Genomic DNA, 115,343 nt, shown 5'->3' with positions numbered 1-115,343 from the left:
ATTTATGAGGATTTTGAAGAAGCTTTAAAGACAGTTAGAGCCGTTAAATCGGCTTGATAGATAAATAAAAAAAGTTTACAATCACAATAAGAACATACGTTTGATTGGTGGGTGAAAAGGATGCAATTTTTAACTGATAAGTTATTGAACGGACTTAATCCGCAACAGCAAGCTGCAGTTAAGGCTACGGACGGTCCTTTATTGATTATGGCAGGAGCGGGAAGCGGAAAGACGAGAGTGTTAACACACCGAATTGCTTATTTAATGGTAGAAAAAGGTGTTAATCCTTACAACATTCTCGCGATTACTTTTACAAATAAAGCTGCTAGGGAAATGCGCGAGCGTATTTTTAATATGATGGGCGGAGCTGCTGATCAAATTTGGATTTCTACATTCCACTCCATGTGCGTGAAAATTTTGCGACGTGATATTGACCGAATCGGTTTTAATCGTAACTTTACTATTCTTGATACAACTGACCAGCAATCCGTCATTAAGGGAATCCTAAAGGATAAGAATATTGATCCCAAGAAATATGACCCTCGTGCACTTTTAGGTGCGATAAGCTCGGCGAAGAACGAATTGATTGAACCTGAAGAATATGCGAAAAACTCTGTCGGCGATTATTTTGGGCAGATTGTGAGCGACGTTTACACAGAATACCAAAAGCGTCTCCGTAAAAATCAGGCACTTGATTTTGATGACTTGATTATGACGACGATTTTGTTGTTCAAGAGAGTGCCGGATGTTCTTGAATTCTATCAACGTAAATTTCAATATATCCATGTGGATGAGTATCAAGATACGAACAGGGCACAGTATTTGCTCGTCAAGTTATTGGCAAGTCGCTTTAGAAACTTGTGCGTAGTAGGTGACTCTGACCAATCCATTTATCGTTGGCGTGGAGCAGATATCGCAAATATCCTTTCATTTGAAAAAGATTATCCGAACGCGACAAGTATTTTCCTTGAGCAAAACTATCGTTCGACGAAACGGATTCTTTTAGCGGCAAATGAAGTAATCGCGAAGAATATGAACCGTAAGCCTAAAAATTTATGGACAGAAAATACCGAAGGAAACAAAATCGTTTACTATCGTGCTGACAGTGAACAGGGAGAAGCTCAATTCGTTGCAGGTAAGATTAAAAAAATGCTTGATAGTGGCGAACGTAAACCGTCTGAAATTGCCATTCTGTATCGCACAAATGCTCAATCGCGTGTAATGGAGGAAGTACTTCTTAAATCATCCATCGAGTATTCCATTGTCGGTGGAACAAAGTTCTATGATCGTAAAGAAATTAAAGACATGCTAGCTTATCTAAGATTGATTTCCAATCCGGATGATGATATCAGTTTGCAGCGTATCATCAATGTGCCAAAGCGTGCTATCGGATCTACTTCGGTTGACAAGATTGCTAATTTTGCAGCCATGCACGATATGTCCCTTATGCAGGCACTCGACTCTATCGAACTCGTTGGCTTGAGTCCGAAGACGACAAAGGCAGCGGCTGATTTCCGCAATCTTATCAAGAATTACACGCAACAACAGGAATATCTGTCTGTTACAGAATTGGTCGAAGAGATTCTAGAAAAATCAGGGTATCGTGACATGCTGAAAGCAGAAAAGTCGCTTGAGGCACAAAGTCGATTGGAAAACTTGGATGAATTATTATCCGTAACGAAAAACTTTGAAGAAGTAAATGAAGACAAAAGCCTTGTTGCCTTCTTGACCGATCTTGCACTTGTTGCCGACATTGATTCACTCGATGAAGAAGGGAACAAGACAGAAGGTGTTGTACTGATGACCCTTCACTCTGCAAAAGGTCTTGAGTTCCCAGTAGTCTTTTTAATTGGCTTAGAGGAAGGAGTCTTCCCGCATAGCCGTTCCTTAATGGAAGAAGCGGAGATGGAAGAGGAAAGACGTCTTGCATATGTGGGAATTACAAGAGCAGAGCAACACTTGTATATAACAAATGCGCAGATGCGGACATTATTTGGTCGTACGAATATGAATCCACCATCGCGTTTCATAAAAGAAATTCCAGAAGATTTGCTTGAAGGTGTGGAGCCTGCTGTAAATAGTCGTCCTTCTCCATTTGGCAGTTCAACTGGAAGTCGCTCAGGTTCATTTGGCGGAAGCAACAGACCAACCTCATTCAGTACTCCTGCTAGAACAGGAGCAAGACCAACACCTGTTACAAGAGCAAGCAATGCTTCAACTGGTGGTGATACAGAAGGCTGGAAGGTTGGAGATAAAGCTGCCCACGGTAAGTGGGGCACCGGCACAGTTGTAAGTGTTAAGGGAGAAGGAGAAGGAACTGAACTTGATATCGCATTCCCAAGTCCGACTGGAATCAAGCGATTGCTTGCAAAGTTCGCTCCGATCACAAAAGCTTAGGCTCTTTTCGTAAACTTTGTTGTTATCGAAACAAGAAAAAGCCGGCATTAGGGCTTTTTCTATACTGAAACCATAAGGAATTTAGCGTTTAGAATTTTGTATTGAGGAAAAGAGCACGAAATATGAATCAATACGTGTTGTTTCATTATTCGTAAAAGTAAATATCAGTGCGAAAATAGCAAAAGCTTAAGAGTGAACCTAAATTGTTTAGCAAAGAGCGCTAGCTCCTATTGAGGCTTATGAGGGTAAAGTAATGGTTCTACAAAGTCAGGGAATGCAGGCGCTCGCCGCTTTCTATGAAGGGATTGAATAGAATGGATAAGCAAGCTGCTGAAAAAAAGATTATCGAATTGCAGACAATTTTAAATCAATATAACTATGAGTATTACGTGTTGAATCATCCTTCGATTCCGGATGCAGAATATGACCGTCTAATGAGAGAACTCATTGAACTGGAAGAACAATTTCCAGAATTCAAGACTGCCGACTCACCATCTGAAAGGGTCGGAGGCGCGGTACTTGAAATGTTCGAAAAGGTGGAGCACCGTACGCCGATGCTTAGCCTAGGAAATGCTTTTAATGCGGATGATTTGCGTGATTTTGACCGACGTATTCGCCAAAGTGCAGACGAAGAGTATTCATATGTCTGCGAATTAAAAATTGACGGGCTTGCTGTTTCACTTAGATACGAAAACGGAAGGTTCGTTCAAGGTGCAACAAGAGGCGATGGTTCGATTGGGGAAGACATTACGGCAAACCTAAAGACAATCAAATCAATTCCATTAAAGCTAAAGCAGGATGTCTCCCTGGAAGTACGGGGCGAAGCCTTTATGCCGAAGAGTTCTTTTGAGGCTTTGAATAAAGCGCGTGAAGAACGTGGGGAAGAGCTTTTTGCCAATCCAAGGAACGCTGCTGCCGGGTCATTAAGGCAACTGGATACTAAAATGGCTGCATCACGAAGATTAGATGTTTTTCTATACGGGATTGCCAATGGCGTCGATTTGGGTATAGAGTCTCATAGCGGAGGCCTCGACTTCCTTGATGAACTTGGTTTTAAGACCAATAAGGAACGCAAGAAATGTGCAAATATTGATGAAGTCATCGCGTATGTGGAGAGTTGGGGCGAAAAAAGACCACACCTTGCTTACGACATTGATGGAATCGTGATTAAAGTCGACTCACTTTCACTTCAGCAAGAATTAGGAACGACTGCGAAAAGTCCACGCTGGGCGATTGCATATAAGTTCCCTGCCGAAGAAGTTGTTACAACGCTGAAAGATATCGAATTAAGTGTGGGCAGGACTGGTGTCGTCACACCAACGGCGATTCTTGAACCTGTTAGGGTGGCAGGAACTACCGTTCAACGCGCTTCCTTGCATAATGAGGATTTAATCAGGGAAAAGGATATTAAAATTGGCGATCAGGTTGTCGTCAAAAAAGCCGGCGATATCATTCCTGAAGTGGTGAATGTATTAGCTGATCTGCGTACCGGTGAGGAACGAGACTTCCACATGCCTACACACTGTCCAGAATGCGAAAGCGAGCTTGTCCGTTTGGAAGAAGAAGTTGCACTACGTTGCATCAATCCTAAATGTCCTGCGCAAATTCGCGAAGGCTTGATTCATTTTGTTTCACGTACCGCCATGAACATTGACGGTCTAGGCGAAAAAGTTGTCAGTCAGCTATTCGCTGAAAAACTGATTGAAGATGTAGCAGATTTATACAAGCTGACACGCGAGCAGCTCCTTGGCCTTGAGCGTATGGGTGAAAAGTCCGCCAACAACTTATTGACCGGGATTGAAGCTTCCAAAAATAATTCTCTAGAAAAGCTGTTATTTGGCCTCGGTATCCGACATGTGGGAGCAAAAGCTGCAAAGACGCTTGCCCAGCAATTTGAATCCATGGACCGTTTGGCTATGGCTGGTAAAGAAGAGCTGCAGTCTGTCAATGAAATCGGAGAAAAAATGGCTGACTCTGTAGTGGCATATTTTGATAATGAAGAAGTAAAAGCACTCATTGCTGAGCTAAGCGAAGCAGGAGTGAATATGCTCTATAAAGGTGCAAAGCCTGTTTCAGTGGAGTCTTCAGATTCGTTCTTTGCAGGAAAAACGGTCGTTCTGACAGGTAAACTTGAGCAAATGTCCCGTAATGAAGCCAAAGAGAAAATTGAATCACTCGGCGGAAATGTGGCCGGAAGCGTCAGTAAGAAAACACATCTTGTTGTAGCAGGTGAAGATGCAGGATCGAAGCTTTCAAAAGCAGAGGAATTGGGCATCGAAGTATGGGACGAGAACAGACTCCTTCAGGAATTGAATAAGTAAAATAGTAATAATCAAGGCAAAAAGAAAAGTAAGAGGTGTTAACGCCATGAGAAAAATCTCAATGGCCGCTCTTTCTCTGATGCTCTTGCTCAGTGGTTGTGCACCGAGCTTCCAAAAGGAAGAGGGAGTGGTTCAGACGAAGGAAAAATCGAAAGAAAAAGCAATCATTCCGAAATATAAGATTTCGGATAAGTATTATCAAACGATTTTACCTTTCGAACCTGGAGAAGCACGTGGGTTGGTCGTAAATAATTTGAATACAAGATTTGATATTAATGAATTCGAGACAGGGTTAATGCGAATTGCCCAAAATACATTCGATCCAGATAAATATGTTTTCCGTGAAGGTCAAGAACTAAAGCGAGATAAAGTGAAATTGTGGTTAAACCGTAAATTTACTCCTCAACAATTAGCTGAGGAAAAGCTAAAGGAAGAAGAGAATATTGGTTTGAATCCACTAGATGACGGTAAGGGAGATATTAAGGAGCGCAATATTAAAAATCCCATCTACCTTGCCCACATTTTAGAACACGATTACTTGATCAAAGGTGACAATAACACAGTTAGCTTAGGTGGCGTTGTCATCGGTTTGGCTTTGAATTCCGTCCATTATTACCAAACGGAAGCATTTGGGGATACTTTTGAGAAGAAGATTCCTAAGGATGAGATGGAACGTGAAGGGAAGAAGATTGCCCAAGAAGTCGTTAAAAGGCTACGTGGTATGAAAGAGTTTAATGGTATACCTATCATGGTGGGTTTGTTTGAACAGCAAAGTGCATCATCCGTTGTACCTGGAAACTTTTTCGCCTATACGAATGTTGGAAAAGATAGTTCAAATATTGATGGTTGGGAAACCGTCAATGAAAAGTATGTTCTATTCCCATCTACAGAGGCAACTGAGAAGCATCGTGACGATGCGACGGCATTCCTGAACTTTAAACAGGATGTGGAAGAATATTTCCCTAACTTCAATGGAGTAATTGGTAGAGCCTTTTACGTAGGGGACCAATTCCAAGAATTAAATGTGAGTATACCGATTCAGTTTTTTGGTAAAGCGGAAGCCATTGGGTTTACGCAATACGTGACTGGATTGGTGATGGAGCATTTCCCTGACTATCTTTCTGTTCAAGTAAGCATAACGTCAGTTAATGGACCGGAAGCTCTCATTGTAAGGAAAGCTCAGCAAAAAGAACCATTTGTCCATATCTATTAGTATTGAAGGCTAAATCCCTGAAAGGGGATTTAGCCTTTTTGTATTTTGAGTAGATGCACGGTGGGGTATTTTTAATCCTAGGGAGTGTCGAATTTTCGATAAGTGCTTCGTAAGCGCCGTTAAGCTTCCCACAACCGCCGTAACCAACTCCACAATCGCCGTTAAAAAAATGAACCGGCCTGTGATTAGAGGCTATACCCCCTACATTCCATTCAGCATAATAGACTCAATCCAGAGCATGTCACTCGATTGCTATATTTTCCTTATTTTCCAACGATTATTGTGCGTAGTGCAAAGATTGATAGAACCCCATAATCATGTTAGAATGTTCTTTGGGTGAAAACGTTTTACCTACTGATGTTATACATAGGAGGGGTTAAGTTGGTACAACCTTACAAACACGAACCGTTCACGGATTTTAATGTGGAAGGTGAACGTCAGGCTTACTTAAAAGCATTGGAAACAGTTAATGGTTACTTAGGTCAAGATTACGATTTAATCATTGGCGGAGAAAAGATTTCTACTGAAGAAAAAATTACTTCATACAATCCATCAAATAAAGAAGAAGTTATCGGCCGCGTTTCAAAAGCAAATCGCGACCTTGCAGAAAAAGCAATGCAGTCTGCTGTAGAAGCTTTCAAGACTTGGAAAAAGGTTAAGCCTGAAGTACGTGCAGATGTGCTATTCAAAGCAGCTGCGCTCATCCGTCGCCGCAAGCATGAGTTCTCTGCTCTTTTAACAAAAGAAGCTGGAAAGCCATGGAAAGAAGCTGATGCAGATACAGCTGAAGCAATCGATTTCTTAGAATTCTATGCACGACAAATGCTAATCCTTAAAGACGGTGTTAAGGTTGAAAGTCGTCCAAACGAATTCAATCGCTATGACTACATTCCATTAGGAGTAGGAATCATCATTTCTCCTTGGAACTTCCCGTTTGCAATTATGGCTGGTACAACAGTAGCAGCGATTGTAACAGGAAACACAGTTCTATTAAAGCCAGCTTCAACAACTCCGATTGTTGCAGCGAAATTCGTAGAAGTAATGGAAGAAGCAGGACTACCTAAAGGCGTTCTTAACTTCGTTCCAGGTAGCGGTGCTGAAGTGGGCGACTATTTAGTTGACCACAAAGACACTCGTTTCATCAGCTTCACAGGTTCACGTGATGTTGGTTTACGTATTTTTGAACGTTCTTCAAAATTAAACGAAGGTCAAATCTGGATGAAGCGTCTAATCGCTGAAATGGGCGGAAAAGACACAATCGTCGTTGATAGTGAAGCAGACCTTGAATTGGCAGCACAATCAATCGTGGCAGGAGCGTTCGGCTTCTCAGGACAAAAGTGTTCAGCATGTTCACGTGCGGTAATCGTTGAAGATGTGTATGACCAAGTGTTAAACCGAGTGGTTCAATTGACTAACGAATTAACAGTTGGAAATCCTGAAGAGCAAGGTACATTTGCTGGTCCAGTTATCGACCAAGCAGCTTTCAACAAGATCATGAGCTACGTCGAGATCGCAAAAGAAGAAGGCAAGATTGTTGCTGGTGGAGAGGGAGACGACTCAAAAGGTTACTTCATTAAGCCAACAATTGTTGCTGACCTTGATCCTAAAGCTCGTTTAATGCAGGAAGAAATCTTTGGACCAGTCGTTGGTTTCACAAAGGCTAAAGATTTCACGCATGCAATCGAAATTGCTAACAATACAGAGTATGGCTTAACTGGTGCTGTCATTACGAGAAATCGTGAAAAAATCCAGCAGGCACGCGAAGACTTCCACGTTGGAAATCTTTATTTCAACCGTAGCTGTACAGGCGCAATCGTTGGATACCAGCCATTCGGCGGATTCAACATGTCAGGTACAGATTCAAAAGCGGGCGGTCCAGACTACTTGCTTCTTCACATGCAAGCTAAGACTACTTCTGAAATGTTCTAATAAAGAGTATTTAAAAAACCTCCAATCCAATTGGAGGTTTTTTGTGTTCCTTTGAATTAGAGATGGTAATTGAGCTTTTTTAGTACCTTGCTTAAAGAATTCTCCGTGCGCACATTATTAAAATTAATTCCCAATTGAATGGCTGTTTGTGCTACTTCAGGGCGAATGCCGAGCAAGGTAGCTTCTACACCGATGAGACCTAGGGAATCGATAATCTTGAAAATCTGATGGGCAACCATTGTATCGACCATAACAACGCCTGAAACATCGATGATGAGATGGGAAAGCTTCAATTCCACACTTTGCTCAAGGGTTGATTCCAAAATATATTTGGCTCTGGTTGTATCGATATCCCCGATAATAGGCAGCAAACCAATTTCTTTGGAGAGTGGTATGACGGGAGTACTTAATTCCATGATCAAGGATGCTTGTGCATTCAAACGTGAAAGCAAGATCTCCATGAAATTAGCAGTGAATGTTTCCAATACATAATCCAACGTATAGTTGATTGTTTCTTCCCAAGCCAATATATCATCTACGTTAATTTCCAAATCCGTCTCTTTAATGAACTTCTTTATATATTCCCAATACACGCGGCGGAAGATGCCGGAGTTTTTAGCAACATCACTTAACGGTGTTTTAGAATTGACGCGGTGTGCTGCGGTTTGACTCGTCCAGTTTGAAATCGATTCCTTCATTTCGTTTTCTGTTTGCAAAAGAGACTTAGCCACAATCTTGACGTATAAAGTATTTTGTTCTGTTACTTGCTTTGCTCGTTCTATTGGAGCATCTGCAGAATAGTCCGATCCAGGTTTCAAATCTTGTCGTTTTTGCCAATCACCCGTGAAACTAACGGCGTTTTCAACTAAGTATTCATATAATGCTTTCGTTTTTTCGTTCATATTATCTCCTTCATTGCGGACAGGATTTCTTATACAAATTGTGTTGCAATAATAACCATTTGTCAAATGTAAGACTGCTGTTCACTGGAAATCAAAATGTGTACAAATCATCACAACAAAATGACAAAGATGTGAATTCATTCACATAGTTTGTTTTGGTGTGACGTACTTCACAAACACGAACGAATGTAGGGGATTACAATGTAAGCATATAGAAAACATATTTAAATAACGAGGTACGTGATGTGCTTTTTTTAAGACAATGATTGTGAAATATTGAGCAAACTAACACCTTTTAGGAGGATGAACAATGAACAAGCAAAAATTGGTCATGGTCGGAAATGGGATGGCAGGAGTACGGACGATTGAAGAACTAATCAAGAATGCTCCTGAGGCTTACGAGATAACGATATTTGGTAACGAACCTCACCCTAACTACAATCGCATCAAGTTGTCTAACGTTTTACAGGGTGAGGCTACATTTTCGGAAATTATCATGAACGAACTCGATTGGTATAAGAGAAATGATATTCAACTTTCAACTGGAGATGCTGTAAGTAAAATTGATCCAGAAAAGCAAGTAGTCTATACGGAAAATGGACAAATAGCTCCTTATGACAAGCTCATTTTGGCAACGGGTTCCAGCTCGTTTATTTTACCGGTACCTGGAGCTGCTAAAGAAGGAGTGACAGGTTTCCGAGATATTCTTGACACGGAAATGATGATCGAGGCGGCCAAGAAATATAAAAAAGCAGTGGTCATTGGTGGAGGCTTGTTGGGCCTTGAAGCAGCAAGAGGATTGCTGAATTTAGGGATGGAAGTGGATGTCGTTCACTTAATGCCTGACTTAATGGAGCGTCAGCTTGATCCTACTTCTTCCAATATGCTGAAAAAAGAATTGGCAGCACAGGGTATGAACTTTTTGATGGAAAAAGAAACGGTTGAAATCTTAGGAGAAAGCAGAGTCACAGGAGTTCGTTTTAAAGATGGATCCGAAACAAGTGCCGATCTTGTCGTAATGGCAATTGGCATCAAGCCTAACACGGTTCTTGCTAAAGATGCCGGCATCTATGTCAATCGAGGAATCGTGATCAATGATTTCATGGAAACAAGCATGAAAAATGTATACGCCGTTGGGGAGTGTGCGGAACACCGTGAAATCACCTACGGACTTGTTGCACCATTGTACGATCAAGCAAGAGTGCTTGCTGCCAAGTTAGCAGGTATTGATACAAAACCGTATGCAGGTTCTGTCACTGGAACTCAATTGAAGGTAGCAGGGGTAGATCTTTTCTCAGCAGGTGAAATATTGGACGATCCTTCAACAAAGGCAATCAAAATCCACAATGAGTTTGATGGAATTTATAAAAAAGTACTTATCCGCAATAATCAAATCGTAGGCATTGTACTTTATGGTGATACGAAGGACAGCACAAGGCTGTTCCGAATGCTTCAAGAAAAAGAAGATATCAGCGGTTTGACAAGCATGTCACTTTTGCCTCCGGCTGGTGGAGAAGGTGAAGCAATGAGTATTGCGGCGATGCCTGATAGCGAGCTTGTCTGCGGCTGTAATGGTGTGACAAAAGGAACGATCGTGGAAGCTATTCGTACAAACGAATTGACTACGGTTGAACAGGTTGGCGGCTGTACAAATGCAGGGCGTTCATGTGGACGTTGTAAGTCACTTATCTCTGATATTCTTGCACACACATTGGGCGAAGGATATGAAGCAGCTCCTCTCAAAACAGGAATTTGTGGCTGCACCGCCTTAAGTCGCGATGAAATTGTCGCTGAAATTCAGGAAAAGGGCTTAACGAGCATCAAGGAAGTCATGTACGTACTCGGATGGAAACAGGAAGAGGGATGCATAAAGTGCCGTCCAGCCATCAATTACTTCCTTGGAATGGTCAATATTGACTCCCATCGTGATGATCGCGATTCTCGCCTAGTAAATGAGAAAATGCATGCCAATATCCAAAAGGATGGAACCTACTCTGTTGTACCAAGGATGTATGGTGGCGTGACAAGTGCAGAAGATTTGAAAAAGATTGCCGCTGTAGCGGAGAAATATAATGTACCTCTAGTCAAACTGACTGGTGGACAGCGAATTGGCTTATTTGGAATCAAGAAAGAAAACTTACCTGACATCTGGAAAGATCTCGATATGCCTTCAGGTTATGCTTATGGCAAAACCTTACGAACGGTCAAAACTTGCGTGGGAGCCGAGTTCTGTCGCTATGGGACACAAAATTCGATGGCTCTTGGCATCGAGCTGGAAAAGAAATTCGAGCGTCTTGATACGCCGCACAAAGTGAAAATGGGTGTCTCAGCATGTCCGCGAAACTGTGCGGAAAGTGGCATTAAAGATATCGGCTTTATCGGTATCGACGGAGGCTGGGAAATTTATGTGGCAGGTAATGGAGGAATGGACCTTCGTGCCGGGGACTTGCTCATGACAGTGAAGACACAGGCAGAAGTGATGGAGATAACAGGTGCCTATTTACAATACTACCGTGAAACGGCCAATTACCTCGAAAGGACTTCTAAGTGGCTTGATCGTGTCGGTCTTGATCATGTAAAAGAAGTGCTTGCTGATGAAGCCAAGCGCAAAGCTTTAAACGAAAGGGTCGACAAAACACTTGAGCGCTATGAAGAGCCTTGGAGTGAAGCGGTCGAAAATCAAAACATTCAAGACAAATATTACACGACTCATAAACTATAAATCTAAGTCTAGGGAGTGAAAGTGATGTTAGGAACGATGACGAAAGTGGCTGCAACGACTTACTCTGAGATGCCATTTAGAACAGGAGTTGCCGTTCAGATTGGTAAGGAATCGATAGCTTTATTCAAGCTCACAAATGGCGAAGTGTGGGCGATAGAAAATCGCAGCCCCCATCCAAAAGGTGGGGTGCTGACAGAGGGACTTATCAGTGGCGAATATGTATTTTGTCCAGTCTATGATTGGAAAATCTCTCTAAGGGATGGGAAAGTGCAGGCACCCGATAAGGGACAGGCAAAAACGTACCCGGTATCAGTAGAAGAAGATACGGTTTATATATTGATAGAAAAGTAGAACCTGGAAGGATGAGGGCGAGATGAAGATGGGAAAAGTATTTCTTGTAGGAGCGGGTCCTGGTGATATAGGTTTGATGACGATAAAAGGGATGGAAGCAATGAAAGAAGCGGAGGTCATTTTATATGATCGCTTGGCTAACCCAAAATTGCTAGAGTTTGCCCCGGATGATTGCGAACTTATCTACTGTGGCAAGCTGCCAGACCGTCATACTCTCAGACAAGAAGCCATCAATGATCTCCTTGTAGAAAAGGCCCTATTAGGAAAAAAAGTTGTTCGTCTAAAAGGTGGCGACCCAGGCGTTTTCGGACGTGTCGGCGAAGAGGCCGCTGCTCTTGCTCAATACGATATCCCATTTGAAATTGTGCCTGGAATCTCTTCAGGCGTGGCAGCACCTCTCTATGCGGGCATTCCCGTTACCCATCGCGAGTACGCCGAATCATTTGCCGTTGTAACGGCGCATGACAAATCAGCGGAAGGAAAACCGCTGCTGGACTGGGAAGGTCTTGTTCGCGGAGTAGATACAATTGCTTTTTATATGGGAGTTGGAAACCTGCCTTTCATTTGTGAAAACCTTATCTCGCATGGGAAGTCTGCTTCCACTCCAGTCATTCTCATACAATGGGGGACATTTAGCCGTCAACAGACGCTGGAAGGAACATTGGAGGACATTGCTGCCGAAGCGGCTGCTGCCAATTTTCAAAACCCATCTATTATTCTAGTAGGTGAGGTCATCGCTTTGAGGGAAAAAATCAGCTGGTTTGAAAAGAAACCACTATACGGTCGTCAGATTCTATTGGCGCGTACTAGTACAGGACAAAGTGAACTCGCCAAAAAACTTGCACAAGATGGAGCTGATATCATTGAATTTCCGAAGTGGCGAAAAGAGATGGTACCCGTGAATCAAGATATTTTCAAGCGAATTCATCAATATGAGGGAATTCTGTTTACGTCGCCAGAAAGCGTGGAAGACTTTTTTAAAAGCATTTTTTCACTAGGATTAGATGTTCGTACGTTGAGAGCAAATTTTTACGGATCTTCTACTAAAAGTATTCGTGCATTAGGAGAGCGTGGATTTCTAGCTAAGCTAGTAAAGGAAATATCGGTGGAAGGTCAACTGTTAATCGTAGGTGACAGTGCTATATACTCTGCTGATCATGACGTATGGACGACCAGCATCAAAAAGTTGGACACTCAATACTTTGATATTTTTAAAAGAATGGTAGATGAAGCAGATTTGGATACAGTCATATTCCCGAGTTCTGCTGCTGTCACAGCATTCATGGAGGGATTAAGTGTTTGTGGAATGAACCGGGATGAGTTCTTGAATCTGAAAGTCGTTTGTATGGGAGAGAAGACGAAAAGGGCGGCAGCAACTTACGGCATTATTCCAAATGAGATGGCGATACAACCGACTAAACAAGGGGTAATGGAGGCGGTGTTGAATGGATGAAGGCGATTATTTATGTCGGGCATGGCAGCCGCTTAGCATCATCGAACGAAAAATTTAGAGATTTTATAAAAAAGGTAAAGATGAAAGTAGAATTCCCATTGCAGGAGCATGCGTTCCTTGAGAATGCTCGTCCTTCCATTGAGGAGGTAATTGACCGTTGTGTAAGAAAAGGAGCGACTAGCATCACCGTGATGCCTGTATTACTTATGCCTGGTGTTCATTCCAACGTTGATATACCATCCGAAATTGAAGCGGCTAAGGATACACATCCAAGGATTGAGTTCTGCTACGGGAGGCCTTTAGGGGCGGATTGGATAGTAGCTCAAATCATTAATGAACGATTGTTACAGTGTGGTTATGGTGAGAGAGAGAACGAATCAGTTTTACTTGTAGCTCATGGTAGTAGAGATTCGGAAGCAGCTGTTGAATTTGATAAATTGGCGGCGATGATTGATGGGGACGTTGTCACAGGGTATTTGAAGCAGTCTCCTTTATGGGAAATGAGGATAGCGGATTGCCGAAATAAAGTGTTTGTTTTTCCACATTTATTGTTCTTTCGAGAGTTAACGATCAAAAACAGTAGCGATCAAGTAGTGGTGATGTGCGATCCGCTTGGTTTGGATGAAAAATTGACCAATTTGGTTGTACAGAGAGTTTTCGAAGCAAGGGATGTTATCTAAAATAACAGGACATTGATCGAGTACTGTCACAAAAAGTACATTAACGTGAACGAATAATCTGCGCAGAAACGAGGTGCAATCGATGTATCCAATCATGCTCCAATTAAAAAATAAGAAAGTGGTCGTAATTGGAGGCGGAGCTATTGCCGAACGCAAAGTACTCGGTTTGCTTCCGGAAAAAGCAAAGATAACCGTCGTCAGCCCCACTGTAACAGCCGAATTATTGAAACTTGCGGAAGCCAAAAACATACAGTGGCATGAGAAAAGATTTCTCAAAGAGGACATTCAAGATGCCTTTCTCATTTTTGCTGCGACAGATGATCCAAGCCTAAATAGTGAAATCAAGCTTGCCGCAAAGGAGGGGCAACTTGTTTACATGGCGGACCATCCAGATGAAGCTGACTTCAAGAATCCATCACTATTAAAACGGGGTAGATTAACCATCACAGTTTCCACTGATGGTGCAAGTCCGATTTTAGCTAAAAAAATTAAGCAGCAACTGGAATCCCAGTTTGACGAACGGTACGAGAGCTATCTTGATTTTCTCTTTCAAAAACGCCAATGGATTTTGAAAGAGATTGAGAATCCTGCTTTAAAAAGAAAGCTTCTTATAGCAATTGCCCAACATGAATTTTTTCAGACAGACAATCGCGAAGCAGAATTTGAAGTTTTATATGGAGAGTTAAAGGATCATTTCCAGTAGAGAGATGGTCTTTTTATTTGAGTCGAAAATTTTTTGGATATTTTTATAATTTTCGGTTCACATTCCGAAAACTCTGTTATATAATACAAACATGTAAATTATAACTGTTTTATAACAAAGGCAACCGATTATATAAAACTTCTAAGTTGCTGTTATAAAACAGACCCACACATAGACCGGAATTTCATCTTCAAGAACAACAACGCTGCCAACATGATGTTGGGGCGAATCTGCCTGCGTCTTAAAATGTGATGACTATTTTAGGAGGAAAGAAGAATGAATGATGTTAGGGTAAAGCAGTTACAGGAAAGCTGGGAATTAGATTCACGTTGGAATGGGGTAAAGCGTCCATATACAGCAGAGGAAGTCATTAAATTAAGAGGATCAGTCGATATTGAGCAGACACTTGCTCGCAGGGGTGCAGAAAAGCTCTGGAAACTTGTGAATGAAGAGGATTTTGTCAATGCACTTGGTGCTTTAACAGGAAATCAAGCAGTACAACAAGTGAAAGCAGGATTGAAAGCCATTTACTTGAGCGGCTGGCAAGTTGCGGCAGATGCAAACCTTTCAGGAAATATGTATCCTGATCAAAGTCTTTACCCTGCAAACAGTGTTCCGAGTGTTGTAAAGCGCATCAATCAGGCGCTTCAACGTGCAGATCAGATCACACATTCTGAAGGAGATAATACAATCGATTGGTTCGCTCCGATTGTGGCAGATGCTGAAGCCGGGTTCGGTGGACAGTTAAACGTATTTGAATTGATGAAGGCAATGATTGAAGCAGGGGCAGCGGGTGTACATTTTGAAGACCAGCTATCATCTGAAAAAAAGTGCGGTCATCTTGGTGGAAAAGTGCTGTTGCCGACGCAAACAGCAGTCCGCAATTTAATTGCTGCTCGACTAGCAGCTGACGTGATGGGAGTCCCTACTCTAGTAGTTGCGCGTACAGATGCGAATGCGGCAGATTTGATTACGAGTGATGTCGATCCATACGATGCACCGTTTATCACTGGAGAACGGACTACAGAAGGATTTTTCCGTGTGAATGCAGGTCTTGATCAGGCTATCTCAAGAGGATTGGCATATGCACCTTATGCTGACCTTGTGTGGTGTGAAACTTCAGAGCCAGACTTGGAAGAGGCAAGACGATTTGCCGAAGCTATTCATGAGAAATATCCTGGCAAGTTGCTGGCCTATAACTGTTCGCCTTCTTTTAACTGGAAAAAGAAACTGGATGATGACACCATTGCAAAGTTCCAAGTGGAACTCGGTAAGATGGGCTACAAATTCCAGTTCGTTACATTAGCAGGCTTCCATGCTCTCAATCATAGTATGTTTGAATTGGCACGAGGCTATAAAGATCGCGGTATGGCTGCCTATTCTGAACTGCAGCAGGCAGAGTTTGCTAGTGAAGTAAATGGCTATACAGCTACTCGCCATCAGCGTGAAGTAGGAACAGGTTATTTCGATCAAGTATCCATGGTCATCACGGGTGGGACTTCATCTACAACTGCATTAAAAGGTTCCACGGAAGAAGCCCAATTCCACGAAAAATAATTCCGTAAAACAGTGTTGCTTCAATCAAAGAAGCAGCACTGTTTTTATTTATTGACATAGAATTTTCTTTATCACACAGTTTATTCTAAGTGGTACAATTTGGATAAGAGGTGAGAGGGTTTGAAAAAAATCATTCTAGGGATAGTCGGATTAGGATTCATCTATGTCGCTGTACTGCATTTTCAAATTGTGCAAGCTAGTAAGGGAGACGTTCCGGAAAATGCTGATTACATGATTGTTCTTGGGGCAAGAGTGAAGGGGACGGTTCCTTCTCTAGCTTTAAAATGCAGAATTGATGCTGCGGCTGAATATGCAAAGAAAAATAAGAAAACGATCGTGATTGCATCCGGAGGAAAAGGACCCGGGGAAGAAATCTCTGAGGCAGAATCAATCAGAAGAGAATTATTGAAACAAGGAATAGAGGAATCGCGAATTATTCTCGAAGATGAGTCGACTGATACATATGAAAACGTTGAAAACTCCAAGGCTTACATACCAGACGAAGCAAATAGCGGTATCTTAATTACAAATGACTTTCATATTTTTCGTGCAGTTGAAATTGCAAAAGACAAGAACCTAGAAGTGGTCGGATTACCGGCAGAAACCCCATTAGTGGCTGTTCCAAAATCGTACATTCGCGAATATATGGCGATCACTAAGTTCTATTTGAAGAAGTATTTCTTTTAAAGACACCCTTTTGGGGGAACTATCATACATAATAGTAGTTTTTTCGAAGGGAGTTTGCATGATGAACAAGCAGAATGTTGATGAAATCTTGCAGCAAGGTATACACGGACCTAAAGAAATCAATCCAGATGAGCGAAGAAAATACTTGGGGACTATTCGGGAACGGATTGTTGCTGTCCTAACAAAAGCTCAAGTTTATGAAAAGGGAACATATACTGAGATCGAAACGTTGATGAAAGAAAACGGTGGAGCCCAAGTCCTCTTAAATGGAAATATGGGCTACAACAACTTGGCAAAGTATGTGAAGCTCGCGAAGAAATATAAATTACCGTATAAAATGGTGACCAATCAAGAGCACGATAGTGACATAGGGCTAGTTCTGGCATATGATCATGCGATTGATAAAGAAAATATTGAAATTGTAAAAAAGACACTTGGAGAGCAGTCGATAAAAAAAACCGAAAATAAAAAAGGGTTATTCTCATTCCTTGGGAAGATGTTCCACCGATGATTTTGCAGAATGCTTCGGAGTGCCTTTTTTAATTAGATAAGAAAGAAATTTAACGGAGATAGCTTTCTAGCTACAGCGCCCAGCCCATTGGGGTTGTTTCCTAAAGCCGAAACAACCTTAATTGTTTTCTAAAGCCAAAACAATTTTGGTCATAAGCCAAATCACTTCAGAAATCAGGACAAGGAACGCTTCGGCAGCATCATCATCGCACGAAGAAAAGGCGATAGCCTTTTCGAGGATGAACTTCGTGATTCGGGGGCTTAACATAAAGGAAAGCTCCTTGGAAAAACATCGCAGGCACAAGTGTTTTTCACTTGTGCCGAGGGCGCTTGCGTTTTTCTTATAAGGGACTCCGTAGCAAACTTTTTTTCATTTTGTAGACATATATCTAAAAACTCTATTTTTTCCGAAAATAGAGTTGTATAATAGAAAAAATGTCTAAAAGAGGGATATAAAATGCGAAAAATTCAGTTTGCAGATGGAAGAGAAGTTGAAACAAAGTGTTTGAGTTGTTCTGTCGCCAATGGCTTAGTGGAAGCAACCGGAGGGGTCATCAAGGAGACGCCTTTTTTTCATGCCCATCAAGATATTGCCTATCCGATTCCAGGATTGGTTATTTTGGCCTCAAAACGACATTTCTACAGTATGGATGAATTGACCGACGAAGAAGCGGAAGATTATCTGCAACTGATTCGCAAAATTCGTTCTGCCCAAAGAAAAGAACTCGGGATTGAGCATGTTTACTATTTTTACAATGAAGACACGACCCATCATTTCCATCTTTGGATGGTGCCAAGATATGAATGGATGTACGAATTAGGGAGATCGGTGGAGAGTCTGAGGCCTGTCCTGATGTATGCACGTCAGCATCATGCGGATCCGGAAAATATTGAAAAAGTAAAGGCTGCAGTAGATGTACTAAGAGAGTCTCTTGATCGTTGATTTAAAGCGGAAAAGTTTGGTATGATCGTTATTAATATTTATAGTACTTGATGGAGGTGTACGCAATGTCGAGAATTTCACTGGAAGAAGTAAAACATGTAGCCAAGCTGGCTAGATTGGCTATTACAGATGAAGAAGCAGTAGAATTTACGAAGCAGTTAGATGCGATCATCTCTTTTGCTGATGAATTGAATGAGTTGGATACTGAGAATGTAGAACCAACTTCACACGTTCTGGATATGAAAAATGTCATGCGTGAGGACGTTCCGCAAAAAGGATTGCCGAGGGAAGAGGTACTGAGAAACGTACCTGAGCATCAGGATGGACAAATCAAAGTTCCGTCTATTTTAGGTGAATAAGGGGGAACGAAAGTGAGTTTATTTGACCATCGTGTATCTGAGTTGCACGAATTCATACATAAAAAAGAATTAAGTGTGAGTGACCTTGTTAATGAGTCATATAAGAGAATTAGTGAAGTAGATTCAAAGGTACAAGCGTTCTTGACGCTAGATGAAGAACGTGCCCGCCAAGCAGCTGCCAAAATGGATGGACAATCTGATATGGAAAGTCTTTTATTCGGTATGCCAATCGGATTAAAAGATAACCTCGTTACAAAGAACTTACGAACAACTTGTGCGAGTAAAATCCTTGGGAATTTTGATCCTATTTATGATGCAACCGTTGTAAACAAGTTGAATCAAGCTGGAACGATTACGATTGGAAAATTAAATATGGATGAGTTTGCGATGGGGTCTTCCAATGAGAACTCGGCATTTCAGCAAACGCGTAATCCTTGGAATTTAGAAACGGTTCCTGGTGGATCTTCAGGTGCATCAGCTGCGGCGGTTGCTGCAGGAGAAGTTCTTTTTTCATTAGGATCTGATACAGGAGGATCCATCCGCCAACCTGCATCTTTTTGTGGAGTGGTTGGTTTAAAGCCTACGTACGGACGAGTTTCCCGCTTTGGACTTGTGGCGTTTGCATCCTCGCTTGATCAAATTGGTCCGATTACTAGAACGGTAGAGGATAACGCATTTTTGCTAGAAGCGATTTCGGGTATTGATCCAATGGATTCAACTTCAGCAAATGTACCTGTACCCAAATACCGTGAAGCATTAACGGGGGATGTAAAAGGACTTCGTATTGCTGTACCAAAGGAATACCTCGGAGAAGGTGTAAATGAAGCTGTCAGACAGTCTGTATTAGAAGCATTAAAGGTTCTTGAGGGTCTTGGAGCGACTTGGGAAGAAGTTTCACTACCGCATTCTAAGTATGCGCTCGCAACGTATTATTTATTGTCTTCTTCGGAAGCTTCGGCAAACCTGGCGCGTTTTGACGGAGTTAGATTTGGCTATCGTACACAGAATGCCGAAAACTTGCTGGAATTGTACAGCAAAACACGCGCGGAAGGCTTTGGTGACGAAGTGAAACGCCGCATCATGCTTGGAACATTTGCTTTAAGTTCTGGTTATTACGATGCTTACTATAAAAAGGCTCAGAAAGTTAGAACTTTAATCAAGCAGGATTTTGAACAAGTATTTGAAAAATATGATGTCATCGTTGGACCGACAACACCAACGCCAGCCTTTAAGCTAGGTGAGAAAACGAGCGATCCTCTGACGATGTACGCAAACGATATCTTAACGATTCCAGTAAACCTTGCAGGTGTGCCTGGAATATCAGTGCCTTGCGGTTTTGAAAACGGGCTGCCACTAGGCTTGCAAATCATTGGTAAGCATTTCGATGAGAGTACGATTTATCGTGTCGCCCATGCTTATGAACAGGCAACTACATTCCATAAACAGAAACCGGCATTGTAAGGGGGGGAACAAGATGAAATATGAAACAGTCATCGGACTGGAAGTTCATGTGGAGTTAAAAACGGAATCTAAAATCTTTTCGGCGAGTCCTAACCACTTCGGAGCAGAACCGAATACGAATACAAGCGTCATCGAACTCGGTTACCCTGGAGTGTTGCCAGTATTGAACAAGAAGGTGGTAGATTATGCCATGAAAGCGTCAATGGCGCTTAATTGTGAAATCGCCACGCATACAAAGTTCGATCGCAAAAACTATTTTTATCCAGACAATCCAAAAGCCTATCAAATCTCGCAATTTGATAAACCGATTGGAGAAAATGGCTGGATTGAAATTGAAGTGGATGGCTATAAAAAGAAAATCGGCATCACCCGTGTACATATGGAAGAGGATGCAGGAAAGCTTAATCATGCTAAAGGCTACTCTCTTGTAGATTTAAACAGACAAGGTACACCATTGATCGAAATTGTTTCTGAACCTGATATTCGTACTCCGAATGAAGCGTACGCGTACTTGGAGAAGCTGAAATCTATTATTCAATACACAGAAGTGTCCGATTGCAAGATGGAGGAAGGTTCTCTTCGTTGTGATGCCAATATTTCTCTCCGCCCAGAAGGCCAAGAGGAATTCGGCACAAAAACGGAATTGAAGAACCTAAACTCATTCAACTTTGTCCGTAAAGGGCTTGAGTATGAGGAGAAGCGTCAAGAGGAAGTGTTGCGAGGCGGCGGAACTATTGGTCAGGAAACACTTCGTTATGATGAGGCGACCAATACAACGATTCTTATGAGGGTAAAAGAAGGTTCTGATGATTATCGCTATTTCCCTGAACCGGATTTGCTCGATCTTTATATTGATGAGGATTGGAAAGCACGCATTCGTGCTGAGATTCCCGAATTACCTGACCAACGTCAAAAACGCTACGTTGAAGAACTTGGACTTCCACCATATGATGCCGCTGTTTTGACAGCAACGAAGGAACTTTCCGATTTCTTTGAGGCAACCATAAAGGCTGGAGCTGAGGCGAAGCAAGCTTCAAACTGGATTATGGGAGAGGTTTCAGCTTACTTGAATGCTGAACAAAAGGAACTTGCAGATGTCGCTCTTACACCGGAAGGGTTAGCAGGAATAATTAAACTCATCGAGAATGGTACAATCTCAACGAAAATTGCTAAAACAGTCTTTAAAGAACTGATTGAAAATGGTGGCGACCCTGAGAAAATTGTCAAAGATAAAGGGTTGGTTCAGATTTCCGATGAGGGTGCATTATTGAAAATCGTTGCTGATGTGCTTGATGCAAACCCGCAATCAGTTGATGATTTCAAGAATGGAAAAGACAAGGCAATTGGATTCCTCGTTGGACAAATGATGAAGGCGACAAAAGGACAAGCGAATCCTGGCTTGGTAAATAAGTTGCTTATGCAGGAAATAAAGAAACGTTAAACCGAGTTGTAATGATAGGGAAAGCCGGCAAGATACGACATCTGCCGGCTTTTTTGTTGATGCGAGTGCGACAGATTTTTCGGTATTTCCCGGGAAAAAATCTAGTAATCTCAAGGATTTCATCTTACTTTATTCAAACGTTCGATTAAATTGGAGAATGTCGAAATATGTTATTTTTTAAGGAAGAATAAAGATAGAAAAAAGTTGAAATCGTTTTCAATAGCGAGTATTATACAAAGTAACAAGATATCCGAAACGTTTTGGAGGAATTTCTATATGAGTACAATTAAAGATATTGCCAAGGTGGCTGGGGTTTCTGTCACTACGGTTTCCAGAGCGTTGAATGGATACTCAGATGTAAATGAAAAAACTAGACAAAAAATTGTACGAGTGGCAAAAGAACTTAATTATAGTCCAAACACAATTGCAAGAAGTCTTGTAATGAACAAATCGAAAACGATTGGTTTGTTGGTTTCAGGATTGAATAAGGCCAGTGTGAAGGATAATATTACGTTCGAGGTACTCTCCGGTATCAATGTTTTTACTGGAGGTTCTGATTATGATTTGGTCTTATTTAGTACTACTTCAACTAAACAACGGGAAAAAACATATTCCCAACTCTGCAAGGATCGAATGGTCGATGGTGTGATTGTTCAAGGTATCCGGACAGATGATCCTTATTTAAAAGAAGTAATCGAAAGCAATATACCATGTGTACTAATCGATATCCCATTTGAATCCGACATGATTGGCTATGTAACCACAGATAATCTACTAGGTGCGAAAAAGGCTGTTAACCATTTAATTGACCTTGGGCATACGAAAATCGCCATGATGAATGGCCATGAATATGCATTTGTCAGCCAGCGCAGATTAGAAGGATACCGGCAGGCTTTAAAAGAGAATGGAATTGATGTCAAGTCAGAATGGATTGCAAATGGAGAGTTTAGCGAGGAAATTGCTGAAACGCAAGCAGAAGAATTATTTCGTACTCATCCAGAAATCTCCGCAATTTTCTGTGCAAGTGATCTTATGGCTCTCGGTGTCATGAACGCTGCAAAAAAGTTGGGATTAAATATCCCAGATCAACTTTCCATTGTTGGCTATGATGACATTATGCTAGCATCTTATGTTTCTCCTAAGCTTACAACGATTGCTCAGAATAAATTCGAAATGGGATATCAAGCTGCTAAACTTTTGGTCAATATGCTAGAAGGAAAAGAAGAAGGGCACTTAGTCAATTTGGACACGGAGTTAAAGGTCAGAGAAACTACGAAGTTACTGAAATAGTGGTCGAAATATCAGACTATTTCTTTTTCATCAAAAACCGAAACGTTTCGGAAAGGAGTTTTTCCTTTCCAGGAAGCTGTTATTTTTTTATGTTTTATCCGAAACGTTTCGGATAGGAGGTCATTATGGATTATAGAGTTATAAAGGAAAATGATTTGTTTCTTTTGACAGATTCGAAGGGAAATATATCAATGAACCATCCATATGGAATGGGGTTGTACAAAAAGGATACAAGATTCTTAAGTAAATTGGATGTCAAAATAAATAATGAAGAACCCATTTTACTCTCATCAGATGCGAATGAGAATTATGTGGCAAAAATCCTTTTAACCAATCCTCATATGGAAAAGGATGGCGAGCTCATCCTTTGGCGTGAATCAGTAGAAATTGAAAGAAAGAGATTCATTACCGAGGACATTTTATATGAAACTATTAAATTAAAGAATTATTTCCCTAAAGCTGTTTCCTTCGATGTGACTCTTGAAATGGAAGCTGATTTTGCAGACATGTTTATTGTTCGTGGCTTTCATAATGGAAAGATTGGCGAGCGAACAGGGCAAAAAGTAGAAGGAAATGGTATCACTTTTGAATATATGGGTGCTGATGATGTATATCGAGCGACCAAAATCAGTTGGAACCAAAATCCTAAAGAAGTAAAAGAACATGGTGAAATCACTTTTCATATTACGCTCGGACATCTTGAAGAGCATGAAATCACATTTACTATACAGCCTCAAGTAGGTAATGAAGAAATCCAAATTGCAGCTGATCCAAAAGAGGCGTTCGAACTGCTCAAACAATCTTATGAGAATTGGGAAAATAGCATTACAAAAGTAAGTACAGACTACACTCCTCTTCAAAAGTTGACGGATAGAGGGATTGGCGATTTACGTGTCCTGCTCACAGATTTAGGATATGGGCAATTTCCTGTCGCAGGTCTACCGTGGTTCGGCGTTCCATTTGGACGAGATAGTTTAATAGCTGCTATGCAAATGCTTGCATTCAAACCAGAAATCGCCAAAGGTACGCTACGGACAATGGCGAGTCACCAAGGAAGAAGCGTTAACCCTTGGAGAGATGAACAGCCAGGGAAAATCATGCATGAATTACGGTTTGGTGAACTTGCTAATACGAATCAAATTCCGTTTTCACCTTATTATGGAACCATTGATGCGACCCCGCTTTTCCTTGTATTGCTTGTAGAGTATGTGAAATGGACGGGTGATTTCAATATTGTTGATGAATTACATGAAAACATAGAGGCTGCTCTTAAGTGGATTGATCAATACGGCGACCGAGATAGCGATTTATTTGTTGAGTACCATCAGGAATCAAGTAAGGGAATTGCAAACCAGGGATGGAAGGACTCTGGTGACTCGATAGTTCATCGGAACGGAGAATATGCAAAGACTCCAATCGCACTAAGTGAAGTACAAGGATATGTTTATCAAGCAAAATATGGTTTGGCAGATATTTTTGAAGTAAAGGGTTCACTTGAAGCAGCTGAGAAGTTAAGGAATGAAGCGCAAAAGCTGAAAGTGAAATTTGAAGAAGAATTTTGGATGGAAGAGCAAAAGTTCTATGCAATTGCTCTTGACCAAGATAAGAAGCAAGTTGGTACAATAACTTCCAACCCGGGCCATGTACTGTTTTCCGGAATGTTGGATGCTAACAGAGTCGATGATGTTACGGATATGCTCATATCGCCTAAAATGTTTTCAGGTTATGGAATCCGGACAATGGGAGCAAACGAAGCTGGTTACAATCCAATGAGCTACCATGACGGCAGTATTTGGCCGCATGATAATAGCATGATTTTGCTCGGTATGAGCAAGCAGGGAAAGAAGGAAGCTGCTAATAAGGTAATTTCTGGTCTTATTCAGTCATCATTCTACTTCGAGTATGAACGACTACCAGAATTATTTTGTGGTTATGACAGCTCAATTGGGAAAGCCGTTAAATATCCGGTTGCATGCTCACCGCAGGCATGGGCAGCTGGAACTCCGCTTGTATTTATTCAGAGTTTGCTTGGGCTATTCCCTAACAGTCTGAAGAAAGAAATCACACTTTCACCTGTATTGCTTGAAGAAATGAATATGCTTTCTGTCCAAGATATTAAGATTGGTTCTGGGTATCTCTCAGTAACGATATCACGTACAACTAGTGGATTAAATGTTTCGATAGAGAAGAATACTTCTGGTTTTAAAGTTGTAACAAATTGAAATGATCTTCGGTGGATGAACTCCACATGAGATATAGAAGTCTGTGGCAACAGTTTCTAAGTTCCTTGAGATGATCAAAACTTTTTCAAAAAGAGAGGGGTAAATAATCATGGCAAGAAAGAAATGGCTCGCAACTCTGGGTTTGTCCACAATGATAATTGGAAGTATGCTAACAGGATGCAGCGGGGATGAAACATCCTCCAAGCCTACAGAAGGGAAAAAAGGTGAAAAGGTAGAAATTACACTTGCAGGTTGGGGTTCATCTCCAGAAGAAGCCGAATTGTTAAAACAAGTTCTCGCAGATTTTGAAACGAAATACCCAACCATTAAGGTAAAGCATGAAGTCATCGCGGATCAATATATGGATGTGTTGAAAACACGCTTGATTGGTGGAGAAGGCCCGGATGTTTTTTATCTGGATGCTTTTGAAGCACCAGGCATGATTGAAACAGGCGTATTGGAGCCTCTTGATGAATATGAAGATAAAAACTTTGATAAGGCTGATTTTGAAAAACCATTGTTAGAGGCTTTCCAAAAGGATGGTAAAACTTATGGATTCCCGAAAGGCTACTCAACATTAGCTTTATTTTATAACAAAAAAATGCTTGCTGATGCAGGGGTTGAAGTACCAAAAACTTGGGATGAGCTTCGTGAGGCTTCTAAGAAGCTGACTAAAGGTACAGAGGTCTATGGGTTTGGTCAAAATCCAGAACTTGCACGCACATATTTTATTGCTGAATCCAAGGGTGGTAAAGTCGTTAAAGATGATAAAGCAAATTTCACGGATCCAAAAGTGTTAGAAGGATTACAGCCATATGTTGATCAAGCGCTAATCGAAAAAACGGCTGCACAGCCAAACCAAGTAGGAGCAGGTTGGACAGGAGAAATGTTTGGACAAGGAAAAGCAGCTATGGTTATCGAAGGAAACTGGGCAATCCCTTTCCTTCAAAACACATTTAAAGACATTGATTTTGGAACAGCAGAAGTACCTACAATCGATGGTAAGAAGGGTACCATGGCATTCACAGTATCTTATTCTATGAATGTTGCATCTACAAAGAAGGAAGCTTCATGGAAACTGATTTCCTACCTGACTGGCAAAGAAGGTATGGAAAAATGGACAAGTAAAGGTTTTGAACTGCCTTCCCGTAAATCTGTTGCAGAAAAGCTTGGCTATGATAAAGATGAACTTCGCGGTGCGTTAGTTGCCGGAGCTCCTTATTCTACGGTTTGGTCACAAGGTGTGAATTTGCCGATCATTTTCACAAACTTTAATAACCAATTTACAAGCGCTTACCTTGGCGAACAATCGTTAAAGGATGCGTTAGAAAAGGCAGAGAAAACAGCGAATAAAGAAATCGAAAACAAGTAATAGAAAGGGGCTTTATGTACGATGGATCGTACGTAAAGCCCTATCCTAAACTTTGCAACTCTTTCTGGCGATGTTACGACGTCGCCAGAAAGAGTTACAGAAGAAGAGGGACAATCGTTTGAAATGAGAGGGAGTTGGTAGGTGTGAACAGAAAGGTTTCAAAAAAGGCATTACGAGAAACGGGACAGGGATATTTGTTTATGTCTCCAACATTGTTTGTACTATTGTTATTTGTAATTGGTCCCATATTTTATGCCATTTTTTTATCTTTTCATAAAGTTCAGCTGCTAGGCAACACGAGCTTTGAATTCGTCGGTCTTGATAATTTTAGTAAGATTGTCGATGACGAAAGAGCAAGAATTGCACTTTGGAATACAGCGAAGTATGTGTTGATTGTTGTTCCGCTTCAAACCTTTTTAGCCCTTGTACTAGCTGCATCTCTCAATGCAGGACTAAAAGGTGAAAAGTTCTTCCGGATCGTTTACTTTTTACCTACACTGACATCTTCAGCGGTGTTAACGCTAATTTTCATGTGGATGTACAATCAAAATGGTTTGATTAATAAGATTCTCGATGTGATTGGCTTACCAACCTACAACTGGCTTGGTGATCCGCAAGTGGCCCTGAATGCAATCATGTTCATGAATATTTGGTCGACCGCTCCGTTTTTCATGGTCATTTATTTGGCTGCATTGCAGGGAATACCAGATTCTTTGTATGAAGCAGCCGATTTGGATGGTGCCAATGCGATTCAGAAATTCTTTTATATTACGGTTCCGAATTTAAGACCTGTGACATCGTTCGTGGTAATCATGGGCATTATCGGCACCTTTCAGTTATTTGACCAATCCTATATTTTCTCGGCAGGTTCTGGTGGACCGAATAACTCTACCCTCACCGTTGTATTATTAGTCTATCAATATGCGTTTAAGAACTTGGGTACATTAGGTTACGCAGCAGCCTTAGCCTTCGCGCTCGCAATCGTCATTCTAATTGCGACATTATTGCAACGAAAATTCTCCAAAGAGGAATCTCTTTATTAGGAGGGGACAAGATGAAGAAAAGCATAGGTTTTGGAAAAGGATTGTTGTACACGATATTAATCGTTTATGCGGTTGTCACTCTTATACCTTTTTTATGGGCGATGTCCTCATCGTTTAAGACGTTAGAAGAAATTGTAAGTGGTACTATTAATTTTATTCCAAAGAATTTTACATTTGATAATTATAAAACCATTTTCTTAGAACAAGAGTTATTTCCGAGATGGCTTTTCAATAGTTTGTTTGTTGGGGTATCTGTGACACTATTAAACTTGTTGTTTAATTCGATGGCCGGTTATGCATTAGCACGCTTAACATTCCCAGGTAAGCAAACATTATTTATTGTAATCCTCGCTATCTTGATGATTCCTGGACAGGTAACGATGATTCCCAATTACTTGATACTAAAGGAAATCGGTTGGTTAAATTCTTATCAGGGTTTAATTATTCCTGGTATGATTAATGCCACATTTATTTTCATGATGCGTCAATTTTTTATCAATTTTCCAAAAGAATTGGAAGAAGCCGCTGCACTCGACGGTCTGGGGAGGTTCGGAACATTTTTCCGGATCGTTATGCCGATGGCTCGTCCGGCATTGGCAGCTCAAGCAATTTTCGTCTTTATGGGTTCCTGGAACAACTTTATGGGTCCTTTGATTATCATTTCCGATCCTGAGCTGTTCACACTCCCGATCGGCTTAAACACATTTAAGGGACAATATATCAGCTATTGGAACTATATCATGGCCGCCTCTATGGTATTCACCCTTCCAGTTCTTTTGCTATACGCCTTCTTTAATAAGTATTTCTTGAAGGGTGTCGCGTTTACAGGTGATAAATAGACACGAAAAAACCGCAGTTTTATTCTCTGCGGTTTTGTTTGTTTCTACTCTTCCTTCAATAAGCGTAAGCTTTCGTTGAAGTCTTTTTCAATGTCAGCATTTGGTTTGTAAGTGATAAGGCTGACAACAATGGATACGATTAAACTAAGCACGAATCCAGGAACGATTTCATATAAATCTTGTCCTAACAATGCTTTACCTAATTCGTAGTTTTTCCAAACAATGACCGTTACAGCTCCAACGATCATACCAGAAACAGCGCCCCAGTTTGTCATCTTTCTCCAGAACAAGCTTAGTAAGATGACTGGACCAAAAGAAGCACCAAAACCTGCCCAAGCATATGCAACAAGTTCAAGGATTGTGCTGTCTTGATCCATTGCAAGCAATCCAGCCACAACAGAAACAACTAATACAGCCATACGGCCAAGGAAAACGAGTTCTTTATCTTTTGCGTCTTTTCGAAGCAAGATTTTATATAGGTCCTCAATCAAAGCTGACGATGTTACGATAAGTTGTGAAGAAATTGTGCTCATGACAGCTGCCAGCACAGCTGCAAGTAAGAAACCAGCAAACAATGGATGAAATAGGATTTGTCCTAATTCAATGAAAATAGCTTCAGGGTTTTCTAACGTGTAATTCGTATGTTTAGCAAAGAAGGCAATACCGACTAACGCTGTAAAGATGGTCCCGAGCAATGAGAAAATCATCCAGCCCATACCAATTCGGCGTGCACTTTTTGTTTCTTTTACAGTATTGATCGCCATAAAGCGAACGATGATATGTGGTTGACCGAAATATCCAAGTCCCCAAGCCATCGCGGAAATGGTACCAATCAATGTTGTACCTTTAAAGAAGTCTAATAGAGTTGGGTCCACCATACGAATGGTATCAAACGTTTCAGCAGGACCTCCTGTTTTAAAGATGCCAATTGCAGGTACTAGCAATAGTGCCACTACCATCATCAAACCTTGAATGAAATCCGTATAACTTACGGCCAGGAACCCGCCGAAAAGGGTGTAGGCAACAACTACTCCAGAAACGATGAATAATCCTGTGTAATAGTTAGTCCCAAATGAGCTTTCGAAGAATACCGCTCCTGATACCATTCCGGAAGATACATAGAATGTAAAGAAAACGAGAATTACAATCCCCGAAACAATTCGAAGTAGTTTCGTATTGTCTTTAAAACGATTTTCCAAGTAACTTGGAATCGTGATGGAATCATTCGCCACTTGGGTGTAAGAACGAAGGCGAGGTGCTACTAAAAGCCAGTTTAAATATGCACCGATTGTCAAACCCACAGCAATCCAAGCATCCGCTAAACCGCTTACGTAAATTCCGCCAGGCAATCCCATTAACAGCCATCCGCTCATATCTGCAGCACCAGCACTAAGCGCTGTAACAGCAGGACCTAATGAACGTCCCCCTAGCATGTAGTCAGTGAGATTGCTTGTCTTCCGATAAGCGTACCAGCCGATCAGAAGCATTCCGACCATGTAAATGCCAATTGAAATAAGTTGATACATTTCGTTTGTCATTTATTTTCCCCCTTTGTCATGTTGAAAAGTAATTTAAGTAAAATTTAATAAATAAAAAATATTCTTTCTTCTTTATTTATAAACTAATTTTTATTTAGTAGTCAATATTGATATTCTACTAGAATAGCAATTCGCTATAGTAGAAAAGTATCAGGGGAATGTAAAGATAAAGGATTTAAAGAGTGCTATGTAGAAAAGATAAAGCAAGGAGCGTGAGGAAATGAAATTAAATGAATGGTTCGAAAAAGGAATGACTATTGAACAGTATGTGGAGTCCATGAAGGTGAATAAAGAAGAAATGCTCGGCATTTACGAGAATTTTACAGTGGATGAAGCTTTTTTGAACATGAATTTTAGCAACAAGCGTGTAATTGTCTTGACCGAAGATTGGTGTGGAGATGCAATGCTTAATAACGCCATTCTTATGAAAATTGCAAGCAGTATACGCTTGGATATGCGCTTTTTGGCAAGAGATGAAAATTTAGAATTAATGGATCAATATTTAACGAATGGCACTTCAAGAGCCATTCCTATCTATATTTTTATCAATGAAGATGGTAGTGAGTTTGGAGTGTGGGGTCCGCGAGCTGATAAAGTTCAAGCATTGGTAGAAGAAGGGCGTCTAACTTTGCCAGATAAGGAATCAGCCGAATTCCCTGAAAAGCAAAAAGAGTTCTACACAAATTTGATGTCCCTTTACAGAAATGACAGAGACATTTGGCGTGAAGTGGAGAAAAGTATCATGAGAGTATTGAATAAATAGTAAAAACCGACTAAATAGCCGGTCGATTAGATAGTTTATTTGCCGATCGTATTTCCTTTTGGGGGGATACGATCTTTTTTTAGGTTCTTATCATTGATTTTAGGTTCAATATCAAGGAAGAAATTACGGATATTGGAGCGATGAAGGACGATTAAGAAGATGCTAAAAATCGAAAATATCCATTCGTAATGCTGGTTATTCATAAATAATGAATAAGCAAGAAGCACAAGTCCCACTGAAATCGATCCAAAGAAAACATACTTGGTTAGATAGATAACCAGGAAGAAAGATAAGTAGGCCACCAGCAGCATCCAAATGTTTGCAACAAGTAGAGCACCAGCTGTAGTAGCAATGGCTTTGCCGCCCCTAAAGCCAGCGAAGATTGGAAAGCAATGGCCTACAACGGCAATCAATCCAAAATATAGCGGGTCAGCTTCAATTGCAAAGAATTGAGGAAGTAGTGCTGCCAACACGCCTTTGTCAACATCCACTATGAGTACGAAAATAGCAGCCTTCTTACCTAGGACCCTGAGAGTATTCGTAGCTCCAGGGTTGTGACTGCCGTGGTCACGAATATCAATATCAAAAACTAGTTTGCCAACAATAAGTGCGGTCGGGATGCTGCCTATCAAATAAGCGGCTAGCAGCAAAATCCAAATCATATAAATCCATCCTTTAGTTTTTTCTAGATTATATTCCTAGAGTGGAGGCTTGTATTCTAGGAATTAAATTAATTTTATCATGATAGAAACAACATTTGTTCGAATAATTAAAATATTTACATTTCAGTCTGAGTATGTACCAAATAAGGTAAAGTTCTGACATTCTCCTGACACAATCTTTTTTTATGATTAGCCTTAATCATAAGATAGAAGGAGAATGAGAGAAATGTTAACAAGAATAACAAAGATTAAGGCAGGATTGGACAGCTTGATGGCCATTACGTTTGTTCTATTATTTAATAAGATGGTTTTGGGAGGACTAGCCTTTCACGAAATAGCTGGATTAGTTATTGTTGCTCCTTTCATTGTGCATATCCTACTCAATGCGGAGTGGGTGAAAAAAGTGACGTATAAGCTTTTTGACCGCAAGCTGCCAGCCAAGACTCGTTTTGGCTATTTCTTAAACATATTGCTTTTAATAGCGATGATTTTTGTTATTGTCAGTGGAATTTTGATTTCCCATGTAGTGTTTCCAAACATAAATATCGCAAACGAACCTTGGTTTAAGGTATCCCATATATCGGTTTCGTTTTTAACTCTCTTATTGGTCGGTTTACATGTAGGGCTTCATTGGCAATGGGTTATGAATGTTTCAAATCCTAGTTATTCTCATCTTGCTATTTGGACTATATGAAATGTATGCCACTAATTTTGTTGGAAAAGTGGGTGGTTTAGGAATGACGTTTGATCTATCCTCTGCACCACAACCATTGGATGGCGAACATGATGATTTCGGCAAACGACCGATGATGGAAATGGGAGGGGGAAGTCTCGACGAAAGGTTTCATCACCCTGATGGAAGTCATGAAGGTGGTGGTAGAGGAGGTCAATTCGAAAGTGTCAATCCAATAGCTGTAATTATCGCCCATTTAGGTTTAATGTCTGTCTTCATAATAGGAATCTATTACATGGAAAAACTGATTATACGATGGAAAAGAAGAAAAAAGATCAGCAATGAGAAGATTGTAGGAACAGTAGAACCCACTCAAAGCTAAAGGTAGGTACGGCAAGAATCTATAACTGAAAAATCAAAAAGGTTCTAAAGAAGATCATAACTCGTCTGTTGGCGGGTTCTTTCTTTTTTCTTGGAAAAATGGTTCGATAGGTATATGATTATAGACGGCTGTAAATGGCATAATATATTTTATGCAATCATGACAATCTTGCAGGTGCAGTCAGCATGAGATATGATGGTAATGAATGGAATTCAAAATGTTTTATTGTATTTGAAAATGAGAATTACTTTACTAATAGGATGATGAATTATGAAGAGAGCTAGAATCATTTATAATCCAACTTCAGGTCGTGAGCTTTTTAAAAAGAATTTGGCAGATGTTTTGCAGAAGCTTGAAGAAGCAGGTTATGAAACAAGTTGCCATGCTACGACTGGATTGGGAGATGCTACAAAAGCAGCGAACCTGGCTGTTGAACGCCGTTATGACCTTGTCATTGCTGCCGGTGGTGATGGAACGATTCATGAAGTAGTGAACGGAATGGCTGAAAAGGAATATCGTCCAAAGCTCGGAATCATTCCGATGGGAACGACGAACGACTTTGCACGCGCACTTCATATTCCCCGTGATATTGAAGCAGCCACTAATATTATAATAAAAGGTGACACGATTCCGATTGATATTGGACGCATCAATGAGAAATACTTCATCAATATTGCCGGTGGTGGACGAATCACCGAACTTACTTATGAAGTTCCTAGCAAGTTAAAAACGATGTTAGGGCAACTAGCCTACTATTTAAAAGGTGTGGAAATGTTACCTTCTATCAAATCAACTGAAGTAAGCATTGAGTATGATGGAAAGTTGTTTGAAGGAGAAGCGATGCTGTTCCTTGTAGGTTTGACAAACTCCATTGGCGGTTTCGAGAAACTTGCTCCTGATGCATCCATAAACGATGGCCTGTTTTCATTGTTAATCTTGAAGAAAACCAATCTTGCTGATTTTATTAAGGTGGCAACGTTGGCGATTCGTGGTGAGCATGTAAAAGACCCGAACGTCATTTACACACAGGCAAATCATATTAAGGTGAAATCGACTGAAAAGGTTCAGTTGAACCTTGATGGCGAATTCGGAGGATTGCTTCCTGCTGAATTCGAAAATCTTTACCGTCACTTTGAAGTGTTTGTCCCAATCGATAACATTCGACCAGAAGACAAGCCGACTGATTGGACACCATCTAGATAAATGAAAAAATACGAACCGTTCCTTAAGGAACGGTTTTTTGTTTTTTCTGACAATAAACCATGTTAGTATGAAGAGGAGATTCTTGTTTTTCAGAATTGAAAGGTGTGGTGAAATATGGGGATGATGAAAAAATATTTCAAAAGAACAATTAAAAAAATATTGTTGAAGGGGATTAAAAAGTTTTTCAAATAATTTCCCTTAATAATGGAGGAATGAGAGTTGGAGAAAACAGCACTTCTAATCATTGATGCCCAAGTGGGGATTATCGAGGGAACCAAAAGCACCCCAGTTTATAGGAAAGAAAATCTTTTGAAAATCATGGGGGAAATCATTGGAACGGCAAGGTCACTTAATGTTCCGTTAGTCTATATTCAAGATTTGGATGTAGCCGATCCCAGTTGTGATGACTTTCAAATTCATTCTTACATTGCACCGATTGAATCAGACAAAATCATTACAAAAAAAGCAACGGATGCTTTCCATTTAACGGGATTAAATGAATATTTGATTGAAAAGGGAATTTTTCATCTGGTAGTGGTTGGCTGCAAAACCGAATATTGCGTGGATAGTACATGTAGACGCGCAACCACGTTAGGCTTTGATGTAACACTTGTGTCTGATGGACACTCTACAACAGACAATAAAGTCTTAAATGCTGAGAAAATCATTGCCCATCATAACTGCAATCTTCATGGCCTTGATAATGTTAACCATTTTATTATGGTGCGTTCTTCTGAGGAAAACGTGTTCGACCACAAGCACTTGGAATATAAATGAAAATATATAAGACCAATAGTCAGGTTCTCTGACTATTGGTCTTTATTTCTAGATAAGAAAGTATAAAAATTTAACGGAGATAGCTGTCTAGCTCCAGCGCCCAGCCAGTTTTCATCTAAGGATATGCTTCTCCGAATATCTTGCGGAGAGCATGACCTTTAGGTGATGCTTGGAGCAACTCGGGGTTGTTTCCTAAGGCCGAAACAACCTTAATTGTTTTCTAAAGCCAAAACAATTTTGGTCATAAGCCAAATCGCTCCAGAAATCAGGACAAGGAACGCTTCGGTAGCATCATCATCGCACGAAGAAAAGGCGATAGCACAAGGAAAGCTTCCATGAATTCACATCGCACGAAATGATGCGATAGCATCATGAGGATTTTCGAGGATGAACTGCGCGCTTCGTCTTATGCCTGTCGGGGCTGAACACAAAGGAAAGCTACTTGGAAATACATCGCAGGCACAAGTGTTCTTTACTTGTGCCGAGGGCGCTTTCGCTTTTCTTATTTTACATAATGGTTTTGAACCATGCTTCCATAACGTTTCGTTTCTTTTAGGTGAAGCTGGATTTCTGGATTGCCTTCTTTAAAAAGTGGGATGCCGTTTCCGAGAAGGACAGGGGCATGAGTGATGATGTATTCGTCTACAAGATCCTTTTTCATGAAGGCATCAAGCAGTTGGCTTCCTCCAATCAACCAAATGTTTTTCCCTTCTTCCTTTTTCAACCTTTTCGTAAAAGTAACGACATCCTCGTTTATAAATTCAATCGCTTCATGCATGGCAGATGTATCTGAGGTGAAAACATAACTCTTTCGATCGGCATGAGGGTATTTGTTTTCGGTCATTTCCATCAAATGATCATAGGTTGACTTCCCCATGATGAGGGCATCCGTGCTTTCGTAGAAATCAGCAAAACCATTATCGCCTTCTCCCTCTGCTTCAAATAGCCAATTTAAACTTCCTTCTGTTGTTGCAATGTAACCGTCGAGGCTTGTAGCGATGAATAGAACTATCTTTCTATCTGCCATGGGAAACTTTCCTCCTTTTTTCTGAAGAACTATCTTTCCATGATATACAATATCAAGATGCAGTAAAAGTCTGTTAAGTGTTATTTTCGTTTGCAGTAGTAGGGAAAAGACAAGTAGTGCGATGAAAAGGATATTTTGTAGTATTTAGAGAATACATATGTAAGGAATGACCAGAAAAGTAAAGGGGACAGTCATGAATAGGCCCTCATCCATTTGCCGAATCCTTAGATGTAGAAGTTTTATAAATATAGATTTGGCTATAATGGTTAAATAGTCGATAGAAAAAATGCCCGGAGGATTTTAGATGAAACATATTTATCAAGACGACAGCATGATGCTCCATACGGATTTATATCAAATTAACATGGTTGAAACATACTGGCGTGACGGTGTACATAACAAGAAAGCTGTATTTGAATTGTTTTTCCGTAAGCTTCCATTCGGAAATGGTTATGCGATTTTTGCTGGTCTAGAGCGAGTGATTCAATATATCAAAGATTTTCGTTTTTCAGAAGATGACCTTGATTATTTGAAAAATGAAGTCGGGTATTCAGACGATTATTTACAGTATTTAAGAGAGCTCAAATTCACAGGTGCGATTCGTGCAATGAAAGAAGGAGAACTTGTTTTTGCCAATGTACCGATGCTGAGAATTGATGCTCCGCTTGGTGAAGCTCAGCTTCTTGAGACTGCGCTCTTGAATATCATAAACTATCAAACGTTGATTGCGACAAAAGCTTCGAGAATGAAGCAGGTCGTTAAAGACGAAGTAGCCATGGAGTTTGGCACCCGTAGAGCACAGGAAATGGATGCAGCCCTTTGGGGAGCACGTGCTTCTTATTTGGCAGGATTTGACGCAACAAGTAATGTTCGCGCTGGAAAGCTATTTCATATACCTGTTTCAGGAACGCATGCCCATGCACTTGTACAAGCTTATAAAGATGAATACATGGCGTTCCGCAAATATGCGGAGACACATAAAGATTGCGTCTTTTTGGTAGATACATACGATACGCTGAGGTCTGGGGTGCCAAATGCGATTAGGGTTGCGAAAGAAATGGGAGATAAGATTCATTTTAAAGGCATCCGTCTTGATAGCGGTGACCTTGCCTATCTATCGAAAGAGGCACGCAAGCTGCTGGATGATGCTGGGTTCCCTGATGCAAAAATTGTGGCTTCAAGCGATTTGGACGAGTATACAATTCTGCATTTGAAGGCTCAAGGAGCAAGGATTGACAGCTGGGGAATTGGAACGAAACTAATTACAGCATTTGATCAGGCTGCACTAGGTGCGGTTTATAAGCTTGTCTCGATAGAGAATGAAAATGGTGAAATGGAAGATACCATCAAAATTTCTTCCAATCCTGAAAAAGTGACAACACCAGGCAAGAAGAAAGTGTATCGCATCATAAATAATGCTAATGGGCGTTCAGAGGGAGATTACATCTCTCTTGAAGATGAACAGCCGCAACAGGAGAAACGTCTAAAAATGTTCCATCCAACTCACACGTATATCAGCAAATTTGTTACTGATTTTACGGCGAAAGATTTGCACAGTGATATCTTTGTGAACGGTCAATATGTCTACGAAATTCCTTGTCTTGAGGAATCTAGAGGTTATGTGCAAGAAAATCTTGGTATGCTTTGGGAAGAGTACAAGCGCACGATGAATCCTGAAGAATACCCGGTAGATTTAAGTCAAAAATGTTGGGATAACAAGATGAAGAATATTGAAGAGGTAAAAGCGAAAGTGGATGCAATGAAAAACTAGATATGTTGAAGGGGAGAGATATATGAAAATATTTCGATTTGATCTAGGTGTCGGAAGAAAAATAGATAAATTCGACTCTAATTTTATTATGTCCCGTATTTCAGTTGTAGAGGGACGTGTCCATATCGGATGCATGCATCTTGAAGCAGAAGGATTGATTGGTAGGCATGAGGCACCCATTCCGCAATTACTGTTGATTATGAACGGAGCGGGCCAGGTAAGTGGTGAGGATGGAGAACGAGTAAATGTCCAGTCTGGAGATGCTGTTTTCTGGACACAAGGGGAAAGTCATGAAACGGTCAGTCAAAATGGATTGACTGCGATTGTAATCGAAGGAGAAAATTTAGATCCGGCGGCTTTCATGCCGGTGAAAGAATAGAAAAAAGCGTACGAACCATTTGTAAAATGGTTTCGTGCGCTTTTTCTGTTAACCAGTAATTTCGTTTATTTTTGTTTAAAAAAATCTACGAAAGCATGGTAAATCTCAATACCCTGATAGGTGAGCATACTGGTTGCAGTTAAAGAGAAAAGGCCAATAAACACAAAGCGGATCCACATATTATTTCCTCCCTTAATGAAAATGTTTAGATTTTCAAAGCGGGAGAGAATCTCACATAATTGGACTGATAAAAGACAGTCGTCAGAAAAGTAAGTTTAACTTTAATAGGTTTTCTACGGTTTGTGTTCAAGAGTTTGGGACCATTGGCAAAGAGCAGAACAACGGCGATGGCGACCAGATAAAAGAGATGCTTTTTTTCATCGTCTTTCCACTTGAGCTCTCCGGGACTTTCGTCAATAACGACAATGGCACCATTATTAATCTTGTGTTGAGCCTTCACAGCCACGTCTGATGCGGACATGAAAATGGTGAAGGCGTAAAAGGCCAGGAGCATGATGATGGAGAGCCAAAATGATTTCTTCATCCAAATCTCCCTCCTTTTATGAAGATTGTTATAATCATATACACTTTCTTTATGTTTGAAAACTGAAAGAATCTGACATGATTTTCAAAAATGTCGCATGAGCAGACCTGTCTTATGCGGCATCACTTCGCAATCATCACCGCTTTATGTTACAATCTTGCTAGTCAAAACGGACGGAATCCATCAGCAAAGGAAGATTAGAATGAGCAGAACTTTACCGGTTCAAAAGAACGATTATATAGAGGCTTTGGTTGAAGACTTGACCCACGACGGTGCAGGTGTGGCGAAAATTGACGGATATCCACTTTTTATCATGGGAGCTTTGCCCGGAGAAAAGGTGAATGTAAAAATCATTAAGACGAACAAGAGCTATGGTGTCGGAAAACTAATTGAAATTCACGAAGAAAGTCCATTTAGAGTTAAAGTCGTTGAGGCAGAAGCGCATAAGTATGGAGGCTGTCAGCTTCAACACATTAGCTATGAAGGTCAATTGAAGTTCAAAGAAAATCAAGTACGTCAAGTTATGGCACGAATTGGGAAACTTGAGAATGTGACCATCCATCCAATTCTAGGAATGGATAATCCTTGGCATTATCGAAACAAAGCGCAAGTTCCAGTCGGTGAAAAAGATGGAAAGTTGATTGCTGGCTTTTTTAAACCGCGCAGTCATGAAATAGTTGATACAAATGAAAGTCTCATTCAACTTCCAGAAGTAAATGAAGCCATTCAGGCAGCTAAGGAAATTTGCGGTGACCTTGGAATTCCTGCTTATAACGAAGAAACGCATAAAGGTGTGTTACGACACATCATGGCGCGTTTTGGTAATGAAACAGGAGAGTTGATGGTTGTATTAGTTACTAGAACAGCTGAACTTCCTCACCAAGAAAAAATAATTGAAGAACTTCAAACTCGTCTGCCTCATTTGAAATCGATTGTCCATAATGTTAATTCCAAACGGACGAATGTCATTTTAGGTGAAAAGACGAACGTCATCTGGGGCGACGAAGTAATTTACGATACGATTGGTGAAGTAAAGTTCGCGATATCTGCCCGATCTTTTTATCAAGTCAATCCAGTTCAAACAAAAGTGCTGTATGACAAAGCTTTGGAATATGCAGGCTTAACGGGCGGGGAAAATGTCATCGATGCATATTGTGGAATCGGTACTATTTCTTTATTTTTAGCTGAAAAAGCAAAGAAAGTATTTGGGGTGGAAATCGTTCCTGAAGCCATTGAGGATGCGAAGAGAAATGCCACATTGAACGGCATTGCAAATGCTGAATTTGCTGTTGGAGAAGCCGAAGTGGTTATCCCTTCTTGGTATAAAGAAGGGAACGAAGCGGATGTATTGGTGGTCGATCCGCCAAGAAAGGGCTGCGATGAGGCACTCCTGCAAACCATTATTTCCATGAAACCGAAGAAAGTCGTTTATGTGTCTTGTAACCCTGGAACATTGGCACGGGACTTAAGGATATTAGAAGACGGCGGTTATAAAACTGTTGAAATCCAGCCGGTTGATATGTTCCCACAGACCATGCATGTAGAGTGCTGTGCGCTGGTAGAATTGGCTGAATAAATAGCAGAAAGTTCGAGAGTGGCTTTAGAGGATTCTCGGACTTTTGTCTTCTTTGATGCCATTTCGTCATTTTTGAAATAGCTATACAAAAAAACAAATATTATAGGAGGTTTATGGATGGATAATAACGATATTTTAATTCGATTACGATATGCGCTTGAAATAAAAAATGCAGAAATAGCCAAGATTTTTAAACTTGGCGGTGTGGAAGTAACCGTGCCGGAAGTGGTAAAGATACTTACAAAGTCAAGTGACGGTTACGACGATGATGATTATGCAGAGGATGAAGAGAATATTAAATGCAATAATGTTATGTTGGATTCATTCTTAAATGGCTTAATCATTTATAAAAGAGGAAAGCAAGAGCCTAAGCCAGGACAACCTGAGACACCAGAACCGGCTCTTAGGAAAAGCGCAAACGTCAATAATCTCCTGTTAAAGAAAGTGAAAATTGCTCTGGCTTTAACAACTGAGGATATGCTTAATATATTTGCAGATGCAGGAATCGCGGTAACAAAAGGAGAACTTGGCGCTTTATTAAGAAAAGAAGGTCATAAGAATTATAAAGAGTGCGGAGATAAATTCGCGAGGAATTTCTTAAAGGGACTAGCTATTAAATATAGGGAATAGTGAATAGTGAATAGTGCTTGACCCTTGATGCATTAATGAGTTTATGCATTAAGGGTCATCTATTTTGAAGTGCATTTTCAAGTCTTTTCTTTCGAAAGTTTTTCCCGATCTAAATAATGTGGGGGCTGTTCCAACCACCCTCGTTCAATCATGATGTTTATTCCGTCTGCTCCATAAGCTAGGGCTTTTGCGATGAACTTTTCAAACATCAACCCAAGATCTCTTCTCATTGATACGGCAAGACTTGCTCCATAGGCTGCATTACCAATACTTGAAAGAGATCCCAATATGAAAAGCATCAGTTGATTGGAAAATGGAGCAGTCGTTGAATTCGTAACACTAGCATCCCAGTTGGTAGCAGGTGGTACATCACTTTCAAGCAAAATGTTATAAATATCACTTAAAATGTTGGAACACAAATGTTTGCCACGCAAAAAATGACTGCTAATCTCTTCGTCATCGGTAACCTGTGCAAATCCGATACAAACTTGATTGCCGATATGGTTGTGGAGTAGAGTGTGGAACAATTGTGATACTTCTATCCCCAGTAATGGTCTGGTGTGTCCGAGCCATCCATTTAAGAAAGACTTCTTTTCTACAAAATCTACTTGATCCGGGTATGTCATGTGGGGTGGGCGAATGTACACCCCTTTTTGGAGCATTACTTGGATAATATCGTCGTACATCTTCAGTGTATCCGCGAGAAAACGAGAATATAAATCGCGTATATCCTTACGGGATGCCATTGCGATATCACCTGCATGTGCAACCAATCCAAATTTATTCACATGTATCAAATACTGCAGATAAAATACATCCGAGAATAATTTGGGTGATTTCCTTATCACATGCTTTGCAACAGGGAAGCCTATAGGCTGTACAATTTCCTCTTTTTTAAATAATTCTTGAATATCATTAAGATGTTTCTGTGAAGCTTCTAAGTTTTGGTTTAGTAATTCCGCTACTTCTGGATCTGAAACTGTATCCACAAAATGTGTAAGGAGACAGGCTGACATACTGGCGTATATGTAGGTATTCCAAAGGCTTGCAATTTCAGTACTCGTCAATTTAATGAATCTATCCTTTTCAATAGTCATTAAGAACCTCCCATGAGTCCGACTAAAATAAAAGTAAATACTAAAAAAATTACAGGAGATACAACTTCAACATTCTTTCGGTAGTGTATCCCAATGCTGCTATTCTTATGATGCTACCTAAATAATTGGTGGCTCTTTTCTAATAGATTTTTGTTTTCTGAATATGTTTTATGAAAACAAACAATTAATAAAAATGTTGATTGGAGCGGTATGTACGAGATTTTTAGGAATCCTCCATTATGCTATCGCATCATTTCGTACGCTGAAAGCGAGCATCCTGCAGCTAAAATCAACCACTATTTTCTTTTTTTAAATTTTAAATAGCAACAAAGTTACAAAAACAAACAGCCTAATAAATAAACGATAATTTAGTAAGATTATAAGGTGATGACATGATACATACCTATGCAGGTGAGACAATACGTCTAGAGATAAAGTATAAGAATCGAACATCCTTCGGCATGACGATTGACCAATTTGGGAATGTTGAAGTCCAGGCCCCGAAAGGGACACCAAACGAAAAGGTAATTGAGCTGATAGAAGAAAAATGGGATTTGATTCAGCAAAAATTAAAAGAAATGAAGGTAAGGATGAGTGGGCCACAGGAGAAGGTCTATGATCATAGTGAGAGCTTTCTTTATCTAGGAAATACCTATCCTATTCAGATATTTCATGATCTAGATATCCAGCAAGATCATGTAGTTTTTAAAGGAAATCAGTTGCATATTTTTGTTAGGCAGCTCGAGGATGAAAAAGTCAAGCAAGCTTTAAAACGTTTTTATTATCAGCAGTGCAAGTCCCTAGTAGAGAAGAGTATCTCGTCCTTTCAAAGCAATTTTAAAACAAAACCACGTTCTATTCGTATTAATGATAGTAAGACTACTTGGGGAACTTGTGATTCAAGACTGCAGTTAACTTTTAATTGGAAGCTGGCAATGGCTCCACAGAAGGTCATCGACTACGTGGTCGTTCACGAAATGTGCCATATGGTCCATCTGAATCACGACCGTTCCTTCTGGCGTCTCGTGGGAAGTATCATGCCAGACTATAAAGAACAGGAAAACTGGTTAGCAGTTTCGAGTTGGAAAATGACTGTTTAAATGGGAACGTTACTTCCGTGTATTTGACACAGAAGTAACGTTTCTTTGTATTAGGCTCTGTTTTTAATATGTAAAATTATCCAAATTTATCATTTACAATAAAATGAAAAAATGAGATAATAAAGGAAATTCCGGAGGAGGGAAGTAAGTTTATGATGCCATCTAATTGCTAATATTAATTTATTTTAAAATTAATATGGATTTTGTAATGAGTGTAAATTCGCCTAATTATTTTAGGTTTATTTGTTATGCTCTTTATGAATCAGGCAATTAAGAAGGTAACTTACTTTACTGATATCGAGATTATAATTTATAGGATATTTCATGAGTTCTATGAGATATTCCGCCAGTTTTTTAGATATTGCTGGTGCGAAGTATATAGGCATTATAATGTGCTTTTTCAACATGTGCATTTTTTGTTTGATTTGCTTCCGTTAAATTATATTCACTGACTATTTAGACTGTAAGAAGATACCCTCTTCTTGTGGTCTTTTTTATTTTGGCTATTTGTTGTTTCGGAAATCAATGGGGAAGTTCAACAGAGCCGTACAAATAAATAGTATTGAAAGTCTTCTTTACCCTGTCCATAAGGTGCATAACTTTAGATTATGGATGAAAGAAGGAATTTTCATGTTAGAAATGAAACTAAACGGTATTAAGAAATTTAGGGAAGCCACGCTTGTGGTTAACAATATAACTTTTGAAGCTTATGAGGGAGAGAAGGTTGGCATCGTTGGTGCAAACGGAAGCGGCAAGAGCACGATTCTTAAACTAATTGCGGGAATTGAACCGATGAATTACTATCCAGGTTACCCGCAAACTTCCAGCCCTGGATATGATGAAGGTCTGATTCACTTGCCGAGAAATGCGACAAAGGCATATCTTGAACAATCACCTGTGTATCCAAAAGGTTTAAAGGTTCTAGATGTTTTAAATATGGCATTTGAAGAAATTGACAGTATCGAGAGTCAAATGCGCGATTTAGAGGAGCAAATGAAAATATTAGTAGATGCTGCACTGGAAAAAGCCTTGAAAAAATACAGTGATCTCGTTCAATTATTCGAAGTAAAGGGCGGATACGAACGTGAGGAAAAATTAAGCAAGGTTTGCACGGGGCTTAATTTTACCCAAAGCTTTTTAGACAAGGATTTTGATTTATTAAGCGGTGGTGAAAAAACCACGGTCGTACTCGGAAAGCTCTTAATTCATAATCCAGACATATTGTTATTGGATGAGCCAACGAATCATCTCGATATGAAGTCCATTGAATGGCTTGAAGGATATCTGAAGAACTATAAAGGGATTGTCATTATCGTGTCCCATGATCGATATTTTCTGGACAATGTAGTTTCGAAAGTCGTGGAGATAGAGGATATGGAATCAATAACATATAAAGGGAACTATTCTTCTTTTATTAGTCAAAAAGAAGAAAATATGCGAATTCAATATGAGCATTTTAGAGAGCAACAAAAAAGGGTCAATAACATGGAAAAGCAGGTTATGAGTCTGAGAGACTGGGCGATGAGGGCTGATAACAATAAGTTCTTCAGGAGAGCTGCTAGTATTCAAAAAAAGCTCGATAAAATGGCTCGGATCGATAAACCTATTTTTGAAAGACGAAACATGAGACTGGATTTCAAAGCTGCTGGGCGTTCCGGAAATGAAACCATCAAGGCAATCGGTCTCTCTAAAAGCTATGAAGATAAAGTAATTCTAAAAAATACAGATTTAATGATTCATTATGGTGAAAGAGTAGGTCTAATTGGTCCTAACGGTAGCGGTAAAACCACCTTCCTAAAGATGCTTTTAGGGGAAGAACAGCCGGATAAGGGAGTGGTGGAACTTGGAGCAAATGTAATGGCGGCTTATTTGCCACAGAAAATTACTTTTAATAATGAAGAGGATACGTTGCTGCAATGCTTCAGAGAAGATATTTCCATAGTGGAGGGGAAAGCGAGGGAATACCTCTCTAAATTCATGTTCTATAAAGGAAGTGTCTTCAAAAAAGTAAAGCATTTGTCAGGAGGAGAACGCATCAGGCTAAAGTTAGCGATGCTGCTATTTCAAGATATCAACTTATTGATACTCGATGAGCCGACAAACCACCTTGATATCGATTCCATTGAAACTCTTGAGGAAGCGCTAGAAGACTTTAAAGGTACGATATTCTTTATCTCCCATGACCGATATTTTATCAATAAAATTGGTGAAAGGATCATCGCTGTAGAGGATCATTCATTAAAAAGCTATCCTGGAAATTATGATGATTATAAAATCGAAAAAGAGAAGATGAGCCAACAGGATAGCAAAGCCCCAATTGTAAAAGCTGAAAAAGCAAAGAAACAAAAAAATAATTCAGACGTGATCAATCAGGAAGCAGCAAAGGTAAAGGCATTATCAAGGATTGAAAATCTTGAAAATGCAATAAAAGAGATAGATATAGCTATGGCAGCTAATCAAATGGATCATGAGGAGCTTAATAAGCTCTATGGAAGGAAACTTGGCTTAAGTGACGAATTGGATTCTGTTATGAATGATTGGTTGAATTTGGGGAGCTAAAACAGAAAGTATCGTGATTTTGGATGTCCCAATACAAAACAGGCTGCTTATTTAAGTAGCCTGTTTTTGTTTCTAGATAAGAAAGATTAAAATTTATCGAAGATAACTGTCTAGCTTCAGCGCCCAGCCCCTCGGGGTTGTTTCCTAAAGCCGAAACAACCTTGGTCATAAGCCAAATCGCTTCAGAAATCAGGACAAGGAACGCTTCGGCAGCATTAACATCGCACGAAGAAAAAGCGGTAGCTTTTTCGAGGATGACTGCGCGCTTCGTCTTATGCCTGTCGGGGCTGAACAGAGCGCTTGCGCTTTTCTTATTGGAAGCGTAGTTATTCCTTTTTCAACCTACCGTTTTCTTTTAGTGCTTTTTTCAATAGAAGCTCAATCTGGGCGTTTACGCTCCGGAAATCGTCTGCCGCCCACTTTTCAAGTGCCTCGTACGTCTTTTGGTCGATTCGCAGCAGGAATCTTTTCTTTTCTGACACACTATCACAACCTTAGTAAATCGTTCCTGTATTGACGACAGGCTGATTGCCTTTTTCAGATACTAAAGCCACCATTAAATTATTGACCATTTGTGCTTTCTTTTCTTCATCCAGGTCAACGACACCTTCACTGCTAAGCTGTTCAATAGCTGATTTCACCATGCCTACCGCACCGTCTACAATCACTTTACGTGCAGCAAGAACTGCTTTTGCCTGTTGTCTTTGGAGCATGGAGGACGCTATTTCGCTCGCATAAGCGAGATGCATAATACGTGCTTCGATAATCTCGACACCAGCGACTTTAAGTCTTGCTTGCAAATCCTTCGTTAGTTCTTCACCAATCTCATCTGAGTGCTGACGAAGCGAAATTTCATAATCATTGTTGAAATTATCATAAGGGTACTGGCTGGCAATATGTCTAAGTCCCGTTTCGCTCTGAGTGTGGACAAATCTCTTATAATCCTCTACATCAAAAACTGCCTTTGCAGAATCAAAGACTCTATATACTACAACCGCTGCGATTTCTATTGGATTTCCTTCTAGATCATTGACCTTCAGTTTATCACTGTTAAAGTTAATGACCCTGAGTGAAACTGTTTTCTTAACCGTCATAGGTACGGAGAGCCAAAATCCTTCTTGTCTGATTACGCCAAGATAACTGCCGAAAAGCGTCAACACTTTTGCTTGATTGGGCTGGATTACAGTAAAACCAGAAAGCAACAGGAAAGATAATATACCTAGCAACCCCCCAATTACCAACATGGCAGGATTTCCTTCACTGCTGAACTGGGTCAGAAAATAAGCTGTACCAGCAAGAAAAATAATCAGCAAGCCAACACCAGCGAAACCATTCATCTTAAACACCACTTTTTCTTTCATCCCATTCCCTCCAATTATTATTGATACTATTATGATATCACTTTGATGTCAGTTTGATAACAAATTTTGGAATTATTTATAAAATGTAGATTGCCAAACAGTAACTTTTTTGCAGGAATAAGATTGATTTCCAATTATCAAATTAGGAGCATGGGGCCCTCCCGTGTTCCTTTTGGGAGCACAAGAACTGTCGCTGTGTTTTAATACCCCGTATGTTATTGATTAAAATTTTATTATCATGTAGTATTAGGATACTAATTTACGGAAGGGTGACCAAAGGGCGATGATCAAATAATCCTTATTGAGAAAATCATTCGTAAAATGAATTTGATACGAGCATTTTCTGGATTGGATTAGTCTTTCCTTTTGAGAACAAAATTTTAATGATGGAGTTACCTTTAGCAGGGGATGTTCTGTACTTTTGTTATCAAGATGAAGCTTCCTGTCCAGAAATGGAATAGGAGGTTTTTTTATGTCAGAAATAACGAATGAACAAAAATTAGGCATGGGGGCAATGTTTCAGAATCAGGTAATCAGGACGATTTTGCTGTCCGTGTTATTTCTTCAGATTGGGATTTGGGTACGGAACTATTCAATTCTTTTATATGTAATTGAAAAAACAAATGAGAATCCGGTAGCGGTTTCGATGATTTCAGTAGCCGAATTCGCTCCGATCTTCCTGTTTTCTTTTATAGGTGGTACGTTTGCCGACAGGTGGCTGCCGAAGAAGACGATGATCTGGTGTGATCTGTTAAGTGCGGTATCTGTGTTTGTTGTACTTCTTACATTATTTTTTGGAAGCTGGAAGGTGATTTTTTTTGCGACGCTAGTGTCGTCGATCCTTTCACAGTTTTCACAGCCGGCAGGGATGAAGCTTTTTAAGCTTTATGTACCCGCTGAGCTTGTCCAGATGGGCATGTCTATGTACCAAACTGTTTTTGCACTATTTATGATCCTGGGTCCGATTATTGGAACCTTTGTCTACGAGCAATTTGGCATCATGGCTGCTGTAGCTGTCATGGGCATTGCGTTTCTCTGCTCGGCAGCTGTCTTGCTGATGCTTCCTGCAGACCCAAAAACGGTGCAAGAGAAGCGTGAAACATCCTTGATGCAGGAAATGAAGGATGGCTTCCGCTACGTACTGAACAGCAAGCACCTAACATTGCTGGGTGGTACGTTTGCTGCAGCAGGGCTCGCAATTGGATTGACGCAGCCCCTTGGTGTATTTTTGATTACAGAGAGACTTGGACTTCCTAAGGAAGATTTACAATGGTTGATGGCTGCATTCGGAGTCGGCATGATTCTCGGCGGTGGTATTACAGTAGGTATATCTAGAAAGGTGCCGCCGCAACTGCTTCTGGCGATTGGCTTGACAGCAAGCGCGATTGGATTTGTCGGAATGGGAATGTCAACAGCCTTCTGGCTGACCTTGACAGCACAATTTTTCTCAGGCTTGTTTATGCCTTGCATTCACATTGGAATCAATACTATGATCCTGCAAAACACAGAAGAGGCTTTCATCGGAAGAGTTAATGGCATTTTAAACCCGGTATTCATGGGAGCAATGGTCATCACCATGTCAGCGTCCGGGTGGCTAAAATCTCATCTATCTATTGTGTATATGTATGAAGCTTCTGCTCTTTTGCTGCTGGTTGGAATTGTAGTACTGTTGCCTTTGATGAAAAAAGAAGCATCAGCCAATCGTTTAAAGGGAGAAGTATAATAATGAGGCGTACAGAAAATCAGTCTGTACGTCTTTTTTTGGTCTAGGAAATTACAAAATAAATTAATGTGGATAACTTTCTACGATTTTCTAATAATCCAGCTCTAGCGCCCAGCCCCTCGGGGTTGTTTCCTAATGCCGAAACAACCCCGAGGGGCTAAACAGGGCGTTTGCGCCTTTTGTTCGTTATGGTCCGGATAATGGTAATTAGGTAGTTTTACTATTGTGCTTTTGACATTCATGCTCGAAAAATACTTTTAATATGAAGCTGAAACACATGGCATGAGGGAGCTGGAGTTGAGAAAAGCTGTAGTTTTTTATAAATAGTAGACATGAAAAATGGTCAGTCCCTTATAGGGGGGCTGACCATTTTTATTATACGAACAAGCTTAGCAATAGTATAAATCCTAATCCAGCTACAGAGATGATTGTTTCTAACAATGTCCATGTTGCGAAAGTTTCTTTCATGCTTAAACCAAAGTACTCTTTAAACATCCAGAAACCTGCATCGTTCACGTGGGATGCGATTAAGCTACCAGCTCCAGTTGCCAGTACCACGAGTGCAAGGTTTACGTCAGTTTGACCTAGCATCGGAATGACTAAACCAGCAGTGGTTAATGCTGAAACCGTTGCAGATCCTAATGAGATTCGTAGGATAGCTGCGATAATCCAAGCAAGCAAGATTGGAGATAAAGAAGTTCCTTTGAATAGTTCAGCTACGTAGGTACCTACACCGCCATCAATCAATACTTGCTTGAAAGCACCGCCTCCACCAATGATTAAGAGCATCATACCAATATGAGTAATGGCTGTTGTACAAGAATCCATAACCGTCTTAATTGGAATTTTACGTGCCAAGCCCATTGTGTAGACTGCTACCAATAGTGAAATTAGCATAGCAGTACCAGCTTCCCCTATGAAACGGATCGCAGCTAGTAAACTATTATCTTCAAATCCCATCGTTTTTTGCAACAAGTTAATAATCGTTGCAATTGACATTAAAATAACAGGTAGTAATGCGGTAAAAACACTAATTCCAAAACCAGGTGTTTCTTCAAGCTTGAATGATTTCTGTTCGCCTAGTGAAGCGATATTACCTGTTTTTGTAAATGATTCTGGAACTAGTTTTTTAGCAAGTTTTGTGAAAACAGGTCCAGCAAGTAAAACAGTAGGAATAGCTATGATAAAGCCGTAAAGTAATACTTCACCTAGATCCGCACCATATTCACCAGCAATGACTGTTGGTCCTGGATGAGGCGGTAAAAAACCGTGTGTAACAGATAAAGCTGCTGCCATAGGAATACCAAGATATAAAATACTAACCTTCAATTCTTTTGAAATCGCAAATACGATTGGAATTAATAGTACTAATCCTACCTCGAAGAATAAAGCAACACCAATGATGAAAGAAGCGACAACCACAGCCCACTGAATATTCTTTTCTCCGAATTTATTAACGAGGGTCATCGCAATACGTTGAGCGCCCCCTGAATCTGCTATTAATTTACCTAACATCGCACCAAGCCCGAAAATTAATGCTAAGTGACCAAGTGTCCCGCCCAAACCAGCTTCAATTGTTTTCACAATGTCACCTAATGGCATTCCAAGTGCTAATGCAACACCAAAAGAGACAATGATTAATGAAATAAACGTGTTTAACTTGAAGCCCATGATTAACAGAAGTAACGCTAAGATACCAATTGCTACAATAACCAATGGCATTGTAATTCCCCCTAATAATTTTTTTATTTATATATCCCATAAAGGGAAGAAAACCCTTACAAAACTACTTTTTAAAAATTCGTAGATTTAATTGAATCAAAGCTTGCCAGATTAGTTCCAAGAAGCATGAGCGGGGATAAAGAAAATCCCCACCAATTCTAGCTTCACTTTATTAAGCTTCTTTGATAGTTTGCAATTTGTGCATATTCGTTTTCTAATGCTCTAGCCAAATTGATGAAGATAGGCACTAGTTGTCTATACTCTTTTGCAGCATCTTCCTTAGGTGTATGTTTGTGAGTGCTTCCAATCATTTCAGAAACGACCTCGAAAGAGTCAATTTTACCTGTTGCATAAAGGCCTAGTATACAAGCCCCCAAACACGAACTTTCGTAGCTTTCGGGCACTACCACTTCGAGGTCGAAGATATCGGACATCATTTGTCGCCAAACATCTGACCTTGCGAAACCTCCAGTAGCTTGAATTCTTGCTACCGGACCTTCCATGCATTCGACTAGCGCTAAAAATACCGTATATAAGTTGAAAATGACGCCTTCTAAAGCGGCTCGAATCATGTGTTCTTTTTTGTGAGACATCGTTAGCCCGAAAAATGAACCACGTACATCAGGGTTCCATAATGGTGCCCTTTCACCTGCAAGGAATGGATGGAATAATAAACCATCAGAGCCCGGTCTTACGCGTTCAGCAATCTTGGTCAATACATCGTATGGATCAATTCCTAGTCTTTTGGCGGTTTCTACTTCAGATGCTGCAAGTTCATCCCTGATCCAGCGAAGGACCATTCCGCCATTATTGACAGGTCCACCGATTACCCAATGCTTTTCCGTTAAAGCGTAGCAAAAGATTCGGCCTTTTTCGTCTGTTTGTGGTTTGTCAATGATGGTTCGAATAGCACCACTTGTCCCAATCGTGACAGCAATTTCGCCTTTTCCAATGGCATTAACACCTAGATTAGAAAGTACTCCATCACTTGCACCAATAACGAAGGGAGTTTGTGGGTGAATTCCAATCTGTTTAGCTATTTCAGGATTACAGTTTGTGAATATCTCTGTTGTTGGAACGAGCTTTGATAATTGATCACCTGTAATGCCCGCAATCGATAAAGCTTCTTCATCCCAATCCAAGTTTTTGAGATTCATCATGCCCATCGCAGAAGCGAGGGAATGATCCACTACATATTGATCAAAGAACTTTTTAAAGATATATTCTTTAATTCCGATATATTTTTTCGCTTTTGAAGCAATTTCAGGACGATCATTTACGATCCATGCAATTTTGCTAAGTGGCGACATTGGATGAATTGGCGTTCCCGTTCTTTTGTAAATTTCATGGCCATTCAATTCGTTTTTTATCTTACGGGCCCAAGCTTCGCTTCTGTTATCTGCCCAAGTGATGCATGGCGTCAGGGGCTGATCGTTTTCATCCATGGCAATCACACTATGCATGGCGCTGCTAAATGAGATAAAAGCAATATTCATACTAGAATGTTGCTTTGTTATTTTAGAAATAGCAGTTATGACGGCAAAATATATCTCTTCCGGGTCCTGTTCTGCCGTTGAAATATCTGGCGTATAAAGCGGGTAGCCAATATTCTCTTGTTGGATGACTTCACCTTTTTCACTAAATAAAACAGCTTTCGTACTTGTCGTACCAATGTCTATCCCTAACATATAGCTAGTCATTTTCTTGCTCTACTCCTTTAGATAGCATTTGTTGCGACATCCAAAGGTCATCTACTTTACCTTGAACATCATCAAAATTTTGATGTAAAGATTGAATCATGAGGTCTCTATTCTTTGTTTTGATTGCTTCAATATAAAGTTCGTGGTTGTTGATTATACGTTCAAAGTCTTCGTATTTCTCCTCGAAGCGAACGCGCATTGATAAAAGGATAAAGGCTTCCATAACAGGTTTTGCATTATTCCATATCATCATGATGTATGAATGATTGATCGCACGAATGATGGTTTCATGGAATAGGACATCCTGATATGAAAATTCATCTGCATCCTTATATTTTATAGCGACCTTCATCATTTCAAGGATTTTACTTAGTTCTCGTACTAAATCTGAGGTATCTAATTTTACAAGTCGTTCAAATACAAATGTCTCTATAAGTAAACGAACATCATAAATTTCTTCTATTTCTTTCTCTGTTAAACCAATAACAACTGCGCCCATTCTTTCTAGTCGAATCATATTCTCAGATGCTAGTGTTTTTAAAGCTTCACGGATTGGTGAACGACTCACATCGAATTCTGCAGCTAATTGATTTTCAGACAACTTGGTACCGCTTTCAATCAGTCCCGAAATAATTTGCATTCTAAGTTCGGATGTTACACGGTCACCTGTCGATGCTTTTGTAAGCCATTTTTGAGGATATAGGAATTCCTTTTTATTCGGCATGATTTCACCTGCTTATTAATCAAGTATACTTGTATACAAGTATTATAATTCGTATTTTTAAAAATGCAAGCGTTTTAATTTTAGGATTTTAAAGGATTTCGTCTATGTATTCATTATTCTCTACTAATTTAGAAACAAATTCGTCCAACCTAAAAATAATCTCTACCAATTCAGAGATCATTTCGTCCAGTTGCCAATTAATTTCTACTTTGCTTGTTCTACAAGCAGATTAAATAGGACATGAGTGCGCAAACTCTTCCTACCGAACACTCATGATGCAAAAATGACCGCATATGATGGGAAGAGGGAGAGTGATTTAGATGGGATATTATGTGAGGGGGAAGAATAACGTCCGCTTGTTTGTTGAAGATATCGGAAAAGGAAAACCGGTCCTGATGCTTCATGGGTGGCCGATTAACCATAAAATGTATGAGTATCAACTCAATATTCTTCCTTCATATGGGATTAGAGTAATTGCTCCAGATCTCAGAGGGTTTGGAAAATCCGATCGGCCGTTCAAGGGTTATTCCTACCGTCATATGGCAGACGATATTAAAGCGATTGTGGACGCGTTGGGATTGCAAAGTTTTACCCTTCTTGGTTTTTCGATGGGCGGTGCTATTGCGATTAAGTATATGAGCAGGTACATGGGATATAAAGTGAACAAGCTGATTCTTGCCGGAGCAGCGGCGCCGTCTTTTTCACAAAGAACTGATTATCCTTTTGGGATGCCAGTAGAGGATATTAATCGTTTAATAAATTCGCTTTATCAAGATCGGCCAAAAGCACTGGATAATTTCGGAAAAGACTTTTTTGCGACTAAGGTCAGTGATGAATTCAGAGGTTGGTTCAATCAGTTGGGGTTAGAAGCATCGGGACACGGGACGATCCAAACAGCTAAATCATTGAGGGATGAGGATTTACGGAACGACTTACAAACCATCATAAGAGAAACCTATATATTACATGGCAAAAAAGATAAAATATGTCCATATGAATTTGCTCTAGAAATGAGGAAGAGAATTATGTATTCCAAACTTATTCCTTTTGAACAGAGTGGACACGGATTGTTTTACGATGAAATGGAGAAGTTTAATAGAGAGTTATTAGGCATTATATAGATTCAGCAGCATACCAACCCGCTTGAAATAATCAAGCGGGTTATAAATGTTCATTACTTTAAATTCTCAGGATTCAGCCCTGATAATTCTTGGAGGACAAATCTACCATCCTTGCTAATCAAAACATCATCAAAATAGATTTCTCCACCGCCAAATTCTTCTTTCAACATCAATACGATATCCCAATGGATAGACGATTTATTGCCATTATCAGCGACTTCGTATGCCTCGCCAAGTGCAAAGTGAATGCTGCCGTTTATCTTTTCATCAAAGCCGACATCATTCATGATCTTGTTGATGAAAGGATTGACGCCAATCGCAAATTCCCCAATATATCTTGCGCCTTCGTCCGTATCCAGCAGCTCTATCAACCTCTTGTTGTTATCACTCTTACAATCAATGATTTTCCCGTTTTCAAAATTAAATTCGATATCTTGGAAAGTTTGTCCGGTATAAATTGATTTTGTGTTAAAGGTGATTTTCCCATTTACTGAATTCTTGATAGGTGCGGTGAACACTTCACCGTCAGGAAGGTTGATTTTTCCGTCACACTTAATGGCAGGAATTCCTTTTATCGAAAAAGAAAGGTCCGTGTTCAGTGCGGCGATTCTGACCTTGTCGGTTTTATTCATGAGATCGACAAGGGCATCCATCGCTTTTGACATTTTGCTGTAATCCATTGTACATGTCTCGTATAGAAACTCTGTATAAGCCTCCGTACTCATGCCGGCAAGTTGGGCATAACCCTTTGTTGGACAATTTAAGACGATCCACTTTTTCTTCAATTGTTCATCACTAACGGGCTTGTATGCTTCTCAGAAAATATTTCTTTTCTCGCTAGGGACATCTGCATACTCAGAAACATTATCCTCGCCTAGAAGGGCGATGACGGCGTCCATTTCCCTCATTCTCGCGAGTTTTATTTTAGCATCAAGTTTGAATTGATCTTCTGAGCCTCTTAGCATCATTTTGCGGTTCGTGGCGTAATCACTCAACTCGAAAAATACTTGTCCGCCAGCATTATATATTTCGTCTATAAACGGAGTTAGAATATCAAAATTATTAATATCAAGTGCTTGTATCAAAACCCTTTCCCCAGGTTGAACAGAAATGGAATAATGTACAACAGTTTGAGCGAGTTTTTGTAAGCGAGAATCCATCATCTTACTGCCTCCAAATACATAAAGATTCTCCCTTCCGAAAATTAAGGTAAACATAAGGTTCGGAAAAAAGTGAGTTAAGGTTGCTTGCGTATACTTCAATTATAAATGATGACGGAGGTTTATGATGAACCAATATGTGATTGAAACAAAAGAAGTTGAAAAAAGATTCGGAAGCTTTTTGGCGGTAGACCATGTAAATTTGCAAGTACCTAAAGGAGGGATATATGGATTTCTTGGACCGAATGGTGCAGGTAAGTCGACGACGATCAGGATGTTGCTTGGATTAATTCAGCCGACATCAGGGAGAGTTGAGGTGTTTGGCAAGGATATCAGAAAAGAGCGGCTAGCAATCTTGAAAAAAGTGGGTTCAATGGTCGAATCACCCTCCTATTATGGCCATTTGACTGCCTATGAAAATCTTGAAATCACTCGCAAAATTTTAAAAGCAGATAAAAAGGAGATTGCCCGCGTCCTAGATATCGTTCGCCTGAACGATGTGAAAAATAAAGCTGTGAAAAAATTCTCACTTGGTATGAAGCAGAGGCTTGGAATAGCTCAGGCACTACTTGGAAAGCCTGAGCTATTGATTTTGGATGAACCGACGAATGGTCTAGATCCCGCCGGGATTTTGGAGATTAGAAGTTTGATAAAGAGTTTGCCAGAGCATTTTGGGATGACAGTGCTCATTTCAAGCCATATTTTAACGGAGATTGAACATATCGCCACGCATGTTGGCATCATCAATAAAGGGAAGTTAATGTTTCAAGGTAGTCTTGCCCAACTGCAAAATAGGCAGGTGGAAGAAATTAAGTTGGATGTCTCCGAGAAAGAAAAAGCCTTTCATTACTTATCAGATTTAGGCTACGGAGTCACTGTAAGTCAAGACCACTTGTTATTAAAAAAACCAGTCGATCATTCATCGGCAGAGATTAATCGGAAATTGGTCATGGAAGGTTTTGATGTGAATCAAATCATCATGGAAAAAAGTACGCTCGAAGACATTTTCCTGCAAATGACGGGGAAGGGGGCATAGGGAATGGAATTGATCTCACTACTAAAAACAGAGTGGTATAAACAAAAACGAGGATTGTTGTGGCTGTTTCTACTTATTATCCCATCAGGTACAACACTTGCCATGTACTTGGATATGAAAATTCGTTATGCGGACTATCTATTGTTTAGAGCAAAAGAAGAAGGAATCAATTCTTGGGAAATGCTACTCATGGAAAATCATCATGTTCTTGGCTGGGGTGTATTTCTTCCCCTTTTTGTTGGCATCATCTATACGCTCATTTATCAGATGGAGATAAACCAGAATTCATGGAAGCAGTATTTAAGTCTTCCTATTAAAAAGGAAAATGCATTTTTGAGTAAGTTCTTAATGGGTTTTTTCTTTAGTTTTCTCCTTGTTGCCCTTAATACAGCTGGTCTAGTTGTGGTCGGGAAAATCATTGGTTTCCCGGAAGCGATTGACTGGAGGGTTTATGGAGAATACATCTTCTATCAGACGATTGTCATAATGGGTGTGGCTTCCATTCAAAATTGGCTAAGTTCTTATTTGCTCAACCCTATCGTGCCAGTTGTTATCGCATTTATGGGGTTGATTATTTCGGTTATCCTATCTTCTCAGTTTGCGAAGTATTTTCCATACAGTCTCGTCACCCTTGTGGATAGCGTCAAAGGACATATAAATTTGCAAGTGGTGCTCACATCCTTGCTGTTCGCAATACTTGGTTTGGTTTTCGGTGTCTGGAATTTTAAGGAAAAGGATATTTTATAGGGGGAACGCTGATGTACACTTTATTTTATTCCGAGTGGCTTAAGTTAAAGAGAACGAAAATCATATGGATGGCGACAATCCTTCCGTTGTTCGCCATTTTCCAAGGATGGACTTTTGCGAATGGACAAAAAGGTCCAAACGTTTTTGAAGAATTTTTGATTACTGGAAGTCTATCATTTTATTGTTGGCTTGCTTTGCCCCTTCTGATTACTGTCGTCATAGCGATGATGGCGAGAATCGAGCATAGCAACAATGGATGGAAACAACTGCTTGCTATGCCGATTTCAAAAGGGCAGGTATACGGGGTAAAACTAGGAATTGCCCTATTGCTCATCTTCTATAGCATGATGGTTTTATTGGTTGTAATGATTCTAGCAGCCATAAATTTAGGGATCGATTATTCCTTGATATGGATCCTCAAAAAAACTTTCCTCATTTATGTAGCGAGTTTACCTATGATAGGGGTTATTTTTTATATAAGCTATCGCTTTCAGCATGTGGCCATACCTTTGGCTGTTGGTGCAGGGCTTAGCTTACCGTCTATGTTTGTAGCAAACTCAGAAAAATACTGGATCTTTTATCCGTGGGACTATCCGATCATGAGTTCTCTATCTCATATGTTTTCAATGGGGGATAAAGCATCCATTATGTATGCGATTTGCCTAGTCACATTTATTTTCTGCTTGTTAATAGGATTCCTACAATTTAAGTCGAAAGATATATTGTAGTTATTTGGTTGGAAAAGGAAGTTGAGAAATGCTTAAAAATGAAGCTGTATCAGGAAAGAAAATCTTACTGGTAGATGACGAAGCTGAAATCTTGGAATTGTTATCGACAGTCTTGAAAAAAGAAGGATTCGATCAAATTGTCTGTGCGTCCAAAGGGGCCGATGCAGTCTCCAAATGCGAACTTGAAAAACCAGATATCGTCGTTTTGGATATCATGCTGCCGGATATGGATGGCTACGAAGTGTGTAAGAAAATGAGAGAGTTTACGCTAATACCGATTATATTTCTTTCTGCAAAGACAGACGATATCGATAAACTTTTAGGATTAGGGATTGGTGGGGATGATTATGTGACAAAACCCTTTAGTCCAAAAGAAATTGCTTTTCGGATAAAAGCTCAATTTCGCAGAAACGAATATTTGAGCCAGTATAAAAAACGAGAAAATTCTACGATTGCCTTTGGGGAAGTGATCATTGACACTACAGCAGGTGAAGTAATAAAATCCGGCATACCTGTAATTCTGACTGCAAAGGAATACCAGTTGCTCGTCTATTTAGCCGAACATCCTAATCAAATTCTCAGTAAAAGCAAGATATGTGATGCGGTATGGGGTGAGGATTATATTGGCCATGACAATACCATTATGGTACACATTCGGCACTTAAGAGAGAAACTTGAAGAAAATCCAAGCAAGCCCAAGTGGATTTTAACCGTCAAGGGTTTAGGATATAAACTACAGACAAGGTCTCATTCAACATGAAATGGAAAATAACCGTACAATTCCTTGCTTTGCTCGTTATCACGATGGTCATTTCATTATGCTTATTCATGATTATGAATATCTTCCTGCTCTATAGTGGCCCGAAAAATCCCGAAAAAATCTTTTCTCCACATAGCAGAGCTGAAGCCTTTACTATCCGTTTGGCTGACGATATTACTTTGGATGGTAATAAAATCGCAATTAAAAAATCCGTCTTGAAAAGCCTTGAAGAAAATGGTTTGTGGATCCAAGTGCTCGATGAGGATGGATCAGAGATTTATGGGAGATTCACACCTAAAAATGCTCAGAAACACTATACAGCAGGTGAAATCATTTTTCTTCACAAATATACAGGTGGAGTTAAAGGGTATTCGGTCTATGGTGGAATTTTAAAAAGAGAAAACAGAAATTTGAGCTACTTAGTTGGATTTCCTGAAAATAAGGTAGCGAAATTCACCTTTAATTTTAGCCCAGATACGCTACTTCAGGACTTTCTTAAGTTCTTTGGATTGGCTGCTGCTATTTTTGTCCTTATCTCGCTAGGGGTAGGCTATTTATTCAGCAACCAGCTGGCAAAGCCTATACTGAAGGTTGTAAAGGGGATCCAGTTGCTTGCCAAAGGAGAATATGGTCAAGAAGTATCTCCTAAAGGTATATACAAATCTGTTTTGTCTAACCTTAATGAACTATCGCAGAGCTTAAACGAAAATGAGCGGGTAAGAAATGAGATGGAGGATATGCGTGAAGAGTGGATCACCAATATTACGCATGATCTCAAAACACCCCTTGCTTCTATTAAAGGTTATGCTGAAATTATTTCAGACAAGGAATACGACTTGTCCGATCAGGAAAAGAACCGCTACACACATATCATTTTGAATAAAGCAGAGTACATTGGAGAATTGGTCGAAGATCTTAATCTTACTTACCGTTTGAAGAACCCGTCTTTTCCTTTGGCTAAAAAACAAGAAAATCTAGTTGAACTTATAAGGGATAGTGTGATAGAAATACTAAATCACCCTTTGTACGAAGAGATTTCTATCGATTTTCAATCTAACACTGAAAATGTTAGCTTCCTCTGCGATAAATTACTTATGAAGAGAGCTTTCGCCAATCTTATTTACAATGCCATTGTGCATAATTCCTCTGATGTAGAAATAAAGGTAAGCATTATTCATTCTCATGAAGGCATGGAAGTGAAGATCGAAGATAACGGAAAGGGAATTCCTGAAAAAGATTTAGAGAAACTCTTTGAGCGATACTATCGTGGGACCAATACAGGCGAAGCACAGAAGGGGTCGGGACTCGGACTTGCCATTACCAAGCAAATTATTGAGGCACATGGAGGGGAAATAAAAGTAAGCAGTGAAATGAGTAAAGGGACTGCCTTTTTGATGCACTTTTCTCAAGAGTAGTTCATTTTATCCTTCCATAAAAATAGCAACTAGTATAAGGATTGAGACCATGACTAACCAACAATACGATCAATTACTGAATATCAAGACAGTCGGAAATCAAAAAGGATTCCATAAGTCTCTGCACTATCATCGCTATGAACCGACACCCTATCAAGGACTGGAACAACTCTTTCAGTCATACGAATTAAGGAGTGGCGACCGAGTGGTGGATTTCGGATGTGGAAAAGGGCGCTTGAACTTTTACATTTATCATTTGTTTAATGTCGATGTGGTGGGTATCGAAATGGACGAAATTTTCTATCAAGATGCAATGGAAAATCGCGGAGATTATATAAAAAAATATAAGAATGGGTCAGAAAAGATTCACTTTCAATGTTGCATGGCCCAAGATTATGAAATCAAGCCAAATGACAATCGTTTCTATTTTTTTAACCCATTCTCCTTGCAGGTGTTTATCCAAGTAGTGAATCGGATATTGTTATCGGTTGAAATAATGGAGCGCGAAGTTGATCTTATTTTATATTATCCATCAGAAGATTATATCTACTTTTTAGAAAACCAAACTGCTTTTGAAATGATTCAGGAAGTTAAACTCAAGGGCAAGTATGAGCATAACTCCAATGAGAGATTCTTGATCTATCGTCTTAGGCATTGGTAAAGAGTGAAGGGGCAGGGACTCAAAAGTTCCTGCTTTTTCTTAGTCTAGGTAATTATTAAATAAAACAATGTGGATAACTTTCTGCGATTTTCTAATAATCCAGATCCAGCGCCCAGCCCCTCGGGGTTGTTTTTAAAAGCTAAAACAACCTCGGTCATAAGCCAAATCACTCCAGAAATCAGGACAAGTAACACTTCGGCAGCATCAACATCGCACGAAGAAAAGGCGATAGCCTTTTCGAGGATGTACTGCGTGATTCGTCTTATGCCTGTCGGGGCTAAGCAGGGCGCTTGCGCCTTTTGTTCATTCATGAGGATGTTTAAGTCAGAAGACATATTTCCCAATAAGCCTATCATGTATTTGAAATCCAAAAATAACCTATCCTAATAAGAAGCGAGGTAAAGGAGACGATGGCATAGTGGTTGCGTTAGTATATTCAATTCTATGGATATTGGCAGCGTGGAAGTGGGGAGATTGGAAGAATTGGTCAAAGTATTATCCCACAATCCTCTTTGCTTCGATCGGGAACTTAATATATGAAGTGGTTTGTTCTGAGTATCCTATGTGGTTAATGGAGCCCAATGGTCTTCCTAATCGTACATTGCCCATTCTTTTACTTGTCATTGTGGGTATGCCTCTGTCCGTATTTCTCTATTTGTCCTATTATCCTTTTAAGAAGTCAAAAACAAAACAAGCCATGCACATCTTTCTTTTCGTTGCTATCTTTGTTGTGCTCGAGTATGCTTCTGTGAAGTTAGGGTCAATCACATATCACAACGGCTGGAATCTATACTGGTCCACTCTATTCAATATCGTCATGTTTAGTATTTTACGGCTTCATCACACCCATTATAGGTTTGCTCTAATTCTTTCAGCCATTTTCATAGGCATGTTGTCTATTATGTTTGATTTAACTTTAGGTAAAATGAGATAAAAACTTCAACAGAATTCACTAGAAAAGCCGAAATGATTAGCATGCTGATTATTTCGGTTTTTCTTGTTATGAGAGAATATTACATAAATCTGTAAAATTATAATATTTTTGGTAAAATTTTCATTCGACATCTTCATTTGACAACCTTCCCATATTTTCCCTTTTAAACTAAAAGGGTACAAGCCGGGGAGGGAATGTGAGATTGATTAAAGGAAGAAGCCTTGTTTGTTTTTTTCTGACGATGATGTTTGTTCTAGGGGGGACTACAGTCAGTATAGCTCAAGCCGATACAGAGAAAACGCTTGAGGAAGAGGTTAATAGTTATATAAAAGCATCGGGTGGAACGATTACAGTCAACTATCAAAGTTTAGAGACAGAAGATCATTACAAATTCAATGATCGAATGCTAGTAGCTGCAGCAAGCACGATAAAGCTACCATTAGCGCTGTTTGTAATGAAATTGGCTGATGAAGGAAAAATTGATTTAACTCAACAGTTGACGTATCAAAAGCGCCATTATTATGGTGGCAGTGGTGTCATACAATATGAGGCAGTTGGTTCACGCTATACAATAGAACAACTAATCGAGAAAGCCATGATTCACAGTGATAATATCGCATTCATCATGTTAAAAGAATACGTGGGTACTCAGGATTTTGTTGCTTTTATGAAGAAAATCGGTGGTCAATATACATATCCCGGAGGACGCAATGTGACGTCTGCCTACGATTTAAGTCTTTATGCTGCCGAGCTATATCATTTTTCAAAAAGTAGCCCTATTGGAGCAAGACTTGTCGGTTATTTAAAAAATACAGTTTACAATACGACGATTCCAAAAGGAATCAAAGATGTTGAAGTGGCCCACAAGGTTGGGATGATTCCGATGAATCTTATCTACAATGACATTGCCATCGTGTTTGACGATCAGCCGTATACGCTGGCCGTGACAACTAGTGGACTTCCTTATGAAAATTCACAGCAAGTCATTGCTGATATTGCAGCCATTGTTCATAAACACCATAAAGCGCAAACGAAACCATATTATGTCTTGTCAAAACTGACGGGTGGTCGACTTGAGAAAATCAAGGAGGACAGCCTTGTAAAGGATAGTCATTATGTGAAAAGTGGAGGACTTAAAACAGCCCTCATTTGGTACCGTGATATAAATCTTTTAAAAACGGCTTTTAGTGGAGTAGAAGCTAGTCCACCTATTATTGGCAAGGCTGTTTTCTTGTCCCTAAAAGGGAATGTGTATGGGGATGCAATCCTTAAACTGAAGAATATGTTTGCAGATAGGAAGAAGACGAAAAACACACTTCCTAAGACACATTATTTTCCTTCGACTGTGAAGCAGTTCATGACGACTGAGGACGTACCAGTCTATTCTGCTACGGGCGAGCTAGTCGAGATAGGAAAGTTAAGGGCGAATCAAGTTTGGGTGAGAACGGGTGAAGATCGGTTTTGGCATTTTGTTTCCTTTGGAATGCAAAGGGGCCAAGTATGGAAAAGCAATACCATCCCCGTTTATGGAAAGGTGAAAACCGTTGAACAGAAGGACTCGTACCTTAAGTATTTGAAACTACTTCCGAATGCATCTGTGTTTGAACAGCCATCGCTTTCTGCAGATTCGCTCGTTCTTTTTCAAAAAGAGGGAATCGTCCGTTTCTTAGAGGAGAGAGGTGAATGGTTCCGAGTCGCTGTTGGGGGTAAAGTGGGGTTTGTACATAAAGGTTTTGCTGAGGAGCCTGTTTCTGAGCCAATCAGACTAACTTTTGCCGGTGATGCAATGATGGATTGGTCGGTGAAGGAGACGGTACGGATAAAGGGAGCGGGATATCCTTTTGTTCATGTGAAGACAGAGTTGTCAGCTAGTGATCTAGGCATAGTGAACTTGGAGACGGCGGTAACGGATACAGCTGGAAAGTACACAAAGGAATATAATTTCAAGTCGGATAAGTTTTCTTTAGCTGGGTTAAAGGACGCTGGTTTTGGGCTAGTGTCGCTAGCAAATAATCATTCGTTTGATTACGGAATGACTGGTTTTCGAGATACAGTGGAAGCACTGGAAGATAGTCAGTTGGATTTCGTTGGCGGCGGTCTCACGAGTGAGCAAGCATATGCTGCGAAGTCCTATAATATCAAGGGGAAAAAGGTTAAGATTATGGCTTTTTCAAAAGTGCTGCCCGATTTCAGTTGGGTGGCCGGTGAGGCTAAACCAGGATTAGCGAATGGTTATGAATTAGAATTGATGAAACGCAACATAAGAAAAGAAAAACAGGATGCAGATTATGTGTTTGTTTACATTCACTGGGGTGTCGAGAAGAGCCGTAAGCCTGAGCCTTTTCAAAGGGACTGGGCTCGTCAGATGATTGATTCTGGTGCAGACGGAATTATCGGCAGTCATCCACATGTGCTACAAGGGTTTGAGTACTATAATGGAAAGCCGATTGCCTATTCAATCGGAAATTTCTTATTCCCAGATTACGTAAAAGGGGATAAGGCACAAACAGGACTGTTGCACTTGGATATTCAAGATGGGGATATCACCTTGAGTTTTTCGCCGTATCGAATTGTACGCGATCAAATCGTACCGCAAAGTGATCAGGAACGAGAGGTGGTTTGGAGAGAACTAGAAGGTCTATCTTATGGTGAGATTGAGATAAGTAACGGGCTCGTGCTAGGGACGAATTCTGTTATAGCGGGGAAATGATTGGAATCATATCCTTGTATCTGAAATGGAGCAACTAAAAGTATTAGAAAGCAGCAAATATTTGCTGCTTTCTTTAGTTAGTTTTTATACCTATACAGGTAATCTGGGAGTCGAAAACTGTCGGAAACTCGATAACTAGTATTTAACCGCCGTTAAAGTTCTCGAAACCGCCGTTAAATGGCCCACAACCACCGTTAGTTTATGTAGTTAAGGTAGTTCTTCCATTAAATACCCCTCTACCTCCAACGTTATTTTTGTTTCCTAAATAGACCTACGACAAGCAGTAAGAGTGGAAACGCAAGTCCAAAGGTAAGTGAAAAAGGAATCCATGTTTTTACATTCCATTCCATCATGTAGGGCGTATTGGGATAGATATTGATAGAAAGCGCTCCTAATAAGAATGTGAGCGGAGTACTGAGACTTTTAATATTCTTAATTTTAAAAGCATGGGAAAAGCCTTCGATAGCTGCATAATAGTACAAATGAGTTTTGTAGAAAATGGTAATAATCCATATAAATGCCAACACGACTTCAATACGTGTTAAAAAGGCCCCTATGTTAATCTTCTTAGCAACAATATAAGTAGGGAAAGTTTGATTTTGTGTCAAGTCTGCCCCTAAGATGGAAACCGTCATTAATGAAATCGTTAATAAGACAATTCCTCCCAACAGGTTTCCTAACCACATTCCTCTTTTGGCGCCCTTCAAGTCCTTAACATTTGGAAAAATAGTTAGCAGCAAAACAAGAGGAGATGAGACTACACTTATGTAGGATAAAGAAGCACTGATTGTAGGCGTCCAATTAAAATCCAAAAGAGGAAGTAGTTTTTTTCCCTCATATTGTGGTATTAGCGTGAAAATCATAAATGATAGCAGTAAAAGAACCCACGGTATGAAAATTTCCGAACTTCTTGCGACAGCTTGAATTCCGAAATTAATGGCAATCAATACGGTGATGGCAAATAATCCTTGAAGAAAAGCAGCAGGTGTTTCTGTATAAATTTGAGTCATCAGGAAGTTTCCTTGTATCCAGAGAAGAATGGAAGCTGTGATAAAGGCAAAGAAAGTATACAGCAACACGATGCACCTTCCTAACCATCGACCTAATACTTTTTCACAATATTCAAAGAAAGTAAGAGAGCCCATCTTTGACCCAATCAAATTATATAATAGGACCAGTGCGAATCCACCTGAAATACCTAATAGAGCTGGAACCCAGGCACTTTGTTGGGCTCCTTTTGCAAGTAGGGATGGTGTGATTAAAATGGAAGTTCCTACCGAGAAAAGAAAGACTAGAATTCCAAATTGAAAGGCAGTAATTTGGTTGTTTTTCATGACAATGATCATCCCTCATTTTCGAGTGATCGATTAATAAACTCTTTTACCATCCTTCCCTAATTAAGGGGATATTATTTAAGGACAATGTTGAATTTGCCTGTTGATTTCCAACTCGTGGCATTCAGCCTATTTGAAAAAATAAAAACACCACCCAGCCAAAAGTGGCATGGGAGGTGTTTTAAGTGTTGTATTTTAAGGCTCTTTTTAAAAATATTTTTTTGAAAAAATAAGTTTTGTGAAAGCAAGCCAATAATGAAGTTGATTGGAGTGGAAGGTGCGAGACTCCTCGAAAAGGCTACCGCCTTTCCTTCGTGCGTGGGTTTATTCGAGGAAGTCAACCAATGTCCTGCGGGATTAGCGGGTCAGGTGAGACCCCACAGGCGCAAATGCGCCGAGGAGGCTCACCGCACGCCCCGCGGAAAGCGAGCATCCTGGAGCGGAAATCAACCACTACAATCTAATAACAACAAAGTTTACGAAAACAGGCTAATTCAATTAACTAACTTTACTTTTTGCTACACGTTCTGCAGCGCTTCTTAGAGGAACTTCCTTAAGGAAAAACGTGAGAACAACTGCTACCAGCATTGTAAATGTCACAAAGATAAATACCCCAGAGAGAGCGAATGTTAATGCATCTTGTAAGAAAGCAAACATCTTATCGAATAATGGCACGATTTCGGCAGGAAGCGTAGCCTTAATTTCATGCAATTTTTCATGATTCAACAAGAGTTGCGGGTTCTTAAGTGCTTCTAATTTCCCAGCTACTTCAGGTGGAACAGCAGCGTTACTTGATTTTGCATGTTGTGTAAGCTCAATCATTTTTTCCTTCATTCGAGAATTAAGAACTGTGCCCATGATGGCAACACCTACGGTTCCACCGACAGAACGGAATAGTTGTGAAGAGGCAGTAGCTACTCCCAAGTATTTCTGATCTACAGCATTTTGAACAGTTAGTGTGAAAACAGTCATCCCAATTCCAAGACCAAAACCGACCAATACCATATAGAAAACAAGTAGGTATTGTGATGTTTCTTTATCCATCGTTGAAAGCAGGAATAATCCCAAGGTTGAGATACATAAACCAATGATAGCCTGAATCTTATACTTTCCTGTTTTTGTGATGATTTGACCGCCAATGGCACTAGCAAAAACGAGTCCTAATGTCATGGACATCGTTAGGAAGCTTGAGTGTGTTGCAGAGTAGCCAAGTACACCTTGGATAAAGTAAGGAACATACATAACACCACCGAACATGGATACACCAATGACGAATCCTATTACATTAGATATTGTAAAGATTCCATTTTTGAATAAGAAAAGTGGCAGTATTGGGCTTGTAGCTTTACGCTCCACAAAAATGAAAATCATGAGAGAAACGATAGCCGCTCCAAATAATCCGATGATTTGTGTTGAGTCCCAATCGTACTTTGTTCCAGCCCATGAGAAGCCGAGTAACGTGAAAACAATCGTGCTAGTTAAAAAGAGTGATCCAATGTAATCAACTTTTTCGCCTTGGCTCTTTTGTTTACTTGGATAAAGTTTTGAAATGAGCACAAGTGCAACGATTCCAAGGGGAAGGAACACCCAGAAAACCCATTTCCATTCAAGGTTATCAACGATGTATCCACCAAGGGTAGGACCGAATACACTGGATACGCCGAATACAGCACTCATGGCTCCTTGCCATTTTCCGCGTTCACGGGGTGCAAATAAATCGCCGACTGCTGTAAAAGCTGCAGACATGATTAAGCCAGCCCCTAATCCCTGAAAACCACGGTATGCAATTAATTGAAAAATATCTTTTGATGTACCAGCAAGTAGTGCACCGATTGAAAATATGATAATTCCGATGATGATGAATGGTTTCCGTCCGTAAATATCGGATAACTTTCCTGCTAGGATCGTTGTGATAGAACTGGTTAGCATATAAATCGTAAATACCCAACTATAATAATCAAGGCCACCTAATTCCGAAACGATTTTCGGCAAGGCGTTCCCTACGATTGTTTGGTTTACTGCCGCAAAAAACATTGCAGCAATAATGGCGATCATAATCGCAATTTTTTCTTTATGACTAAGGTGTTCCATTGAAGCCCTCCTAATTGATGCCTAATATTTTATTGAAAATTTGAATCCCTAAAAGGATTTCTTCATCTTTTAAGCCCTGCAACTTTCTTTTGAAGTATTCCTGAATGATGTTCTCCATTTTTTGCACAAGGTTTTTACCATCTTCAGTTATGGAAAGATAAACGATTCGACGATCCTGTTCACTTCTGGTGCGAACGATAAATCCTTTGTTAACAAGCTTTTCACTTGCTGCCGTTACATGACTGTTTGTGACCTCAAGTCTCTCGGCTATTTGAGAAACCATTGAGTGGTCTTGGTTAGCCAAGATTTTAAGAATTAAGAATTCGTTAAAAGGAATATACTGGTCGAGAATTTGTAAGAATTCTGATCGAGACATTTTTGTTAGTTTTCGAAAGCCAGTGGCAAACTGTTTTTCAAGCTCAAGTCTTTCCATGTTTCCTCCACTTAGTTAATTTGATAAATAGTTAACATACTTAACTTTTAACATTGTTTATTATAATGACCATATTAACAAGTTGTCAATTGTGAAAACGTGGAAACAATGGAATATGGTTAGAAATAAATACGAAAGAGATAGCTCATTATGATTAGGATGTTTAATGGTAAGGAAAATATGAAGTCTGAGTTAAGAAAGATGCAGGGGATAATGGAAAGAATTGAATTTATTAGAAAGAAAAAGGAATACGATTTAAATAAAAGGCTCTGTTAAACTTGCGTGTTGATCTCCAATGGCTTGCTTTCCAGGGGACGAATGATGAAGAAGCTTTTCAAAAATCAACCATGAGCTTTAACATAGCCAAATAAAAAAAGGCGTCCATAGAATGAACGCCTTCTAAGATGCTTTAGGGAATGAAAGGATGAATGTTGTACCTTCTCCAACTTGACTCTTCACGGTGATTTTTCCCTTCATTGATTGGACGATGCTGTAAACGACCATCATGCCAAGGCCGGTACCATTTTTTCCTCTAGTTGAGAAATATGGTTCTCCAAGGCGCTTGATCTGAGCATCTGTCATGCCAATGCCTGTATCGGAAATGAGAACATCAACTGAATAATCTTTTATGACTGTTTCAACCCTTAGAGTGCCGCCAGTAGAGTCCATGGCTTCTATGCCGTTTTTCAATATATTGAGTAGACATTGATGGAAAAGCTGCATTTCTCCAACAATCGTTTCTTCTTTTACATCAGTATGGATTGAAACGGAATTCATATTTGCTAAAGGACTGATAATTTCAATGACGTGATTAATTTCATTTTTTAATAGTAGCGGTTCCGTCTTATTAGAATACGGTTTTGCAAATGTTAAATAGTCTCTAATAATCGATTCAGCGCGATCAAGTTCTGACTTAGCAAGGGAGAAAAACTCCTTCTTTTTTTCTGGAGTAAAATCTTCTCTTTCAAGTATTTGCAAAAAACCTCTAGTAACGGTTAAAGGGTTGCGCACTTCATGCGAAATAGACGCTGCAAGGTGGCTAACCAGTTCGAGCTTTTCAGCACGTTGAACCCTTTCATGAATGGCATTGGAGTTTCGCACCCATTCGAGCATGAACACAATGCTCATGAGGCTGGCTGAATAAAAAGAAATGATCAGAAGGTCGTAGCCTGTGGTAAAGGAGAAGAAATATTCTACGGTCTTCATGATAAACAAGCCATTGATAAAGGTTGCAAGCCCAAGGCTTATCAGCTTTTTTCGCAATCTCCAGTTATGATAATATTTCGTCAAAAAAGCTATGGCCAATACTTCAACAATCATGGCCAACGCATTTGCATATGCTTCTAATGGATACATGATCCCTATATAAATAGTAAGTAAAATCAGCATGGGTGGAAGGCAGCGAACACCTCCGTATAATCCGGCTATAACCAATGCTGTATGGCGAAGGTCCACTTGAAACTCTTGGTTAATCCTCACGTAAAAAATCATATTAAGTAGAAGTGCGATTGAGTATGTTAAAGAATACACATACGTCCGCTTATTTTTTGAGAGGTTCTTTTTGTCCACGATGATTTCAGTAAATATGGAGACGACTAAGATAAAAAATAAATCTACAATCAACACTTTAAAAGTCTCAAGCATATATGTGACCTCAAATATGTATTTTTGATGCTCTTCTCATTATAATAGAAAAGGTCGAATATTGTAAAAATATTCGTTCTAGGTAATTAGTGGACGGTGCCTTGGTAGAGATTTTTATTCATGATGAGAAAAGGTAAGAAATATGCGAGCTGAAAAGAAAATTGACCATAAAAATACCCCCTGTATCTGGGGGGACAACCATGTATGCAGTTGTCAGAGCACGATTAAGCGGTTTCCTTTACCCATCTTCGCCACATTCGTGTTCTTTTTAAGCATTGATTTACGCTTTCAACTGTAAGGGCAGAAGCACCATAAGCAATGAGGTCGCTTTGAAAAGTTCCTAATCCGAAGTAAATGGCGCTTCCCCCGACGAGATCCCAAGCGACAAATTTCTTGATTTTCCTGACGTGAATGGCAATGAAAACGGGTTTTTGTTGTTCGAAAAGCACCAACCTCACCTCCTTTTAAACAAACTGTCTCTTATTTAGGCTCTTTTCGGTTGGAGGGCTTTGTCTTATGCTAAAACCATTAAGGAAATTAGCGTTTAAAATTTTATTGTGAGGAAAAGAGCACCAAATAAGAATCTAAACGTGTTGGTCTTTATACGTAAAAGCAACAATCAATGCGAAAACAGCTTTCATTTATGCATATGTACGACAATTTGTCCTTTTTCCTGTCGAAAGCAAGTTGTGCATTTAGTAGTTTTTTTGATATTGTAAAGATATAACAATTTTCTTAATATAAAGGCTTCTTGGGGGATACTGCCTGATGGTAAAATCAGATAATGTGTTTAAACGAAATAGGTCTGCTAATTATTGCTTTTATATTTATCGCCGAACTAATAGATGAAATTTTCTCTTTTCATTTCCTGCAAAGAGGAGTCATAGCTTTTACAGTAGATATTGTCATTATGCTGGTTACGGGTTTATTTATTTACAGGATGTTTAAAGGAATAAACCGAACTGCATATGAACTGCAAAAGAATCGAAAAAGGTTAAGGAATATCTTTGAAACGCTTGATGTGGCCATCTGGTCACACGATTTAAAGACGGATGTTTTGCTCATTACTCAAGGCATTGAAAAGTTGTATGGATATTCTTTAGGAGACTTTTATAGTGATAATACTCTTTGGAGAAAAGTGATTCATCCTGATGATGTACATGTCTTGGCTGAAAGGGAAGCGAATTTTGTAAAGGGTAATGCTGTAACGAGTGTATATCGGATTATCCGACCGGATGGTGAAGTGCGTTGGATTCAAGACCGCGGGATTCCCACACTTGATGAAAAAGGGGATCTTGTTGATTTCAGCAGCGTCCTTTTTGATATTACGGACCGTAAAGAAAGTGAAGATCGCTATCAAACACTTGTAGAAATGTCTCCGGACATTATAGCCGTGTATAGCAGAGGAAAGATTGACTACATAAATGAAACCGGCAGTAAGTTGTTTCGTGCAGAAAGCCCAGAGCAGCTGATCGGCCAGCCGATATCTAAATTGATTCCACCATCGGTTTTGACTGAAATTAAGAACCGTGAATTGACGATGGGCAATGACTATGAAGAGAAATTAAGGGTGGAATTTCAGACAGTAAGACTCGATGGTCAAAGAATGAATCTCGAGATGTCAGCAATGCCTATTCATTATGAAGGAAGGATGGCGAAACAAATTGTCGGCCGTGATATTTCTCAGCGTAAAAAGGCTGAAAAGACAATTAAATATATGGCGTATTATGACACCTTAACGGGTCTTCCGAATCGGAATATGTTTAGGAAACATTTAAATGATGCCTTGATGGATAATGTTGGATCTTCTCTAGCCGTGTTGTTCCTGGATCTTGATCGTTTTAAAATTATTAATGATACAAAAGGGCATACGACTGGAGACCATCTGCTGCACATTGTGGCAAAGCGTTTGAAAAATGCCGTTCAAGATGATGGTCTCGTTTCGCGTCAAGGTGGAGACGAATTTATCATTCTGTTGGAAGATGCGGATAAGACTAAAGCGTCAGAAGTGGCTGAGAGAATACTAAAAGAGTTTGTTAGCGGTTTTGAAGTGAATGAGGAAGAATTCTTCATTACAACGAGTATCGGTATCAGTCTCGCTCCATTTGATGGTCGGGATGAAGAAACCTTAATCAAACATGCAGATACGGCTATGTATTTAGCGAAAGAGCGTGGAAAGAACAATTATCAGTTCTATACGGAAAAACTCAAAGGGCTATCTTCGAAGAAAATGGAGTTAGAAAATGGCTTGAGAAAAGGTCTTGAGCAAAAGCAGTTTATCTTACATTATCAACCACAGGTAGAGTTGGAAACGGGGAAAATCACTGGAATGGAAGCCTTAATCCGTTGGAAACATCCTGAGCGTGGCTATATTTCACCTGGTGAATTTATTCCCCTGGCAGAGGAAACAGGACTTATTGTTCCAATTGGAAAATGGGTGTTGAAAGAAGCTTGTTCTCAAAACAAGGCATGGCAAGATCAGGGGCATCTGCCTGTTCCGATTGCCGTCAATATTTCGGTCCGACAGCTCCAGGAAGATTCGTTCGTTGATACCATAAAAGAAGTGTTAAGAGAAACCAAGCTTCCTCCTTGTTACCTCGAACTTGAAATCACGGAAAGTATTATGCAAAACATCGATCGTTCAGTGATTATCTTAAATGAATTGAAAGACATAGGCGTGAAATGGTCGATAGACGATTTTGGGACAGGGTATTCGTCACTCAGTTACTTGAAACACTTGCCAATTGATAATATAAAAATTGATAAGTCTTTTGTGGATGACATAACACAGCATTCTAGCAAAGGTGCGATGGTCAAGACGATCATTGATATGGGAAATAATCTGCAATTTAAAGTAATTGCAGAAGGAATTGAAAGTGAAGCACAAGTAGAATTCCTAAAAGAACATGGTTGTTGGGTTGGTCAAGGATACTATTATAGTAAGCCGGTGCCAGCTGATCAAATGGAGAAATTATTTCTTTCACCTAGGCTCTTTTCGTAAACTTTGTTTCGTTCACACTTATAAGTAAAAATCGGCTTCTGGATTTTTACGATTCTTTATGAATTCTTGGTTCAGGAACTTCTTGAAAAGAGCCACGAAGTCATAAAGAATGCGGTGTGAAAGTACCATATGAAAAGCAACTATCAATGCGAAAACAGCATTCTCCTAAAATGTGATGAAACGGTGCATAGGTTGATTCAGCCTTGCACCGTTTTTTTGTATCCAGCAGGTCTGTCTCCCAATATGTCGAAATAGTATAAGATAAATTGCTAATAAGGGAGACTTCTTTATGAAGGGGATTAAGGCTTTGATGGCCGTTGCTATTGTATTGATGTGTACATATTGGATCGTTCCGCTCATTTTATTGTCAATATCTTCACCTTCGCAAAAGGAAGAAGAAAACCTTCACTATCCAAAAACGTATGAACAATCTAAAAAGCGTTTTATGACGTATGAAGATGATTTTCAGAAGAGGTGGGAAACTGTTCATCATATGACTTATGAGATTGATAAGGGGGACTTAACGACTGATGTTTTGTGGTTGAATGCTAATGTGAGCAAGAAGAATTTGATTGTTATCACTTCAGGAGTCCATGGCATTGAAGGTTATGTTGGGTCAGCGATGATGGACTATTTTAAGGAGGAAATCTCCGATAGAATAAATCCGGATAACACTGGGGTTGTGCTCGTTCATGCCGTGAATCCATGGGGGATGGAGAAGCTCCGTAGGTATAATGAAAATAATGTAGATTTAAATAGGAATTTTATTACGGATTGGGGAGCATTTTCCCTTGAAGTGAATGAAGATTACAAGGAGCTTAATGGTTTTTTTGAAAAGGAAAAGCCATTGGGTAACATCACCTTACATGAACTAGGTTTTCTAGGGAGACTTGGCAAAGAGGCTTTTACATCAGGTACAGGTAAAATCGAGAATGCGTTGCTTGCTGGTCAGTTTACACATCCCGAAGGCGTTTATTATGGAGGTAATAAGGATGAGAAGTCTACGATAAAGCTAAAATCTATTTATGAAGATGTTCTAAACAGTGATTATGAAAATATCGTTCATATCGATCTTCATACGGGCTACGGACCTAAATATCAAATGAGTATCTTTTCATCAGCTAGTGAGAAAATGAGCGAAACAGAAGCGAAAAAGGCATTTGATTATCCGCTTGTTTTTACGCCTGATTCAGATGAATTTTACGTTACAAATGGTGATAATACAGAGTATTTGAATCAATTAGCCAAGTCTTCTGAAAAGAAATTGTACTCCACGACTTTTGAGTTTGGAACACTAGGAAATAGCACCCTCGCTTCCATTTTATCCTTAAAAAATACGATTGACGAAAACCGCCTCTTTTGGCAAGGTGCTTCCAGTAAAACAACGGAGAAAATCGTGAAAAACCGCTATCGAGAAATGTTTTATCCTTCGGAAGAAAAGTGGAGGGAAAAAGCCATCCAAGATTTTGAACAAGGGCTGGTAGGTGTCCTTGATAATCGTGGAATCGTACTTCAAAAGTAAAACCGTTGGCAGTCGCCAACGGTTATTTTATTCGTCATGTAGGATTAATTGATAAAAGTCTACACTTTGCCATTGGTCGAATTTAAAGCCGACGTCTTTAAATCTTCCGACGAACTCGAATCCGAACTTCTCATGAAGTTTCACGCTGCTATCGTTTCCAGTCGTAATGCCTGCAATGATGGCGTGATAGCCAATTTCGCGAGCCCGCTTCAAAATTTCTGTCATTAATGATTTTCCGATTCCTTTTCCTTGATGTTCTGGTGAAAGGTAAACGGAAATTTCCACCGTGCCATCGTAAGCAGCTTTTTCCCGGAACATGGAAAGGCAACTGTAGCCAACGACTTCTCCCTCTAATTCTGCGACGATAAGAGGACGTTTTCCGCCGTATTTATTAAACCAACTCGTGCGTTCTTCAAGCGTTTGCTCTACCAAATCGAATGTCGCGTTTAAATTTAAGATGGCGTAATTATAAATTTTCAGCATGGTGGGTAGATCGGTTATGACTGCTTCACGGATACGAATCATGGCTATTCTCCTTTAAATCAATGGGGTATTAGTATCATTATACAAATGTAGATTGGGTAAAGCTATGCTGATTTATAAAAGATTTGGACGTAAAAATAGGGCTAACCCATGTATAAGTCAGCCCTAATCTTATTACTCTACGACCTTTTCAAAATTAACGCGCTTGTTGATGGCATACATGAGCGGAGCTCCGACAGCTAGTACAACAAACTCGCCTATGGCAACTGTCAGCCACGTAAATAGGAAAGGAAGTCTAAACGCTAAATTCAATTCCCATGCGATTAAGAACATGGTGATGGTAAATACGCTTGTGTTAACAGCCATTCGTATCCAAATACTTTTGATGTAGCGGGCAGTTGTCATTGTGATCAGTAATGCAATCACAGATTGACCAACACCGAATACAAGATCGTAAGCGACTATCGGTGAGAAGAAGAGATTTGTTAAAAATACTCCAAGGATAATCCCGAAGAAATATTTCTTATTAAGAACAATCAAATGATTGAAAATCTCTGACACTCGGAACTGCACGTTTGTGAATCCAAACGGCTGAATTATTGCAGAGACTGCTATGTATAAAGCAGCCACGATACCGTTGACGGCAAGTGTTTTGACTTTCATATGAACCTCCTAGTTTTTTTGCGTGGGATGGTTACGAACCACGTTTTCTGTAGATAAGCATAGAACGATGGGACTAAATAGTCAATAAAGATTGAACTCGGCTTTATTATGATAAAAAAGTTGAATTTTGAATCCTTTAGGAATAGATTAACGTAGAATAATTACATAAATAGGAAAATTCAGTGGAGGTGTTTACGAAAGTACTTTTATAATTATAGGTAAACGTTTTTATTTAGGAGATATTGATTAGGGGTGGTTGAATGTTAGAAACTCAGGGAGATTTCATGTTTCAAGTAATGCCCATTTTGATGGGGATATTCTTTGTTGTATTTTTCGGAGTCATTATTACGCTGATTGTTAAAAGTATTTCTACGTGGAACCACAATAACACCCAACCTAGAATTAACACTGCAGCCAAGGTAGTAACAAAAAGAACAAGCATACATGGGGGCGGTGAAACAAATGCGCATAACTCTTATTATGTGACATTTGAATTTGAAAGTGGTGACCGATTGGAACTTCAAGTAAGAGGAGATGAATATGGGCAACTAGTAGAAGGAGACAAAGGTGATCTGCAATTCCAAGGAACAAGGTATTTGGGGTATACAAGAAAAAATCACTAAAAGCAATTACACATGAAAAGAGAGTCGCGGAAGAAGTGGTCTTTTTAAATTTTATGTGGAATTAATCTATTTTGGAGCCTCTGTTATGCTTGCCTGTTGATTTCCGTTCCAGTCTCTTGCTTCCCTGTAAATGGACAAATTCTTCTTGATTGAGTTCACCATGCCTTTATTTTAGGCTCTGTTAAACGAAACTGTTGATTATTTTATGGGAGGGAATCCGCGAGACTCCTGCGGAAAAACGGGCTGGAAAGACCCCGCAGTGAGGAACGAGCGAGGAGGCTTGCCAGTTCGTCCGCAGAAAAGGGAGTGGATTCCCCATACTCACTTATAAAAAAACAACACTAAACATTAACAGAGCCTTATTTTAAGAAAACCTGGCAGGTAATGGTGATATCTTTATAGAATGATAGACAGATTAAGGAATAAGGGAGTAGGGTATTATGCTATTTCAGTTAGTTTTCCATATCCCAAACTATACGAAGGATCATTCAAGTTTTCCGATGCCTATAGGTGGAGGTTATAGTTATTGGTTTCCGCTTTTAAGTTTCTTCTTGGATAAAGCGAATACATTAGAAATTCATTGTTGGAATGAGGAAATAGAAACAATTGAAGAAATGCAAACTCTTTATAAAGAATCATTTGAGATAGTTGCAGAAGAGAATCTTACTATATTTAAAGCCGTAAAGAGCGATGAACTAAAGTCTTACCTGTTGAATAACCATCTTAATGACGATGGAAAGTTAAAATGGTTCACTGTTAACTTGGATAAAGGGCTGACGCAAGTTTTTCATTCAGGACATTGGGGAACTGAATTCTTTGTCCCAACTGCATCGGAAGAAGATATTACTTTTATCGAAAGTGTAACCCCAATTGGAACGCAGATGCATCAATATCGATGATTTTTTGTGTTAATGGAAAATGGGTGAAAGGTGTAAATGACTAATTTCATTTGAAGAGAGGACTCAAAAAAATTGAGTCCTCTTATTACATAAAGATTCCTAATCATTCTTTACATTTCCTCTCATGAGTTCCTCGAAATCCTTCATTTCCGGATCTGTCTTAGGTGTGATTGGATAAGGGTTCTTCTCTTGAATCAATTCATCGGTCGGTCCTGAGATAACGCCCATTTGAGAACCTAAGTTGTCATTCATGAGTCCTTCCTTTAATCCATCAGGATGGGGAGTTGTTTCAACATTAACTCCTTGCTTATCGCGTGGCATTTCATCATCTCCTTTTTCCTTTTTAAGATGACAGTTTTTAGGGTATTCTATGCAAGGTATGCTGAAGGTATAGGCATTTAAATTGCCTTTTACATATTTGAGATATATCTTTAATTCAAAGTATTTGAAGAGTTGAAAGGGAGGCAAAATGATTATGATCGTATTACATGCATTTATAAAAGTAAATCCAAACCAGCGTCAACAATACCTTGAGCATGCAAGGGATGTCATGAAACATTCCAAAGCGGAAGAAGGAAACAATAGTTACCACCTTTACGAAGATACCTTAGAGGCGAACAAGTTTGTCATGGTAGAAGAGTGGAAAGACCTAGCGGCTCTTGAGTTTCACTTTAAAACTGCTCATTATGCGGATTTCAAGATCGCTACAAAAGATATGTTAGCAGATGAGGTTCGTGTTGAACGATACGATGTTAAGGGTAAATTATAAATATCGCCTAAGTATATGAAAAACGAAGGAGGAAATAAGATGAAGCAAAAATACAGCGCATTATTTGAACCGTTTCGCTTTGAAAAGGGTATCGAATTGAAAAATAGAATTGTCATGGCACCGATGACGAATTTTTCGTCAAATGAGGACGGGATGGTATCTGATTCTGAAGTCGAGTACTATGTGCGCCGTTCTAAAGGTGTTAGCATGGTGATTACAGCTTGTACATATGTTACTGCGAATGGTAAGGGATTCAAGGGGGAGTTTGCAGGGCATAAAGATGAAATGATTCCTAGTTTGCAAAAACTAGCTTCTTCTATTAAAAAGGAAGGCGCTAAGGCCATCCTTCAAATTTTCCACGGTGGTCGGGAATGTCCACCAGATTTAGTTGATGGTGATGTTGTCAGTGCAAGCGCCATTGCGTCAGAAAGAAAGGGTTCATCTGCACCGAGAGAACTGACAGCAGATGAAGTTCAATCAATTGTCCATGATTTTGGTAAAGCTACACGCCGCGCGATTGAAGCGGGATATGACGGCGTCGAAATTCATGGTGCCAACGGGTACTTGATTCAACAATTTTTCTCACCGCATTCAAACCGTCGGGAAGATAAGTGGGGCGGTAACTTGGAAAAAAGAATGGCATTTCCGCTAGCGATCATTGAAGAAGTACAAAAAGTCGTTGCGGAACATGCAAAAGATCCATTTATCGTAGGTTACCGATTTTCTCCTGAAGAACCAGAAACACCAGGAATCACAATGGCAGACACACTTGCACTAGTCGACGCTTTGGCAGGGAAAAATCTCGATTATTTACACGTTTCTCTAATGGATTTCTGGTCGAAACCGAAACGCGGAGTGGAAGATAAGCGTTCAAGAATTGAAATTCTTCGAGAACGTGTGGGCGATAAGGTGCCCATCATCGGAGTTGGCTCTATTTATACGGCAGATGATGCAGCGAAGGCTTTTGATTCGGGTGTACCTTTGTTGGCGCTTGGTCGAGAATTGATCATCGATCCAGATTGGGTACAAAAGATTGAAGAAGGAAATGAAAGTGAGATAGAAACGGTCATCGATAAGTCTGCGCAAGAACGACTTGTCGTCCCGACACCGCTTTGGAATGCCATCGTGAATACACCAGGATGGTTTCCAGGAGTTTAATCATATGTTTAACCTAGAGCCAAAAACGTACAATATTTTGGCTCTTTTTATATCAAAAATACACCAACGAAACGGTAAGTTTATCCAGTGTCATTTTTTTGTGGTTATATAAGTCTATTAAAGCTATTATTTTTCAAAAATAATAAAACTATCCTACCATTTATTCTTAACATTCTGAATTAACTCTCTTGTGCGTAATAAACTTGTAATCTATTTGAGATAGATTTGTAAGCGGAATCTATTATAGTAGGTTTAGCAAATCACGCCAGGGGGTAAAACAACTTGTTAAAGAAATTCACTGCAGTACTTTTACTAACTATGATTCTCGGCATTATGTTACCGACAATGGGTGAAGCAGCTACATATCATACAACTGCGATCAGCACCGCGAAAAAGAATATCGGTGTTAAATATACTTGGGGCGGTATGAGCCCGTCAACTGGATTCGATTGCTCAGGACTTGTGAAATATTCTTATTCTAGAGCAGGGAAGTATTTACCGCGTACTGCTGGGGAAATGTGGGGAGTAGGTACCCGCGTCTACACTTTAGTACCTGGAGATCTTGTTTTCTATAAAACTTACACATCTTCAAAACCAACTCATGTTGGTATTTATATCGGGAACGGTCAGTTTATACACTCCTCATCTTCTAAAGGAGTGACGATTTCATATTTAAGCAACACATATTGGAAACCGCGTTATGTAGGAGCAAAGCGTATATAAATATTGTGGGAGCCGCACTGGATGCGGGTCTCTTTTTTTATTCTATGAACTTCCCAAATGCTTTGAAAAACACTAAGCTATAGGAAAAAGAATGAAAGAGATGTGTAACTATGAAAATAGCAGAGACTGAGCGCCTCATTGTTCGCTTGTTAACGGAAAAGGATGCAGAGTTTATTTTAGAACTTTTAAATGAGCCTTCATGGATAAAGTATATTGGAGATAAAGGAGTTAGAAATATAGATGATGCCCGGAAATATATCGTTGAAGGGCCAATGGCGATGTATGGTCAATTCGGTTTTGGATTGTACTTAGTTGAAACGAAGGATGATGAGACTCCGGTCGGAATTTGTGGATTGATTAAAAGAGAGAGTTTGGAAAATGTAGATATCGGTTTTGCCTTTCTTGAAAGGTACGGTTCAAAAGGTTTTGCGTATGAGGCGGCTACTGCTGTCATGGAATATGGACGCAACCATCTGCATTTACATCGCATCGTTGCGATCACCACAGAAGACAATGAAAAGTCTGCAAAGCTATTGGAAAAGATTGGGTTAACTTTTGAAAAATTGATTCCTTCTCATGACGGTGAGGAAACTTTAAAGCTTTTTGCTGTGGAGTATTAATTCATTTCATTTTTTTGTCACATTTAAGACTCTAAACTAGCCCTTGTGAGTCATAGAAAAGTGGATGCCCCTATTGTACATTTATTTATAGTAAAAAAAGAATGTACAGGCGGGGGAACGTAAATGAAAGACAATAATACAAGTATTTACCGAAGGGTATGGAGATGGCATTTTTATGCCGGAGTGATTTTTGCTCCGATTTTGATCATGTTAGCGATAACAGGTGGAATCTATCTATTTAAACCAGAAATTCAAAATATCCTTTATAAAGACCTATATCAAGTAGAGCAAAAAGGCGCTCCCATTTCGGCAACTGAGCAAATAGCCATTGTTGAAAAAGAATATCCTGATGCAAAAATTTCGCGTTTCCGTAAAGGTGAAACGAAAGAAAGATCTACGGAAATTGAAGTGCTAAAAACGGCAGGAAGCTATATTGTGTATGTGAATCCTTACAATGGTGACATTCTTGGAGAATTGAAAAAAGATGAAATGTTCATGGAGTGGGTAGTAAAACTGCATGGAGAGCTCATGATTGGTACTATTGGTGATCGTATCGTCGAGCTGGCAGCATGTTGGGCTATCATTCTATTGATAACAGGGTTATATTTGTGGTTTCCGCGTGATGGAAAACTATATGGAATTTTTAAGATTAGATTCAAACAAGGAAAGCGGATTTTTTATCGAGACACGCACGTGATGCTTGGAACGTGGTTATCATTATTTATCCTGCTACTCGTATTGACAGGACTTCCTTGGGCAGGGTTCCTTGGGGATAAAATAAATCAAGTTGCCACTTCGACTCACACTGGTTATCCGATGCAGCTTTGGGATGAAGTACCTCAGTCTTCCGTTCCTACAAAAGAAGTTGCTGATGTTCCTTGGGCAGCCGAATCAATGCCGGTACCGAAATCCTATAATTTAAATTCGTTGCCGTCACTGCCTGTTGAAAACATTATTCAGATTGCAGAAGAAAAAAATGTGCATCCTGGCTTTAGTATTAATTTCCCTGAAGGAGAGACGGGGGTTTACACGATTTCTGTTTTCCCACAAAAGCCTAAGGATCAAGCGACATTGCATATCAATCAATATACAGGTGGAGTGCTCGCTGACTTGAGGTTTGCTGATTATGGCCCGATGGCAAAAGTGATTGAAATTGGTATTGCCTTGCATGAAGGCCGTTACTTTGGACTGCTGAATCAGTTGTTTGGATTATTAACGTGTCTTGGACTAGTTCTCATCGTATGGAGCGGTGTAGTGATGTGGTGGAAACGCCGTCCAGCTGGAAAGCTTGGCGCACCAACGAAACTAAAGAGTGATAAAATGTCGAGGAAGGTATTGGCGCTGACGATACTGCTCGGGATATTGTTGCCACTTGCAGGTATTTCAATCATCTTTGTACTCCTTATTGATTATTTTCTGATTAGAAGAATTCCTGCTGCGAAAGAATATTTTTCAGCCTAGAAGATGCAGCCGTATGGCTGTGTTTTTCTTTTGTTTTCGATACTTCATGGTGATAAGATGTTGGAAAGAGAAGGAGTGGTTTATTTTGTCCTACCGTTCGTTGAAAATCTTTACGATCTTAATTCCGACGATTTTGATTGGTGGATTCGAATTTTTGCGCCATTCAGTATTGCTGCATAACCTTTCAATGGATGTAGGTAATTATTTTATCACGATCTTAACGTTTATCGTCTCATTCGCCTTTTCAACTTGGATGTTCAAGGTGATAGAAGAAAAAAATCAGCGTATTGCTGCCGAGCGAGAATTAAGGGCCATCTATGAAGAGCGCGAAAGGCTTGCTAAGGAACTGCATGACAATATTGCCCAAACGTTATTTTTGCTAAATGTACATCTAAAGAAGGGGAAAATAACAGAGGCACAAGGGCTTGTGAACTCGATAGATACTCATGTAAGACAAGCGATCCATAATTTGCGCGTCAAACCTGAAGAGGCTGTTTCTTTTTCCAGTAAAACAGAAAAGTGGCTGAATGATTGGAGTGTTGTTTCAGGTATTGAAGTGCAATCCACTATTCGTGTGAATGAGGGGTACTTCACTCCTTCAGAAGAAATCCAAATATTTGGCATCATTCAAGAAGCTTTTATGAACATAAGAAAGCATAGTAAAGCAGAAGTGGCTTGTCTGGATTTAACGTCATCATCAAATGGTTGGCTCATGGTCATCCACGACAATGGGATAGGATTTACAGAGGAGACAGTTTCTCCTCAACAATACGGATTATCCATGTTGAAAGAACGTGCGGCAAAGGTAAATGCCTCTGTAGACATTTCTGCTGAATTGGGCAAGGGGACAAGTATAAGAATTCAAGGAAGTAGGAATAAATGATGAGTCCTTTCAGAATATTGATTGCAGACGATCACCCGCACGCAAGGGAAGCGATTATGACCATGCTTGAGGACGATGAAGATTTTACGGTGGTGGGACAAGCGACAAATGGGGAAGAAGCAGTTCGTCTTTGCGATAGTTTACTCCCTGACATCGTGCTTATTGATATCGAGATGCCGGTGTTAAATGGTTTGGAAGCGACAAAACTGATCAAGGGGAAATACCCATTGATAAAAGTCATCATTCTAAGTGTTTCAGATGACGTTGGAGATTTATTTACGGCCATTCAATATGGTGCCCAAGGCTACTTGCTGAAAAATATGGACCCGGATGATTGGATACAATACCTCAGATCGATAGTGGATGGATCGGATACAGCAACAAGAGACATGGCCAGTAAACTTCTCTATCAGTTTAGGGAAAGGGACATCCAGGATGTAGCATCGACCAATCTCTTAACACCAAGGGAAAGTGAGATCTTATTGCTCGTGTCAGACGGGTTAACCAACAAACAAATTGCCGAACGATTGTTTATTGCTGAAAATACGGTTAAAAATCATATCAAGAACCTTTTGGAAAAACTGAATCTCGAAAATCGAGTGCAACTTGCCTCATATGCTTTGAAGTATTTGAGGTTGTAATCATCAAAGAAGGGTCAGTTCTCGCAAATTGCGAAAGCTGGCCCTTCTTTGTTTATGAAGCTTTTACCTCAACTTCCTCGTAAGAATTTTCTTTTTTGCTATCAAATAAGCTCAACAACATTCCTAATCCAGTTCCAACTAGCGCCGGTACAACCCATTCCATACCTACAGAAGCGAATGGTAATGCTTCTCTCATTGTTTGAACAGGTCCTAGTTTGACTCCGAATACGCTCAACCCGCTTAAGGTAGCGAAAACTCCAGTAAATAACATCGCCGTCCCATAAACTTTACGTGTGTTTTTGAAGAAACGGTTAAAGAAAGTAAGAGCGACAAGGACGATTGTCAACGGATAAGCCGTTACAAGGAATGGTACAGAAACCTTCAAGATTTGTGCCAGACCCATGTTTGATAAAGTGAAACCTACAAGTGTAACAGCCGATACAACCATCTTATAGCTCACTTTTGGCAAAAGCTTAGAGAAATACTGTCCGCATGCAGTCGTTAATCCTACAACGGTAGTAAAACAAGCTAATGTGAAAATAACACCTAGCAATACGGTACCGCTTTTTCCGAATAAAAGCGTAGAAGTTGCTGCAAGGAGACTTGTGCCACTTTCGAAAGTACCGTTTGCAACCATCTTTCCGCCCATCAAACCAAGGAAGACATACACTAAAGCAAGTAATACGCCAGCAATCATAGAAGCTTTTAACGTGTACTTTGTTAGTTGCTTTTCATCGCGGACGCCTCTTTGGCTCACTGCTGATAAAATGACAATACCGAATGCAAGCGATGCAAGTGCATCCATTGTGTTGTAGCCTTCTAAAAATCCTTTGAAAAATGCGCCTGATTGATATGCCTCAGTTGGTGTCGAAAGCGGTGCATCGAGCTTGAAAAGTCCGACTGCACATAATACGACCATAGCCAATAATAAAGCGGGTGTAATCCAGCGGCCTAAATATTTTTCCATTGTGGCAGGATTCAAACTCACTGCGTAAACGAGTAAAAAGAAAACGAAAGAATATAAAAACAAAACAAGAGTGGAATTCATTGAACTGCTCATAAACGGCAGGACGCTCATTTCGAATGCTACGTTTGCGTTTCTTGGAATGGCCAAGAAAGGCCCAATCGATAGATAGATAACAACCATAAATACGGTACTGAAAATGGGGTGCACGCGATTACCGATTGTTTGTACGCCGCCTTTTACTAACGAGATTGCTAAAAGTACTGCAAGTGGTAAACCGACTCCTGTCAGAATAAAGCCTGCCATCGCAAACCAGAAGGAAGTTCCAGACTGAGCTCCTAAAACGGGTGGGAAAATGAGATTGCCAGCTCCAAAAAACATCGAAAATAACATTAACCCCATAAATAATGTGTCTCTCTTCTTCATCTTAACCTCTCCTTTTGTGTTGTTTGAGGTCGTTGTGCTGAAGATGGCTTCGCTTTTGAAAAAACAAAAAAACTCGCCCCTAAAACAGGGACGAGTTTGTGCTCGCGTTACCACCCTTATTCCGCAAAAATAATTTCACGGCGCTCAGTCAACGTACCAACATACGTGTTCCCTATAACGGAGGAAGAACCGTCAAAGCTTACTAACATTTCAGCTCTGCATCTCAGAGATGATTTTCGGATAAACCCTGTACATCGGCTTCCACCAAGTGCCGACTCTCTGGTGAACAGATACATTTATCGTACTCTTTCTCGTCAAAAACTTTATTAATTAATGAATAATTTAACAGACGTTTTTAAAGATGTCAATATTTTAAAATAATTTAAATTATTGGTTTTATAACTTTGCTAACTGCTCATAAACATCTCGCAATTGGTGAAATCCGGCGTCTGTAGCTTTCTTCAAATAAAAACTCCATATTTCGGCTGTCATCCTTGCATCCCATAGGGCGTGGTGACGATTCCGAATTTCCACTTCACACAGGGAGCAAGCCTCTTCGAGAGAGAGAGCTTTTACATTTGGATCGACAATGCGCATCAAAAAGGATGTATCAATCACTCGATGTTCGAATTTTGTCCTAAGCAAATCCAAAGTCATTCGTTGCATAAAAATCTGTTCATGCTTCGCGTGATGGGCAACAAGAATACTGCTATTAATAAACTTCAAAAAATTGATCAACACTTCAGAAGCTTCCGGAGCAATAAGTAAATCCTCATCTTGAATGTTCGTTAGCTTTGAAATCTCATAAGGCAAAGGAACGTGTGATTTGATTAGAGAGTAGAACGTATCTGACTCTATAATCTCTTCTCCTATCATTTTGATGGCTCCAATCGAAATGACATAGTCACCTTTTTCAGGGTGAAACCCAGTTGTTTCAATATCAAATACAACCACCGGCAAATCCTTCAGAGGTAAATCCAGCGTACTCTTTTCCTTCATCTCCCGCTGTAATTGCCGCATAAACGAAATATGCTGTGGACTCACCTGACCCTGTACACCAGCGTAAACATTCGAACCAAGCTTACCTGACATCTGTCTAAAAAACTGCAACATCTCATTTAGCCCCATGATGCCCATCCTTCAAGACCAACCGTCTCACAGTCTCGTAAAGGTGGATCCCGTTTTTCATGATTTCCTTTAACTCTTTCTTTTGAAATGTACTCAGTTTGTCAATCGCCAAGAAGTGCCCCGTATCGTAGTTATCATGATTCCCGTAAAGTAGTCTGAAGCCTAATATTTTAGCGAAGTTCTCTTCATACAATTTGCGTTCTCCAATAGGAAGTGTCTGCTCAGGGATTTCTTTAAGACGGGACAGGGTAGGGGATACATAAATTCTATCTTTTATCGATAACAATCTCACCGCGTTCACATATGGAAACAAAACCTTCTCTTTCATGTTTAAGGTTCCCGTATGTGTTCCATGTGTTTCGGTAAGGAATTGCCCAAGAATGCCAATTCCTTTTTTAAGATGCAAAGTGTTTTCTAGAATTCTAGATAGTAAGTGTTCCTTATGGATGTCGTCTATGGCCCTTTCTTTTAACAGGGTAACAAAATGATGTTCACCGTATAGGGAACGGGCATCCATAAAGATCAACAAGTGACGGATGTTTTCCCATGAAGAATCCATAACCCAATGCGATAGTTGTTTTTCCCAATCCATAAAGGATTTGCACCAGAGTGGATTGTCGGCCATCACCCCACCATCACAATAAGGGTAGCCGGCTTTGAAAAGACCTTTTGAAATCTCTTTGCCAAGCAAAAGGAAATAGGCTTTGTTACGATCATTATGTTCCCTGAAAATGATCCCATGATCCTGATCGCTCCAAATCACTTGTTCAAATCGCCCTCCGCTACCCATTGTAAAAAAAGTGAATGGGCAAGGGGGTTTCCCTATCCTTTGGAGTGCCACAACGATTACTTCTTGCATCAATTCGTCATGAAGGGCATTCAGTTTTAAATGTTCATATTGAATCAGGGGAATTTCGAGATTACGCTTTTTCCTAATGTCCGAGTAAGTGGTGGATGTCATCCTCATCGCCCATCCTTTAATAAGTTTGGTTATTTTAAAGTGCATTGTTGATTTTCTGCATTTGTTGATTGGAGTGGAGGGTGCTTGACTCCTAGGAAAGCAAGTGGCTGGAGTGGAAATCAACAGAGCCCATTTTTTGAGAAAATCGACGGGGATTTCTCTGATTTCGTGATTTTTCTAAAAGTCGAATATGAAATTAGCGAATAAATTTTTGAAAAAGTTGATTACCCTGAAAAAACAGGCGATAACATTTTTGAAAATGGCGATTACGACCAAAAAACAAGAGCATAAATAAGTTTCTAAACCTCACAAGGGTATAAAGTGATATTTTCATATCCATTTTAAGAGAGAAAATTACGCCATAATCCTCATATTTAAGCATGCAAATTTTCGTACAAGTAGACTTTTCGTGCCTTCTGCCAGTATTCCTGAAAAATAAAGGGGAATTAAGGTGAATTGTTGATTTTCTCCACTTTGTTGATTGGAGCGGCAATCCATAGGTAAGATTAACTGAACCAATAGTTTAAAAGACGGCCTTAGGTGTAGGCCGCCTGTGAAATTTGTTAGCTTGTTTGGGATTGCTGCTCGTCGTTTAAAGTATGAAGTTTGCGTTCGTTCTTGATTAATTCAGGGTACCCGTAGCTGCCGTGTTCACTCATGTCCAAGCCGATAATTTCTTCTTCCTCTGTAACACGCAATCCCTTCATGACTTTCTTCATGACATATAGAAGGGCAAAAGCAACTATAAAGGCATAGGCACCACATGCAATGACTCCTAAAGCTTGCACGACTAATTGATCTAATCCGCCGCCGTAAAACAAACCAGGCTTCCCTACTGATGCTAATTCCTTTGTTGTGAAAAGTCCTGTAGACAGTGTTCCCCACACACCGGCAGCGCCGTGAACGGATAATGCGTAGATAGGATCATCAATTTTGCGCTTTTCAAAGAATCTTGTGCTGTAAAAAACAAGGATGCCGGCAACGAACCCGATCAGAACGGCTGCCCAAGTATCAACGAATGCACAAGAAGCTGTGATGGCAACTAATCCTGCAAGAGCTCCGTTGAGCATGGTTGTAACGTCTGCTTTTCCCATGACAATCCAAGAAATGATTAAAGCTGCCACTGTTCCAGCTGCAGCGGCCAAGTTTGTGTTTAACGCAACAAATCCAAAGAAGGCGCCATCCACAGATAAAGTGCTACCTGCATTGAAACCGAACCATCCAACCCATAACAACAATACGCTTAGTGCTGTGAAAACTTGATTATGCCCTTCTAAATTATTAGCGGAACCGTCTTTATTGTATTTACCGATACGTGGTTTTAAGAGAATAGTAGCCGCAAGTGCTGCCATTGCACCAGTCAAGTGAACAACGGTAGAACCTGCAAAATCCTGTTTGCCGTGTTCGGCAAGCCAACCACCGCCCCAGATCCAATGCGCTATTGGAGGGTAAATAAATAACGAAAACAATAAGGCGAAGACGAGGTATACGGAAAGCTTTGCTCTTTCTGCAAATCCGCCGAACGCAATGGTAAGTGAAATGCCTGCGAAGGCCAATTGGAATAAGAAAAATACAGAACCCGAAAGGCTTAAGTTATCAATATCGTAACCTGAATACAAAAAATCGGAAAATCCGATTAATGCATTACCTTTTCCAAAAACAAAGCCAAAACCTACTGCCCAAAAGACGATGGAGGAAATCCCAAAAGTAAAGATGGTCTTCCCGGCAATATGCCCGGCGTTTTTCATTCTGGTCGAACCGGTTTCAAGTAAGATAAAGCCCCCGATCATCAAAATAACGAGTACTGCTGAAACCATCACCCACAAACTGTTTAATAAAAAAGCTGTATCCATTTTATCTCTCCTCCCGAAATATAATGCTTACTGTATTTTTGCATGAAGGGAGGAGGATATCTATGATTGTGTGAGGAAATCTAACATACAATTCTTTTGAGGTGGGATATGATTTCTTATTTATACTTCTGGATGCCGAAATGGGCATTGAGCTGTCCTTGAATCATTTTCTTTTGAAGGTCTTTTTCGTTTTGTTGTTTTTGCTTTCGAACCATTTCCTGTCGGATTTCATACGTTTGTACGCCATCCTCAATTTTGTTGGCTATTTCCATGAGTAGTTCAACATCGGCAAAGGAGTATTTCCGGCTACCGCCTGAAGTCCTTTCTGGGAAGATCAATTTTCTTTCTTCGTAATAACGTATCTGTCGCTCGGATAATCCCGTTAACTCCTTGACGATGCCGATTGTAATGACCTTTTTTTCTTTATAGTCTTCTTTTCCCATACATGGATTCACCACCTTTTTAAATAATATACATGAATTCGTGAACTTTGTGTTAGATAATCTAACACAAAGTTTTTAAATTGGTAGAAACTGTTTACAACCATTATCTATTAATCTCTGATATAATGATAAAATTGTAAATTCATTTATGGAAAGAGGCTTCCAGTTGAAAAACTTGCAGACGTACCTCATATTGATAGGTGTTATGGTTGCATGGGGCTTAAACGTTCCGACATTGAAGATACTTGTAAGTCATGTTATGCCAGTGACAATTACATCAGTACGCGTATTTTCTGCCGGATTATTTGTGTTTCTTGTACTCGCTATCATGAAGAAAGTTAGAATTCCAACGAAGAAAGAATGGAAATATATTATTTTTGGAGGCTTGTTGAACGTAGTGTGCCACCATTACTTTTTGTCTATCGGATTAAGAAACACCTCAGCGACAAATGGTGGACTAATTTTAGGGTCGGGTCCGATACTTACAGCCATCATGGCAACGATTATACTCCGCCAAAAGCCAACAAGAATGAAGGCGATTGGATTTATTTTAGGTGGGGTCGGAGTTTACTTAACCATCCTATCGAGTGGAAATGGATTTTCCGGTTTATCGATGGGCGACGTTTCCGTATTTTTATCGATCGTTACACAAGCTCTAAGTTTCATTATTATCAGTAAAGCGGCGAAAACATTAGATCCTCGTCTGTTAACGGGATATATGCTTGTTTTTGGTTCTATCATTTTATTCATCATCAGCCTTGTAAAAGAACCAGGTGCCTTGGCAACAATGAATGATTTACCTCCAAGTATTTGGGGTGCATTCTTTGCTTCTGGATTAATTGCAACGGCTCTTGGTCATATGATGTATAATTACTCGATTTCTATCGTAGGTGCTGCTGAAGCAGCTATCTTCTTAAACTTGAATACATTCTTTTCTCTAGTTGGATCAGCTCTTCTTTTAGGTGAAAGTATTACCGCGCATCATATTCTAGGCTTGGTCTTCATCGTTTCAGGTGTATTGTTTGGCTCCGGGACCCTGGAGGAATTGATCTATAGAAGAAGACGGACAGCAATTGGAAAATAGAAGATAAAGAAAAGTCCTGAACCAAGATTGGTTCAGGACTTTTCTATTTTATTTAATGGCTGTTTTCGTAAACGTTGTTGCTACTTAACAAGTTTGAAGTAGTGGTTGATTTCTGCTCCAGGATGCTCCCTTTCCGTGAGGCGGGCGGTGAGCCGCCTCGGCGGATTCACGCCTGCGGGGTCTCACCTGTCCCGCTGCTCCCACAGGTGTCTTGCACCTTCCGCTTCAATCAACTACTAGGCTTACATTCACTAAACTTATCCCAAAACAACAATCTTTTAGTTCTTAGTACCCACCTTCAAATGGAGTGAAAGGGATGTTCAGTCTGTTTTCGACTGCGCGAAGCCTTTGGTTGACGCGATTTAAGCGGCGATTCAATCGCTCGATTTCTTGGTTTTGCTGTTGGTTTTGATTGGTTAATCGCTCAATGGCACGTTGTTGTTGGTTGTTTTCTCTGTTAAGACGCTCAATTTCACGAGAGTTTTGTTCTTCTTTTCTTTCTAGGGCACTAACTCTTCTTTCTAGGTTAGGTTGACGGTCTGGATCGTGCTGTTCATCTTGAAGTTTCTCTGCTCCATAACCTTGTTGTTCTGTGTAATTCCACTGCGCTTGTTGTTGGTACTGATCCTGGAAGTCGCGGTACTGGTCTTGAGTCTGGTAGCCTGCAAACTGTTGTGGATTGTAATACTGCTGCTGTTGGTTTAAATATGGAACAGGATTGAAATTGCCTGCATCGTATTCGAAGTGATGTTGGCGAATATGTGGATGGAAAGCTTCGTGACTTATTTCAGCCTGCTGAAGTTGCTGCTGTGCCTCATTTTGCGGCGCATATAAGTCAAAGCCGAACTCATCCACCTGTCTTGCAAATGGGTAAGATCCAAATGGTGACTGTTGCTGTCCTTCCTGATTTTCAATGAAATAATTGTTTGGTTGAGGAAGATAACCTTGGAAAAATGAAAAAGGGTTCATGGGCGACTCTCCTTTATTTCTTTATATTTTAGTCCTTTATAATCTATGTAGGCATGAGTAGAGGGAAAGGGCGAATACCCAAAACATGGTAAAATTTATTCCTTCGCAAGGATTATGCCTTGCCTAAGACGAATGTAAGCCATTATAAAGACAAGGGGGCTTAAATATGGAGCATGTTTTAGCTGCTGAAAATGTTGAAGATTGGAAACGGGCTTACGGAGATTTAGTGATGGAAGTCGAACGGTTAATGAGAAGCAGGCAGGAAATGGAGTATTCACAGTTGATTCAGGAAGAACAGCAGGAAAATGATGATTTTTCTGCACGTTTGCAAGAGATTTTATCTAACAAATACTTGGAAAAGAATTTGAAAGAATGGAAGGAACGATTGTCAGAGCCTCTTTGGCAGAGGCGCTTAGAAATTTTTTTGAAACAAATGGAAATCGAACAACTAAATTGTCATTCATATGTAACTGATTTAGCTGAACCGCTTCAAGAACGACTTCTCAAAAAGAAATTTTTGATTGGAGAAGAGGAGTTTGATACAGGTGCGGTATTTTCGGTAATGATTGGTAATGAGAAAAGGGACTTGAGGAAGACCCTATTTTCTCTTTCCAATGAGTTTGGACATGAGAATGAGGAAATGCTGCGTCGCTTGATACGTGAGCGTAATCGAGTGGCACGCGATAAAGGTTATGAACACTTTTATGAGTATGCCTTTAAGCTAACGGGCAGTGACCTTGGTCAATATCACCGTGGGGTTTCAGGTTTGATAGAAACCATAAGGCCTGTCATGTACAACTGGGTCGCACGGGTGAAAGAGAAGTTTGGATGGGAAGACTTGTATTACTATGACTTAATGTATGTAGCATTTAACTTTTTTAAAGTGGATGAAAGGTTGTTTCCGGCAGCGAAGATGGAAGCTGCATTAGCGGACATGTTTGAAAGTTTAGGGCTAGAATCAAAAAAAATGGGCATTGATTTTGAGTTGAAATCAATCCCTTTTGGTGGTTATTGCACAGCGTTTTCAAAGGATAAGATTAAACTGATTGTCAATAAACGTGATGGATTTTCCGCTTTCTTGACTGGTACTCATGAAGCGGGTCACGCACTGTATGATCATTTTTCAAGTGATGAGTATCCAGAACTGTACCGAATGAAAAGTGTGGTTGGTCATGAGGGAATGGCGGAATTGTTTCAAGCTGTGTCGGTACAGGAAGATTTCTTAAGAAAGAATTTTGCGGTTGGGGAAGATGTTTGTCAGCAAATTCAAGAGATGAATAACTTATTTGATGTCATCATCATTTTGTATAACTATATGCTGAGTTTGATTGAATTCCGGATGTACGAGAATCCGGAGCAAGATTTTCAGGCGTTATCAAATGCGTGTTATCATGAAGTTTTCGGCTTGAAAGGAGAAGGTCCGCACCCCGCAAAAGAAATGTTTTTTGTGAGTTTTCCTGTTTATATTCAAGACTATATTTTTGCGTGTGGCATAAGGGATATGATTCACGAACATTTTGGGATTCGAGGAATGTACGGTCAGGCTGAAATATTTGAAAAGGTGAAGGAAGTATATATGCATCCTTCAGAAAGATACACTTGGCTCGAAAAAGTAGAGACATTATGTGGGAAAAAGTTTTCGTTCGAGTATTTAGAGAAACACTTGTGTAAAGGGAAGGAGCCGTCTATTGATATATGTAGCACTGTTAAGAGGGATTAACGTTGGTGGACATAACAAAATTAAAATGGCTGAGTTGAAAGATGCGATAGAGGCAGTAGGTTTAAACGGGGTTCAAACTTATATTCAAAGTGGCAATGTGATTTTTGAAACCTCGGATAGGGAACTGGTTTCTCTTAGGGTGCTTCTCGAACAAGTTATTCTGGAGAGGTTCGGCATGAATGTTCCCGTTGTGTTAAGGGAGGCACACGCTTTTACTAGATTGGTCCGTGATTGTCCTTTTAGGGTAAAGGATGTGAAAAATGACCTTGTTCATGTAGCGTTCTTGCAAAGTAAAGCTTCCGTAGAGGCGATGGCAAAACTGGAGCAGTTTGAAAGTGATGTAGATGAATACCGACTTGATGGCAAAGATATTTATTTGTTGCTAAGGGAAGGTGTGCGCAATTCAAAATTACTAAATCAGCTTTCGAAAATAGGTATTCCGGTGACAGTAAGGAACTGGAAGACGGTTAATAAGCTGGTGGATATGGTGGAAGGAAGAATTTCATAAAGAACATGTTGGCTGGCGGGAATCACAGTTCTCGCTGGCTTTTTTATGATCTAGGGAGTTTTGTTGAACTTTTAGTTAATATTGAGAAAACATTTTTGAAAACGTAGATTTGCTTCAAAAAACAGGCGATTACATTTTTGAAAATAGCGATAAGGGTCAAAAAAGAGGCTTAAAAAATTCGAAATGCTCCAGCTAGACTAAAGTTAAGAGTATTATTACCCTCTTGGAATTCCCTCTCTCCGTATATTTACCACTTAAAAGTGCCTCGAAGTGGAAGTCATCCTATCATTTCTCATATTTTTTTATGAATTTTTCGTTCAAAAGTCGTATCTGACCAACATTTAGACGATTATTCTATATCTCTTCGTAAAATTTTTTCAAAAAGTGCTTCCAATTTGGAAATGGATGCCATATAATCTAACTGTATTAAGAATAATAGTACACTTAGTACAGATAGGGGGTCATGATGTTTGAGCTTGATATGAGGAGCCGCAAGCCGATTTATGAGCAACTGGTTGATAAATTAAAAGAATTGATTATTAACGAAGTGCTCAAGGCTGATGAGCAATTGCCATCGGTCAGAACGCTGGCGCAACAGCTCACAATCAACCCGAATACGATTCAAAAAGCGTACAGGGAACTTGAAGTGCAAAGTTTCATTTATTCGATAAAAGGCAAGGGCAGCTTCGTAAATCCAAACAATCAAACAAAGGATAAGGAGAAAATAGAGGCAGTCATGAAAGAACTTGAAAAGCTTGTATTAGAAGTATTGTATCTTGGCGTTTCAGCTGAGGAATTGGTAAAGAAGATACATGATTTAGACGCTTCAAAAGGGGGAGGCGAAAGTAATGATTGAAATGAAAATGGTCAGTAAAAGGTTTGACCGATTCAAAGCGGTTGAAAACGTAAATCTGTCGATACAAAGAGGTTCGATTTACGGTTTGATTGGGTCTAATGGTGCTGGTAAAACAACCTTAATCAAGTTGTTGGCGGGAATCTATTTGCAGGACAATGGCGAAGTCACGATTGATAACGAACCTGTTTTTGAAAACGTCAGCCTGAAACAAAAGCTATTTTACATACCTGATCAGCCATTCTTTTTCTCCCATTACACAACGAAACAAATGGCGCGTTTTTATAAAAGTATCTATCCGAGCTGGAGTGAAGCGCGTTTCCTTAAGCTTGCTGAATCATTCGAGTTAAATGTAAATAAGAAGATTCATAGTTTTTCCAAAGGTTGGCAACGTCAGGCTGCTTTCATCCTCGCATTATCTGCAAAGCCTGAGATTCTGATTTTAGATGAGCCGCTTGATGGTCTAGATCCTGTTGTGCGAAGAAAAGTGAATAATTTACTGATTCAAGATGTAGCGGAACGTGAAATGACCATCTTGATTTCTTCACACAATCTACGTGAACTGGAAGATGTTTGTGATCATGTAGGGATTATCCATAAAGGAACGCTCCTTTTTGAAAAAGAACTGGATGAACTTAAATCCGATATTCATAAAGTGCAAATTGCTTATAAAGATGATTCTCCTGAACGGTTATTGAAGGAGCTTGATATCCTCCATGTGGAAAAGCGTGGAAGTGTGTACCTGTGTATCATTAGAGGGAATGAAGACGAAGTTACGAAACGAATTCGCGAGACCAAACCGGTCATTTTCGACTTGTTGCCGCTAACCTTAGAGGAAATTTTCATTTATGAAATGGGGGACAACGGCTATGCCATCGAAAACATCATTGTTGAATAAAGAATTGATTTTACAAACAATAAGAAGCGGCGGCTGGATATCCCTTATTTATTTCGCGGGTTTGTTCTTTGCTATCCCACTAAGGTTATTGATGATGTATGCAGAAGAAAACGAGGAATTGTATTTACGAAAGGTAGACAGTCTCTTTCAATACGATTATGAAATACAAATCTTCCTGATTGTCATTCTACCAGTTGCTTTGGCGGTCTTTCTATTCAGATACCTGCAAGTTAAACAGTCCGTAGACTTAATGCATAGTGTCCCTATTAGTAGAGACACGATCTTTCATCATTATGCCATAAGTGGAATGGCATTTCTTATCCTGCCAATCATCATCAATGCTGTAGTGGTTTTGATGCTCCATTCGATTCTTGGATTGGATAATGTCTTTCTAGTAAGGGATGTTTTAAGGTGGGCAGGCGTCACTATTGTGTTTAACTTGTTAATATTCCTTGCTGGTACATTCGTAGCCATGATGACAGGCATGTCCATTGTTCAAGCTGTAATATCATACATTTTTCTGTTATTTCCGGCAGGGATCATGGTGTTGTTATTGCTAAATTTTAAGGTTCTGCTATATGGTTTTCCGAGTGACTATTTTCTCAATCAAGAGATGGAAAAAATGTCACCGCTCACCTTTGCAACCATGCTCAATCAACGACCATTTCATTGGCAAGAAGCTATTACTTACATCTTCTTCATCATTCTATTTTATGCTTTGGCATTATTTTTATATAAAAGAAGGAAATTGGAAGCTGCATCCGAGGCTATTGCATTTCCTAAAATGCGTGCCATCTTCAAGTATGGGGTAACCTTCTGTACCATGCTCGCTGGAGGCATGTATTTTAGCTTAGTTCCCTACAGTAGCTTTGGATGGATTGTGTTTGGATACGTACTTGGAGCGATCATTGGTTACTATGTGGCGGAGATGATTCTTCGTAAAACGTGGCGAGTATTTGGAAATGTAAAGGGACTGGCGGTGTATGGGGTATTCATTGCCATACTCATTTCCGTCATTCAATTTCTTGGGATCTATGAAAATTATGTTCCCGCTCAAAATGAAATTGAAAGTGTCCGACTTGCCGACAATTCTCATATGTATATTTATCGCAATGAGGTTTACGAAGACTACTATATTCCAAAACCACTGAAGGAAAAAGTGAATATTGAGGCTGTCAGAAAGCTGCATAAACAAATCGTCGCTGATAAAAAAATGAATCAAGTAGAGGAAGATATACATCCTTTAGAAACAGCCTTTTTCCTCTATGAACTTAAGAATGGTGATCAGGTCATCCGTGAATATACGATAAACCGGGACATTTATTCTGAGTTGTTAAGCGCGGTATATGGATCTAAAGAATTCAAGATGATGACAAAAGAAATTTTTGAAATCAATGAAGATAAGATTGAAACCATTAAGGTTCGAGCAAACGGCTATGTTGATAAGGTTGCTACGATCTCTGAACCGGAAGATATCCAGGAAGCAATCGCTGCCTTAAGAGCCGATGAACTGGCTGAATCGTACGAAGACGGAGCCTATTTTCAAAATAGGGGGTCAAGTATTGAGATTCATCTAGGAAAAGATAAATTTTTGCATCTCGATTTCAAACCTTCCTATGTCCAGTTTACAAACTGGCTGAAGGAACACGACCTTCTCGATCGTGCCAAGGTCATGAGCGATGATATTTCACATGTGGTTGTCATGGAAAGAAAATATTCGGATTATGTTGATCCTGATGTAGTCATCAATGACATCAAAGCAAATGGAGATTTCTTAAAAATCACCGATAAAGAACAAATCGATCAGGCATTAAATAAGGCTGGATGGAATTTCTATAATTCAAATTATGCGGCCGTCTTTTACTATAAAGTTGGAAATATGAAGGAAGTATTATTTTTCGATGAAGAGCATGTTCCAGATTTTATTAAGAACCATTTTAAATAGAGGTTAGTAGTTTCAAATACGTAAAGAATGAACATACAAGAGGAGGTGGAGACATGGGGGCGATTGACTTTAATCAATTATACTCGTTGTACTCCCAACGATTGAATTATATTGCCTATTCATTTATGAAAGATCGTTTTCTAGCAGAAGATATCGTGCAGGAAGCGTTCATTAAAGCATACAAGAAAATCGACACAATCGAAGATGTAAATAAGGTAGGTGCATGGTTAGCAGCTATTACGGCACGTACGGCGATGGACTTTCTCCGCTCTGAAAAAAGAAAGAACTGGATGCTTGCCGATCCAACTATTATGGAGCAAGTAATCGGAGAAAGTATCACAGCTATCAACACGGAGAAGGAAGTAGAAATCCGCTTGCTTAAGGAAGACCTTGGCAAGCAGGTGAGAAATCTTTCGAAGGAGTCGCAAGTAGTGCTTATCCTCAAGCACCAACATGGATTAAAGGAAAATGAAATCGCCCACTTGCTCCATCTCAAGTCAGCGACAGTCAAAACTCGTTTGTACCGGGCAAGAAAGCAACTAAAGCAGGCTTATTTGGAGCGTGAAACTGCTTAGGGCGTATGGGGGTAATGGTTTTTGCTAGAATGTGGTTAGTTTTCGAAAGATTCCCGCTCAGTTTCGCAAGATTAGGATTACTTTTCGCAAGATTCCACGAGTTTTTCGCAAGATTGAAATAAATTTGGAATTAAATTTCCACAATAAAAACTGATTCCCCAAAAAAAGGAATCAGTTTTTATTTGGTTCTGCCAACCTCAGAACGGTGATAAACCCGTCCAAAATATCATGACTAACTGAGAACCCTTTACGTTGATAGAATTCTAGAGCCTCGTGATTGCCGTTTGAAACAAAGATAAAATAGTCCTCTACATCATCAAATTGCTTCAACCATTCCATAGACAATTTGAAGAGTTTAGAGCCAATTCCGTATTGTCTGTACTCTTCCTTAATATAAAACTGAGATAAACAACCTACATTTTGTTTACTTACTGATAAAAGATCAAAAAAAGTGGCGAAATCATTTGAATAGGTTTCTTTTGGAGAGATATTTGAATAAACATAGGCCACGATTTTTTCATCATCTTTCACTACGACCGTATAATTGTGAATGGCCTTTTTCACAGAAGGAATCATCCGTGTATCAAAATTCATATTGTCAAAAAGTTCCGGCGTTATGTGAGCTTTAGACTTTTGAAAAGCCATTAATTCATTGCAAAGATCTCTGCAATATTCAATTTTATCATCAGGAATCACTTCATATATCAAGTTCATACCTTCACTCTCCTTAATTTCATTTTAGTGGACAGCCCACCAATTTTCTAGCTGAAATCATTACGGAACTATTAATCAAACGTTTGATTAAACTTCCACCTTAAGTTGAATTGTTCATATAACGCATAGATTTGGGATAAGTAATATCACTAGATCTTTATCTTCCCAGACGTCTATAGTACAATTTTACATATTACGGTAATTGGGTAGGAGTATTTTTACTAATGTTATTTGAAAAGAAACTAATAGTTAATTCCGATAAAGGAAATTTACTTACGGAACTTGTGAAGTCGATGAACGAGTGTGTACGTTTTTATTTTAGTGTAGCTTTTGTGAATTTTAGTGGTCTTCAATTGCTGCTCGATCCACTAAAAGAAGCCGAGCAAAATGGGGTAAAAGGAAAGATTATTACTTCTACTTATCTTAACTTTACTGATGCGAAGGCGCTTGAAAAAATAAGAGAGTTTCAAAATGTTGACTTGAAGGTTTTTGTTACGGATAAAGAGATTGGTTTTCATACGAAGGCCTATATATTTGAGTATCAAGACAGTTATAAGGTGATTATTGGGTCATCCAATATAACTCAGAGTGCTCTTAAGAGTAATATTGAGTGGAATGTTGAGATTATCGCAAAAGAGGATGCGACTTTTATTAAAGAAGTGTTAAAAGAGTACGATCAGTTGTGGGAAAGCAGTGTGGTTGCTGATCAAGATTTTATTAATAGATACGAAGAGTTTCTAAAGAGTATGAAAAAGGTACAAGTGACTCAACAATTAATCTACGAGAATCGTGAGTATATCGTACCCAACCGGATGCAAAGAAGAGCGATGGAAAACCTTGAGCGACTGCGGAGCTTTGGTGAAAATAAAGCGTTGGTAATTGCGGCAACTGGTACGGGAAAGACATATATGTCGGCTTTTGATGTGAAGAACGTGATGCCCAAAAAGCTACTGTTTATTGTACATAGAGAAGAGATTTTGAAAAAGGCAAAAGAGACTTTTGAAAAACTCCTTCCTAATGATGGACTCACTTTCGGTTTGTTAACAGGTAATCATAAACAAAAGCACGTGGATTATGTGTTTGCGACTATTCAAACCATTTCGAAATGTTTTGATGAGTTTAATCGGGACGAGTTCGATTACTTGATTATTGATGAGGCGCATCACGCAACAAGTCCGTCTTATCAGGATGTACTTAATTATTTTGAACCTGAGTTTACTCTAGGGATGACTGCGACTCCTGAACGGAGTGACAGTCGCAATGTCTTTGACTTATTTGACAATAATGTTGCGCTTGAAGTACGTCTACACGAAGCCTTGGAAGATGAATTGGTCATTCCTTTTCATTATTTTGGGATCACGGATATTGATGGAATTGACTTAAGTGATGTCTCAATTGTAGACATAGATGAAATTACCAAGAGGTTAAAGGTAAATGAACGAGTTGATTTTATCATTGAAAAAATGAACTTCTATAGTCATGATGGTGAAAAAAGAAAGTGCCTAGGATTTTGTGCTGGGCGCGAACATGCTCAGTACATGGCTGCTGAATTTAATAAACGGGGCTATAAGAGCATGGTTTTACTCGGAGATGACGGGTCTGATAAGAGAGAATTATACATTAAGAGATTAGAAGATGATGCTGATGATCTGGAGTTTATTTTTACAGTCGATATTTTTAATGAAGGAGTCGATATCCCCTCTGTAAATACGGTACTGATGTTAAGACCAACGAACTCTCCAATCATTTTTATTCAACAGTTAGGTAGAGGATTGAGAAAGTACAAAGATAAGAGTTTCTTAACTGTTCTCGATTTTATCGGCAATCATAATAAAACGTTTTTGATTGCGTTGGCTTTAAACGGGAGCCGTTATTATGACAAAGAAAGTTTGAAGGTTGCGGTTGCTACTGGTTTTGCCAATATTCCAGGATGTACCCATATACAAATGGATCGAATCTCTCAAGAAAGAATACTTTCGCAGATTGATCAGGAAAATTTCAATAGTATGAAGTATTTAAGGGAAGAATATTTTGAGTTTAAGAAACTGAACCAAGGAAGAACTCCGTATTATTTAAGAGATTATCTCAAGTATGACGGTGCTCCTGATCCAATAAAGTTTGTTCAACGAGAAAAGACGTATTTGCAATTTGTTGCGAAAGCCGAGAAGGATGATAGCTTAAAAGCTTTGTTACAAGATGATGCCTTTGAGGGAGCAATGAAGGAACTATCGAGTAAGCTTCCTCTTAAGAGGGTATATGAATTTGTGATTATGAAGTATTTGTTAGACCATGAAGAAATTTCTCTCGAGACAGCCAAACATGAGATTTTGAAAATTGTTAAAGAAGTCGATGAGGATAGCGTTTTGCATGCATTAGAGGTTCTTAATCAAGATTATTATGACAGTGGCCAGAAAAAGAGTAATCGTAAGTTATTTGATTTTGCCAATGGGAGACTCTCGAAAACTTCATTATTCACAAGACTTCTAGCTAACCCTGATTACAATAAGTATATAGAGGACATTATGATGTATGGAATCTTTCGTTATGAGAAGGAATTTAAGGGTGAGTATTACGGGGTTCCGCATTTAAAGTTATATGAGCAATATCAGATGGTCGATGCGGCATTGCTCTCTAATTATCGTAAAAGTCATAGTGCTTTCCGTGGTTCTGGCTTGCTCGCTAATGGCAACGACTATTTCCTATTTATCGATTTACATAAAGAAGAGGACATTGATGAGCGCCTCAATTATCAGGACAAGTTCTTGGATGAACGGTATTTTCAGTGGCAATCGCCGAATAGCACTTCTCAGGGTTCTGAAAGAGGTCAAAATATTATTCATAATGATCGAAGGGGTATTAATCTACATTTGTTTGTGAGAAAGTATCGTGAGATAGACGGGAAGACCGAGCCTTATATTTATATTGGTAAGGGTGATACCGTCCACTACGAAGGCGAAAAGCCAATCACAGTAAAAATCAAACTAGATAATGAGATTCCGGCAAACTTATTTACTGAATTTACGATAAAAGTATAGTCTTCTCCTCGGAGAAGACTATTTTTCATTTATGAGTTGTTCAACTGCAGGGATGTCTGCTGGAGCCCAAACCAGGGAGGAAAGATTTTCTCTTTTTAGCCAGATGAGTTTTGAATGCTCACTTTTTTCAGGTGTTCCTTTGGCGATTTTACACTTAATCGCAATCAAATTAATAATGAACGTATCGTATTCATGGGTATGGTCATTAAAGATTTCGAATGTCTCGATTATACAACCTAGTTCTTCATGGATTTCTCTTTTTAGAGCAGAATAGAGATCTTCGTCTTTTTCGACTTTTCCACCTGGGAACTCCCACATATTCGGGATTGCCATATGTGGTGAGCGTAAGGCACAAAGAATTTCATCGTGTTCGTTTTCGATAATTGCTGCGACAACTTTAATATGCTTTTTCAAGGTAAGTCCTCCAGAGATGATATTCATCTAATCATATCATTTTTTCTGGAGGAGGATAAAACTAGATTCCAGCTTATAACCTTACAAAAACTTCAGTGCCGTCTTTCATTTTGACGTCGACGATGACAAGTCCTTTGTGATGACGTAACTCTCGAATCGTTTGTTTGATCATTTGTTTGCTAAGTTTACTGTTTAGTGGCATGAAAGATGCGGTGGACTTGTTATCTGAGTATTGAGTGGTCCATTTCGTCAGTTGGCGTAAGACCAGTTCAGAAGATAGAAGGGAACATCCAGCCTGGAGGATCGCGTAGGGGATAGGGATGTTCAGTTTCAAGTTTTGGTCTGTTTTGATTTTGACGTGAATCATCGGTGGCCTCTATTCAATGATGACGGCAACGGAATCACCGTTCGCTGATTTGATGTCGACGATTTGACCATCCAGTTCGTTTTCAATTGCTTCAATAAGAAGGTTAATATCAATATCTTTTACGTATTTTTCGGATTGTGGAATGCTTGCCGCAATGCTGTGACCCGTTTTTAAGACTGCTTTCACAAGCTTGATTGGCAAGTTCACATTTACGTTATCATTTTCCTTAGAGATTACGCGGATTTTAAGAGTTTTGTCTGTATAATGTGCAGGTTTTTGTGGTGAAATGGCTTCTTCTTTTTCTTTTAACACGTCAATAAGTTCCGCGGCTTTCTTGGAATCAATTTTTCCGTCCTGTACAAGCGTTAAGACTCTTGAAATTTCTTCTTTCATGATTTACTCCTCCTATTCACCTTTTAAAAGTTTAATGGCTTCTTCAGGGGTAATTTCTCCCTTTTCAAGCATGGTTACAACCTTTTTCTCATCTACTTCATTTTTCTTTTGTGGCTCATAACCGAGTGAGGTAATAATATCGGTCAATTTTCCGCGGACAGTCGGGTAGGAAATCCCAAGTTCTTTTTCAACTTCCTTGATATTTCCTCTGCATACAAGAAACGTTTCCACAAACTGAAGCTGTTCTTGTGAAAGTGATGCAAACTTAGAGAGTTCAAATTCATTTTCAATTGTCGTAGCGCAATGGTTACAATGTAATTTGGTGATTTTTAAAGTCTGGCTGCAAACGGGACAATTTGTGATGACAGGATAGCTCATAATCAAATCCTTTCCTTCGTTTGATTTGATTATATAACTTGGAATTAAAAAAGTAAATAATTTAATTAAAAAATATTTCAAAACTTAATACCTAAATTAATATTATTAATTTCAATGTTAATTTTATTGATTTGATCAAACGTTTGATTAAAATCCGAAAGAAATTGGAGTCTGGAATATGAAGTTCAAAAAAGCCAAAAGAATCAAGTGCGATTCATTTTGGCTTATTGAGGGCAAATTCTATCTACAAAGTGAAGAAAATCAACCATGTACCTTAACATTGCCTTAATTTAGTTCCTGTCTCAATTCATTCGTCATTTCTTCCACTAATTCTGGTCTTCCATGAAATGCAGCGGGCGTGTTTTGAAAGAGATCGGTTGACCACTTTTCATTATGTTGAACGGCTACTAGCGTGTGATGTGCATTTAGTTTTGACTCCAGATCCGACTGTCCGATCGGTATCATTCCGCCAATGGCACGAAGTACCGCTACAGTTGAACTTAAAAATCGGACATCCTTTATTTTACTTACATACGGAGCAGTTGGATGATTTTCAAAAATCAGCGCAAGGTGAGAAAATATTTCGTTACTCCCTTTGGCTGTACTTCCATCAAAGCCAATCAACTCGCCGCTTTCACCGAACAGATCAGCCATATCTCTGGCATTTCGTCTGTTCCAGGTGTCCATTAAGTTCTGATAAAGAGTATGTATATCGTTTGATGCTGAAGTCTCCATGCCCATGCCTCCCAATGATTAGTTTTTATTAATCGTATTATATCTAGTGGCTATATTCAAAAGATACGAAAAGAAACATGATATAATACGAGATGAGGGGATTCTATGAAAAGTAAAGATATAAAAATATATGAAGTCGATTTGTACGCGCCCATCCGTGATTTTTTTACAGAAGAAGGGTACGAAGTGCATGGTGAAGTAAAGCATTGTGATATCACGGCTGTTAAAGGAGAGGAGTTAATCATTGTTGAGTTAAAGAAAAGCTTAACGATTGATTTGCTTGTCCAAGCCACGAAACGACAGCGTCTAACCGATCAGGTTTATATTGCTATTCCTAAACCGAAATACAATCTTTTTTCAAAAAAGTGGAAAGATATTCTTCATTTAATCAAAAGGCTTGAACTTGGCCTAATTCTGGTTAACTTTTCTGATGAAAAGCCCACTATAAAAATCGTCTCTACCCCAACAACCTTCGACCGCTTAAAAACCATGCAGCGAAGTAAAAAGCAGAGAACGAAACTCTTCGAGGAAACAAAGGGGAGAAGCGGAGATCATAATATTGGTGGGAGCACGAAAACGAAAATCATAACAGCCTATAAAGAAAATTGTATTCATGTCGCTTGTCTTCTCAATCATCATGGTCCAATGTCACCAAAGAAACTACGGGAATTCGGTGCGGGTGATAAGGTATTGTCGATATTCCAAAGCAATTATTACGGCTGGTTTGAAAAGATTAGCAGAGGAATGTATGGGATAAGCGAAGTGGGGAAGGCAGAACTTGCTACTCTACCTGAACTGGTCCAGCATTATCAAAGAATGGTAGAAGAAAAAGAGTTAAGCGAAGAATAAGACCCACAGAGCAATCGATGCTTTGTGGGTCTTCATTTTTTAACAACTTCCCTCGTGACACTCAACACCGATTACACGATAGCCGTTTTCGTCGAGCTTTTCTTTGATTTTTTTCAAGGTTGCTTTTGATGTATCTTTTGGCAAGGTGAACAGCACTCTGCGGATGAGGCTCACGTGAAAATTCGAGGAATCCAGGCTGATGACACCTTGAATATCACTGTAATTGCTGATGAGGGCAGTCATTTTTGCAAGTGTACCTTGTGTCCCATAACTTCCGATTGTAAGGGTATAACTCCCGCGATCCAATCCCCAAGCTTCTTCCAAAAGCTTTAATACCGCGGCATGTGTCAGCAGACCAGCAAATTCCTCTTTATCATTGATAACAGGCAAATAAGGATACTGCTTCAGGTTCTTAAATGCATTCATGAAAGAGTCGTTTTCATTTATTGCTGTGTTTTGGTCGCTTGCGAGAATGGTGATGTTATCCTCAAGAGAATTCTCTTCTTTATGCTCCAAAACATGTACTTTATAAATGTTCCCGATAAATTTCGAATGCGTTTTATCCAATATTGGAACGCAGCGATATCCTGTTTCGTTAAGAAAATCCAGAGCTTGCTTTAGCGTGAACGTTTCATCACAATAGCGGACGGCATCCTTTGTAACCATTTGATGACGAATGAGCATTTTATCATCCTCCTTTAAAAAGGCTCTTCGCATTGTATGATGGAAAATGAAAAAAATTCCTTTTGTAGAGGAATTTTTTATGCGAGTTATGCTGGATTATGTACTTTTTGTGAAACTAGACGAATGTAGTGCCAAATTAGAAAGATTACTCTAGAAACTGGATGAATGTTCACCTAAATTAGAAAGATAATTCGCGAATCTGGAGGGATGTCCAAGCACTCCATACAAAAAAACGCAGAACCCCGGAAGGATTCTGCGTTATGCTTCCAAATAATCGTAATCCACTGTTGCTAGGCCATTTCCAAAGTATGTTTTGATTATTTCTTTATCAGAATGAGGAATTTTATTACCTTTTATCAACTGAGCACCATTGATACAGCCGCTAGTAAGTAAAATAAGGTCTTTTGCACTGCTCAATGACAGGGCGGTTAAAACACCTTCGCCTCGAGTAGGTGCGGTATGAATGTTCATCGCGAATCGGTTCTCGAATCCTTTAAGAACTTGTCCGATGATTTCGTGAGGATCGTTAAAACCTGGATGGTCTACAGAAACCACGATTTCGTCCGCTTGATTTTCAACTACTTCTGCCATTTTAGGCATTTTACTTTTATCACGGATCCCGATTCCAGTAATCATGACTATTAATCGGTTGTAGCTAAGCTTCTTTACTTCCGTTAAAAGATTTTGAAGTGCTGCTGGGGTGTGGGCATAGTCCAAAATGATTTTACGTCCTTCAAGTTCATGAATGATTTCAAAACGACCTTCGGGACCTTCAATATGTGGTAGAAACAGCAAGATGTCTTCAATGGCAAAACCTAAATGCAATGCCGTACATACGGCTGCTAGCAAGTTGGCAACATTGTAATTACCTAGCAATGGCGTCCTGACGATAAAGGATTTATTTTTCAAGATGAGTTCAAAGGATGTACCAGAGTTGTTGACTTTGATATTTGCTGCTTTCACATCAGCATTCGACGCTTTATTCAAACTATAAGAGAGTAGGGGACCCTGAAAAGCCTTGATAATGTCTGCACCCATTCCTTGATCATCCAAGTTAACAACGGCTCTTTTAGCCTGAGTAAATAATTTCAGTTTGGCAAGCTTATAGTTTTCAAAAGTATGATGGAATTCCAGGTGCTCTGGAGATAGGTTTGTGTGGATTGCCACATCGAAATCGATGCCTGCCACTCTCTTTTGTTCAATTGCCACTGAGGAGACTTCCATTACTGCTAACTTGTCACTTTGATTATGAAGTTCATTGAATATGTAATGTAAGTCGCACGCTTCCGGTGTAGTCGGAGTGGATTGTTCAAATTGAATTTTACCTTTTGAGGAATGAATTCCGGTAGTACCAATCGAACCAGCAGAAACTCCGAGCAAATTCATTAACGACCTAACGTATGCAGATACAGTTGTTTTACCGTTCGTTCCAGTAACTCCGACTGTAGTCAGTTCTTGATGAATATTTTTATAAAAAGAAATGGATAATTCTGCTAAAAATACACGCGCGTCTTTAACGAGAATAAAGGTGCGATCAGGATACTTAAGACTTGCGCTTTCAAGGGAAACTTCATTTTCGCCGGCTATGAGTGTAGCGCCGCGTTTGATAGCATCTTCCAGAAATACATGACCATCATGGTTTTCGCCGCTGACACAAATAAAGGCCGACCCTGGTTGCACCTTTCTAGAATCAAAGGTGATAGATGTATAGGATGGGAATTCTGTTCCCCATAATTTCACGAATTTTAGATGTTTGTATAATGACATGGTTGTCCTTGTCTCCTTTATGAGTGACCGAGAAAATTTCGATGGAATGGACATACTATCTTCTTTTACCCAGCGTGGAAGAAAATAATCCATTAAAATAGAATAAATACAGATTGTTTTTTGGTGGAGAATAATATAATGGAGTAATAAGGAATAAAGGGGTGAGATATTGGTAAAGCGCATAGTGAAAAATCACGAATTGCAGATTCTGAACCGTGAGTTTCGATACTTGGAACAAGCTGGTGTAATGACCCCGGAACAGAGATGTGAGTTAGAAGATTTATATGAAGTGGAAGAAGGCTTATCTTTTACTAAAACGTTATTATATGTAGGATCTATCTTAATAGGCGCCGGTATCCTAAGTTTTGTTGCAAGCAACTGGGAAGAAATTGGACGCGTAGCGAAGTTTTTAGTCATTATAGCTTTGTTTATTGCCAGTACTTTTGTTGGATTTAAAATGGAGGAAAGCTATCCGAAGACATCAAGAAGTTTCTACTATTTAGGTGTCCTAGTTTTTGGGGCAGGAATATTCCTAATCGGGCAAATGTTTCATTTCGGAGGAGATTTTCAAGGAGCCTTCCTTTGGTGGTCACTTGGGATATTACCGCTAGCTCTTGTATTAAGGGATAAGAATATATTGCTGGCGGCCGCGTTTTTTGTTCTTCTATATGTTAGCGATGATCTCTATTTAAGTGGGCAAATGATTCCGTTATGGACATTGCTATGGTTGGGAGCGATTTACTATTTAAATCGAAAAATTGGTTTCTCAAAGGCAACAGCTTTCATTACAGGAATTGCGGCTCTTGCTTTACTTGGAAGCGTCATTAGTTTCTTCTTAAACGGTCAACATGAATTTATTTATGGCATGGTATACCTCGTGATCGGAATCGCACTTGTCATCGCAAAAGAAAAATTAAAGGATGTTTATGTAATTCTAGGTTATTTGGTACATGGATTCGCTGGGTTTTTCTTAACATTCCAAGAGGCATGGCCGGTCGATTGGATCTACATTCCATTCTCCATCTTGTACATTCTTTTCTTGCTCACTTTAGTGAAAAAAGGTAGCTTGTTAAGCATTGTCATCTTATGTGTGATCATCTTTCGATTTTATATTGATATCTCTTTTGATTTTCTGCCAAAATCGCTCGTCTTCATTATCGGTGGGATCCTCCTGCTAGGCTTTGGTTTCTATTTTGAAAAACAAAGGAAAAAAGGAGGAGACGCACATGAATAAACGGACAAAACAATTGTTGCTTGCTTGTGCGTTGCCTGTCCTGATTCTACTTGGTATGACAGTGAAACCTATTTATACGGTGTTGAAAGGAGAAGAAATCAAGCTGCAGACTAAGCCGGTTGATCCATCGGATGTATTCCGTGGAGACTATGTGGCTCTTGGATACGAAGCAGAAGAAATCACAAAGAACTTGGTTGATGCTGATGTGATTAAAGAATTGAACAAGCGGAATACAGGTGTACGGGTGTATGTATCCTTGGTAGAAAAAGAAGGGATTCATGTTCCAGAACAAGTGAGTTTAAGGGAACCTAAAAGTGGAATCTATCTAAAAGGCACCCTGCAATATATCGGTCCTAACAATTTAGAAAAAGAAGTGGCCTATATTGAATATAGTTTAGACAAATACTTTATTGAGGATAATACAGGAACAGAACTGGAAAAAGCGGCTGCCAGAGGGGATATGCTTGCTATGGTAAAAGTGAAAAATGGCTACGCCATTCTAACGGATCTCACCGTAAAATAAGGGAAGAGAAATGGAGGAGCAATCAAGCTTCTCCATTTTCTGTATAAAACCCCTCCAACATACGCACCTTATTACCCAAGTGAATACTATGATTAAGGGTGATAATAATGGTGTGGTTTTTATTATTTATAGTGGCTATTTTAGGATTTGGGTTTATGGTGGACTTTATGTATAAGCAAATAGGCATTGAGCATGTCGATCCGAGAGAGAATGAAAAGCATGTCTCCGAATCAGAGAGAATCTATTTTGAATCACATATGCACAACTCAAAAAGTTATCACGATCATGGTGGAATGTTTTAGAGGAGAGGCGCTAAGCCTCTTTTTTTTGTGTTCCGTGAATGTATAATGGAAGTAATGAAACTTTTCTTGGAGCGTTTCGTATGTAAAACAAAAGGATGGTGGATGGTAAATGAAGAATTTTTTCTTGATTCTATTAGTGGGGTTAATAATAGCTTCCATTGCAGGAATCGTGCTTGGATACTATAAATTTGGCTTTGGCATAGGGGCTCTCGCTGCATTCCTTGCGATGTCGGTAGGTTTCCTTTTTTCAATGGACAACCATAACTACGTACATAAAAGCTACCATAATGATTATACAGATAGACTGAAAAAATAAAGCAGTAAGACATTTGTCTTACTGCTTGTTTTGTAATGTCTCATACCACTTCTGAGTTTCAGAAGCGTCATCAGAATTAATGAAAATATCTTTACCGTCCATTTTGATGTAAAGATATGGGGCATTACCTTTTTCGATAAATAACAAGCTGCTCCCGTAACCAGTCACTTTAAAATATCCTTTGGCAATGCCGGCAGTGCCAAAGCCGTTTTGCTTCCATGTTACTTCTGGCATCTTTTCCATTAACTCCACGTTCTGAATGTCATCGTAGTTCCATTCTTTTCCGTACATCCCTGTGATTTCAAAAGTGTTCTTTTTTGTAATAAGGTCAGATTTTTGATAGCCCTGATAAGAGAGAACCGTAATAAAAGCAATGACAGCCACAAAAATTAGTGAGCTGATCGTATAGTTAGACTTTCGTTTATGTGGAAGTTCATATTTGATCAGATAGATAAATCCTCCCATTAAAAAGACGATCAGAAAACCGAATTGGGCTTCCATCGCAAATTTAAAGGTTGTAAAAGTCAATGGGAGCATAAGGAGCATCCCAATAGCTGTGGCCATCAAAAGGGTGCCAGTTTTTTGAGGATAGCCGTTTGCAAGCAATTGCTGCTTTTCTACTTCAGGTCGTGAAGCAAAGTTGGAGATGAGCCAGTATGCCTTTCTGTAGCGAATGGCCCATCCAAGGATAAAAAAGAGTAAGATAATGAAAATTTGGACGCCGAACATAAACCACATAAGAATCCCTCATTCCTTCGGTTCGTTACATTATATACGTATGAAAATGGATGAGGTTTCGTTTAAGTAAAGTTCAAAAATACTCCTTATTTAAAAGAAAGGGAAAAAACAGGTGGAAGGAGAATATTTGGCTGAATCCATTTTAAGGAGTGTGGGAATATGATAGCAAAAGAACGGACCATTCCGTTGAAGATTCAAGTTGGAGAAGCACTGAAAAGAAGACTTCCAATCCGTAGTCTTTACAGAGATGAACTACAAGAAGAATTGAACAGAAGGTGGGCTGGATATTGGGGAGAGCAGGCTATCGACCATCACTTAACCCTTCTTGATGAAAAAAAGTACCTCATTTTCCACGATTTAAACCTTCCATGGCATGGTTATACCTTTCAAATTGACACCATTCTCCTTTCCACAAATTTTGCATGTATCCTCGAAGTGAAAAACATCGCTGGAACTTTATTCTTCGATCAAGTTTTCCATCAACTCATCAGAACCAATTTTGAAGGTGAGGAAGAGGGTTTTGCGGACCCTATTTGTCAGGCACAACACCACCAATTACAACTCAATCACTTTTGGAATAGCCATCGACTCGCCCAGTTGCCTATCGATTTTGGCGTTGTCATGTGCAACAAGCGAAGTATCTTAAGAACGAATCCAGGGAAAGAGAGCATCTTTGAAAAAGTGTTTAAGGCACATCACTTACTGAAATATGTTCAGGAGATGGAGAGGACATACACCGAGGAAGTTCTATCCCAGAAAGAATTAGCAAAAATAAGAAGAGTTTTAATCAAGAATAATACTCCGCCCAGAAGGCTGTTCATGGACAAATATCTTAGCTCGTTAAAGGATATAAGATCAGGTGTGCATTGCCCCAACTGTTTTACCATTCCAATGAAACGCGTTAATCGAAAATGGCACTGTACAAGCTGTGGCGTCTTTTCACGTGATGCGCATTTGGAAACGCTACGAGACTACTTTTTACTAGTTGATTCAAAAATCAGTAACAAGAGCTTTCGTGAATTTATGCACTTATCATCGTCATATGTAAGCTCAAGGATGTTGGCAGAAACCCAATTTCCGAGTTCAGGTGCAACCAAAGATCGTATTTACTATCCTCCTGTAGATTTGTATAAGGGGTAAATAGTGGTTTCGCAATATTCCCCCTAGTTTTTGCAAGAATATGAGGAAGTTTCGCAAGAATCACATAAACTTTCGCAAGATCGAAATAAAATAGGTGTTTTTTGGAAGTTCGAGCGTGTAACCAACGTGTTGAACTTCCATTTTTTGTGTGGTGGGATGTTGCGAAAAAGTGGTTTCGCAAGATTGGTCCGGAATTTCGAAAGATTTCACCTGGTTTTTGCAAGAATAAGAGGATGTTTCGCAAGATTCCAACAAATCTTCGCAAGATTGAAATATATTTGGTAATATAATGGTAATTGGAGTTTCCCATGAACCACCTAGTCCAGCATATTTGCACCATTCCTCCAAAAAATAAGCATTTACCCAAAGATATTCTTCATACAATTATATAGAGCTAATCAAACGTTTGTTTAAAGTCTGAATTTCCACGTATTGAACACAAAATTTAGGTGGTGATTGTATGTTTGGCAGGAGCTATCAAGATTATGATTTTGAAATGTTTTCAGTAAGTCATTTTGCAGTCATCACCATTTTGCTAGTTGTTAGCATCGCAATGTACTTTTTTCGAAATCGTCTTAAAGAAAAGAACTTGAGAAAGGCAGAGGTCGGTGTCGCACTATCGTTATTGGCTATGGAAGGAACCTACCACACCTGGATGTATGTGAATGGCAGTTGGAAGGCAAGTCATGCTATCCCTCTTGAGTTATGCAGCCTCAGTCTTTTTCTCACGGTCCTCTTATTGTTGACAGGGAAAAAGCTTGTTTATGAGATTCTATTATTTACGGCCTTATTGGGGGCATCACAAGCAATGCTAACGCCATTGCTTAATTACGATTTTCCACATTTTCGCTTTTTCCACTTTTTCTATTCGCATCTGATGATCATATGGGTACCGCTTTATTTTACCTGGATAAAAGGGTATAGGCCCACAATCTATTCTGTTCTAAAATTGTTCTGTTTCCTCAATATTCTTATGCCATTCATCATGCTGATCAATAAGCTCGTGGGTGGAAATTATATGTTCTTAAGCCACAAACCAGAGAGTGCAAGTTTATTAGATGTCCTTGGTCCTTACCCATGGTACATCTTATCGTTAGAAGGGTTGCTAATATTATTGAGCCTCATTGTCTGGTTAGCGTTGAGGGAGAAAGGCACGAAAGTGGAAATGCCAGTCGAGAAAGGATTCGGCGGTTAATGATAAGGAGAATGTTCATTTCGGCACAAACCAATTGACAGATTCATAGATATGTTGTAAGCTTATTTCAATCAGTTGAATAGTTTTCTCCTAAAGGGGAGTAGCTTTTACAACAGAGTCGTCATTACGGAGAGTAATCTCCCGGCTTTGTTGGCAACGAAATGACCGTTGTTAGCAAGACCTTTACCTAACTCATAGGTAAAGGTCTTTTGTTTTTTCTGAAACCTTTACCTGCATTCGGGTAAAGGTTTTTTCTTTGCCCTTTCCAGCTAACTATCCAAAAAGGGGAGATTTAAATGAAAAAGAGAAAAGTAACTTTCGCAGAGTTAATGAAGCAAAACAAGGAAGAACTTATGAAGGATCCTAAACAAATGGCCATGATTGAAAAACGCATTGAAGAAAAAAGAGTGAAGTCATCATAGTCGAAGCTTTATCATACTAAAATGAAATGGGAGGATTTACATTGTTGCTTAGAAAATACATGTCACTATTAGGAATTGGTTCAGCGAAAATTGATCTTATTTTAGAAAAAGAGTCGTATAGACCTGGAGAACCAGTTCATGGTTACTTTTTTATCCAAGGTGGTACGATCGAACAGCAAGTAAAGCGGATTGAGTGTGATCTAGTCATGTTAGATCAGATTTCTGGGGTCGAAACCATTGTTGATTCGGCTACCATCTTATCTGGGGCAAAAATTGAATCGGAAGAAATGAACAAAATCAACTTTTCGTTTCAGTTACCAGAGTCTGTAGCACTTACGGATGAAAATACTTCGTACTGTTTTCACACAAAACTCCATTTTAATGAAGGTGTGTTAAGCAGAGATGAAGACGTTATAAAAATTATTCACTAATAATAAACTGAAAGGGCGACTTGTCGTGTAAAAAAATCGGCTTCTTATCCAAGATTGAATCCAATTCATAAGGAGAATCGATTTTAATTGAAATTAAGCTTGTTTCGTCATTTGTTTTTAACCTTTACGTTTGTAACGGTATTGCATAACCAAGTAGCGGCGACCGCTACTCTGGAGGTGAAAAATCCTCCGCGTTTGCAAAGCAATATCGTTACGACGATTCAAGGGTTTTTCCAGTCATGTTCAAAAGAATAGAGGGTGAAGTAATGTTTAAAACTTTTAAAAGACTAAAATTCATATTGAAATTTAGAAAATCAATCCCGTTCGTAAAAGACTTTTTTACATCAGGGGAAGTGCCCTTAGAGAAAAAAGCATTAGGGATACTAATGGTTTCCACTTATGCTTTTTTCCCGTTTGATTTGATTCCAGATTTCCTCACTTTTTTCGGAATAATTGACGATGTCGTGATTGCAGGCTTTGTTCTTGAAAGAATGGTTAAAATGGCTCCTGCACCACTAAAGGAAAAATACGGGTTGCTCGATTATAGATAAGGAGGAATATAAATGGAAGTTTCTATCTTGCTAGAATACGGTTGGGTACTATTATTATTAATTGCTATTGAGGGTTTATTAGCAGCCGATAATGCACTTGTTTTGGCGATTATGGTCAAGCATCTGCCAGAAGATGATCGGAAACGTGCATTGTTTTATGGGCTTGCGGGTGCGTTTGTGTTCCGCTTTTTATCGCTCTTTGTTATCTCATTCCTTGTAGACGTTTGGCAAGTACAGGCGATTGGAGCGTTATATCTATTTTTCATCGCGATTAACCACATCGTGCGAAAAATAATCATTCATAAAAGTGGCGAAAAAGTTGTTGAGGAAACGGACAAGAAGGCATCAAGTTTTTGGGCAACTGTCCTAAAAGTCGAAGTGGCTGACATTGCGTTTGCCGTCGACTCCATCCTTGCAGCCGTTGCACTTGCTGTTGCGTTGCCAAATACAAACCTGCCACAGATTGGCGGTCTTGATGGAGGCAAGTTCCTTGTTATTTTTGCTGGTGGTATCATCGGAGTCATCATCATGCGTTTTGCAGCAAACTTCTTCGTAGATCTTTTGCAAAAGAAGCCTGGATTGGAAATCGCAGCCTTCCTAATTGTTGGTTGGGTAGGCGTAAAGCTGTCAGTGTATACTTTATCCCATCCTGAACTGGCCGTATTATCAGAGGGCTTTGCAAAATCGCCTGCTTGGAAAATCACGTTCTATACGGTTCTACTGCTGATTGCAGCAGGAGGCTGGTTTTTCTCAAAAGAAAAGAAGGAAGACCATGTCTCGGCAGCCTAAGTATAAGAAGAAGGGGGCACCACTTCATTTGAAGCGGTGCCCCCTTTGGTTTTACGCTGTTTTTTCAGCTACAGTCAGTCTGATTGTGTTCCAATCCTTGCGATAGAATCGGACTAATAACACTACCCCAAATAATCCTAGATACGTATACAGTGCAAGCCACGCACCGTAGCTTGAAAAATCAAATACAAACACCATCAAATAAGTCAGTGGAACGAAGAAACCCCAGGCAAGCAATAGTGATGTCCTTAGTAAGAAGGTTGTATCGCCAATTCCTCGTAATCCTCCACCGAAGAAATTAAAGAATCCATCTAAAATCTGCATAAATGCAGAAATCATGATCAACTTTGCGGTGAGTTGATAAACCAGTGGATCATCAGTGTATATTTTTGCGATTGACTCGGCAAAGAAGAACTCTACTGAACCAAGAATAAGCAAGAAGATACTACCCATGATGGCTGTTTCTGTTCCCATTTTTCTGGCTGTGGCGGGCTGATTCTTACCGATTTCTTGACCGACCAAGATCGTGGCCGTCGAGCCAAATGCAGCAGCAGGCATGAAGCCGAAGCTCATGATGCTTAAGGCGATTTCATTTGCGGCAAGCGCGTGCGTACCGAGGCGAGTGACAAACGCGGTAAAAACAAACATCGCCATGCTTTTGGAGAATTCCTGAGTTCCAAGCTTGAAGCTCTCTTTTAGCATCAGTTTTGCTTCTGAAAGGTGAAGCTTCAGCTTAGGGATAAATCCAAAGCGACTATTAAGTTCCCGTAAATAAGCCAAAGCAATTAAAGTTAAGACAGTTGCCTCCCCGATAAGCAGGGCAATGGCTGCACCTGTTAACCCTAATTTTGGGAAGCCAAAGTTTCCGTATGTGAGTGCATAGGTGAAAAAAATCATGACAGCGTTTCCGGTTAACGAGGTCATCATTGGTGTTTTCGTATTGCCGATACCTCGGAAAAATCCATGCAAGGTAAAGGTCATAATGGAAAATACCATCGCCATGAAACGAATTCTTAAATATCCTTCACCCTCCTGTATCATCTCTTGATGACTTCCAAGGATTTTCAGTATCCATTCAGAGCCGAATAAACCAACGAATAGTGTAAAGATTCCTGCCAACACACTGAGAATTAAAGCAATATAAGTTCGCTCGACACCTTTTTTTAAATCGTTGGAACCAAAACTTTGAGCAACAAGATAGTTAACTGTGTGGCCAATTCCCGAAAACAGTGCCCACGAGTTATACATAACTATATTTGATACGCCGACAATCGCGATGGAAAGGGCGCCTAATTTTCCTACCATGATGAGATTGATCATGCCCGTAACCGTCATCGATGCAAAAGAGGCAATCGAAGGAATGGCGAGCATTAAAATAGTCTTCCAGTTTCTTAACATATGATTCTCCTAACATTTTCAAATAATATCCAAATCCTTTTCCATGCTACTACAGCCGCTAAGTAAATGTCTATGAAAAGAATTTGGATATATGCTGATTTAGGTAGGTGTGAGG

General features: G+C 39.6%; 111 protein-coding genes, 1 pseudogene, 1 riboswitch and 1 other annotated feature (1 of these 114 only partly in view). Of the genes and pseudogenes, 74 read left to right on the top strand and 38 right to left on the bottom strand.

Annotated features, from left to right (window positions below):
• From BMZ31_RS13865 to pruA, 5 genes are all read left to right on the top strand, one after another.
• Positions 1–57 carry the 3' end of a heptaprenylglyceryl phosphate synthase gene (locus BMZ31_RS13865; RefSeq protein WP_090832390.1) on the top strand. It extends 633 nt beyond the left edge of the window, so the window shows 57 of its 690 coding nt (coding positions 634–690); its start codon lies beyond the left edge, outside the window; it ends in the stop codon at positions 55–57.
• A 63-nt stretch (positions 58–120) separates the two neighbouring features.
• Positions 121–2,397: a DNA helicase PcrA gene (gene pcrA, locus BMZ31_RS13860; protein WP_090832388.1), complete on the top strand. Its 2,277-nt coding sequence runs from the start codon at positions 121–123 to the stop codon at positions 2,395–2,397.
• A 314-nt stretch (positions 2,398–2,711) separates the two neighbouring features.
• A complete protein-coding gene (gene ligA, locus BMZ31_RS13855) occupies positions 2,712–4,718 on the top strand; it encodes an NAD-dependent DNA ligase LigA (protein ID WP_090832386.1) in 2,007 nt (668 codons plus the stop codon).
• Between the two features lie 46 nt (positions 4,719–4,764).
• Positions 4,765–5,931: a CamS family sex pheromone protein gene (locus BMZ31_RS13850; RefSeq protein WP_090832384.1), complete on the top strand. Its 1,167-nt coding sequence runs from the start codon at positions 4,765–4,767 to the stop codon at positions 5,929–5,931.
• A gap of 381 nt (positions 5,932–6,312) precedes the next feature.
• Positions 6,313–7,860 carry an L-glutamate gamma-semialdehyde dehydrogenase gene (pruA, locus tag BMZ31_RS13845; RefSeq protein ID WP_090832382.1) on the top strand — a complete coding sequence of 516 codons (1,548 nt, stop codon included), beginning with the start codon at positions 6,313–6,315 and terminating at the stop codon, positions 7,858–7,860.
• Between the two features lie 56 nt (positions 7,861–7,916).
• On the opposite strand, the gene BMZ31_RS13840 is transcribed toward pruA, so the two are convergent.
• Complete coding sequence (locus BMZ31_RS13840) at positions 7,917–8,762, bottom strand: STAS domain-containing protein (RefSeq protein ID WP_090832380.1); 846 nt, start codon at positions 8,760–8,762, stop codon at positions 7,917–7,919.
• Positions 8,763–9,072: 310 nt separating this feature from the next.
• Here BMZ31_RS13840 and nirB point away from each other — a divergent pair, with 310 nt between their 5' ends.
• The 8 genes from nirB to BMZ31_RS13800 all read left to right on the top strand — a co-directional run bounded on the left by nirB (position 9,073) and on the right by BMZ31_RS13800 (position 17,426).
• Entirely contained in the window at positions 9,073–11,484 is a 2,412-nt protein-coding gene (nirB, locus tag BMZ31_RS13835; RefSeq protein WP_090832378.1) for a nitrite reductase large subunit NirB, read from the top strand.
• A 24-nt stretch (positions 11,485–11,508) separates the two neighbouring features.
• Positions 11,509–11,835 carry a nitrite reductase small subunit NirD gene (nirD, locus tag BMZ31_RS13830; protein ID WP_090832377.1) on the top strand — a complete coding sequence of 109 codons (327 nt, stop codon included), beginning with the start codon at positions 11,509–11,511 and terminating at the stop codon, positions 11,833–11,835.
• 22 nt (positions 11,836–11,857) lie between these two features.
• Positions 11,858–13,288 (top strand): uroporphyrinogen-III C-methyltransferase, encoded by a 1,431-nt coding sequence (cobA, locus tag BMZ31_RS13825; protein WP_090832375.1) that lies wholly within the window; start codon positions 11,858–11,860, stop codon positions 13,286–13,288.
• Positions 13,285–13,968 (top strand): sirohydrochlorin chelatase, encoded by a 684-nt coding sequence (locus BMZ31_RS13820; protein ID WP_090832374.1) that lies wholly within the window; start codon positions 13,285–13,287, stop codon positions 13,966–13,968. Before cobA ends, BMZ31_RS13820 begins: the two co-directional genes overlap by 4 nt.
• A gap of 82 nt (positions 13,969–14,050) precedes the next feature.
• Positions 14,051–14,671: an NAD(P)-binding protein gene (locus tag BMZ31_RS13815; RefSeq protein WP_254778815.1), complete on the top strand. Its 621-nt coding sequence runs from the start codon at positions 14,051–14,053 to the stop codon at positions 14,669–14,671.
• Between the two features lie 276 nt (positions 14,672–14,947).
• Positions 14,948–16,228, top strand: coding sequence for an isocitrate lyase (gene aceA, locus BMZ31_RS13810; protein ID WP_090832372.1), 1,281 nt, complete (start codon positions 14,948–14,950; stop codon positions 16,226–16,228).
• A 120-nt stretch (positions 16,229–16,348) separates the two neighbouring features.
• Complete coding sequence (locus BMZ31_RS13805; RefSeq protein ID WP_175478112.1) at positions 16,349–16,915, top strand: YdcF family protein; 567 nt, start codon at positions 16,349–16,351, stop codon at positions 16,913–16,915.
• Between the two features lie 58 nt (positions 16,916–16,973).
• Positions 16,974–17,426, top strand: coding sequence for a YueI family protein (locus BMZ31_RS13800; protein WP_368086649.1), 453 nt, complete (start codon positions 16,974–16,976; stop codon positions 17,424–17,426).
• Between the two features lie 117 nt (positions 17,427–17,543).
• On the opposite strand, the gene BMZ31_RS20400 is transcribed toward BMZ31_RS13800, so the two are convergent.
• On the bottom strand, positions 17,544–17,693 hold the full coding sequence (locus BMZ31_RS20400; RefSeq protein ID WP_175478111.1) for a hypothetical protein: 150 nt from the start codon (positions 17,691–17,693) through the stop codon (positions 17,544–17,546).
• A gap of 189 nt (positions 17,694–17,882) precedes the next feature.
• On the opposite strand from BMZ31_RS20400, the gene BMZ31_RS13795 reads away from it, so the two are divergent.
• From BMZ31_RS13795 to BMZ31_RS13755, 9 genes are all read left to right on the top strand, one after another.
• Positions 17,883–18,368 (top strand): HIT family protein, encoded by a 486-nt coding sequence (locus BMZ31_RS13795; RefSeq protein WP_090832368.1) that lies wholly within the window; start codon positions 17,883–17,885, stop codon positions 18,366–18,368.
• Between the two features lie 65 nt (positions 18,369–18,433).
• Positions 18,434–18,727, top strand: a complete 294-nt coding sequence (gatC, locus tag BMZ31_RS13790; protein ID WP_090832366.1) for an Asp-tRNA(Asn)/Glu-tRNA(Gln) amidotransferase subunit GatC — start codon at positions 18,434–18,436, stop codon at positions 18,725–18,727.
• A gap of 12 nt (positions 18,728–18,739) precedes the next feature.
• Positions 18,740–20,188, top strand: coding sequence for an Asp-tRNA(Asn)/Glu-tRNA(Gln) amidotransferase subunit GatA (gene gatA, locus BMZ31_RS13785; RefSeq protein ID WP_090832364.1), 1,449 nt, complete (start codon positions 18,740–18,742; stop codon positions 20,186–20,188).
• A 13-nt stretch (positions 20,189–20,201) separates the two neighbouring features.
• On the top strand, positions 20,202–21,629 hold the full coding sequence (gene gatB, locus BMZ31_RS13780) for an Asp-tRNA(Asn)/Glu-tRNA(Gln) amidotransferase subunit GatB (protein WP_090832363.1): 1,428 nt from the start codon (positions 20,202–20,204) through the stop codon (positions 21,627–21,629).
• A gap of 276 nt (positions 21,630–21,905) precedes the next feature.
• On the top strand, positions 21,906–22,919 hold the full coding sequence (locus BMZ31_RS13775) for a LacI family DNA-binding transcriptional regulator (RefSeq protein WP_090832361.1): 1,014 nt from the start codon (positions 21,906–21,908) through the stop codon (positions 22,917–22,919).
• A 125-nt stretch (positions 22,920–23,044) separates the two neighbouring features.
• Positions 23,045–25,141, top strand: a complete 2,097-nt coding sequence (locus BMZ31_RS13770; RefSeq protein WP_090832359.1) for an amylo-alpha-1,6-glucosidase — start codon at positions 23,045–23,047, stop codon at positions 25,139–25,141.
• A gap of 109 nt (positions 25,142–25,250) precedes the next feature.
• Entirely contained in the window at positions 25,251–26,513 is a 1,263-nt protein-coding gene (locus tag BMZ31_RS13765; RefSeq protein WP_090832358.1) for an ABC transporter substrate-binding protein, read from the top strand.
• 143 nt (positions 26,514–26,656) lie between these two features.
• Positions 26,657–27,556, top strand: a complete 900-nt coding sequence (locus BMZ31_RS13760; protein ID WP_090832356.1) for a carbohydrate ABC transporter permease — start codon at positions 26,657–26,659, stop codon at positions 27,554–27,556.
• 11 nt (positions 27,557–27,567) lie between these two features.
• The gene (locus BMZ31_RS13755) at positions 27,568–28,395 is read left to right on the top strand and encodes a carbohydrate ABC transporter permease (RefSeq protein ID WP_090832354.1); all 828 of its coding nucleotides are present in this window, start codon (positions 27,568–27,570) and stop codon (positions 28,393–28,395) included.
• Between the two features lie 44 nt (positions 28,396–28,439).
• Here the strand turns inward: BMZ31_RS13755 and putP are convergent, their stop codons facing one another.
• Complete coding sequence (gene putP / locus BMZ31_RS13750; protein WP_090832352.1) at positions 28,440–29,933, bottom strand: sodium/proline symporter PutP; 1,494 nt, start codon at positions 29,931–29,933, stop codon at positions 28,440–28,442.
• A 220-nt stretch (positions 29,934–30,153) separates the two neighbouring features.
• Between putP and BMZ31_RS13745 the strand changes: the two genes are divergently transcribed.
• Positions 30,154–30,696: a thioredoxin family protein gene (locus BMZ31_RS13745; RefSeq protein ID WP_090832349.1), complete on the top strand. Its 543-nt coding sequence runs from the start codon at positions 30,154–30,156 to the stop codon at positions 30,694–30,696.
• Positions 30,697–30,731: 35 nt separating this feature from the next.
• On the opposite strand, the gene plsY is transcribed toward BMZ31_RS13745, so the two are convergent.
• A complete protein-coding gene (gene plsY, locus BMZ31_RS13740; protein ID WP_090832347.1) occupies positions 30,732–31,358 on the bottom strand; it encodes a glycerol-3-phosphate 1-O-acyltransferase PlsY in 627 nt (208 codons plus the stop codon).
• Positions 31,359–31,584: 226 nt separating this feature from the next.
• On the opposite strand from plsY, the gene BMZ31_RS20755 reads away from it, so the two are divergent.
• The 4 genes from BMZ31_RS20755 (at position 31,585) to BMZ31_RS13725 (ending at position 34,393) form a co-directional block, all read left to right on the top strand.
• Positions 31,585–32,052 (top strand): DUF4405 domain-containing protein, encoded by a 468-nt coding sequence (locus BMZ31_RS20755; protein ID WP_254778813.1) that lies wholly within the window; start codon positions 31,585–31,587, stop codon positions 32,050–32,052.
• 43 nt (positions 32,053–32,095) lie between these two features.
• The gene (locus BMZ31_RS20750; RefSeq protein WP_254778811.1) at positions 32,096–32,413 is read left to right on the top strand and encodes a hypothetical protein; all 318 of its coding nucleotides are present in this window, start codon (positions 32,096–32,098) and stop codon (positions 32,411–32,413) included.
• 270 nt (positions 32,414–32,683) lie between these two features.
• Positions 32,684–33,616, top strand: a complete 933-nt coding sequence (locus tag BMZ31_RS13730) for a diacylglycerol kinase (RefSeq protein WP_090832345.1) — start codon at positions 32,684–32,686, stop codon at positions 33,614–33,616.
• Between the two features lie 219 nt (positions 33,617–33,835).
• Positions 33,836–34,393: a cysteine hydrolase family protein gene (locus tag BMZ31_RS13725; RefSeq protein WP_090832343.1), complete on the top strand. Its 558-nt coding sequence runs from the start codon at positions 33,836–33,838 to the stop codon at positions 34,391–34,393.
• A gap of 502 nt (positions 34,394–34,895) precedes the next feature.
• Here BMZ31_RS13725 and BMZ31_RS13720 read toward each other — a convergent pair.
• Positions 34,896–35,420 carry a dihydrofolate reductase family protein gene (locus tag BMZ31_RS13720; RefSeq protein WP_090832341.1) on the bottom strand — a complete coding sequence of 175 codons (525 nt, stop codon included), beginning with the start codon at positions 35,418–35,420 and terminating at the stop codon, positions 34,896–34,898.
• A gap of 304 nt (positions 35,421–35,724) precedes the next feature.
• Between BMZ31_RS13720 and BMZ31_RS13715 the strand changes: the two genes are divergently transcribed.
• Positions 35,725–37,191: a nicotinate phosphoribosyltransferase gene (locus BMZ31_RS13715; RefSeq protein ID WP_090832340.1), complete on the top strand. Its 1,467-nt coding sequence runs from the start codon at positions 35,725–35,727 to the stop codon at positions 37,189–37,191.
• Positions 37,192–37,213: 22 nt separating this feature from the next.
• Positions 37,214–37,570: a cupin gene (locus BMZ31_RS13710; RefSeq protein ID WP_090832338.1), complete on the top strand. Its 357-nt coding sequence runs from the start codon at positions 37,214–37,216 to the stop codon at positions 37,568–37,570.
• A 205-nt stretch (positions 37,571–37,775) separates the two neighbouring features.
• Here BMZ31_RS13710 and BMZ31_RS13705 read toward each other — a convergent pair whose 3' ends face one another.
• Positions 37,776–38,114: a hypothetical protein gene (locus tag BMZ31_RS13705; protein WP_090832336.1), complete on the bottom strand. Its 339-nt coding sequence runs from the start codon at positions 38,112–38,114 to the stop codon at positions 37,776–37,778.
• A 202-nt stretch (positions 38,115–38,316) separates the two neighbouring features.
• Between BMZ31_RS13705 and rlmD the strand changes: the two genes are divergently transcribed.
• On the top strand, positions 38,317–39,690 hold the full coding sequence (rlmD, locus tag BMZ31_RS13700; RefSeq protein ID WP_090832334.1) for a 23S rRNA (uracil(1939)-C(5))-methyltransferase RlmD: 1,374 nt from the start codon (positions 38,317–38,319) through the stop codon (positions 39,688–39,690).
• Positions 39,691–39,807: 117 nt separating this feature from the next.
• Complete coding sequence (locus BMZ31_RS13695; RefSeq protein WP_090832332.1) at positions 39,808–40,320, top strand: YehS family protein; 513 nt, start codon at positions 39,808–39,810, stop codon at positions 40,318–40,320.
• Between the two features lie 77 nt (positions 40,321–40,397).
• Here the strand turns inward: BMZ31_RS13695 and BMZ31_RS13690 are convergent, their stop codons facing one another.
• Positions 40,398–41,417: a DUF3231 family protein gene (locus BMZ31_RS13690; protein WP_090832331.1), complete on the bottom strand. Its 1,020-nt coding sequence runs from the start codon at positions 41,415–41,417 to the stop codon at positions 40,398–40,400.
• Between the two features lie 392 nt (positions 41,418–41,809).
• On the opposite strand from BMZ31_RS13690, the gene BMZ31_RS13685 reads away from it, so the two are divergent.
• Both BMZ31_RS13685 and abc-f read left to right on the top strand, forming a co-directional pair.
• Positions 41,810–42,517, top strand: coding sequence for a M48 family metallopeptidase (locus BMZ31_RS13685; RefSeq protein ID WP_090832329.1), 708 nt, complete (start codon positions 41,810–41,812; stop codon positions 42,515–42,517).
• 630 nt (positions 42,518–43,147) lie between these two features.
• Entirely contained in the window at positions 43,148–45,076 is a 1,929-nt protein-coding gene (gene abc-f / locus BMZ31_RS13680; RefSeq protein WP_090832328.1) for a ribosomal protection-like ABC-F family protein, read from the top strand.
• Between the two features lie 326 nt (positions 45,077–45,402).
• Here the strand turns inward: abc-f and BMZ31_RS20070 are convergent, their stop codons facing one another.
• Positions 45,403–45,558: a type II toxin-antitoxin system antitoxin gene (locus BMZ31_RS20070; RefSeq protein WP_139205952.1), complete on the bottom strand. Its 156-nt coding sequence runs from the start codon at positions 45,556–45,558 to the stop codon at positions 45,403–45,405.
• A 12-nt stretch (positions 45,559–45,570) separates the two neighbouring features.
• Complete coding sequence (locus tag BMZ31_RS13675; RefSeq protein ID WP_090832326.1) at positions 45,571–46,437, bottom strand: SPFH domain-containing protein; 867 nt, start codon at positions 46,435–46,437, stop codon at positions 45,571–45,573.
• 472 nt (positions 46,438–46,909) lie between these two features.
• Here BMZ31_RS13675 and BMZ31_RS13670 point away from each other — a divergent pair, with 472 nt between their 5' ends.
• Positions 46,910–48,160, top strand: coding sequence for an MFS transporter (locus tag BMZ31_RS13670; protein ID WP_090832324.1), 1,251 nt, complete (start codon positions 46,910–46,912; stop codon positions 48,158–48,160).
• Between the two features lie 375 nt (positions 48,161–48,535).
• Here BMZ31_RS13670 and BMZ31_RS13665 read toward each other — a convergent pair whose 3' ends face one another.
• The 3 genes from BMZ31_RS13665 to BMZ31_RS13655 all read right to left on the bottom strand — a co-directional run bounded on the left by BMZ31_RS13665 (position 48,536) and on the right by BMZ31_RS13655 (position 52,306).
• Positions 48,536–49,882: a GntP family permease gene (locus BMZ31_RS13665; protein ID WP_090832322.1), complete on the bottom strand. Its 1,347-nt coding sequence runs from the start codon at positions 49,880–49,882 to the stop codon at positions 48,536–48,538.
• A 164-nt stretch (positions 49,883–50,046) separates the two neighbouring features.
• Complete coding sequence (gene gntK, locus BMZ31_RS13660; protein WP_090832321.1) at positions 50,047–51,582, bottom strand: gluconokinase; 1,536 nt, start codon at positions 51,580–51,582, stop codon at positions 50,047–50,049.
• Positions 51,575–52,306 (bottom strand): GntR family transcriptional regulator, encoded by a 732-nt coding sequence (locus tag BMZ31_RS13655; RefSeq protein ID WP_090832319.1) that lies wholly within the window; start codon positions 52,304–52,306, stop codon positions 51,575–51,577. The genes gntK and BMZ31_RS13655 overlap by 8 nt, the downstream gene beginning before the upstream one ends.
• Positions 52,307–52,626: 320 nt before the next feature.
• On the opposite strand from BMZ31_RS13655, the gene BMZ31_RS13650 reads away from it, so the two are divergent.
• The gene (locus BMZ31_RS13650; RefSeq protein WP_090832317.1) at positions 52,627–53,427 is read left to right on the top strand and encodes an alpha/beta fold hydrolase; all 801 of its coding nucleotides are present in this window, start codon (positions 52,627–52,629) and stop codon (positions 53,425–53,427) included.
• Positions 53,428–53,480: 53 nt separating this feature from the next.
• On the opposite strand, the pseudogene BMZ31_RS13645 reads toward BMZ31_RS13650, so the two are convergent.
• A pseudogene (locus BMZ31_RS13645) lies at positions 53,481–54,590 on the bottom strand (aminopeptidase).
• A 124-nt stretch (positions 54,591–54,714) separates the two neighbouring features.
• Between BMZ31_RS13645 and BMZ31_RS13640 the strand changes: the two are divergent.
• From BMZ31_RS13640 to BMZ31_RS13615, 6 genes are read left to right on the top strand one after another with little or no spacing between them, the layout of a single operon-like run.
• On the top strand, positions 54,715–55,623 hold the full coding sequence (locus BMZ31_RS13640; protein ID WP_090832315.1) for an ABC transporter ATP-binding protein: 909 nt from the start codon (positions 54,715–54,717) through the stop codon (positions 55,621–55,623).
• 3 nt (positions 55,624–55,626) lie between these two features.
• Positions 55,627–56,370 (top strand): ABC transporter permease, encoded by a 744-nt coding sequence (locus BMZ31_RS13635; protein WP_090832313.1) that lies wholly within the window; start codon positions 55,627–55,629, stop codon positions 56,368–56,370.
• 11 nt (positions 56,371–56,381) lie between these two features.
• Positions 56,382–57,098: an ABC transporter permease gene (locus BMZ31_RS13630; protein ID WP_090832312.1), complete on the top strand. Its 717-nt coding sequence runs from the start codon at positions 56,382–56,384 to the stop codon at positions 57,096–57,098.
• Positions 57,099–57,126: 28 nt separating this feature from the next.
• Entirely contained in the window at positions 57,127–57,858 is a 732-nt protein-coding gene (locus BMZ31_RS13625; protein ID WP_090832310.1) for a response regulator transcription factor, read from the top strand.
• A complete protein-coding gene (locus BMZ31_RS13620; protein WP_090832308.1) occupies positions 57,855–59,273 on the top strand; it encodes a sensor histidine kinase in 1,419 nt (472 codons plus the stop codon). Before BMZ31_RS13625 ends, BMZ31_RS13620 begins: the two co-directional genes overlap by 4 nt.
• Positions 59,274–59,322: 49 nt before the next feature.
• The gene (locus tag BMZ31_RS13615; RefSeq protein WP_090832306.1) at positions 59,323–59,934 is read left to right on the top strand and encodes a methyltransferase domain-containing protein; all 612 of its coding nucleotides are present in this window, start codon (positions 59,323–59,325) and stop codon (positions 59,932–59,934) included.
• 44 nt (positions 59,935–59,978) lie between these two features.
• Here BMZ31_RS13615 and BMZ31_RS13610 read toward each other — a convergent pair whose 3' ends face one another.
• The gene (locus tag BMZ31_RS13610) at positions 59,979–60,245 is read right to left on the bottom strand and encodes a hypothetical protein (protein ID WP_139206619.1); all 267 of its coding nucleotides are present in this window, start codon (positions 60,243–60,245) and stop codon (positions 59,979–59,981) included.
• Between the two features lie 107 nt (positions 60,246–60,352).
• On the opposite strand from BMZ31_RS13610, the gene BMZ31_RS13605 reads away from it, so the two are divergent.
• Both BMZ31_RS13605 and BMZ31_RS13600 read left to right on the top strand, forming a co-directional pair.
• Positions 60,353–60,868 (top strand): CBO0543 family protein, encoded by a 516-nt coding sequence (locus BMZ31_RS13605; protein WP_090832303.1) that lies wholly within the window; start codon positions 60,353–60,355, stop codon positions 60,866–60,868.
• A 196-nt stretch (positions 60,869–61,064) separates the two neighbouring features.
• Positions 61,065–63,578, top strand: coding sequence for a CapA family protein (locus tag BMZ31_RS13600; RefSeq protein ID WP_139205951.1), 2,514 nt, complete (start codon positions 61,065–61,067; stop codon positions 63,576–63,578).
• A 248-nt stretch (positions 63,579–63,826) separates the two neighbouring features.
• Here BMZ31_RS13600 and BMZ31_RS13595 read toward each other — a convergent pair whose 3' ends face one another.
• The 5 genes from BMZ31_RS13595 to BMZ31_RS13570 all read right to left on the bottom strand — a co-directional run bounded on the left by BMZ31_RS13595 (position 63,827) and on the right by BMZ31_RS13570 (position 69,529).
• Entirely contained in the window at positions 63,827–64,912 is a 1,086-nt protein-coding gene (locus BMZ31_RS13595; RefSeq protein ID WP_175478110.1) for a GerAB/ArcD/ProY family transporter, read from the bottom strand.
• Positions 64,913–65,410: 498 nt separating this feature from the next.
• Positions 65,411–67,003: an MDR family MFS transporter gene (locus BMZ31_RS13585; protein ID WP_090832296.1), complete on the bottom strand. Its 1,593-nt coding sequence runs from the start codon at positions 67,001–67,003 to the stop codon at positions 65,411–65,413.
• Positions 67,004–67,013: 10 nt separating this feature from the next.
• Positions 67,014–67,436 (bottom strand): MarR family winged helix-turn-helix transcriptional regulator, encoded by a 423-nt coding sequence (locus BMZ31_RS13580; protein WP_090832294.1) that lies wholly within the window; start codon positions 67,434–67,436, stop codon positions 67,014–67,016.
• Between the two features lie 399 nt (positions 67,437–67,835).
• Entirely contained in the window at positions 67,836–69,080 is a 1,245-nt protein-coding gene (locus BMZ31_RS13575) for an ATP-binding protein (RefSeq protein ID WP_090832293.1), read from the bottom strand.
• 224 nt (positions 69,081–69,304) lie between these two features.
• A complete protein-coding gene (locus BMZ31_RS13570; protein ID WP_090832292.1) occupies positions 69,305–69,529 on the bottom strand; it encodes a hypothetical protein in 225 nt (74 codons plus the stop codon).
• A 335-nt stretch (positions 69,530–69,864) separates the two neighbouring features.
• On the opposite strand from BMZ31_RS13570, the gene BMZ31_RS13565 reads away from it, so the two are divergent.
• The gene (locus BMZ31_RS13565) at positions 69,865–72,081 is read left to right on the top strand and encodes a sensor domain-containing protein (protein ID WP_090832291.1); all 2,217 of its coding nucleotides are present in this window, start codon (positions 69,865–69,867) and stop codon (positions 72,079–72,081) included.
• A gap of 289 nt (positions 72,082–72,370) precedes the next feature.
• Positions 72,371–73,603, top strand: coding sequence for a M14 family metallopeptidase (locus BMZ31_RS13560; RefSeq protein ID WP_090832290.1), 1,233 nt, complete (start codon positions 72,371–72,373; stop codon positions 73,601–73,603).
• A 27-nt stretch (positions 73,604–73,630) separates the two neighbouring features.
• On the opposite strand, the gene BMZ31_RS13555 is transcribed toward BMZ31_RS13560, so the two are convergent.
• Together BMZ31_RS13555 and BMZ31_RS13550 are read right to left on the bottom strand one after the other, a co-directional pair.
• Positions 73,631–74,128 carry a GNAT family N-acetyltransferase gene (locus tag BMZ31_RS13555; RefSeq protein ID WP_090832289.1) on the bottom strand — a complete coding sequence of 166 codons (498 nt, stop codon included), beginning with the start codon at positions 74,126–74,128 and terminating at the stop codon, positions 73,631–73,633.
• Between the two features lie 132 nt (positions 74,129–74,260).
• On the bottom strand, positions 74,261–74,749 hold the full coding sequence (locus tag BMZ31_RS13550; protein WP_090832288.1) for a QueT transporter family protein: 489 nt from the start codon (positions 74,747–74,749) through the stop codon (positions 74,261–74,263).
• Between the two features lie 3 nt (positions 74,750–74,752).
• A riboswitch (PreQ1 riboswitch) is annotated at positions 74,753–74,797 on the bottom strand.
• A 212-nt stretch (positions 74,798–75,009) separates the two neighbouring features.
• Between BMZ31_RS13550 and BMZ31_RS13545 the strand changes: the two genes are divergently transcribed.
• Together BMZ31_RS13545 and BMZ31_RS13540 are read left to right on the top strand one after the other, a co-directional pair.
• On the top strand, positions 75,010–75,372 hold the full coding sequence (locus BMZ31_RS13545; protein ID WP_090832287.1) for a DUF2500 domain-containing protein: 363 nt from the start codon (positions 75,010–75,012) through the stop codon (positions 75,370–75,372).
• 440 nt (positions 75,373–75,812) lie between these two features.
• A complete protein-coding gene (locus BMZ31_RS13540; RefSeq protein WP_090832286.1) occupies positions 75,813–76,271 on the top strand; it encodes a hypothetical protein in 459 nt (152 codons plus the stop codon).
• Positions 76,272–76,370: 99 nt separating this feature from the next.
• Here the strand turns inward: BMZ31_RS13540 and BMZ31_RS13535 are convergent, their stop codons facing one another.
• Positions 76,371–76,592 carry a hypothetical protein gene (locus BMZ31_RS13535; protein ID WP_090832285.1) on the bottom strand — a complete coding sequence of 74 codons (222 nt, stop codon included), beginning with the start codon at positions 76,590–76,592 and terminating at the stop codon, positions 76,371–76,373.
• 154 nt (positions 76,593–76,746) lie between these two features.
• Here BMZ31_RS13535 and BMZ31_RS13530 point away from each other — a divergent pair, with 154 nt between their 5' ends.
• From BMZ31_RS13530 to BMZ31_RS13500, 7 genes are all read left to right on the top strand, one after another.
• The gene (locus tag BMZ31_RS13530; protein WP_175478109.1) at positions 76,747–77,040 is read left to right on the top strand and encodes a putative quinol monooxygenase; all 294 of its coding nucleotides are present in this window, start codon (positions 76,747–76,749) and stop codon (positions 77,038–77,040) included.
• Between the two features lie 39 nt (positions 77,041–77,079).
• The gene (locus tag BMZ31_RS13525) at positions 77,080–78,198 is read left to right on the top strand and encodes an NADH-dependent flavin oxidoreductase (protein WP_090832283.1); all 1,119 of its coding nucleotides are present in this window, start codon (positions 77,080–77,082) and stop codon (positions 78,196–78,198) included.
• Between the two features lie 282 nt (positions 78,199–78,480).
• A complete protein-coding gene (locus BMZ31_RS13520; RefSeq protein ID WP_254778809.1) occupies positions 78,481–78,921 on the top strand; it encodes a C40 family peptidase in 441 nt (146 codons plus the stop codon).
• A 110-nt stretch (positions 78,922–79,031) separates the two neighbouring features.
• On the top strand, positions 79,032–79,541 hold the full coding sequence (locus BMZ31_RS13515; protein ID WP_090832282.1) for a GNAT family N-acetyltransferase: 510 nt from the start codon (positions 79,032–79,034) through the stop codon (positions 79,539–79,541).
• 123 nt (positions 79,542–79,664) lie between these two features.
• Positions 79,665–81,002, top strand: coding sequence for a PepSY-associated TM helix domain-containing protein (locus tag BMZ31_RS13510; RefSeq protein ID WP_090832281.1), 1,338 nt, complete (start codon positions 79,665–79,667; stop codon positions 81,000–81,002).
• A gap of 100 nt (positions 81,003–81,102) precedes the next feature.
• Positions 81,103–81,885 carry a sensor histidine kinase gene (locus BMZ31_RS13505; RefSeq protein ID WP_175478108.1) on the top strand — a complete coding sequence of 261 codons (783 nt, stop codon included), beginning with the start codon at positions 81,103–81,105 and terminating at the stop codon, positions 81,883–81,885.
• Entirely contained in the window at positions 81,885–82,526 is a 642-nt protein-coding gene (locus tag BMZ31_RS13500; protein ID WP_090832473.1) for a response regulator, read from the top strand. The genes BMZ31_RS13505 and BMZ31_RS13500 overlap by 1 nt, the downstream gene beginning before the upstream one ends.
• 52 nt (positions 82,527–82,578) lie before the next feature.
• On the opposite strand, the gene brnQ is transcribed toward BMZ31_RS13500, so the two are convergent.
• From brnQ to BMZ31_RS13475, 5 genes are all read right to left on the bottom strand, one after another.
• Positions 82,579–83,916 (bottom strand): branched-chain amino acid transport system II carrier protein, encoded by a 1,338-nt coding sequence (gene brnQ, locus BMZ31_RS13495; protein ID WP_090832279.1) that lies wholly within the window; start codon positions 83,914–83,916, stop codon positions 82,579–82,581.
• An 83-nt stretch (positions 83,917–83,999) separates the two neighbouring features.
• Positions 84,000–84,243: a binding site (T-box leader), on the bottom strand.
• Positions 84,244–84,312: 69 nt separating this feature from the next.
• Positions 84,313–85,044, bottom strand: a complete 732-nt coding sequence (locus BMZ31_RS13490; RefSeq protein WP_090832278.1) for an exonuclease domain-containing protein — start codon at positions 85,042–85,044, stop codon at positions 84,313–84,315.
• Positions 85,031–86,005 (bottom strand): DUF294 nucleotidyltransferase-like domain-containing protein, encoded by a 975-nt coding sequence (locus tag BMZ31_RS13485; RefSeq protein ID WP_090832277.1) that lies wholly within the window; start codon positions 86,003–86,005, stop codon positions 85,031–85,033. Before BMZ31_RS13485 ends, BMZ31_RS13490 begins: the two co-directional genes overlap by 14 nt.
• A gap of 563 nt (positions 86,006–86,568) precedes the next feature.
• On the bottom strand, positions 86,569–87,858 hold the full coding sequence (locus BMZ31_RS13480) for an ammonium transporter (protein ID WP_090832276.1): 1,290 nt from the start codon (positions 87,856–87,858) through the stop codon (positions 86,569–86,571).
• A 116-nt stretch (positions 87,859–87,974) separates the two neighbouring features.
• Positions 87,975–88,301 carry a MerR family transcriptional regulator gene (locus BMZ31_RS13475; protein ID WP_090832275.1) on the bottom strand — a complete coding sequence of 109 codons (327 nt, stop codon included), beginning with the start codon at positions 88,299–88,301 and terminating at the stop codon, positions 87,975–87,977.
• Between the two features lie 166 nt (positions 88,302–88,467).
• Here BMZ31_RS13475 and BMZ31_RS13470 point away from each other — a divergent pair, with 166 nt between their 5' ends.
• Positions 88,468–89,385, top strand: coding sequence for a DMT family transporter (locus tag BMZ31_RS13470; RefSeq protein ID WP_090832274.1), 918 nt, complete (start codon positions 88,468–88,470; stop codon positions 89,383–89,385).
• Between the two features lie 285 nt (positions 89,386–89,670).
• Here the strand turns inward: BMZ31_RS13470 and BMZ31_RS13465 are convergent, their stop codons facing one another.
• Positions 89,671–90,144, bottom strand: a complete 474-nt coding sequence (locus BMZ31_RS13465; protein WP_090832471.1) for a hypothetical protein — start codon at positions 90,142–90,144, stop codon at positions 89,671–89,673.
• A gap of 376 nt (positions 90,145–90,520) precedes the next feature.
• Here BMZ31_RS13465 and BMZ31_RS13460 point away from each other — a divergent pair, with 376 nt between their 5' ends.
• From BMZ31_RS13460 to BMZ31_RS13435, 6 genes are all read left to right on the top strand, one after another.
• Positions 90,521–92,074 carry a gluzincin family metallopeptidase gene (locus BMZ31_RS13460; protein ID WP_090832273.1) on the top strand — a complete coding sequence of 518 codons (1,554 nt, stop codon included), beginning with the start codon at positions 90,521–90,523 and terminating at the stop codon, positions 92,072–92,074.
• Complete coding sequence (locus tag BMZ31_RS13455; protein ID WP_090832272.1) at positions 92,043–92,582, top strand: DUF1697 domain-containing protein; 540 nt, start codon at positions 92,043–92,045, stop codon at positions 92,580–92,582. The genes BMZ31_RS13460 and BMZ31_RS13455 overlap by 32 nt, the downstream gene beginning before the upstream one ends.
• Before the next feature lie 466 nt (positions 92,583–93,048).
• Complete coding sequence (locus BMZ31_RS13450) at positions 93,049–93,438, top strand: GntR family transcriptional regulator (RefSeq protein WP_090832271.1); 390 nt, start codon at positions 93,049–93,051, stop codon at positions 93,436–93,438.
• Positions 93,431–94,333, top strand: a complete 903-nt coding sequence (locus BMZ31_RS13445) for an ABC transporter ATP-binding protein (protein WP_090832270.1) — start codon at positions 93,431–93,433, stop codon at positions 94,331–94,333. Before BMZ31_RS13450 ends, BMZ31_RS13445 begins: the two co-directional genes overlap by 8 nt.
• The gene (locus BMZ31_RS13440; RefSeq protein ID WP_090832269.1) at positions 94,305–96,278 is read left to right on the top strand and encodes a DUF6449 domain-containing protein; all 1,974 of its coding nucleotides are present in this window, start codon (positions 94,305–94,307) and stop codon (positions 96,276–96,278) included. Before BMZ31_RS13445 ends, BMZ31_RS13440 begins: the two co-directional genes overlap by 29 nt.
• 53 nt (positions 96,279–96,331) lie before the next feature.
• Positions 96,332–96,853 carry an RNA polymerase sigma factor gene (locus BMZ31_RS13435; protein ID WP_090832268.1) on the top strand — a complete coding sequence of 174 codons (522 nt, stop codon included), beginning with the start codon at positions 96,332–96,334 and terminating at the stop codon, positions 96,851–96,853.
• A gap of 171 nt (positions 96,854–97,024) precedes the next feature.
• On the opposite strand, the gene BMZ31_RS13430 is transcribed toward BMZ31_RS13435, so the two are convergent.
• On the bottom strand, positions 97,025–97,567 hold the full coding sequence (locus BMZ31_RS13430; protein ID WP_090832267.1) for a GNAT family N-acetyltransferase: 543 nt from the start codon (positions 97,565–97,567) through the stop codon (positions 97,025–97,027).
• A 224-nt stretch (positions 97,568–97,791) separates the two neighbouring features.
• On the opposite strand from BMZ31_RS13430, the gene BMZ31_RS13425 reads away from it, so the two are divergent.
• Positions 97,792–100,602, top strand: a complete 2,811-nt coding sequence (locus BMZ31_RS13425) for a DEAD/DEAH box helicase (protein ID WP_090832266.1) — start codon at positions 97,792–97,794, stop codon at positions 100,600–100,602.
• Positions 100,603–100,620: 18 nt separating this feature from the next.
• On the opposite strand, the gene BMZ31_RS13420 is transcribed toward BMZ31_RS13425, so the two are convergent.
• The 5 genes from BMZ31_RS13420 to BMZ31_RS13400 form a co-directional block, all read right to left on the bottom strand.
• Positions 100,621–101,016 carry a (deoxy)nucleoside triphosphate pyrophosphohydrolase gene (locus BMZ31_RS13420; protein ID WP_090832265.1) on the bottom strand — a complete coding sequence of 132 codons (396 nt, stop codon included), beginning with the start codon at positions 101,014–101,016 and terminating at the stop codon, positions 100,621–100,623.
• A 73-nt stretch (positions 101,017–101,089) separates the two neighbouring features.
• Positions 101,090–101,383, bottom strand: coding sequence for a hypothetical protein (locus tag BMZ31_RS13415; protein WP_090832264.1), 294 nt, complete (start codon positions 101,381–101,383; stop codon positions 101,090–101,092).
• 9 nt (positions 101,384–101,392) lie between these two features.
• The gene (locus BMZ31_RS13410) at positions 101,393–101,776 is read right to left on the bottom strand and encodes an SHOCT-like domain-containing protein (protein WP_090832263.1); all 384 of its coding nucleotides are present in this window, start codon (positions 101,774–101,776) and stop codon (positions 101,393–101,395) included.
• Positions 101,777–101,788: 12 nt separating this feature from the next.
• Positions 101,789–102,154, bottom strand: a complete 366-nt coding sequence (locus BMZ31_RS13405) for a DUF2089 domain-containing protein (RefSeq protein WP_090832469.1) — start codon at positions 102,152–102,154, stop codon at positions 101,789–101,791.
• 285 nt (positions 102,155–102,439) lie between these two features.
• Entirely contained in the window at positions 102,440–102,889 is a 450-nt protein-coding gene (locus BMZ31_RS13400; RefSeq protein WP_090832262.1) for an SgcJ/EcaC family oxidoreductase, read from the bottom strand.
• A 105-nt stretch (positions 102,890–102,994) separates the two neighbouring features.
• Between BMZ31_RS13400 and BMZ31_RS13395 the strand changes: the two genes are divergently transcribed.
• Entirely contained in the window at positions 102,995–103,738 is a 744-nt protein-coding gene (locus BMZ31_RS13395) for a DUF2161 domain-containing phosphodiesterase (RefSeq protein ID WP_090832261.1), read from the top strand.
• Between the two features lie 39 nt (positions 103,739–103,777).
• Here the strand turns inward: BMZ31_RS13395 and cbpA are convergent, their stop codons facing one another.
• Both cbpA and BMZ31_RS13385 read right to left on the bottom strand, forming a co-directional pair.
• Entirely contained in the window at positions 103,778–104,422 is a 645-nt protein-coding gene (gene cbpA / locus BMZ31_RS13390; protein ID WP_090832260.1) for a cyclic di-AMP binding protein CbpA, read from the bottom strand.
• A gap of 258 nt (positions 104,423–104,680) precedes the next feature.
• Positions 104,681–106,189: a UDP-N-acetylmuramoyl-L-alanyl-D-glutamate--2,6-diaminopimelate ligase gene (locus BMZ31_RS13385; RefSeq protein ID WP_090832259.1), complete on the bottom strand. Its 1,509-nt coding sequence runs from the start codon at positions 106,187–106,189 to the stop codon at positions 104,681–104,683.
• A 169-nt stretch (positions 106,190–106,358) separates the two neighbouring features.
• On the opposite strand from BMZ31_RS13385, the gene BMZ31_RS13380 reads away from it, so the two are divergent.
• The 4 genes from BMZ31_RS13380 (at position 106,359) to BMZ31_RS13365 (ending at position 108,564) form a co-directional block, all read left to right on the top strand.
• Positions 106,359–107,423, top strand: coding sequence for a DUF2157 domain-containing protein (locus tag BMZ31_RS13380; protein ID WP_090832258.1), 1,065 nt, complete (start codon positions 106,359–106,361; stop codon positions 107,421–107,423).
• Positions 107,416–107,946, top strand: a complete 531-nt coding sequence (locus tag BMZ31_RS13375; RefSeq protein ID WP_090832257.1) for a GDYXXLXY domain-containing protein — start codon at positions 107,416–107,418, stop codon at positions 107,944–107,946. The genes BMZ31_RS13380 and BMZ31_RS13375 overlap by 8 nt, the downstream gene beginning before the upstream one ends.
• 107 nt (positions 107,947–108,053) lie before the next feature.
• Positions 108,054–108,248 (top strand): hypothetical protein, encoded by a 195-nt coding sequence (locus BMZ31_RS13370; protein WP_090832256.1) that lies wholly within the window; start codon positions 108,054–108,056, stop codon positions 108,246–108,248.
• Between the two features lie 109 nt (positions 108,249–108,357).
• Positions 108,358–108,564, top strand: a complete 207-nt coding sequence (locus BMZ31_RS13365; RefSeq protein ID WP_090832255.1) for a hypothetical protein — start codon at positions 108,358–108,360, stop codon at positions 108,562–108,564.
• Between the two features lie 18 nt (positions 108,565–108,582).
• Here the strand turns inward: BMZ31_RS13365 and BMZ31_RS13360 are convergent, their stop codons facing one another.
• On the bottom strand, positions 108,583–109,302 hold the full coding sequence (locus BMZ31_RS13360) for a DUF3784 domain-containing protein (protein ID WP_175478107.1): 720 nt from the start codon (positions 109,300–109,302) through the stop codon (positions 108,583–108,585).
• A 159-nt stretch (positions 109,303–109,461) separates the two neighbouring features.
• On the opposite strand from BMZ31_RS13360, the gene BMZ31_RS13355 reads away from it, so the two are divergent.
• The 7 genes from BMZ31_RS13355 to BMZ31_RS13325 all read left to right on the top strand — a co-directional run bounded on the left by BMZ31_RS13355 (position 109,462) and on the right by BMZ31_RS13325 (position 113,830).
• Positions 109,462–110,442, top strand: a complete 981-nt coding sequence (locus tag BMZ31_RS13355; RefSeq protein WP_090832254.1) for a nuclease-related domain-containing protein — start codon at positions 109,462–109,464, stop codon at positions 110,440–110,442.
• A gap of 460 nt (positions 110,443–110,902) precedes the next feature.
• Positions 110,903–111,637, top strand: a complete 735-nt coding sequence (locus BMZ31_RS13345) for a YwaF family protein (RefSeq protein ID WP_090832252.1) — start codon at positions 110,903–110,905, stop codon at positions 111,635–111,637.
• Between the two features lie 296 nt (positions 111,638–111,933).
• Positions 111,934–112,059 (top strand): FbpB family small basic protein, encoded by a 126-nt coding sequence (locus BMZ31_RS13340; RefSeq protein WP_090832251.1) that lies wholly within the window; start codon positions 111,934–111,936, stop codon positions 112,057–112,059.
• A 41-nt stretch (positions 112,060–112,100) separates the two neighbouring features.
• Positions 112,101–112,490, top strand: coding sequence for a sporulation protein (locus BMZ31_RS13335; RefSeq protein WP_090832250.1), 390 nt, complete (start codon positions 112,101–112,103; stop codon positions 112,488–112,490).
• A gap of 87 nt (positions 112,491–112,577) precedes the next feature.
• Positions 112,578–112,745 carry a hypothetical protein gene (locus BMZ31_RS20395; RefSeq protein WP_175478106.1) on the top strand — a complete coding sequence of 56 codons (168 nt, stop codon included), beginning with the start codon at positions 112,578–112,580 and terminating at the stop codon, positions 112,743–112,745.
• Between the two features lie 11 nt (positions 112,746–112,756).
• The gene (locus tag BMZ31_RS13330; RefSeq protein WP_090832249.1) at positions 112,757–113,041 is read left to right on the top strand and encodes a YkvA family protein; all 285 of its coding nucleotides are present in this window, start codon (positions 112,757–112,759) and stop codon (positions 113,039–113,041) included.
• A 12-nt stretch (positions 113,042–113,053) separates the two neighbouring features.
• Complete coding sequence (locus BMZ31_RS13325) at positions 113,054–113,830, top strand: TerC family protein (RefSeq protein WP_090832248.1); 777 nt, start codon at positions 113,054–113,056, stop codon at positions 113,828–113,830.
• 51 nt (positions 113,831–113,881) lie between these two features.
• Here BMZ31_RS13325 and BMZ31_RS13320 read toward each other — a convergent pair whose 3' ends face one another.
• On the bottom strand, positions 113,882–115,228 hold the full coding sequence (locus BMZ31_RS13320) for an MATE family efflux transporter (RefSeq protein ID WP_090832247.1): 1,347 nt from the start codon (positions 115,226–115,228) through the stop codon (positions 113,882–113,884).
• Positions 115,229–115,343: the final 115 nt, after the last annotated feature.

Origin of the sequence: Bacillus sp. cl95 (assembly GCF_900115925.1) — a bacterium.
Classification (GTDB): Bacteria; Bacillota; Bacilli; order Bacillales; family Cytobacillaceae; genus Neobacillus_A.
Note: the sequence above shows the minus strand (reverse complement) of the source record. Positions and strands in the feature narration are given on the sequence as shown.

Bases quoted from the DNA above. Each gene is read 5' to 3' on its own strand.
- pcrA (WP_090832388.1), top strand. From the start codon at position 121: ATGCAATTTTTAACTGATAAGTTATTGAACGGACTTAATCCGCAACAG.
- ligA (WP_090832386.1), top strand. From the start codon at position 2,712: ATGGATAAGCAAGCTGCTGAAAAAAAGATTATCGAATTGCAGACAATT.
- BMZ31_RS13850 (WP_090832384.1), top strand. From the start codon at position 4,765: ATGAGAAAAATCTCAATGGCCGCTCTTTCTCTGATGCTCTTGCTCAGT.
- BMZ31_RS13840 (WP_090832380.1), bottom strand. From the start codon at position 8,762: ATGAACGAAAAAACGAAAGCATTATATGAATACTTAGTTGAAAACGCC.
- nirB (WP_090832378.1), top strand. From the start codon at position 9,073: ATGAACAAGCAAAAATTGGTCATGGTCGGAAATGGGATGGCAGGAGTA.
- nirD (WP_090832377.1), top strand. From the start codon at position 11,509: ATGTTAGGAACGATGACGAAAGTGGCTGCAACGACTTACTCTGAGATG.
- cobA (WP_090832375.1), top strand. From the start codon at position 11,858: ATGAAGATGGGAAAAGTATTTCTTGTAGGAGCGGGTCCTGGTGATATA.
- BMZ31_RS13820 (WP_090832374.1), top strand. From the start codon at position 13,285: ATGAAGGCGATTATTTATGTCGGGCATGGCAGCCGCTTAGCATCATCG.
- BMZ31_RS13815 (WP_254778815.1), top strand. From the start codon at position 14,051: ATGTATCCAATCATGCTCCAATTAAAAAATAAGAAAGTGGTCGTAATT.
- aceA (WP_090832372.1), top strand. From the start codon at position 14,948: ATGAATGATGTTAGGGTAAAGCAGTTACAGGAAAGCTGGGAATTAGAT.
- BMZ31_RS13800 (WP_368086649.1), top strand. From the start codon at position 16,974: ATGATGAACAAGCAGAATGTTGATGAAATCTTGCAGCAAGGTATACAC.
- BMZ31_RS20400 (WP_175478111.1), bottom strand. From the start codon at position 17,693: ATGTTAAGCCCCCGAATCACGAAGTTCATCCTCGAAAAGGCTATCGCC.
- BMZ31_RS13795 (WP_090832368.1), top strand. From the start codon at position 17,883: ATGCGAAAAATTCAGTTTGCAGATGGAAGAGAAGTTGAAACAAAGTGT.
- gatC (WP_090832366.1), top strand. From the start codon at position 18,434: ATGTCGAGAATTTCACTGGAAGAAGTAAAACATGTAGCCAAGCTGGCT.
- gatB (WP_090832363.1), top strand. From the start codon at position 20,202: ATGAAATATGAAACAGTCATCGGACTGGAAGTTCATGTGGAGTTAAAA.
- BMZ31_RS13775 (WP_090832361.1), top strand. From the start codon at position 21,906: ATGAGTACAATTAAAGATATTGCCAAGGTGGCTGGGGTTTCTGTCACT.
- BMZ31_RS13770 (WP_090832359.1), top strand. From the start codon at position 23,045: ATGGATTATAGAGTTATAAAGGAAAATGATTTGTTTCTTTTGACAGAT.
- BMZ31_RS13765 (WP_090832358.1), top strand. From the start codon at position 25,251: ATGGCAAGAAAGAAATGGCTCGCAACTCTGGGTTTGTCCACAATGATA.
- BMZ31_RS13755 (WP_090832354.1), top strand. From the start codon at position 27,568: ATGAAGAAAAGCATAGGTTTTGGAAAAGGATTGTTGTACACGATATTA.
- putP (WP_090832352.1), bottom strand. From the start codon at position 29,933: ATGACAAACGAAATGTATCAACTTATTTCAATTGGCATTTACATGGTC.
- BMZ31_RS13745 (WP_090832349.1), top strand. From the start codon at position 30,154: ATGAAATTAAATGAATGGTTCGAAAAAGGAATGACTATTGAACAGTAT.
- plsY (WP_090832347.1), bottom strand. From the start codon at position 31,358: ATGATTTGGATTTTGCTGCTAGCCGCTTATTTGATAGGCAGCATCCCG.
- BMZ31_RS20755 (WP_254778813.1), top strand. From the start codon at position 31,585: ATGTTAACAAGAATAACAAAGATTAAGGCAGGATTGGACAGCTTGATG.
- BMZ31_RS20750 (WP_254778811.1), top strand. From the start codon at position 32,096: ATGACGTTTGATCTATCCTCTGCACCACAACCATTGGATGGCGAACAT.
- BMZ31_RS13730 (WP_090832345.1), top strand. From the start codon at position 32,684: ATGAAGAGAGCTAGAATCATTTATAATCCAACTTCAGGTCGTGAGCTT.
- BMZ31_RS13720 (WP_090832341.1), bottom strand. From the start codon at position 35,420: ATGGCAGATAGAAAGATAGTTCTATTCATCGCTACAAGCCTCGACGGT.
- BMZ31_RS13715 (WP_090832340.1), top strand. From the start codon at position 35,725: ATGAAACATATTTATCAAGACGACAGCATGATGCTCCATACGGATTTA.
- BMZ31_RS13710 (WP_090832338.1), top strand. From the start codon at position 37,214: ATGAAAATATTTCGATTTGATCTAGGTGTCGGAAGAAAAATAGATAAA.
- BMZ31_RS13705 (WP_090832336.1), bottom strand. From the start codon at position 38,114: ATGAAGAAATCATTTTGGCTCTCCATCATCATGCTCCTGGCCTTTTAC.
- rlmD (WP_090832334.1), top strand. From the start codon at position 38,317: ATGAGCAGAACTTTACCGGTTCAAAAGAACGATTATATAGAGGCTTTG.
- BMZ31_RS13695 (WP_090832332.1), top strand. From the start codon at position 39,808: ATGGATAATAACGATATTTTAATTCGATTACGATATGCGCTTGAAATA.
- BMZ31_RS13690 (WP_090832331.1), bottom strand. From the start codon at position 41,417: ATGACTATTGAAAAGGATAGATTCATTAAATTGACGAGTACTGAAATT.
- BMZ31_RS13685 (WP_090832329.1), top strand. From the start codon at position 41,810: ATGATACATACCTATGCAGGTGAGACAATACGTCTAGAGATAAAGTAT.
- abc-f (WP_090832328.1), top strand. From the start codon at position 43,148: ATGTTAGAAATGAAACTAAACGGTATTAAGAAATTTAGGGAAGCCACG.
- BMZ31_RS13675 (WP_090832326.1), bottom strand. From the start codon at position 46,437: ATGAAAGAAAAAGTGGTGTTTAAGATGAATGGTTTCGCTGGTGTTGGC.
- BMZ31_RS13670 (WP_090832324.1), top strand. From the start codon at position 46,910: ATGTCAGAAATAACGAATGAACAAAAATTAGGCATGGGGGCAATGTTT.
- BMZ31_RS13665 (WP_090832322.1), bottom strand. From the start codon at position 49,882: ATGCCATTGGTTATTGTAGCAATTGGTATCTTAGCGTTACTTCTGTTA.
- gntK (WP_090832321.1), bottom strand. From the start codon at position 51,582: ATGACTAGCTATATGTTAGGGATAGACATTGGTACGACAAGTACGAAA.
- BMZ31_RS13655 (WP_090832319.1), bottom strand. From the start codon at position 52,306: ATGCCGAATAAAAAGGAATTCCTATATCCTCAAAAATGGCTTACAAAA.
- BMZ31_RS13650 (WP_090832317.1), top strand. From the start codon at position 52,627: ATGGGATATTATGTGAGGGGGAAGAATAACGTCCGCTTGTTTGTTGAA.
- BMZ31_RS13640 (WP_090832315.1), top strand. From the start codon at position 54,715: ATGAACCAATATGTGATTGAAACAAAAGAAGTTGAAAAAAGATTCGGA.
- BMZ31_RS13635 (WP_090832313.1), top strand. From the start codon at position 55,627: ATGGAATTGATCTCACTACTAAAAACAGAGTGGTATAAACAAAAACGA.
- BMZ31_RS13630 (WP_090832312.1), top strand. From the start codon at position 56,382: ATGTACACTTTATTTTATTCCGAGTGGCTTAAGTTAAAGAGAACGAAA.
- BMZ31_RS13625 (WP_090832310.1), top strand. From the start codon at position 57,127: ATGCTTAAAAATGAAGCTGTATCAGGAAAGAAAATCTTACTGGTAGAT.
- BMZ31_RS13620 (WP_090832308.1), top strand. From the start codon at position 57,855: ATGAAATGGAAAATAACCGTACAATTCCTTGCTTTGCTCGTTATCACG.
- BMZ31_RS13615 (WP_090832306.1), top strand. From the start codon at position 59,323: ATGACTAACCAACAATACGATCAATTACTGAATATCAAGACAGTCGGA.
- BMZ31_RS13610 (WP_139206619.1), bottom strand. From the start codon at position 60,245: ATGAATGAACAAAAGGCGCAAGCGCCCTGCTTAGCCCCGACAGGCATA.
- BMZ31_RS13595 (WP_175478110.1), bottom strand. From the start codon at position 64,912: ATGAAAAACAACCAAATTACTGCCTTTCAATTTGGAATTCTAGTCTTT.
- BMZ31_RS13585 (WP_090832296.1), bottom strand. From the start codon at position 67,003: ATGGAACACCTTAGTCATAAAGAAAAAATTGCGATTATGATCGCCATT.
- BMZ31_RS13580 (WP_090832294.1), bottom strand. From the start codon at position 67,436: ATGGAAAGACTTGAGCTTGAAAAACAGTTTGCCACTGGCTTTCGAAAA.
- BMZ31_RS13575 (WP_090832293.1), bottom strand. From the start codon at position 69,080: ATGCTTGAGACTTTTAAAGTGTTGATTGTAGATTTATTTTTTATCTTA.
- BMZ31_RS13565 (WP_090832291.1), top strand. From the start codon at position 69,865: ATGTGTTTAAACGAAATAGGTCTGCTAATTATTGCTTTTATATTTATC.
- BMZ31_RS13560 (WP_090832290.1), top strand. From the start codon at position 72,371: ATGAAGGGGATTAAGGCTTTGATGGCCGTTGCTATTGTATTGATGTGT.
- BMZ31_RS13555 (WP_090832289.1), bottom strand. From the start codon at position 74,128: ATGATTCGTATCCGTGAAGCAGTCATAACCGATCTACCCACCATGCTG.
- BMZ31_RS13550 (WP_090832288.1), bottom strand. From the start codon at position 74,749: ATGAAAGTCAAAACACTTGCCGTCAACGGTATCGTGGCTGCTTTATAC.
- BMZ31_RS13545 (WP_090832287.1), top strand. From the start codon at position 75,010: ATGTTAGAAACTCAGGGAGATTTCATGTTTCAAGTAATGCCCATTTTG.
- BMZ31_RS13540 (WP_090832286.1), top strand. From the start codon at position 75,813: ATGCTATTTCAGTTAGTTTTCCATATCCCAAACTATACGAAGGATCAT.
- BMZ31_RS13535 (WP_090832285.1), bottom strand. From the start codon at position 76,592: ATGCCACGCGATAAGCAAGGAGTTAATGTTGAAACAACTCCCCATCCT.
- BMZ31_RS13530 (WP_175478109.1), top strand. From the start codon at position 76,747: ATGATCGTATTACATGCATTTATAAAAGTAAATCCAAACCAGCGTCAA.
- BMZ31_RS13525 (WP_090832283.1), top strand. From the start codon at position 77,080: ATGAAGCAAAAATACAGCGCATTATTTGAACCGTTTCGCTTTGAAAAG.
- BMZ31_RS13515 (WP_090832282.1), top strand. From the start codon at position 79,032: ATGAAAATAGCAGAGACTGAGCGCCTCATTGTTCGCTTGTTAACGGAA.
- BMZ31_RS13510 (WP_090832281.1), top strand. From the start codon at position 79,665: ATGAAAGACAATAATACAAGTATTTACCGAAGGGTATGGAGATGGCAT.
- BMZ31_RS13500 (WP_090832473.1), top strand. From the start codon at position 81,885: ATGAGTCCTTTCAGAATATTGATTGCAGACGATCACCCGCACGCAAGG.
- brnQ (WP_090832279.1), bottom strand. From the start codon at position 83,916: ATGAAGAAGAGAGACACATTATTTATGGGGTTAATGTTATTTTCGATG.
- BMZ31_RS13490 (WP_090832278.1), bottom strand. From the start codon at position 85,044: ATGGGGCTAAATGAGATGTTGCAGTTTTTTAGACAGATGTCAGGTAAG.
- BMZ31_RS13485 (WP_090832277.1), bottom strand. From the start codon at position 86,005: ATGACATCCACCACTTACTCGGACATTAGGAAAAAGCGTAATCTCGAA.
- BMZ31_RS13480 (WP_090832276.1), bottom strand. From the start codon at position 87,858: ATGGATACAGCTTTTTTATTAAACAGTTTGTGGGTGATGGTTTCAGCA.
- BMZ31_RS13475 (WP_090832275.1), bottom strand. From the start codon at position 88,301: ATGGGAAAAGAAGACTATAAAGAAAAAAAGGTCATTACAATCGGCATC.
- BMZ31_RS13460 (WP_090832273.1), top strand. From the start codon at position 90,521: ATGGAGCATGTTTTAGCTGCTGAAAATGTTGAAGATTGGAAACGGGCT.
- BMZ31_RS13450 (WP_090832271.1), top strand. From the start codon at position 93,049: ATGTTTGAGCTTGATATGAGGAGCCGCAAGCCGATTTATGAGCAACTG.
- BMZ31_RS13445 (WP_090832270.1), top strand. From the start codon at position 93,431: ATGATTGAAATGAAAATGGTCAGTAAAAGGTTTGACCGATTCAAAGCG.
- BMZ31_RS13440 (WP_090832269.1), top strand. From the start codon at position 94,305: ATGCCATCGAAAACATCATTGTTGAATAAAGAATTGATTTTACAAACA.
- BMZ31_RS13435 (WP_090832268.1), top strand. From the start codon at position 96,332: ATGGGGGCGATTGACTTTAATCAATTATACTCGTTGTACTCCCAACGA.
- BMZ31_RS13430 (WP_090832267.1), bottom strand. From the start codon at position 97,567: ATGAACTTGATATATGAAGTGATTCCTGATGATAAAATTGAATATTGC.
- BMZ31_RS13425 (WP_090832266.1), top strand. From the start codon at position 97,792: ATGTTATTTGAAAAGAAACTAATAGTTAATTCCGATAAAGGAAATTTA.
- BMZ31_RS13415 (WP_090832264.1), bottom strand. From the start codon at position 101,383: ATGATTCACGTCAAAATCAAAACAGACCAAAACTTGAAACTGAACATC.
- BMZ31_RS13410 (WP_090832263.1), bottom strand. From the start codon at position 101,776: ATGAAAGAAGAAATTTCAAGAGTCTTAACGCTTGTACAGGACGGAAAA.
- BMZ31_RS13405 (WP_090832469.1), bottom strand. From the start codon at position 102,154: ATGAGCTATCCTGTCATCACAAATTGTCCCGTTTGCAGCCAGACTTTA.
- BMZ31_RS13400 (WP_090832262.1), bottom strand. From the start codon at position 102,889: ATGGAGACTTCAGCATCAAACGATATACATACTCTTTATCAGAACTTA.
- BMZ31_RS13395 (WP_090832261.1), top strand. From the start codon at position 102,995: ATGAAAAGTAAAGATATAAAAATATATGAAGTCGATTTGTACGCGCCC.
- cbpA (WP_090832260.1), bottom strand. From the start codon at position 104,422: ATGCTCATTCGTCATCAAATGGTTACAAAGGATGCCGTCCGCTATTGT.
- BMZ31_RS13385 (WP_090832259.1), bottom strand. From the start codon at position 106,189: ATGTCATTATACAAACATCTAAAATTCGTGAAATTATGGGGAACAGAA.
- BMZ31_RS13375 (WP_090832257.1), top strand. From the start codon at position 107,416: ATGAATAAACGGACAAAACAATTGTTGCTTGCTTGTGCGTTGCCTGTC.
- BMZ31_RS13370 (WP_090832256.1), top strand. From the start codon at position 108,054: ATGGTGTGGTTTTTATTATTTATAGTGGCTATTTTAGGATTTGGGTTT.
- BMZ31_RS13365 (WP_090832255.1), top strand. From the start codon at position 108,358: ATGAAGAATTTTTTCTTGATTCTATTAGTGGGGTTAATAATAGCTTCC.
- BMZ31_RS13360 (WP_175478107.1), bottom strand. From the start codon at position 109,302: ATGTGGTTTATGTTCGGCGTCCAAATTTTCATTATCTTACTCTTTTTT.
- BMZ31_RS13355 (WP_090832254.1), top strand. From the start codon at position 109,462: ATGATAGCAAAAGAACGGACCATTCCGTTGAAGATTCAAGTTGGAGAA.
- BMZ31_RS13345 (WP_090832252.1), top strand. From the start codon at position 110,903: ATGTTTGGCAGGAGCTATCAAGATTATGATTTTGAAATGTTTTCAGTA.
- BMZ31_RS13340 (WP_090832251.1), top strand. From the start codon at position 111,934: ATGAAAAAGAGAAAAGTAACTTTCGCAGAGTTAATGAAGCAAAACAAG.
- BMZ31_RS13330 (WP_090832249.1), top strand. From the start codon at position 112,757: ATGTTTAAAACTTTTAAAAGACTAAAATTCATATTGAAATTTAGAAAA.
- BMZ31_RS13325 (WP_090832248.1), top strand. From the start codon at position 113,054: ATGGAAGTTTCTATCTTGCTAGAATACGGTTGGGTACTATTATTATTA.
- BMZ31_RS13320 (WP_090832247.1), bottom strand. From the start codon at position 115,228: ATGTTAAGAAACTGGAAGACTATTTTAATGCTCGCCATTCCTTCGATT.